Origin of the sequence: Nostoc sp. (assembly GCF_036919575.1) — a bacterium.
Classification (GTDB): Bacteria; Cyanobacteriota; Cyanobacteriia; order Cyanobacteriales; family Nostocaceae; genus Nostoc.
Genome location: NZ_JBALBY010000106.1, coordinates 173015 through 288357, shown reverse-complemented (window position 1 = coordinate 288357; position 115343 = coordinate 173015). Strand labels below are relative to the sequence as shown.

The 115343-nt window shown below is 41.3% G+C and carries 59 protein-coding genes and 2 pseudogenes (1 of these 61 cut by a window edge); 39 read left to right on the top strand and 22 right to left on the bottom strand.

Translation table 11 applies throughout. The annotated features are described in order from the left end of the window. The first annotated feature begins 301 nt into the window (after positions 1 to 301). Positions 302 to 5944 (top strand): ATP-binding sensor histidine kinase, encoded by a 5643-nt coding sequence (locus V7K27_RS27395; RefSeq protein ID WP_334951480.1) that lies wholly within the window; start codon positions 302 to 304, stop codon positions 5942 to 5944. Between the two features lie 325 nt (positions 5945 to 6269). Here the strand turns inward: V7K27_RS27395 and V7K27_RS27390 are convergent, their stop codons facing one another. The 4 genes from V7K27_RS27390 to V7K27_RS27375 form a co-directional block, all read right to left on the bottom strand. Then, entirely contained in the window at positions 6270 to 6497 is a 228-nt protein-coding gene (locus V7K27_RS27390; RefSeq protein WP_334825059.1) for an MbtH family protein, read from the bottom strand. 314 nt (positions 6498 to 6811) lie between these two features. After that, the gene (locus tag V7K27_RS27385; protein ID WP_334951479.1) at positions 6812 to 7138 is read right to left on the bottom strand and encodes an MbtH domain protein; all 327 of its coding nucleotides are present in this window, start codon (positions 7136 to 7138) and stop codon (positions 6812 to 6814) included. A 15-nt stretch (positions 7139 to 7153) separates the two neighbouring features. After that, positions 7154 to 7489, bottom strand: a complete 336-nt coding sequence (locus V7K27_RS27380; protein WP_196523454.1) for a hypothetical protein — start codon at positions 7487 to 7489, stop codon at positions 7154 to 7156. Positions 7490 to 7541: 52 nt separating this feature from the next. Further along, the gene (locus V7K27_RS27375) at positions 7542 to 8291 is read right to left on the bottom strand and encodes a VOC family protein (protein ID WP_334951477.1); all 750 of its coding nucleotides are present in this window, start codon (positions 8289 to 8291) and stop codon (positions 7542 to 7544) included. Positions 8292 to 9007: 716 nt separating this feature from the next. On the opposite strand from V7K27_RS27375, the gene V7K27_RS27370 reads away from it, so the two are divergent. The 33 genes and pseudogenes from V7K27_RS27370 (at position 9008) to V7K27_RS27215 (ending at position 87942) form a co-directional block, all read left to right on the top strand. Further along, positions 9008 to 14386 (top strand): amino acid adenylation domain-containing protein, encoded by a 5379-nt coding sequence (locus V7K27_RS27370; protein ID WP_334951476.1) that lies wholly within the window; start codon positions 9008 to 9010, stop codon positions 14384 to 14386. Further along, a complete protein-coding gene (locus V7K27_RS27365; protein ID WP_334951475.1) occupies positions 14379 to 20267 on the top strand; it encodes an SDR family NAD(P)-dependent oxidoreductase in 5889 nt (1962 codons plus the stop codon). The genes V7K27_RS27370 and V7K27_RS27365 overlap by 8 nt, the downstream gene beginning before the upstream one ends. A 13-nt stretch (positions 20268 to 20280) precedes the next feature. Further along, positions 20281 to 21186: a 3-hydroxyacyl-CoA dehydrogenase family protein gene (locus V7K27_RS27360; RefSeq protein ID WP_334951474.1), complete on the top strand. Its 906-nt coding sequence runs from the start codon at positions 20281 to 20283 to the stop codon at positions 21184 to 21186. A gap of 2 nt (positions 21187 to 21188) precedes the next feature. Then, entirely contained in the window at positions 21189 to 21437 is a 249-nt protein-coding gene (locus V7K27_RS27355; RefSeq protein ID WP_334951473.1) for an acyl carrier protein, read from the top strand. A gap of 40 nt (positions 21438 to 21477) precedes the next feature. Then, positions 21478 to 22662, top strand: a complete 1185-nt coding sequence (locus V7K27_RS27350) for an acyl-CoA dehydrogenase family protein (protein WP_334951471.1) — start codon at positions 21478 to 21480, stop codon at positions 22660 to 22662. A gap of 4 nt (positions 22663 to 22666) precedes the next feature. Continuing rightward, positions 22667 to 23737, top strand: a complete 1071-nt coding sequence (locus V7K27_RS27345) for an HAD-IIIC family phosphatase (RefSeq protein ID WP_334951470.1) — start codon at positions 22667 to 22669, stop codon at positions 23735 to 23737. Positions 23738 to 23778: 41 nt separating this feature from the next. After that, positions 23779 to 26313: pseudogene (locus tag V7K27_RS27340) on the top strand (condensation domain-containing protein); the annotation flags it as partial. Between the two features lie 19 nt (positions 26314 to 26332). Further along, a complete protein-coding gene (locus tag V7K27_RS27335; protein WP_334951468.1) occupies positions 26333 to 29641 on the top strand; it encodes a non-ribosomal peptide synthetase in 3309 nt (1102 codons plus the stop codon). After that, complete coding sequence (locus V7K27_RS27330) at positions 29638 to 33021, top strand: non-ribosomal peptide synthetase (RefSeq protein WP_334951467.1); 3384 nt, start codon at positions 29638 to 29640, stop codon at positions 33019 to 33021. The genes V7K27_RS27335 and V7K27_RS27330 overlap by 4 nt, the downstream gene beginning before the upstream one ends. Positions 33022 to 33035: 14 nt before the next feature. Then, positions 33036 to 35744: pseudogene (locus V7K27_RS27325) on the top strand (type I polyketide synthase); the annotation flags it as partial. A 289-nt stretch (positions 35745 to 36033) separates the two neighbouring features. Beyond that, positions 36034 to 41502 carry an amino acid adenylation domain-containing protein gene (locus tag V7K27_RS27320; protein WP_334951466.1) on the top strand — a complete coding sequence of 1823 codons (5469 nt, stop codon included), beginning with the start codon at positions 36034 to 36036 and terminating at the stop codon, positions 41500 to 41502. Between the two features lie 100 nt (positions 41503 to 41602). Then, positions 41603 to 46291, top strand: a complete 4689-nt coding sequence (locus tag V7K27_RS27315; protein WP_334951464.1) for a type I polyketide synthase — start codon at positions 41603 to 41605, stop codon at positions 46289 to 46291. 141 nt (positions 46292 to 46432) lie between these two features. Further along, positions 46433 to 47503 carry an LLM class flavin-dependent oxidoreductase gene (locus V7K27_RS27310; RefSeq protein ID WP_334951463.1) on the top strand — a complete coding sequence of 357 codons (1071 nt, stop codon included), beginning with the start codon at positions 46433 to 46435 and terminating at the stop codon, positions 47501 to 47503. Between the two features lie 60 nt (positions 47504 to 47563). Continuing rightward, on the top strand, positions 47564 to 54178 hold the full coding sequence (locus tag V7K27_RS27305; RefSeq protein ID WP_334951462.1) for an amino acid adenylation domain-containing protein: 6615 nt from the start codon (positions 47564 to 47566) through the stop codon (positions 54176 to 54178). A 71-nt stretch (positions 54179 to 54249) separates the two neighbouring features. Then, positions 54250 to 55902 (top strand): pyridoxal-dependent aspartate 1-decarboxylase PanP, encoded by a 1653-nt coding sequence (gene panP / locus V7K27_RS27300; protein WP_334951461.1) that lies wholly within the window; start codon positions 54250 to 54252, stop codon positions 55900 to 55902. A gap of 42 nt (positions 55903 to 55944) precedes the next feature. Continuing rightward, on the top strand, positions 55945 to 60627 hold the full coding sequence (locus V7K27_RS27295; protein ID WP_334951460.1) for a type I polyketide synthase: 4683 nt from the start codon (positions 55945 to 55947) through the stop codon (positions 60625 to 60627). Beyond that, entirely contained in the window at positions 60620 to 65287 is a 4668-nt protein-coding gene (locus V7K27_RS27290; protein ID WP_334951459.1) for a type I polyketide synthase, read from the top strand. Before V7K27_RS27295 ends, V7K27_RS27290 begins: the two co-directional genes overlap by 8 nt. Before the next feature lie 317 nt (positions 65288 to 65604). Then, a complete protein-coding gene (locus V7K27_RS27285; RefSeq protein ID WP_334951458.1) occupies positions 65605 to 69699 on the top strand; it encodes an amino acid adenylation domain-containing protein in 4095 nt (1364 codons plus the stop codon). 23 nt (positions 69700 to 69722) lie between these two features. After that, positions 69723 to 71102 carry a cytochrome P450 gene (locus tag V7K27_RS27280; RefSeq protein WP_334951457.1) on the top strand — a complete coding sequence of 460 codons (1380 nt, stop codon included), beginning with the start codon at positions 69723 to 69725 and terminating at the stop codon, positions 71100 to 71102. Between the two features lie 43 nt (positions 71103 to 71145). Then, positions 71146 to 72534, top strand: coding sequence for a cytochrome P450 (locus V7K27_RS27275; RefSeq protein ID WP_334951455.1), 1389 nt, complete (start codon positions 71146 to 71148; stop codon positions 72532 to 72534). Between the two features lie 2 nt (positions 72535 to 72536). Further along, a complete protein-coding gene (locus V7K27_RS27270) occupies positions 72537 to 73619 on the top strand; it encodes a sucrase ferredoxin (protein ID WP_334951454.1) in 1083 nt (360 codons plus the stop codon). Next, on the top strand, positions 73591 to 75018 hold the full coding sequence (locus V7K27_RS27265) for an MATE family efflux transporter (RefSeq protein ID WP_334951453.1): 1428 nt from the start codon (positions 73591 to 73593) through the stop codon (positions 75016 to 75018). Before V7K27_RS27270 ends, V7K27_RS27265 begins: the two co-directional genes overlap by 29 nt. 87 nt (positions 75019 to 75105) lie before the next feature. Beyond that, positions 75106 to 75984, top strand: a complete 879-nt coding sequence (locus V7K27_RS27260; protein WP_334951452.1) for an SDR family oxidoreductase — start codon at positions 75106 to 75108, stop codon at positions 75982 to 75984. Positions 75985 to 76087: 103 nt separating this feature from the next. After that, positions 76088 to 77155 (top strand): methyltransferase, encoded by a 1068-nt coding sequence (locus V7K27_RS27255; protein WP_334951451.1) that lies wholly within the window; start codon positions 76088 to 76090, stop codon positions 77153 to 77155. A gap of 324 nt (positions 77156 to 77479) precedes the next feature. Then, on the top strand, positions 77480 to 79111 hold the full coding sequence (locus tag V7K27_RS27250) for a hypothetical protein (protein WP_334951450.1): 1632 nt from the start codon (positions 77480 to 77482) through the stop codon (positions 79109 to 79111). Positions 79112 to 79272: 161 nt separating this feature from the next. Further along, on the top strand, positions 79273 to 79668 hold the full coding sequence (locus V7K27_RS36600) for a GtrA family protein (protein WP_442947651.1): 396 nt from the start codon (positions 79273 to 79275) through the stop codon (positions 79666 to 79668). A gap of 49 nt (positions 79669 to 79717) precedes the next feature. Continuing rightward, positions 79718 to 80689 (top strand): glycosyltransferase family 2 protein, encoded by a 972-nt coding sequence (locus V7K27_RS27245; RefSeq protein WP_334951449.1) that lies wholly within the window; start codon positions 79718 to 79720, stop codon positions 80687 to 80689. Positions 80690 to 80696: 7 nt separating this feature from the next. Continuing rightward, complete coding sequence (locus tag V7K27_RS27240) at positions 80697 to 81143, top strand: sugar 3,4-ketoisomerase (protein WP_334951448.1); 447 nt, start codon at positions 80697 to 80699, stop codon at positions 81141 to 81143. After that, positions 81140 to 82249 carry a DegT/DnrJ/EryC1/StrS family aminotransferase gene (locus tag V7K27_RS27235; RefSeq protein ID WP_334951447.1) on the top strand — a complete coding sequence of 370 codons (1110 nt, stop codon included), beginning with the start codon at positions 81140 to 81142 and terminating at the stop codon, positions 82247 to 82249. Before V7K27_RS27240 ends, V7K27_RS27235 begins: the two co-directional genes overlap by 4 nt. Positions 82250 to 82296: 47 nt before the next feature. Beyond that, entirely contained in the window at positions 82297 to 83217 is a 921-nt protein-coding gene (gene rfbA / locus V7K27_RS27230; RefSeq protein ID WP_334951446.1) for a glucose-1-phosphate thymidylyltransferase RfbA, read from the top strand. 101 nt (positions 83218 to 83318) lie between these two features. Next, complete coding sequence (locus V7K27_RS27225; protein WP_334951444.1) at positions 83319 to 83453, top strand: hypothetical protein; 135 nt, start codon at positions 83319 to 83321, stop codon at positions 83451 to 83453. A 194-nt stretch (positions 83454 to 83647) separates the two neighbouring features. Then, positions 83648 to 86419 (top strand): TonB-dependent siderophore receptor, encoded by a 2772-nt coding sequence (locus V7K27_RS27220; RefSeq protein ID WP_334951442.1) that lies wholly within the window; start codon positions 83648 to 83650, stop codon positions 86417 to 86419. Positions 86420 to 86796: 377 nt separating this feature from the next. Beyond that, positions 86797 to 87942 (top strand): PepSY-associated TM helix domain-containing protein, encoded by a 1146-nt coding sequence (locus V7K27_RS27215; RefSeq protein ID WP_334951440.1) that lies wholly within the window; start codon positions 86797 to 86799, stop codon positions 87940 to 87942. Between the two features lie 329 nt (positions 87943 to 88271). Here the strand turns inward: V7K27_RS27215 and V7K27_RS27210 are convergent, their stop codons facing one another. From V7K27_RS27210 to V7K27_RS27195, 4 genes are all read right to left on the bottom strand, one after another. After that, the gene (locus V7K27_RS27210) at positions 88272 to 89804 is read right to left on the bottom strand and encodes a flavin-containing monooxygenase (RefSeq protein ID WP_334951438.1); all 1533 of its coding nucleotides are present in this window, start codon (positions 89802 to 89804) and stop codon (positions 88272 to 88274) included. Positions 89805 to 89820: 16 nt separating this feature from the next. Then, complete coding sequence (locus V7K27_RS27205; protein WP_334951436.1) at positions 89821 to 91461, bottom strand: tryptophan halogenase family protein; 1641 nt, start codon at positions 91459 to 91461, stop codon at positions 89821 to 89823. A gap of 234 nt (positions 91462 to 91695) precedes the next feature. Next, a complete protein-coding gene (locus tag V7K27_RS27200) occupies positions 91696 to 92409 on the bottom strand; it encodes a hypothetical protein (protein ID WP_334951434.1) in 714 nt (237 codons plus the stop codon). A gap of 447 nt (positions 92410 to 92856) precedes the next feature. Further along, positions 92857 to 92979 carry a hypothetical protein gene (locus tag V7K27_RS27195; RefSeq protein WP_334951595.1) on the bottom strand — a complete coding sequence of 41 codons (123 nt, stop codon included), beginning with the start codon at positions 92977 to 92979 and terminating at the stop codon, positions 92857 to 92859. Between the two features lie 63 nt (positions 92980 to 93042). On the opposite strand from V7K27_RS27195, the gene V7K27_RS36595 reads away from it, so the two are divergent. Beyond that, positions 93043 to 93168 carry a hypothetical protein gene (locus V7K27_RS36595; RefSeq protein WP_442947650.1) on the top strand — a complete coding sequence of 42 codons (126 nt, stop codon included), beginning with the start codon at positions 93043 to 93045 and terminating at the stop codon, positions 93166 to 93168. Positions 93169 to 93277: 109 nt separating this feature from the next. Here V7K27_RS36595 and V7K27_RS27185 read toward each other — a convergent pair whose 3' ends face one another. The 6 genes from V7K27_RS27185 to V7K27_RS27160 form a co-directional block, all read right to left on the bottom strand. After that, a complete protein-coding gene (locus V7K27_RS27185) occupies positions 93278 to 93964 on the bottom strand; it encodes a PHP domain-containing protein (RefSeq protein ID WP_334951433.1) in 687 nt (228 codons plus the stop codon). Positions 93965 to 94828: 864 nt separating this feature from the next. Next, a complete protein-coding gene (locus V7K27_RS27180) occupies positions 94829 to 95965 on the bottom strand; it encodes an AIR synthase related protein (RefSeq protein ID WP_334951431.1) in 1137 nt (378 codons plus the stop codon). A gap of 152 nt (positions 95966 to 96117) precedes the next feature. Then, the gene (locus tag V7K27_RS27175; RefSeq protein WP_334951429.1) at positions 96118 to 96345 is read right to left on the bottom strand and encodes a hypothetical protein; all 228 of its coding nucleotides are present in this window, start codon (positions 96343 to 96345) and stop codon (positions 96118 to 96120) included. 1024 nt (positions 96346 to 97369) lie between these two features. Continuing rightward, positions 97370 to 97972 (bottom strand): superoxide dismutase, encoded by a 603-nt coding sequence (locus V7K27_RS27170; protein WP_334951427.1) that lies wholly within the window; start codon positions 97970 to 97972, stop codon positions 97370 to 97372. 790 nt (positions 97973 to 98762) lie between these two features. After that, a complete protein-coding gene (locus tag V7K27_RS27165) occupies positions 98763 to 100370 on the bottom strand; it encodes a bifunctional pantoate--beta-alanine ligase/(d)CMP kinase (protein ID WP_334951425.1) in 1608 nt (535 codons plus the stop codon). A 244-nt stretch (positions 100371 to 100614) separates the two neighbouring features. Further along, a complete protein-coding gene (locus V7K27_RS27160; RefSeq protein WP_334951424.1) occupies positions 100615 to 101712 on the bottom strand; it encodes a septal ring lytic transglycosylase RlpA family protein in 1098 nt (365 codons plus the stop codon). A 1090-nt stretch (positions 101713 to 102802) separates the two neighbouring features. Between V7K27_RS27160 and glsA the strand changes: the two genes are divergently transcribed. Further along, entirely contained in the window at positions 102803 to 103768 is a 966-nt protein-coding gene (glsA, locus tag V7K27_RS27155; RefSeq protein ID WP_334951423.1) for a glutaminase A, read from the top strand. Between the two features lie 93 nt (positions 103769 to 103861). On the opposite strand, the gene V7K27_RS27150 is transcribed toward glsA, so the two are convergent. The 5 genes from V7K27_RS27150 to V7K27_RS27130 form a co-directional block, all read right to left on the bottom strand. Continuing rightward, the gene (locus tag V7K27_RS27150) at positions 103862 to 104383 is read right to left on the bottom strand and encodes a GNAT family N-acetyltransferase (protein ID WP_334951422.1); all 522 of its coding nucleotides are present in this window, start codon (positions 104381 to 104383) and stop codon (positions 103862 to 103864) included. Between the two features lie 143 nt (positions 104384 to 104526). Next, a complete protein-coding gene (locus V7K27_RS27145) occupies positions 104527 to 105342 on the bottom strand; it encodes a DUF1838 domain-containing protein (RefSeq protein ID WP_334951421.1) in 816 nt (271 codons plus the stop codon). Between the two features lie 338 nt (positions 105343 to 105680). Next, positions 105681 to 106868, bottom strand: a complete 1188-nt coding sequence (locus V7K27_RS27140) for an AbrB family transcriptional regulator (protein ID WP_334951420.1) — start codon at positions 106866 to 106868, stop codon at positions 105681 to 105683. 749 nt (positions 106869 to 107617) lie between these two features. Continuing rightward, complete coding sequence (locus V7K27_RS27135; RefSeq protein ID WP_334865478.1) at positions 107618 to 107956, bottom strand: hypothetical protein; 339 nt, start codon at positions 107954 to 107956, stop codon at positions 107618 to 107620. A 550-nt stretch (positions 107957 to 108506) separates the two neighbouring features. Continuing rightward, complete coding sequence (locus V7K27_RS27130) at positions 108507 to 109865, bottom strand: aromatic ring-hydroxylating dioxygenase subunit alpha (RefSeq protein WP_334951419.1); 1359 nt, start codon at positions 109863 to 109865, stop codon at positions 108507 to 108509. A 366-nt stretch (positions 109866 to 110231) separates the two neighbouring features. Between V7K27_RS27130 and V7K27_RS27125 the strand changes: the two genes are divergently transcribed. After that, complete coding sequence (locus tag V7K27_RS27125) at positions 110232 to 110897, top strand: GUN4 domain-containing protein (protein WP_334951417.1); 666 nt, start codon at positions 110232 to 110234, stop codon at positions 110895 to 110897. Here the strand turns inward: V7K27_RS27125 and V7K27_RS27120 are convergent. Continuing rightward, a complete protein-coding gene (locus tag V7K27_RS27120; RefSeq protein ID WP_334951415.1) occupies positions 110894 to 111697 on the bottom strand; it encodes an SAM hydrolase/SAM-dependent halogenase family protein in 804 nt (267 codons plus the stop codon). The genes V7K27_RS27125 and V7K27_RS27120 overlap by 4 nt on opposite strands. Before the next feature lie 118 nt (positions 111698 to 111815). Here V7K27_RS27120 and pirA point away from each other — a divergent pair, with 118 nt between their 5' ends. Beyond that, positions 111816 to 111971, top strand: coding sequence for an arginine synthesis PII-interacting regulator PirA (gene pirA / locus V7K27_RS27115; protein WP_334951413.1), 156 nt, complete (start codon positions 111816 to 111818; stop codon positions 111969 to 111971). A gap of 59 nt (positions 111972 to 112030) precedes the next feature. Here pirA and V7K27_RS27110 read toward each other — a convergent pair whose 3' ends face one another. Both V7K27_RS27110 and V7K27_RS27105 read right to left on the bottom strand, forming a co-directional pair. Then, positions 112031 to 112873: a Uma2 family endonuclease gene (locus V7K27_RS27110; RefSeq protein WP_334951412.1), complete on the bottom strand. Its 843-nt coding sequence runs from the start codon at positions 112871 to 112873 to the stop codon at positions 112031 to 112033. Between the two features lie 619 nt (positions 112874 to 113492). Further along, on the bottom strand, positions 113493 to 113954 hold the full coding sequence (locus V7K27_RS27105; protein ID WP_334951410.1) for a pentapeptide repeat-containing protein: 462 nt from the start codon (positions 113952 to 113954) through the stop codon (positions 113493 to 113495). A gap of 674 nt (positions 113955 to 114628) precedes the next feature. Between V7K27_RS27105 and V7K27_RS27100 the strand changes: the two genes are divergently transcribed. After that, a protein-coding gene (locus tag V7K27_RS27100; protein ID WP_334951408.1) for a metallophosphoesterase crosses the window boundary here: on the top strand, positions 114629 to 115343 show its 5' end (the start). Its footprint extends 962 nt past the window's final position; the window shows 715 of its 1677 coding nt (coding positions 1-715); its start codon is at positions 114629 to 114631; its stop codon lies beyond the right edge, outside the window.

Here is a 115343-nt window from a genome sequence, read left to right as displayed (position 1 = left end):
CGCGCAACGCAGTGGCTCCCCAACCGACAATTTTTTTGCAACATTTTAGCTTAGACAGTCCACTACAAGACTACGGAAAGACTACCGAGATTTTTGAAAAAACTCCGTACAACTCGAAAGGGCTGATTCCCCATTCCCTACTCCCTACTCCCTACTCCCCATTCCCTACTCCCTACTCCCTACTCCCTACCTACGCAAATAAGTTCAATAATCAAAGCGGATTACTATATATCTGATGATAGTAGTAACTATGTCCTGGGTACACTAAACCATAGAAAGAAAATTATGAGAACCAGATGCAATGTTAGTAGTATCAGATACAGTATTTCCTATACTTGGCTATAGCATTACTAAGCAATTATACGCAGGGAAGAAAACGTTAGTTTATCGAGCTATCAGAGAAAAAGATCAGCAATCATTTATTTTAAAATTGATGCGTAATGAAGATCCTAACTTCGCTGAAATTAATCAGTTTTGCAATCAATACACCATTACCCAAAATCTGGAAATTCCGGGCATAGTCAAACCAATAAGCCTAGAAAAACACCACAATAAATATATTCTAGTAATGGAAGACTTTGGTGGTATTGCCCTTAATCTCTGGCAGCAAGAAGAGCAGAAAAAAGGAAAAAATTCTGTTTCATTGAGTGAGTTTTTCGATATTGCCATTGAAATTAGTGCAACTTTGGAAGGGCTACATCGCCATCGCATCATTCACAAAGATATCAAACCTGCCAACATTTTGATTCATCCGATAACAGGTAAGACCAGAATCATCGATTTTAGTCTTGCTACTTTATTACCAAAAGAAATTCAATCTCTCACAAATCCCAACGTCCTAGAAGGTACTCTAGCTTATATTTCCCCTGAACAAACAGGACGCATGAATCGGGGTATAGACTACCGTACCGACTTTTATTCCTTGGGTATCACCTTCTTTGAACTTCTGACTGGCCAGTTACCCTTTAGTACCACTGAACCGATGGAATTAATCTATTCTCACATTGCCAAAGAACCGCCAAAAGCCAGCCAGATTAACTCCAATATTCCCACAATCTTATCTGATATTATCAGCAAGCTGATGGCAAAAAATGCCGAAGACCGATATCAGAGCGCTCATGGACTCAAGTATGACTTGGAGAGATGTCAAAACCAATGGCAAGAGAAAGGAAATATTACAGTCTTTGAATTAGGCATTCGGGATATCTCAAACCATTTTGCCATTCCTGAAAAACTTTATGGTCGTCAAAGAGAGATTGAAATTCTACTCACTACTTTTGACCGGGTGACAAGCGGAAGCACGGAAATGATCTTAGTCTCTGGTTACTCAGGGGTTGGTAAAACTGCTGTAATCAACGAAGTCCACAAACCCATTGCAAGACAGCGTAGTTACTTCATCAAAGGGAAATTTGACCAATTCCAACGTGACATCCCGTTGTCAGGATTGGTGCAAGCTTTGCGGGATTTAATTGGGCAAATACTCTCCGAAACAGATACCCAAATTCAACAGTGGAAAACCAAAATTTTATCGGCATTGAGTACGCAATCTCAGGTAATCATTAATGTAATTCCTGAACTTGAAATAATTATTGGCAAACAACCACCATCTGCTGAACTTGCTGGTAGTGCTGCTCAAAATCGCTTCAATTTATTGTTCCAGAGATTTATCCAGGTTTTCACTACTAAAGAGCATCCTTTGGTAATATTTCTGGATGATTTGCAATGGGCAGATACGGCTTCCTTGAAGTTTATTCAATTATTAATGGATGGAACTTCTTCTCGCCGGACTAAGGCTAAAGAGAATATATCTGAGAGTAAAGGTAGTTTGCTACTAATTAGTGCGTATAGGGATAATGAAGTGTCAAATCTACATCCGCTATATTTGACACTACAAGAAATGGCCGAAACCGGAGCAGTAATTAAGACAATTAAACTCTCACCTTTAAGTCAGATTGACTTAAACCATCTGATTGCTGATACGCTGCGTTGTGGAGAGGCCATTGCTGTGCCTCTGACTCAAATGGTATTTGTCAAAACTAAAGGGAACCCCTTCTTTGCATCTCAATTTCTCAAGTTATTGTATGACGACGGACTAATTGAATTAAATTTTGATGCTGGTCATTGGCAGTATGACCTTACCAAAATTAAAACCTTATCTCTTACAGATGATGTCGTAGAATTTATGGGCATCCAAATAGAAAAATTGCCCATAAATGTACAAAATGTATTAAAAATATCTGCTTGTATTGGTAATGAGTTTGACTTAAAAACATTGTCAATTGTTAATGAAAAGTCTGTAATAGATACTGCATCAGATTTATGGCAAGCATTACTTGAAGGGCTGATTGTACCTCAGAAAGATGGTTATAATCTGGCAGCAGAAAATGATAGACAACTATTAAACTTTTCAACTAGAGACTCGGAAAATCTATCAATTACTAATTCCCAATTACCCAAATATAAATTCGTACATGACAGAGTTCAGCAAGCAGCTTATTCTCTAATTCCCCAAGACCAAATCAAGCAAATACACTTAAAAATTGGGCTGCTTCTCTTGAAAAATACCCCAGTCGCTGAACGGGAAGAAAATATTTTTGAGCTTGTCAATCATTTCAATATTGCAGTTGAATTCATCACCGATCAAACTAAACGTAATGAGCTAGCTGAAATGAGTCTGATTGCTGGACGTAAAGCTTTGGTATCAACAGCTTATTCATCGGCACTTAAGTATTTAACTACTGGAATTGAGCTACTAGCAGATGATAGCTGGGATAGTAAATACGATATCACCTTAGCTTTATATAATACGGCCGCAGAAGCGGCATATCTCAGTGGTGACTTTGAATATACAGAAAAATTTGTCCAGGTTGTGTTGGTAAAAGCGAAAACTCCACTGGATAAAGTTAAAGCTTATGAAGTCAAAATACAGTCTTATGGTGCACAAGGAAAAGAACTGGAAGCTGTCAATATTGCAAAAACCTTTTTGAAAACTTTGGGAGTAGAGTTTCCGACAAATCCCAGCCAATTAGATATTCAGCTAGAAATAGAGACAACATCTGCAAAATTGGCTAGTAGACCCATTCAAGACTTAATTGAACTGCCGGAAATTACAGAAACCCAACCACTGATAATCATGCGTATTCTATCTAGTGGAATTGCTCTTGCTTATACAGTTGCGCCGGAATTATTAGTGTTGATTATTCTGAAACAGATCAATTTATCTATCAAATTTGGTAATTCTCCTTTGTCTGCTTTTGCATATGTGATGTATGGAGTAATGTTGTGTGGGGTAATAGGAGACATTGATTCTGGATATAAATTCGGGAAACTGGCTGAGAGTTTGTTGCCTAATTTCCAAACAAGAGAAGTAACTGGCAAGGTTATGGAAGCATTTAATCATCTTATCAGACATTGGAAAGAGCATCTAAAGCAAACATTGAAACCTTTACTTGAGGCTTATACTACTAATCTCGAAGCAGGAGATATGGAATTTGCAGCTTATGCTCTTTATGGTTACTCCCAACATGCATATTTTATAGGACAAGAACTAGGAAAACTTGAACAAGATATAGAAACATATAGCCATACTATTAGGCAAATAAAGCAAGAAAGAGTATTTTATTGGAATGAAATATTTCGGCAGACAATCTTGAATCTTCTAGGAAATGTTAAAAATCCGCAGAGTTTAATCGGTGAAGTCTATAATGAGGATAAAATGCTACCACTTCATCTTAAAGCTAAAGATGGAGTAGCACTTTTTTTCCTATACTTCTGCAAACTTCACCTATCTTATCTGCTGGCTGATTACTCTCAAGCTCTTAAAAATACAGTAATGGCAGAAAAGTACTTATATGCTGGTGTAGGCATGTTTGTTACTGCTCAATTCTATTTCTACGATTCATTGACGCATCTAGCAGTATATTGTGATTTAGAGGAATTTGAACAAAAACAAATCCTCGATAGAGTGACAGCAAATCAGAAAAAAATGCAAAATTGGGCAGTTCACGCTCCGATGAATCACTTGCATAAATTTTATTTAGTAGAGGCAGAACGGCATCAAGTTCTTGGTCAATATCTTGAAGCGATAGATAATTACGAGTACGCTATTTCCCTTAGCAAAGAAAATGAGTATATTAACGAAGAAGCTCTTGCTTACGAATTAGCGGCTAAATTTTATCTCAAATGGGGTAAACAAAGAATCGCCCAACTCTACCTCACTGATGCCTATTATTGCTATGTTCGCTGGGGAGCATTAGCCAAAGTTGATGACTTGCAAAAACGCTATCCTCAATTACTTCTCCCCATGATTCAGCAAGAAAAACTTAGCCATTCTTACAATGAAAAAAACCTACCTGAACTGAGCATACACCTATCTACACTTAGCACTAAATCTACTTTGGTTACGAATGAAAGTTTCATTGGTTCCAACACTAGTATTTCAGATATGTTAGATTTGGCAACTGTCATTAAAGCTTCTCAAGCAGTGTCTGGAGAGATTGAACTGGAGGCACTACTTTCTACTTTAATGGAAGTTGTAATGGAGAATGCAGGAGCTTCTAAATGTGTGCTGATATTGAGTGAAGCTGATAACTTAGACTTAACTGTTACCGCAGTTAGTTCTGGTTCCAGTTTTGGAGCTACTCACACCGAGTTTTTATCTATTCCTTTAGAGTTCAGCGATCATGTTCCGATTTCTTTGATTAATTATGTCAAACGAACCCAAGAAATATTAGTAATTGATGACATCAAAACTCAAGCTAATTTTGCGGTAGATAACTATCTTAACCGTGAGGAACCCAAGAGCATATTGTGTATTCCGATGCTTAATCAAGGCAAATTCCTGGGGCTTATCTATCTAGAAAATAATTTAGCTACAGGAGTATTTACACGCGATCGTCTAGAAGTTATAAAACTCTTAACTACCCAAGCCGCAATCTCTTTAGAAAATGCCATTCTCTACAAAAATTTGGCTGAAGCTAATGAGCACTTGGAGGAATACAGTCATATACTAGAGGAAAAGGTGGTAGTAAGAACAGCAGAAATTAACGAAAAAAATCTACATCTGCAAGAAGCACTAGAAGAATTACAAAGTACCCAAAGTCAATTAATTCAAAGTGAAAAAATGTCTTCGTTAGGGCAAATGGTAGCGGGAATTGCCCATGAAATTAATAACCCCATCAATTTTATTCATGGTAATATTACTCACGCAAGTGACTATGTTAAAGAATTGCTAGATTTGATTAATATTTATCAACAAGAATATCCCCATCCCTCAGCAATAATGGAGCAAAAAATTCAGGAAATGGATGTAGAATTCCTGACAGAAGACCTACCAAGGGTTATCGATTCTATGAAGGTGGGAAGTTCTCGTATCCGAAATATTATTCTGAGCTTACGTAACTTCTCTCGTCTAGATGAATCGGAAATGAAGCCTGTAAATATTCATGAAGGCATCGACAGTACCCTAATGATTTTGCAGCATCGACTCAAGGAAAAGAGCGTAGACGCAAAGCGGCTTGTCGATAGACATCGCCCGGAAATTGAAGTCTTTAAAGAATACGCACAACTGCCGGATGTTATTTGCTATGCTGGTCAACTCAACCAAGTATTTATGAATATTTTAACTAATGCGATCGATACTTTAGATGAGTACAAGAATGAAGGAGATTCTCCAAGCAAAAATCCTCAGATTCATATTCGTACTGAACTAGGAGAATTAAACACGCTGAAGATTAGGATTGCTGATAACGGTCACGGCATGACTGCACAGGTGCAGGAGAAAATATTTAATCCTTTTTTTACCACTAAACCAATAGGAAGTGGTACGGGTTTAGGGTTGTCAATTAGTTATCAAGTAGTGGAGAAACACAAGGGTAAGTTAAGCTGTGATTCCACTCCTGGAAAGGGGACTGAGTTTGTGATTGAGATTCCAATGAAACAGTGACACAAGCTGCCGATACTGGAAAATTTACAATCCGGTTCGGTGAGAACTTCACCGAACCGGATTATACCATTTTAGATTTTAGATTTTAGATTTTGGATTGTGGAAGAGTCTCTGGTAATCGCTTTTCGGTCACAAGTCATTTATTCTTTTTCCGACAAGACGCTTGAAGAAGAATTTAGAATCCAGGAATCAGGATGAAGATGCTTTCTACAAGACGCTATTGCTAGCAAGATCCCCACAGGAGTACGTTGCTTCGGTCAAGAGTCCAGAGTTTTTTGATCTTTGACTCTTGACCTTGGACAACCTTTACGAAAAATCAAATGCGTTATGATTTACGCCCAGCAGCTTCTTCCATTTTCTGGCGAAGACTAAGTGGTCTCATATCAGTCCAAACTTCTTTGATGTAATCTAGACATTCTTGTTTCAAACCACTTTTGCCAGCATCCTTCCAACCGAGTGCGTTTTCTCGGTCAGCAGGCCAAATGGAATACTGTTCTTCATGATTGACTACAACTTTGTAAATTGTTGTGTCTTCTTTGTCGTCTTGGTACATAATTTGCGTCCTTGCTATTTAATGGCCTATGCTTTCTAAGATTTGATAATCCAGTACACTACAATCAGCTAGTAGTCGGTGGCTCTAGCCGTGATTTAAGCAATAAAGTGCTTACTATTAACTCGTTTAACCTGTCATAATCACACTTGGTAGACTACTAGTACTAACTGCCTGTAATTCCTAATACTCGCCTTCATGCGAGAAGGAAACTACGTAATTAAGTTTGGGAAAGGGTTTCAGCCATTAAAAATGGGTGGCTTATTTACCGCGATGTCTACTAGTCCATAAACCTTGATAATTTGCACGGGGAAATCTCACGATTCTATTGGTTCAAGGTGTCCCTTACCTTCTAAAGTTACCAGTTCAATATCTGCAATACATCGAACTTTCACGTAATTCAGTGTCAAGTTCCCAACCAGATGAACCCTCCCTGTTTGATGCTCAAAGTCAGCTTCTTGCAAATTAGATGCTTCTGGGTCGAGTCTGACACCTAAATCAGTACCTCCGCTAGTATTTATGAATTTGATATGTATGTACCCTCGGTCAATACTTTCTTTCAGTGCTGTAGCTGTTTTTTCGGGTCGTAAGCTTGCTTCAACAGAATGTTCGCCTTCTGACAAACGTTGCACTAATTCATTCATACAGATGTCTCTCTCTTAAGAATCACTTTTGTTTTGATTTGTTGATGCTTGTACAAGTACAGGTTCGTAGACTGGAATCTCAAATGCTAAGGTCTTGTGACAAAACTCCTTCCATTCGGGTGTTATATTGTCAAAAATGATATTCTCATCCTTGAAAATCCCATCAGTCACTACGTAATTTTCCTGTAGGTAAAGAAAGTCATCATCAGTTAACTCTCTATTACTTTCGACTTCCTTACCCTCAACTGATTTGTTTTCTCTCCTTGTATTTTCGGCACACTCAGTCCACTGACTGAACTCACGTAATTTTTTCAAAGAGTAAGCTTTGCAATACTTTCCCATTGTTGCCATAGTAATACCTCAGTTCACATTCTTTTCGCTAGTGATGTTATCAGGCTATGTTTTAATATTTCAACGAAATTGGCAGAATTGGTCGTGCATCGAGATTTTTTTCTCTGATACCCTCGTCAAAGGTCAACTCTAGTAGTGGAGATTCCCCTCGTTCAATAGCGACAGCACTATGTGTACTAAGCAGAGACATAGCATCAGTCAAATGTTTGTCACTATTGATTGTGATTTTTACGCTCGTTAGTTTTTTTACACCCAAGGGATGAGAAATTAACTTCTGATGCGCTGTTAATGATGGATCAAGCCAAGCTGTCAGAGCAATACTGTCAGGAATCATAAAGCAAAAAGGTTCTTCCTGATTCACAAGATTTTCTGCTGCAAAACTAATAGACGTCTGCGTAGGCGTAGCCCGCCGTAGGCATCGCATCCACTCCTCAGACAAGTATAAAGGTGAATGGGATACCAAATTACCATGATTAAACTTTCTACGTAGACCGACACCAAATGGTGATGCTCTTGTATGCTGCCCATGAACACGAGTTAGCGTATGAACGCCTGTATGTACAGATTGCTGTTCCACTAAATGTTTATCTTCTATCCAAATTAACTCAAGATAGGTATTCTCAAAAAAAATTATTTTTGAGGCTGTTCCTTGTTTGAAATGTTGCACCGCCTGATTAGAGCAGTGAAGACCAAGTTCTTGAAGAACTGAGATGCTTTCAGCGTCTTTGGTCGTACAGACAAAAATGTGGTCTACTTCTAGAAAAAAATCATCCACGCTTACTTGGGGTGATGTTGTTTGCATAGCAACTAATTCTCAGCTTTGATTTTTCTTGCTGGACTCTAAGTTAAGATACAGCCCTTGCCCTGACTGGTTAAGAGCCTAGAGGCTGGGAACCCATTCTGGGAGGGCTGCCGCCTCCAGTGGCTTGACCAGAGGCAGAGCCTCTCAGAATACATTCCCAGTCTTAAGACTGGGAACGAGGCGACACAAGCCTTTGGGCTTTTCTTAGTGCCATTCAGTTCAGAGCCAATACATTTATGTATGGGGTTCTCCCCCAGCAAAGCGCCCCCTGCCCCTTTTCCTCTTGGTGACATCTATCAAAAGTCATAGAATATTTTAGTAATAGTCTAAAACGACACATATTTCGATTATTGATAATTATTCGCTATTAATCACAGGATTGCCAAATACCACAATCCCTAGTAATGTAATAATGTCTAAATGAAAATTACTAGCAATATAGAAGCTTGCATGGCTGACTTACTAATTTCGCCCTGTCTTACTTAAAGCAACATTCAGGTCTATTTAAGAATTTTCCCAATTGAATTAAATAATTCTGTAAAAGCAGCACTTTAAGCGACAAAGAGTTGTGACTGTTCGATGTTTGCTGTATTTAAGTAGATTTTTAAACTAAGATACCCACAAAATGTGACTCAAACTCTTGTTCAGTCAGGAGTGAGTGTGAGATTAATTTTACCACTATTGTTTGCGTGCATCTGATTACCTGAGGCATAATAATGACTAAGATTTTCAATAAAGTTCAAGAAATTCTCCTTCAGTATGCCACTATCGTTGATATTCTGGGCGATCGCAGTTTCAAGATGCCGCACACACAAGCATTCACTTTCCTTGAAGATGGAGAGACTCAGGAATTAACGCTGAATTACCATGAATTGGATCGGCGCAGTCGCGCTGTAGCAGCTCAACTCCAAGCTCTTGGTTTAAGTGGGAAACGTGCCATATTACTGTATCCTCCAGGATTGGATTACCTAACAGCATTTTTTGGTTGTCTATATGCTGGAGTAGTGGCAGTTCCAGCTTATCCGCCTCGCAATCAACGTAAAACGCCCAGAATACAAGCTATTAGCATAGATGCACAGGCAAGTATTGCTCTCACCACAACAGCAATGCTCCCCACATTACAATCAATACTCACACTCCTAACAAAACAGGGAAATTTTCACTGGCTGACAACTGACAACATAGCACAGGGTCTAGAAGATTCTTGGCAACAACCTGTAATTAATTCGGATACTCTAGCTTTTCTACAATACACATCAGGTTCTACAGGCACACCAAAAGGAGTGATGCTCAGTCATGGCAACCTGCTGCACAATGCCGCAGTAACTTACCAAATGATGGAACATTCGCCTAGCAGTAAGTTTGTATCCTGGCTACCTGCTTACCATGATATGGGGTTGATTGGTGGGATTTTGCAACCTTTATATGGTGGTTTTCCTTGTATCTTAATGTCGCCAGCATCTTTTCTACAACGACCTTATCGCTGGTTGCAAGCAATTTCCCGCTACAAAGGCACAACGAGTGGTGGCCCCAACTTTGCCTATGAACTATGTGTTCAAAGGATTACTCAAGAACAAAAAGAAACTCTCGACTTAAGTAGTTGGAGTGTCGCGTTTAATGGTGCTGAACCAGTCCGGCGAGATACTCTTGAGCTATTTGCAACCACTTTTGCAGAATGTGGCTTTCGTCCAGAAGCATTCTACCCCTGTTACGGCATGGCGGAAGCAACTTTGATAGTTTCTGGCGGGGTCAAAACAGCCTTAGCCCAAGTAAGAACTGTAGAGAAATCTGCACTTTCACACAACCAGATAGTTGAAGCAACCACCCAGAGTCAAGATATCCAAAGCTTTGTCAGTTGTGGTCAAACTATTCCTCAACAACAGATTGTCATTGTTAATTCTGAAACATTAACTCGCTGTTCATCAGATGAAGTTGGGGAAATCTGGGTATCTGGACTGAGTGTAGGTCAGGGTTACTGGAATCGAACAGAAGAAACAGAGGAAACATTCCACGCTGATCTCAAAGACACAAAAGAGGGGCCGTTTTTACGGACTGGTGACTTAGGCTTTTTGGACAATGGTGAGCTTTTCATTACAGGTAGAGCAAAAGATTTAATTATTATTCGCGGTCGCAATCTTTACCCGCAAGATCTAGAATTAACCGCAGAACGTAGCCATTCATCTTTACGTACTGGTGGTAATGCAGCATTTACAGTAAAGGTTAACAACGAAGAAAGGCTTGTAGTTGTACAAGAATTAGAGTTTCGCGCCAAGCCAAATTTAGCAGAAGTAACTAGTGCAATTCGGCAAGCGATCGCTGAAGAATATGAAGTACAAGTTTATGCTGTGGTTTTAATTAAACCAGGTAGTATACCCAAAACTTCTAGCGGTAAGATTCAACGCCGTGCAACTCGCATTCAGTTTGAGAATGGTGAACTGAATATAGTTGTCAGTGACATTCTCAAGATTAGTGATATTGCCAGAAAGGAAACTCAATTACAGCGTTCTGAACTTTTGACGCTTTCCCCAAGAGAGTGTCAACCGATTCTAGAATCATATCTGATTGAACTTTTGGCGGCAGTACTTTCAATTGCAACAGATGATATCAATCCACAAGAACCATTAAGCACACTCGGACTTGATTCCTTAAAAGTATTTGAGTTGAAAAACCGGATTGAGGTTGATTTAGAGGTAGAAGTATCCGTAGCAGACTTTTTTGAAGGAATGAGTACGCGATCGCTAGCTACAAAGATCCTCGCTCAACTGACAACAAACGCAATACCCTCAATATCCCTTACTCAACAAGAGAAAAACACATCTATTTATCCTCTATCCTTTGCCCAGCAGGGATTATGGTTTATCAATCAGCTAATTCCCGATAGTCCTACATATAACATTCCTATAGTTATTAACTTAAAAGGTTGCATTAATAAAACCAGCTTACAAGATAGTCTTAACGAAATTATTAGACGACACGAAGTATTACGGACGAGCTTTAGAGTGGTTGATGGACAACCTGTCCAAGTTATAAATCAAGCGCCACCTTTAACTTTGGCGGTTGAAGATTTGCGTTCACTATCAGAAAGCGAGAGTCCTTTGGACACGCTACGCGATCGCACTCAAGAAGCACAACGTTTGGCTACGGAATTTGCACAGCAGCCATTTGATTTATCTGCTCAATCGCTTTTGCGTGCTAAAATTTTAAAATTAAATGATAAAAGTTATCAATTGTTGGTCACTCTGCATCATATAATTGCAGATGGTTGGTCTATCGGTATTCTGATCAAAGAAATAGCTGCACTATATGAAGCTTTCTCCACGGCTAAACTCTCTCTGCAAGATGCTACGCGTAGCTTGCTTCCCCAAAGGGGTACACCACTTCCTGAATTACCCATTCAGTATAGAGATTTTGTCAATTGGCAACGACAATGGCTTGATTGCAATCGCATTCAACCAAAACTTACCTATTGGAAACAAAAGTTAAGCGGTGAGCTTCCTGTATTAAATTTACCAACTGACAGGCCGCGATCGCCAGTTCAAACCTTCAAAGGCGCTCAAGCGAAATTAGTTCTTTCTCAAACTCTGACAAAAGAGCTAAAGAATTTGAGCCGTCATTCGGGAGTAACTCTGTTTATGACCTTGCTTACAGCCTTCAAAACCTTACTGTATCGCTACACAGGTCAGACTGATATTTTAGTCGGTTCGCCAATCGCCAATCGTAACAGAGCAGAACTTGAATCATTAATCGGATTTTTTGTCAATGTTTTGGTATTGCGTACAGACCTTTCTGGCGACTTGAGTTTTCAGGAGTTACTAGCGCGGGTGAAGTCAACAGCTTTAGAGGCTTATGTTCATCAAGACTTACTTTTTGAGAAGTTAGTAGAAGAACTACAGCCTAATAGAGACTTGAGTTACAATCCACTATTTCAGGTGATGTTTGTTCTCCAGAATATTCCAAAACCCAATCTAAACCTGTCAGATGTAGCAATTACTTATGAGGAGGGTTATAACGGGACATCTAAGTTTGATTTGACATTATTTATGGAGGATTCCGAGCAAGGATTGATTGCAACTTGCGAGTACAACACGGATTTATTCAATGCAGATACTATTAGCCGGATGCTTGGGTACTTCCAGACTTTGCTAGAAAGCATAGTTAGCGATCCCCAACAACGAATTTCAGACTTGCAATTACTGACACCATCTGAAATACAGCAATTATTAGTTGAGTGGAATGATACCAAGACAGACTATCCTCAAGACAAGTGCATTCATCAATTGTTTGAGGCACAGGTAGAGAAAACACTATCTGATATTGCTGTTATTTTTGAAAACCAAGAATTAACCTACCAGGAGTTAAACGACCAAGCGAATCAACTAGCACACTACTTACAAGAACTAGGGGTGAAGCCAGAAGTAATTGTAGGTGTATGCATGAAGCGCAGCCCAGAAATGCTGATTGCATTGTTGGCTATTTTAAAAGCTGGCGGGGCTTACGTACCACTAGATCCAGCCTATCCCCAGGAACGCTTAACTTTCATGGTAGAAGACAGTCAGACTAAGGTGCTGTTGACTCAAAGCCATCTAGTTGAATTATTTGCTAAATCGAATGTGCATGTTGTCTGTATCGATAGAGATTCACAATTACTTAGCCAACAGAGTAGAGAAAATCTGTTGAGTGAAGTAAAATCCAATAACCTAGCTTATGTTATCTATACTTCTGGTTCTACTGGTGTACCAAAAGGTGTTGCTATAGAACATCAAAGTTGTGTTGCTTTATTAACATGGTCAAGAGAGGTTTTTACAGATGATGACCTTGCTGGAGTTTTAGCATCAACCTCTATTTGCTTTGATTTGTCAATATTTGAACTGTTTGTTCCCCTCAGTTGGGGTGGTAAAGTGATTCTCGTAGAGAATGCTTTGCACTTACCCTCGTTTGCTACTGAGGTAAGCTTGGTTAATACAGTACCAAGCATCATTGCAGAATTACTGCAAGTAGATGGTTTACCTCCTTCAGTCAGGACGGTTAATCTTGCTGGTGAACCACTGCAAAATCAACTTGTGCAGCAGATTTATCAAAACGATCGTATTCAGAAGGTTTTGAATCTTTACGGACCCTCTGAAGATACAACCTATTCCACATTTACTCAAGTAAATAAAGGAGATAACAAGGTAACTATCGGCCGTCCGCTCGCCAATACACAAATTTATCTGCTTGATACTAATTTGCAACCTGTACCAATTGGTGTCCCAGGAGAAATTTATATTGGTGGTGCTGGTTTAGCTAGAGGCTATTTAAACCGACTAGAGTTAACAAAGGAACGGTTTATATCTAACCCGCTCAATAATAAAATTGAATCACGACTATATAAAACTGGAGATTTAGCTCGTTATTTACCAAATGGAAATTTAGAGTACTTGGGGCGAATTGATCATCAGGTTAAGATTAGAGGATTTCGGATTGAGTTAGGTGAAATTGAGAATGCATTGCTCAAACATCCAGCAGTGCGGGAAATTGTAGTGTTGGCGCGAGAAGATAAACCAGGTGTTCAACAATTGGTGGCTTATATTGTTCTTTTACCAAACCAAACACCCACAATTAATGAACTGCGAACCTATCTGAAACAACTGTTACCTGAATATATGGTTCCTGGTGTTTTTATCTTCCTAGACACCTTACCACTTTTGCCTAACGGAAAAGTAGACCGTCGTGCTTTACCTGTACCTGAAGGCTTGCGTCCAACATTGACGACTACTTATGAAGTACCCCAGTCGAAAATGGAACAGCAGATTGCAAAGTTTTGGCAAGAAGTGCTACATCTAGATAAAGTGGGTATTCATGATAATTTCTTTGACCTTGGTGGACATTCACTACTGATGATTCAGGTTAATCATAAACTGCGGGCAATTTTGCAGCGAGATATATCAGTTGTCACCATGTTTCAGAATCCAACTATTTACTCACTGGCGCAATATCTAAGTCAACAGCGGCAGCTTTCTTTTGCAGGAACACGCGATCGCGCGAATAAGCAAGTTGACGCTATCAACCGCCAAAAGCAGTTATTGAGCAAACAAGGTAAAAATAATTATGAATAAGACTACAAATAATTATCTCCTAGAAGGTATTGCTGTTATTGGGATGGCTGGGCGTTTTCCTGGTGCAAAGAATATTTCCAGTTTTTGGCAGAATTTATGTGATGGAATTGAGTCAACTTCTGCGTTTACAAATGAAGAATTAATTGCCTTTGGAGTTTCACCAGAACTGCTCAGTGATCCTAATTATTTAAAAATTGGAGCAATATTAGAAAATATCGATTTATTTGATGCCTCATTCTTTGGCTTTAATCCTAAAGAAGCGGAAATTACAGATCCGCAGCATCGTTTATTTTTAGAATGTGCATGGGAAGCACTAGAAAATGCTGGTTATGCTTCCCAAAGCTGTGAAAGTAGAATTGCTGTTTATGCTGGTGCTAGTTTAAATAATTATCAATCATTTAATTTAAACCACGACAAAATTGGGTCGGGGAATACTTTCCAGAAAATGATCGGTAATGATAAAGATTTCCTTGCTACTCGCGTTTCCTATAAATTAAATCTCACTGGTCCAAGTCTAACGGTACAAACAGCTTGTTCTACTTCCTTGGTTGCAACTTCTTTAGCTTGTCAAAGCTTATTGAATTATCAATGTGATATGGCTTTGGCTGGTGGAGTATCTGTTCGCATTCCCCAAAAAACTGGGTATTTGTATCAACAAGGAGGAATTTTATCACCTGACGGTCACTGTCGCGCCTTTGATGCCAAAGCAAAAGGAACGATTATTGGTAATGGTGCCGGAGTCGTGATTTTAAAGCGGTTAGCTGACGCGATCGCTGATGGTGACAATATCTATGCTGTCATTAAAAGTAGCGCCATCAATAATGATGGTTCTGGTAAAGTTGGTTATACAGCCCCAAGCGTTAACGGACAAGCAAATGTAGTAGCGGAAGCACTGGCTTTGGCTGGGGTGGAACCTGAAACCATTAGCTATATAGAAACTCACGGTTCGGGAACTGTCTTAGGCGATCCAATTGAAATTTCTGCTTTAACCAACGTTTTTCGTGAAAGTACCGATAAAAAAAGATTTTGTGCAATTGGTTCAGTCAAAACGAATATTGGTCATTTAGATGCAGCAGCAGGGGTTACAAGTTTAATCAAAACTGTTTTGGCTCTCAAACAAAAACAAATACCCCCCAGCTTAAATTTTGAAGAACCCAATCCTGAGATTGATTTTGCCAATAGTCCTTTTTACGTCAATACCAAGCTGACGGAATGGAAAACTACTCATACTCCTCGCCGTGCAGGTGTGAGTTCTTTGGGTATAGGTGGGACTAATGTTCACGTCATTCTAGAAGAAGCCCCAACCATTCCAGAGTCTAGCCCTTCTCGTACTTGGCAGTTATTAGTACTTTCAGCCAAAACAGACTCAGCATTAAAAAGCGCTACTGTCAATCTGGTAGATTTCCTCAAACAGCATCCTGATTTAAACCTCGCAGATGTTGCTTATACCTTGCAGTGTGGACGACAAGCTTTTGAACATCGGCAGACAGTTGTTTGTCAAGATATTGCAGATGCGATCGCTGCACTTGAAGATCCAAAGCGCTTAGTTACCAGTATTCAAGAAACTAAAGAACCTCCTCTAGCCTTTATGTTTCCAGGGCTTGGTACTCAATATGTCAACATGGCTCTTGAACTTTACCAAGTTGAACCGACATTTCAAAAACAAATTGACTACTGTTGTGAATTTCTCAAACCGCTTTTAGATCAAGATTTGCGAGATGTCCTATATCCCAATAGAAACAGTGAAAATGACACTCAGCAAAAACAAAACGCTCTTGCTGCTGGGCTAGATTTGCGAAAAATGTTAGGTCGTGGGGCAGAACAAGCAGATATATGCACTCAAAAACTCAATCAAACTTATCTCACTCAGCCAACTATTTTTGTCATTGAGTACGCCTTAGCCCAGTTGTGGATGTCATGGGGAATTCATCCGACGGCAATGATTGGCTACAGCATCGGTGAATATGTCGCGGCTACACTAGCAGGGGTGTTGTCTATTGAAGACGCTCTGACTCTTGTCGCTAAAAGAGCGCAAATGATTCAGGAATTACCAAGTGGCGCGATGTTGGCTGTCCCCCTTTCGGAAGAACAGGTGCATCCTCTGTTGAATAAGAATCTTTCTTTGTCAGCAATCAACGGTTCGCAACAGTGCGTGATTGCTGGAGTCATAGACGCTGTGGATGAATTAGAAAGTAAGTTGACTCAAAAGGGATTAGCCTGTCGGCGTTTGCAAACCTCCCATGCCTTTCATTCAAAAATGATGGATGCGATCGCACAACCATTCACGGACTTGGTAAAAACTGTCAGCCTCCAGCCACCCAAAATTCCCTATTTATCTAATGTCACGGGAACTTGGATTACAGCAGCCGAAGCTACAGATCCCGCATACTGGGCAAGGCATCTATGCGAAACCGTGCGTTTTGCAGATGGAGTTCAACAATTGTGGAAAAAACAAAATCCGATTCTGTTGGAGGTGGGATCGGGACAGACGTTGAGCAGTTTAGCTTTACAGTGTTTGGATAACGGCTCCTCTACAGATAAAATTGTACTGCCCTCCCTCCGGCATTCCTACGAGCGACAGCCAGATTTGGCTTTCTTGCTGAAGACATTAGGTCAGTTGTGGCTCTCAGGAGTCCAGATTGATTGGTCGGGCTTTTATGCTGCGGAGCGCCGTCATCGCCTTCCCTTACCGACTTATCCCTTTGAGCGCCAACGTTACTGGATTGAACCACAACAACCATCACCTTCACCCAGACAGTTCCACCCAAGACCAACAGCATTAGAGCTTTGGAAATCTCTGGTAGAAGTTGCTCAGATGCAAGCGATTCAAGGGAGCTTGGAATTTGACGACCAAACTTATCGAGCAAACGAACAATGGTTAGATCGTTTATGTACTGCTTACATGAGCCTTGCCCTGAAGCGTTTAGGTGCATTTAGCGATCTAGCCAAAAAGTATTCTATTGAGGAATTATTTGAGCAATGTTCTATTATTCCTAAATATCGGGAATTGTTGTGTAGGTGGCTCGAAGTACTGGTAAAGGAAGGTCAGTTACAGCACGAAGAGGGACTATTTGAAAACTTTTTACCATCATCCACAGAGGATATCAATACTCTTCTAGAAGAAGTCAGAGTCAGATGGGCAGATACACCTCAAAATATAAATCTGATCCAGCTATTTGGTGAAAATCTGGTAGCTGTGCTTACCGGTCAAAAAGAACCATTGGAGTTGCATGTTGCTACATTAGTCAAGCAAGGAGAAATTTCTCGAGAAAACTTGCCCTCTGAGGTTTACTTCAGAGGCATTATGCGGGCAATGGTGGAAAAGCTGGCAATGACTTTACCACCAGACGTGAACCTCAGAATTTTAGAAATCGGCGGTGGAACTGGGATCGCCACGGTGGAATTACTACCTGTGTTAGCATCCCAGCAAACAAACTATACTTTTACCGATGTGGGCGGTTTTTTTGTCAAAGAAGCCAAAAACAAGTTTAGTGCCTATCCTTTTGTCCAATATGGCTTACTAGACATCGAGCGATCGCCACAAGAGCAGGGGTACAATAGCCACAGTTTTGACGTAGTGGTAGCTGTCAATGTATTGCACACAATCCGCAACATCAAAGAAACCCTTCAGTATGTTTACTCTTTATTAGCTCCTGGAGGCTTCTTACTACTCTGGGAAATCACTCAACCTAAACGAGAGTTTGACATGATTGACGGTCTGCTGATGAATCCCATAGAGGATGAAGAAGGTAGCCGCAACATGGGTAATCCATTTTTATCAAAGGAGGAGTGGCAGGAAGCACTAAACTCCTGTGGTTTTGTTGAAGTGGCGGCTTTCTCTGAATCTGAAGTTTTTGGGGAACACGTCTTTGTTGCTCAGGCTGCTTCGTCAACAGCGCTATCGGCACCAGCAGCATTTACCGCATTGGTTGATCAAAAAGATGCTGATCAGACGGATAAAATCCCATCACACAAAAAGCCCGATATTGCCGACTGGTTCTACATTCCATCGTGGAAACGCTCAATACTGCCGCAGCCTTTTAAATCAAGAGTTCAGGTAAGTCAGCCGGGGTACTGGTTAGTATTTGTTGATGAGTGCGGCTTAGGTACTCAACTCGTGAAGCGACTTGAACTAGAAGGTCAAAATGTGATTACTGTAAAAGTTGGGGAGCAATTTGGTAGTGAGAGTGAATCTCCTACAGAGGGACTTTCTCAACACATATACACAATTAACCCTCGACAACAGGATGACTACAACGCCCTGCTCAAAGAGCTTCGCGCCCAAGAGTTGATACCAGAGACGATTGTTCATTTATGGGGTATTACACCTTTCGCTGACAAAGAATCAAGACTTGAAAGATTTGACGAAACCCAAAATTTGGGATTGTATAGTTTGCTGTTCATAGCTCAAGCACTTGGAAAACAGGATTTGACTAATGAGTTTCAAATCACAGTCGTTTCCAACAGTATGCAGTCAGTGACGGGAGAAGAAATTCTCTGCCCGGAAAAGGCGACTGTGCTTGGACCTGTTAAAGTCATTCCCCAAGAATACCCAAACATTCGCTGTCGTAGCATTGATGTTATTATTCCTTCGGAGGGAAGTGGGCAACAGGAAAAACTCACAGATCAACTGCTAACAGAACTCACTACTCCTACTTCTGACGTGATTATTACCTACCGTGGTCTTCACCGTTGGGTGCAAAGCTTTGAGCCAGCTAGATTAGAGGAAGCAAAAGAAGGGAAATCACGCTTAAAGGAAGGAGGAGTCTATCTGATTACAGGTGGACTCGGAGGGATTGGTCTTGTATTGGCAGAACATTTGGCGAAAACTGTACGAGCCAAACTACTCCTAACAAGACGTTCAGCTTTTCCTGCTAGAGATAGCTGGGAAAAATGGCTAACCACTCACGATGAGACTGATAGCGTCAGCCGCCAGATTAGGAAAGTGCAAGAACTTGAAGAACTCGGTGCCGAAGTTTTAGTAGCCAATGCTGACGTGGCTAATCAGCAACAAATGCAAGAAGCGATCGCTCAAACAGAAGAGAAATTTGGACAACTCAATGGCGTGATCCATGCTGCCACTATCTCTTCAGGAGGTTCATCTCTTATTCTTGAAGATATATGTAAAACTACGTGCGAACAGTACTTTCAGCCAAAAGTACATGGACTCTTAGTATTGGAAAATGTTTTACAGGATAGAGAGCTTGATTTCTGTTTATTGATGTCTTCCTTATCGTCAGTTATTGGAGGAATAGGAACTGTTGCCTACTCAGCAGCAAATTTCTTCGTTGATGCTTTTGTTCATCAGCATAATCAGACAAATCTTATCCCTTGGGTTAGTGCAAACTGGGGTTTCTGGAAAGTTAAAGAAGAAGAGCAATCTCGACGATTTTTAGAGGAAAATTGGGGTGAATTAGGTCTCACACCGCAAGAAGGTATCAATGCCTTTGAACGAATTTTATTCTGGGATAAATTTAATCAGATATTCGTTTCCCCTGGTTCTTTACAAGATACCATTGAAAAATGGGGTAAGCCTAAATCTTTACAAGAAAAAGCAGATTTCCAAAAATTTAATGTATCTTCTCGTCACTCGAGACCAAATTTAAAGAATGCCTATGTTGCTCCTAGTAATGATGTAGAGCGCAAGCTGTCCGATATTTTTCAAGAGTTACTGGGTATCGATCAGGTAGGTATTCATGATAACTACTTTGCTTTAGGGGGAGACTCCCTAACAGGAACTGTACTGATTTCTCAGCTTCGGAAAGATTTTCAAATAGAACTATCTGTTCGTTCCCTCTTTGAGGCACCCTCTGTATCTGAATTGGCTCTGTTTATTGAAGAAACCATCATAGAGGAGTTAGAAAAGTTATCTGAAGTTTAAGCTAATTTTAATTTTGAAAAGCTTAACTAAAAATCAGGAAAAATATTCACTTCCAGGGTTAATTATGAACATAAAAACAGTCGGTGTTGTTGGTGCAGGAGTGATGGGAGTAGGGGTTGCACAAAACCTCGCTCAAACAGGTCATCAAGTTATTCTTGTAGATGTTTCTGAAAATATCCTGGATAAAGCTAAACACGAAATCAGAAATAATATCCGTTTTCAGGGTTTTTTCAAAAAAAGTGATACCACAGAAACTCCAGATAGTATCCTTGGAAAAATAGAGTTTTCGACAAACTATAAAATTTTAGATAATGCAGATTTTATCGTAGAAAATGTCACCGAAAAATGGGATATTAAAAGAGAGATATATCCACTGCTAGATTCTATTTGTCCAGCAGATTGCGTATTTGCCGCTAACACATCAGCTATTCCCATCACCCGCATTGGTTCAGTCACTAAACGTGCCGATAAAGTTGTTGGTATCCACTTTATGAATCCTGTACCCATGAAGCCGATGGTGGAGATGATTCGTGGGTATCATACCTCTGAAACAACAATTGAGACAGCAAAGCAAATGCTGGCTCAGATGGGTAAAGAATGCATAATTGTTAATGATTCACCAGGTTTTGTTTCCAACCGTGTGTTGATGTTAACTATTAACGAAGCTGTTTTTCTGTTGCAAGAGCAAGTTGCTACAGCAGAAGATGTAGACAAAATCTTTAAAAGCTGTTTCGGTCACAAAATGGGACCTTTAGAAACAGCAGATTTGATTGGTCTAGACACAATTTTATTTTCTATAGAAGTCTTGTACGAAAACTTTAACGATAGCAAATACAGACCATGCCCTTTATTAAAAAAAATGGTGGATGCAGGGTTGCATGGTAAAAAAAGTGGCAAAGGTTTTTACGTATATCAATAAAAATGAACAAAATTCAAGCTAAAATCAAAAATTTTCTTTCCAAATTTTTCGGTAATCATGATTTGCAACCAGATGAAGACATTTTTGCTCTAGGTTTTGTCAATTCTATGTTTGCCATGCAACTTGTTTTGTTTGTAGAGCAAGAGTTTGAGATTGCCATTGAAAATGAGGATTTAGAATTTGAAAATTTCCGTACAATCAACTCTATTGCTAATTTAGTTGAACGTAAAACTGCTATTCTCGTGCAGTAAAAAAATATAAATTGCCATTTGATGTGGCAGAAATGGTATTATGAAACTGGAACTGTCTGTTCAACAAAAAAACGCCAAAGCTGAATTTAGAGCTTTTGTTAATCAGGAAATATGCCCTGATGCTGGCGAATGGGATAGAAAAGAATTTACCCCGCCAGAGCTAATTAATAAAATAGCTCAACGTGGTTTTCTCGGTGCCATATTACCCCAAGAATATGGCGGACAAGGAATGGACATGATTACCTATGGCATTCTCAACGAGGAAATTGGACGGGGATGTTCTTCTGTGCGTAGTTTGCTGACAGTTCACAATATGGTTGCTCATGCTTTGTGTAAATGGGGAAATAAATCTCAAAAACAGTATTGGCTTCCCAAATTCGCATCTGCTGAAACTATTGCTGCTTTTGCATTAAGCGAACCGAATGTAGGTAGCGATGCTAAAAGTGTAGAAACAACAGCAACACTTGCTGGTGATGTTTATGTCCTAGATGGGCAAAAGAAATGGATTACCTATGGACAAATAGCAGATGTATTTTTGGTCTTTGCTAAATGTGAGGGAAAACCCACTGCTTTTTTAGTTGAAAAGAATAGCCCAGGACTCTTGATAAAACCCATTTCTGGAATGTTGGGTGTTCGGGCTTCTATGTTAGCAGAATTATACTTTCATGATTGTCGGATTCCACAGGATAATTTAGTAGGTAGGTTGGGTTTTGGTTTTTCCTACGTGGCTTCTTCTGCACTAGATTATGGAAGATACAGTGTTGCATGGGGTTCTGTGGGTATTGCTCAAGCCTGCCTAGAAGCCTGTATTGAGTACACGAGTCAACGAAAGCAGTTCGGTGTTTATTTGAAAGAACACCAATTAATTCGGCAAATGATGACTGAGATGATCGCCAATGTGAAAGCAGCAAGATTATTATGCTATCAAGCTGGCTATCTCAAAGAAATTGGAGATCCAAGTTCGATTATAGAGACTTCAATTGCTAAATATTTGGCATCTACAACAGCAACGAAAGTAGTAAATGATGCTGTACAAATTCACGGTGCCAACGGTTGTACGAGTGAGTATTCTGTTGCTAGGTATTTGCGAGATGCCAAAATCATGGAAATTATTGAAGGAAGCACACAAATACAACAGATAACCATTGCCGATTACGGTTATCAGGAATATATGTCACAACCGACTCCCGCAGTAATTACTCAAAACATACTGGCAAGGATGTGAGAACATGATTGGCACAAAAACTGAACTTTCAAATAATAAACAAGCCGACAAAAAAGCTATTAAATGCGTAGTTTGGGATCTAGATAACACACTTTGGGAAGGTATCTTATTAGAAGATGACCGTGTTTATTTGCGAAATCAGGTAGTTGAGATTATCAAAACCTTGGACAGTCGAGGCATTTTGCAATCTATTGCCAGTAAAAATGATGACGCCAGGGCGATGGCGCAAATCCAAGAGTTTGGTTTGCATGAATATTTTCTGTATCCTCAAATCAATTGGAATTCTAAATCTAGTTCGATTCACGAAATTGCTAAATCGCTCAACCTCGGTATCGATACTTTTGCTTTTATAGACGACCAGTTATTTGAACTAGAAGAAGTCAGTTTTTCACTTCCGGAAGTACTCTGTATTAATACCACTGAACTCGCATATATAGCAGATATGCCAGAAATGAATCCTCGTTTTCTTACAGAGGATTCAAAATTGAGAAGATTAATGTATATTAGTGATTTAGAACGAAACAATTACGAAAAAGAATTTGTTGGCACTCAAGAAGAATTTTTAGCCACACTCAATATGTTTTTTACTATCTCTTATGCCCAAGAAGATGATTTACAGAGAGCCGAAGAACTAACAGTAAGAACCAATCAATTAAATACAACTGGTTATACATACTCATATGATGAACTGAATCATTTTCGACAATCAGATAAGCATAAACTGCTAATCACAAGTTTGGATGATAAGTATGGCAGTTACGGCAAAATTGGGTTAGTTCTTGTGGAATGCCAAGAATTTGTGTGGACTCTAAAACTAATGTTGATGTCTTGTCGCGTTATGTCCAGAGGTGTCGGTACAATTTTGTTAAATTATATTATGACATTGGCTAAAAACAATAATGTGCCTTTGCGTGCTGAGTTTGTTTCAAACAATCGCAATCGAATGATGTATGTATCTTATAAATTTGCTGGTTTTCAGGAAACTGAGAAGATAGGAGACTTACTGATTTTAGAAAATGATTTAATGCGAATACAGCCCTTTCCTAAGTACGTGAATGTCAAAATCATAGATTAGCAAGCACTCCTAATTTTCATAGTTGGATAGGGAGCATAATGGATAACAAAAAAGATGAAATTTTAAAACGACGGTTGAGGCTTTCACCTACTCAACGAGAACTTCTCGAAAAGTGGCTTCAGGGTCAAGTTGACTGTCGCTCTCGATTAGAGGTTATTCCCAAACGTTCCCAAACAAGTCCTGTTCCCCTATCCTTTGCCCAACAACGGTTGTGGTTTATCCATCAAATTGATCCTGGCAACCTTTTTTATAATGAACTAGGAATTATACAGCTGATAGGTGCGCTTGATGTGGTAGCTCTGGAGCAGAGTTTCAACCAGATTGTGCAACGGCATGAAGCTTTACGTACTACTTTTGAAATGGTGGAGGATGAACCAGTTCAAGTCATTCATCCTATTCCTACTGCGAATGTCACAATCACACTAGAGAATGTGTGTAAGTTGCCAGAAGGACAACGGAATACTGAGGTACAACGACTAATTATAGAAGAATCTCAACGCACCTTTGACCTGATCCGAGGTCCCTTACTCAGATGTACCCTATTGCGCGTCGGTGAGCAAGAGCATATATTATTGTTTACAATCCACCATATTGTCTCAGATGGTTGGTCAATTGGTTTGTTGGTTCGGGAGTTGGCAGCATTGTACGAAGCCTTCTCCACTGGAAAACCCTCCCCACTTCCTGAACTGCCAATTCAGTATGCAGACTTTGCAGTTTGGCAGCGTCAGTGGATGCAAGGTGAGGTCCTGCACGCCCAACTTGCATACTGGAAGAAACAACTAGGGAACAACCTCCCTGTACTGCAATTACCTACAACTCGTCCAAGAGCAGAAGTTAAAACCAATCGGGGTGCTACTTCATTTTTCGTAATTTCCCCAAATCTATCAAAAGCACTGCAAGCACTTTCACGTGAAGAGGGTGTCACTTTGTTTATGACCCTGCTGGCAGGTTTTCAAGTATTGCTACAACGTTACACAAATCAGGATGACATCGTTGTGGGTACTGATATCGCCAACCGTAACCGGGCTGAAATAGAAGCATTAATCGGTTTTTTTGTTAATTTGCTTGTCCTACGCACTGACCTGAGTGGGAATCCCACTTTCCGGGAATTGCTTAAACGAGTACGCCAAGTAGCATTGGGAGCTTATGCTCATCAGGATTTACCCTTCGCTCAATTAGTGAAGGCTTTGCAACCTGAGCGGAATTTGAGCAATAGTTCGCCACTATTTCAGGTATTGTTTGTCCTTCAGAATACACCCTTACCAACTTTAGAATTGCCCGGACTGACATTAAGCTTTTTAGAAGCTGAAAACAAAATAGCAAGGTTTGATTTAGCACTATTTCTCACCGAAACAGAGCAGGGAATTTTGGGCAGGTGGCAGTACAATGCAGATATTTTCGATGCGACGACCATCACTAGCCTAACAGATCATTTTCAGAAGCTACTTAACAGTATTATATCCCAACCTGATACGCGGATTGGCAATTTAGAAATGCTCACGGAAGCTGAAAGAAAACAACAAGCTATGCAAAAACAAGAGCGCAAAGCGTTTAATCGGAAAAAATTTATCAGTGTTGCTTCAAAGCCTGTTATCCTATCACAAGAAAGATTAATCAAAACCGATTATCTCCAAGCAGGGCAAACATTTCCTCTAGTCATCCAGCCTGCTGAAGAGATTGATTTAGAGTTTTGGGCCAAAGCTAACCGAGAATTTCTAGAAATAAAATTATTAAAACATGGAGCCATTCTGTTACGAGGTTTCAATGTAAATTCAGCCTCCGAATTTGAAAGCGTAGCCCAGGCAATTTGTCCAAACTTATTTGGTGATTATGGTGACTTGCCTCGTGCTGGAGAAGGCGGTAAAGTTTATGGTTCTACCCCTTACCCAGCAGATACAGCTATCCTCTTCCATAATGAAAGTTCTCACTTGGATCGGTTTCCTCTAAAAATTTGGTTTTTCTGCATACAACCAGCCCAGCAAGGTGGAGAAACACCAATTGTAGACTGTCGGAAAGCTTATAAAATCATCAATCCTAAGTTGCGAGAAAGACTAGCTGAAAAACAATTAATGTATGTTCGCAATTACACTGATGCTTTAGATGTCAGTTGGCAAGACTTCTTTCAGAGCAATGATAAATTGGTCGTAGAAAATTACTGTAAACAAGCAAAAATTGATTTTGAATGGTATGATAATAAAAACTTAGTAACCCGCCAAGTTCGTCCAGCGATCGCAGTCCATCCTCAAACTGGTGATAAAGTACTTTTCAATCAAATACAGTTACACCACATAGCATATTTAGATACAGAAGTTCAAGAATCTTTGTTGTCTTTATTTGGAGAGCAAAAGTTACCACGTAATGTGTATTACGGTGATGGAACTCCTATAGAAGACTCAGTTATTGCAGAAATTAATCAAGCTTATCAGCAGTCGAAGATTAGCTTTCCTTGGCATCAAGGAGACATTCTGATGCTAGATAATATGCTGGCTGCACATGGACGTTATCCCTATATTGGGCAACGCAAAATTTTGGTAGCAATGGGAGAAATGGCTCAAAGCAAAGATATCGCACACTAAACGTGGAAGGAAGTAGCAAATGCTGCATGAGACTCAAACTATTAACGGCTTTCGGCTTTCTGCTCATCAGAAACGCCTTTGGTTATTACAGCAAGATAGTTCTGCTTATCTGACTCAATGCTCCATTCTTATAGAAGGTAATCTCCAAGTAGAAATCTTAAGAGCGGGCATAGATAAAATCGTAAATAGACACGAAATTCTTCGGACAAGTTTTAGTCGCTTGCCTGGTGTAAAAACTCCCATTATGATTGTTTTGGATAGCAATTCACCTTCATGGCAAGATATTGATTTAAGTGTTTTTCCGGCTCTGGAACAGTCGGCAAAAATTGAGGATATCTTCCAGAAGATGAGGCACCAAAATATTGACTTAGAGCATGATTCAATATTGCAAGTTTCTTTATTAAAACTATCTATAAATAACTATATTCTAGTTGTTTGTTTGCCTGCGATTTGTGCAGATACCTGGGCAATAAAAAATCTGGTTAAGGAAATCAGTAATTCATATTTTAATTTTCCCCCAGATGAAGAGTTGGATAATAAAGTTACACAATTTCTGCAATTCTCCGAATGGCAAAATCAACTAATTGCAGATGAAGATGCAGAGGCTGCTAACGAATATTGGCACAAGCAAAAACTATCTAGACTAGCTGATTTAAAGTTGCCTTTTGAGAAGAAACCCGTAAAACAATCAAGATTTGAGATAAACAGTTTCCAGTTGGCGATCGCTCCCGAATTAACAGCGAAGATTGAAACTTTAGCTCACAAGTATGAAACATCTGCTAATGTCGTATTATTAGCCTGTTGGCAAACGCTGATTTGGCGACTCACAGGACAGCCAGAAATAATCATTGGCGTGGGGTGCGATCGCAGGGAATATGAAGAACTCCATGACATACTGGGACTACTTGCCACCTGGATACCGATTAAAAGTCATTTGCTCCCAGACTTGAGCTTCCGAGAAGTCTTGGAACTAGCGGAAAAAACTTTAAATGAAGCTGTAGAGTGGCAAGATTATTTCGTTCCTGAACCCGCAGAAAATGACAATCATCTAGCTTTTCCAATTGGTTTTGAATTTGAAAAATTATCTGAAAAATGTCTGAGTGCTGGTGTATCATTTACACTTGATAAATATTATAGTTGTATTGAGCCGTTCAAAGTTAAACTTACCTGTACTCAGTACAATAATACTTTGAATGCAGAATTCTACTACGACGTCAATTATTTTTCATTAGATACAATTCAAAGATTATCTACACAGTTTCAAATTTTATTAACTAGTTCAACGGCAAATCCAGATGAGAAAATTAGTAAATTAGAAATACTCAGCTACAGCGATCGCCAAAAATTACTGGTTGAGTTTAACAAAACTCAGGTTGATTACCCGCAAGATAAATGCATTCACGAGCTATTTGAAGCGCAGGTAAAAAAAACACCTAACAACATTGCCGTTGTATTTGAAGACCAGCAACTAACCTATGCAGAACTAAACTGCAAAGCTAATCAACTAGGGCATTACTTGCAGCAGCAAGGAGTCAAGCCAGAAATTATCGTTGGTCTGTGTGTAGAGCGATCGCTCGAAATGATAATTGGTTTACTAGGCATTCTAAAAGCAGGTGGAGCCTATTTACCGCTAGACCCAACATTACCACAAGAGGCACTAGCATTACGGTTACAGGATGCCCAAGTATCATTGGTTATTAGTCATACTCCACAGCAAGTCCCTAGTGCGTCTACGTCATTGGTGAATAGCTTGAGACAGATAACTAATGACAAAGGACAAATGAAAGTCATCTGCTTGAGTGAAGACTGGGATACCATTGCTCAGTATGAGGATGGGACTCCCACCACTGAGACAACTCCTGAGAATCTTGTCTATGTGTTGTATACTTCAGGCTCTACAGGCAAACCCAAGGGAGTTACTATTGAGCATCGGCAACTCATCAATTATATCTACGCAATTTTAGATAAACTCGACTTGCAAACTGGTGCCAATTTTGCAACAGTTTCCTCCTTTGCAGCCGACTTGGGTAACACAGCAATCTTTCCATCTCTGTGTAATGGGGGATGCCTTCATCTGGTATCTCAAGAACGTGTTTCTGACCCAGCAGCCTTAGCAGCTTACTTTGACCTTCATCCAATTGATTGTCTCAAGATTGTGCCCTCCCACTTAGCAGCTTTTCTGGCATCTACTTACTCAGAAAAAATTTTGCCCCATCAGTGTCTGATTCTTGGTGGCGAGACGTTTAGTTGGCATCTGCTAGCGCAGATTCAACAATACTCACCTACCTGCCGGATTTTCAATCATTACGGTCCAACAGAATCCACTGTTGGTGTGCTGTCTTATCTAGTAGAAAGAGGACAAGCTAATCATGATTCTGAAACTGTCCCTCTAGGTCGTCCCTTAAGTAATACGCAAGTCTATGTGCTTGATCAGCAGATGGAGCCAGTTTCTATTGGTATGCCAGGTGAATTATACATTGGTGGCGCAGGTCTAGCGCGAGGATATTTAAATAGTTCTGAACTAACCACTACAAAATTCATCCCAAACCCTTTCAATAACGCACCGAAGGAAAAACTTTACAAAACGGGAGATCGGGTTCGTTACTTACCAGATGGGAATTTGGAGTTTCTGGGAAGGGTTGACAGCCAAGTGAAGATTCGAGGCTTTCGCATTGAGTTAGGAGAAATAGAGTCGGCACTCAAACAACATCCAAAGACACGGGAAGGTGTGGTCTTAGTTCGGGAAGATGAACCTGGTAATCAGCGCTTGGTCGCCTATGTTGTTATGAGTCAGGGTCAAGCATCCAATCCTAGCGAGTTGCGTCTTTTTTTGCGGAATAAGCTACCCGAGTATATGGTGCCGTCTGCCTTTGTAGTATTAAAGAAATTGCCCCTGAACCCCAACGGGAAAGTAGATCGTCTTGCACTACCTTCACCGGATACAGCTAGACCCGATCTAGAAGATACTTTTGTAGCACCTCGAACGCCTGTTGAAGAATTACTGGCACAAATCTGGTCTGAAGTATTGCGGCTTGAACGGGTTGGTGTTCGTGATAATTTCTTTGATTTAGGTGGGCACTCTTTGCTAGCCACTCAAGTTGTGTCTCGTTTGCGTGATGCCTTCGAGGTAGACTTAGCCGTGCGTGACCTTTTTGAGACACCTACTATAGCTGATTTAGCTGTGATTATTGCACAAAGGCTAGCTCAAGCAACAGATAGTGAACTACTGGCTCAGGCGTTTGCAGAAATAGAGCAACTTTCGCAAGAGGAAGTTCAAGCAATACTTGGCGAACAACAGTTAATGAATTGGGAAGAGAGCAGAAAATGAGCGACTTAATTAAAGATATTGCTAATCTTTCTGTGGAGAAACGTCAGCTTCTTCTGCAACGACTCAGCCAGAAAAAAGAGAATACCTCTCGAACAAAAATCACCTCTCAAAGTCGAGATTCTAACATTTTCCCTCTGTCTTTCGCCCAACAACGACTATGGTTCCTTGAACAGTTAAAGCCAGGGAACTCCTTTTACAATCAACCCGGCGTCGTGCGTCTGATAGGAGCGCTCAATGTAGCCGTACTGGAGCAAAGTTTTAATGAAATTATACGTCGCCACGAAGCCCTACGCACTACTTTTACTGTTGTCGAGCGGCAACCAGTCCAAGTCATCGCTTCGACTCTAGTATTAAAGCTGCCAGTAGTTGACCTACAAAAACTTCCTTACGCAGATCGTGAAAAAGAGGTTATGCGCCTCGCCACTAAGGAAGCTCAAGTGCCGTTCAACCTAGTAGAGGGTCCGCTACTGCGATGTACTCTCCTACAATTGGACGAGGCAGAATACGTCTTGCTGTTTACAATGCATCACATTATCTCTGATGGCTGGTCAAAAGGGATACTCATTCGTGAAATGGCAGCGCTTTATGAAGCCTTTTCTATTGGACAACTTTCACCGTTAGCTGAACTGCCAATCCAATATGCAGACTTCGCAGCTTGGCAGCGACAATGGTTGCAAGCGGAGATACTACAATCCCAGATATCTTACTGGAAAAAGCAGTTAGAGGGGGCATCGGCAACACTAGAGTTACCAACTGACTACCCACGGCCTGCTATTCAAACCTTCCGGGGTACTACTTATTCATTCGAGCTATCTGTCGAGCTATCACAAGCCCTGAAGAAATTGAGCCAGCAGCAAGGAACTACCTTGTTTATGACTCTGCTGGCAGCTTTTCAGACTTTGTTATGGCGATACACAGGGCAAGAAGATATTGTGGTCGGTTCACCCATCGCCAACCGCAATCGTGCGGACATAGAAGGGTTAATTGGATTTTTTGTCAATACCCTGGTACTGCGAACCAATTTGGCAGGTAATCCCACTTTTAAAGAGCTACTCACTCGTGTGCGGGAAATGGCATTGGGAGTTTATGCTCACCAAGATTTGCCTTTTGAGCAGTTGGTAGAAGAACTGCAACCACAGCGTTCTTTGAGTCACACGCCACTGTTCCAGGTGATGTTTGCGCTTCAAAATGCACCGATATTGGCATTAGAGTTGCCTCATTTGGCTTTAAGTCTCCTAGAAAGCGACAGTGGCAGTGCAAAGTTTGATTTGACCCTGGATATGACAGAAACAGCACAAGGACTAGTTGGCATTCTGGAGTACAATACTGACTTATTCAAGGCAGGCACTATCCGGCAAATGGCAGGGCATTTGCAAACGTTGCTCTCTGGGATTGTTGCTAATCCACAGCAGCGACTCTCAGAGTTACCGTTGTTAACTGAAGCCGAGAAAGGGCTGTTAGTGAAGTGGAATGATACTCAGGCTGAGTATCCTAAAGACCAGTGCATCCATCAGTTGTTTGAAGCTCAGGTGGAACAGACACCCGATGCAGTGGCTGTGGTGTTTGAAGACCAACAGTTGACCTACAAGGAACTCAACGAACGCGCAAACCAACTGGCGCACTACCTGCGCTTCTTGGGAGTCGGAGCAGAGGTATTGGTGGGAATTTGCACAGAGCGATCGCTCTCTATGATCATCGGTTTGCTAGGCATCCTGAAAGCAGGTGGTGCTTATGTACCGCTAGATCCAGCATACCCACAAGAACGTTTAGCTTTCATGTTGTCGGATTCTCAAGTGCCAGTACTGCTAACTCAGCAGCGGCTGATGGAAACTTTGCCGAAACATCAGACTAGGGTTGTTTGCCTAGACACCGACTGGGAAGTCATTGCCCGTGAAAGCCAGGAAAACCATGTTAATAATGTCACTGCTGAAAATCTGGCTTATGTCATCTACACCTCTGGTTCTATCGGTATTCCTAAGGGTGTGATGATTCCACATGGTGCTTTGACGAACTATACCCAAGCAGCAGGGGATGAATATAGGTTGGACATAGGCGATCGGGTATTGCAATTTGCCTCCATTAGTTTCGATGCAGCTGCAGAAGAGATATTTCCCTGTTTGATGCGGGGTGGAACCTTGGTGCTGCGTACTGATGCCATGTTGAGTTCAGTACCCGCGTTCCTACAAAAATGTTCTGAACTTGAGCTAACAATATTAGACCTGCCCACAGCATTCTGGCATCAAGTGACTCTTGCCTTAGCTACGGAGAGTTGCATACTACCAAAGCAACTACGTTTAATGTTAATTGGCGGAGAAAGAGCGCTTAAGGTGCAACTTGCAACCTGGCACAAATATGCACCCAAGAGCGTGCGACTGGTAAATACTTACGGTCCTACAGAAACTACGATAGTTACAACCAAGTGCGACTTATCAGAGCCATCCTGGCAAGAGATACCGATTGGTTCTGCAATTCCTAACGTCCAAACTTACGTTTTGGATAACTATCTCCAACCGATTCCTATTGGCGTAGTAGGCGAATTATACATTGGTGGTGTCGGTGTGTCAAGGGGCTATCTCAACCGTCCCGGTCTGACCGCCGATAAATTTATTCCCAATCCCTACAGCCAGGAATCAGCAGCACGGCTATACAAGACTGGGGACTTGGTTCGCTACTTGAGCGATGGAAACCTTGAGTTCATCGGGCGGATTGACCACCAAGTCAAAGTCCGTGGTTTCCGCATCGAACTTGGAGAAATTGAAGCACAGATTGGGCAACACCTAGCAGTACGAGAAACTGTAGTCGTAGTTCGCTCAGAGGACGGAGATTCTCAACGTTTGGTCGCCTATGTTGTCCCGCACACCGAGCAAACACTGACAATTACTGAACTGCGGGGCTTCCTACAGTCAAAGCTGCCAAACTACATGGTGCCAGCAGCTTTTGTCATGGTGGAGGCACTACCACTCACACCTAATGGTAAAGTAGATCGCAAAGCGCTGCCTGCACCTGATACAGCACGCCCCGAATTGGAAGCGGTTTATCAGCCACCCCAAACCGAGGTAGAACAAACAATTGCCAAGATTTGGCAAGAAGTACTTCATGTCGAAGATGTAGGAATCCATGATAATTTCTTTGAACTTGGTGGCCATTCATTACTCTTGCTTCAAACTCATAACAAGTTGCATAAAATATTTGAGGGCGATTTATCAGTACTCGATCTGTTTAGATATCCGACCATAAGCTCTTTAGCAAATTACTTAAATACAGTCAAAAACAATAAACCTTCTTTTCGTACAACTAATATTGATACTAAAAAGATTGAAGCTGGCAAAGCTCACCAAAGAAAACGTCAGCAAAAGATTCAAAAAATTGGAAATATTTAATCAAAGGTCGAATAATGAACTCTCCAATTGTATCTACTTTTAAAAATGGTTCAGAAATAGCTATTATAGGCTTGACAGGACGTTTTCCTGGGGCTAAAAATATTGATGAATTTTGGAATAATCTTCAGAATGGAATAGAATCAGTCTCTTTTTTTACTGATGAAGAACTGTTGTTATCAGGAGTAAGTTCATCTGTACTCAGTGACTCTAACTATGTAAAGGCAGGATCTACATTAGAAGATGTAGAATTTTTTGACGCTTCATTCTTTGGCTTTAATCCTAGAGAAGCAGAAATTACCGATCCACAACACCGACTTTTCTTGGAGTGTGCTTGGGAAGCCCTTGAAAGTGCTGGATACGACTCAGAAACATACAAAGGTACTGTTGGTGTATATGCTGGCTCTAGCTTGAGCAGTTACTTACTCAGTGTTTATCTCAATCAAAATATCATAGAATCTCTCGACCCTCACCAACTTGTGATTGCAGGTGACAAAGATTACTTAACCACACGCGTTTCTTACAAACTCAACCTAGAGGGACCTAGTTATACCGTTCAAACAGCCTGCTCAACTTCATTGGTTGCTATCCACTTGGCTTGCCAAAGCTTGCTAAATGTTGAATGTGATATCGCTTTGGCTGGTGGGGCTTCTATCAGATTGGCAAGAAAAGCCGGATATTTTTACACAGAAGGAGGGATACAATCTCCTGATGGACACTGCCGCGCCTTTGATGCTAAAGCACAGGGAACTGTTAGCGGTGACGGTGTAGGCATTGTGGTATTAAAGCGATTAGAGGAGGCTGTTGCTGATGGCGATCGCATTCATGCTGTAATCAAAGGTTCAGCCATCAATAATGATGGATCATTCAAGGTTAGCTACACATCCCCCCGTATAGAGACCCAAGCAAAGGTCATTAGAACGGCTCAAATCATAGCGGAAGTAGAACCTGAGACAATTACTTATATTGAGGCTCACGGTACAGGAACACCACTAGGAGATCCCATTGAAGTTGCAGCGCTGACACAAGCTTTTCGCTCCAGTACTCAGAAGAAGGGATTCTGTGCAATTGGTTCAGTCAAAACCAATATCGGACATTTGGACGCTGCTGCTGGTGTGACTGGATTGATCAAAACCACGCTAGCACTTAAGCACAAACAGATACCACCCAGCTTGCATTTTCAAGAACCATCACCTCAGATTGATTTTGTTAATAGTCCTTTTTACGTTAATAACTCTCTTTCTGATTGGAAGGCAAACATAAACGGTATTCCGCGTCGGGCTGGAGTTAGTTCCTTTGGGATAGGAGGAACAAATGCCCATGTGATTCTTGAGGAAGCCCCAGTTGTCGAGCCATCAGGTTCTTCGCGCCCCTGGCAGTTATTGCTGTTCTCGGCTAAGACTAGTACAGCCATAGAAACTATGACAACTAATATAGCTGCTCACCTTCAGCAGCATACTTCTTTAAACTTGGCTGATGTCGCTTACACTCTACAGGTAGGTCGCCGAGCTTTTAACCATCGCCGTATGGTAGTGTGTCAATATCTCGATGATGCTGTGAAGGTACTGAGCAGTCAAGATCCACAACGAGTATTTACCCACTATCAGAAACCATGTAATCGCCCTGTAGTGTTTATGTTTTCTGGACAAGGGGCGCAATACGTAAATATGGGCAGGGAACTTTACCAAAGTGAACCCATCTTCAGAGAGCAAGTTGACGAGTGTTGTCAACTACTAAAACCTCATATTGGGCGGGATTTGCGTGCTGTGCTGTATCCAGGTGAGCAACAGGCTCAAGAAGCAACACAGCAGTTACTACAAACCGCTATTACTCAACCAGCACTATTTGTGATTGAGTATGCCCTAGCTCAGTTATGGATGGCATGGGGCGTGCAACCTGAGGTAATGATTGGTCACAGTATTGGGGAATATGTAGCTGCTTGTGTGGCTGGTGTGTTTTCCCTAGAAGATGCATTGGCATTGGTAGCTACTCGTGGGCGACTAATGCAACAACTTCCCACTGGTGCTATGCTGGCAGTACCGCTCATGGAGGAAGAGATCGAACACCTGTTAAACGATGAACTTTCTCTAGCGGGAAGTAATGCACCATCCCTAAATGTCGTTGCTGGTTCTATCAAGGCGATTGATGATTTGCAAAATCGTCTAACTGACCAAGGTGTGGACTGCCGTCGTCTGCATACTTCTCATGCCTTTCATTCATGGATGATGGAGCCAATTATCGAGCCGTTCAGAGCACAAGTCGAAAAAATCAATCTGAAGGCTCCTCAAATTCCCTTTGTGTCTAATGTCACAGGCACTTTGATAACTCAACAGGAAGCAACTAATCCAAGCTATTGGGCACAACATCTACGGCAAAAGGTACGCTTTAGAGAAGGCATTTCCAAGCTGCTGCAACCAAAGCAAATTCTACTAGAAGTCGGTCCTGGGAGAACGTTAAGTACCTTCGCCAGACAGCATATCGAGCCGGACACTCAACAAGTTGTGCTTTCTTCGTTACGCCATCCGAAAGATCAACAATCAGACGTAGCTTTCTTACTAAACACACTAGGACAACTTTGGCTCATTGGTTTGCAAGTTAATTGGTCTGGATTTTATGCTCATGAGCGACGTCATCGTCTTTCCTTGCCAACTTATCCCTTTGAGCGGCAAAGATACTGGATTGATACTGTTCCCACTAGGGAACATCAACTCTCGTTGAACAACAAAACTTCTAACATACTAATTGATCAACAAGATAAAGATTATTCAAATATTGGGAAAATAGACTTAAATACGTCTTCAGTAGTTAAATCGTTAGATAATATTAGTGATAACAAAGTGTACGGTGAAGAGCCAAATATATCGGAAGCTGAAATTGAACAAATAATCAATCAGCAGATTGAGATTATGTCTCAACAGTTAGATTTGTTGCTAAATGAATAATTAAAAAAGTATTTCTATCGGTAAAGAAAAAGTAATCAGAGACATAAGTTGCTATCTAATTAATAAATGCATTATGACTGAAATAGAAACTAAGACTACAAAAAACCCTTCAACAGCAAATTCACAATTTAAGAAAGTTGTGTTGATTCTCAAGAAAATTTTCAAAAGCTTGGGCTTCAGCTTATCTGAATCTGAAATAGATATTCATACCAATTTTATAGAACTAGGTCTTGAATCTCTTGCACTGATTCAACTTAGCCGTGTTATTCAAGAAGAACTTGGTGTGAAAGTTAATTTTCGCCTATTGCTAGAAGAGTTTTCAACCATTGAGGCATTAGGTATCCATATAGCTAGCCAACTGCCACCAGAAGAGACAACGTTAGCAGATTCTTTTGAAGACGATAAATCTATACTTGCTGAGTTAATAGCAAGTGAATTAAATACAAACAATAACACCCAATTAAATTCTGGTTCAACAGCTGCTCAGGATAGAGTATTATTGACGGAAAATATTTCCGAACCAACTGCTAATACTGCCATTCAAAAGCTGATCACACAGCAGTTGCAGGTTATGTCTAAACAGCTAGACTTGCTGCACAAAAGCTCTTCGGCAAAGAAGAAAATGTTGACTCCATCCCAGATGGAACAATCTGCACCATTGCCTCAAACTAAACAAATTACGGAGGCATCTACTGAAGCGTCTCAGTATCAGGAGAATCAGGTGGAGTTTGCTCAACAGCAGCTAAACCTGAAAATTGAGAAGAAAGCAGTTGTTGAGTCTCAAAGAATCGAGAAAGGAGAAAGTAAAGGCTTAAATCCTCACCAGCAAAAACACATAGATGCACTGATCGAACGAGTGGTCAAACGTACCCAAGAATCCAAAAGACTCACGCAAGCAGCGCGCCCTTTCTTGGCTAATCCTAGGACAATAACAGGGTTTCGCCTTTCCATTAAGGAGATGTTGTATCCAATTCATATCCAACGAGGAGCTGATGCCAGAATTTGGGATGTTGATGGCAATGAATACATCGATATATCAATGGGATTTGGTCCACTTCTGTTTGGTCACTCGCCTTCTTTTGTGATAGAGGCTATTCATCAGCATATTCAGCAGGGAATGCAGAATGGTCCGCAATCACATCTGACAGCTAAAGTTGCTGAGTTATTTTGTGAAGTAACAGGTCAAGAAAGGGTAGCCTTTTGTAATGATGGTACAGAAGCGGTAATGGGAGCAATCCGCATAGCGCGCGCCAGTACGAAACGCTCTAAAATCGCTATTTTTGCTGGGTCATATCACGGAAACTTGGATGAGGTTTTAGTTGCAGGAGTACCTTTCGGAGACTCCAAAGACGAGACGCTGCGTTCTTTGCCAAGCGCTCCAGGAATTCCAGAGCACATGGCTGAACAAGTAATAGTACTTAATTACGGAAGTCCGAAATCTCTTGAAATTCTGAAAGCTAAAGCCCATGAATTAGCTGCTGTTTTAGTAGAACCGGTGCAGAGCCAGCGCCCAGATTTTCAGCCTCAAGAATTTTTACGTGAACTTAGGAAATTAACCCAGCAAACAGGAATTGTATTAATCTTTGATGAAGTCATTACTGGCTTTCGGATGCATCCTGGGGGCATCCAGGCTTTGTGGGATATTCAAGCAGATATTACAACATACGGTAAAGCGATTGGTTCTGGTCTCCCGATGGGGGTAATAGCTGGCAAAGCTGCCTTCATGGATGTATTAGACGGAGGTTTTTGGAATTATGGAGATGCGTCTTATCCTCAGGTAGAAACGACTAGGTTTGCAGGTACTTATTTCAAAAATCCTCTCGGGCTTACTGTTGTCTACGCTATACTCAACCATCTTAAAAATAGTGGGACAAAACTTCAGGAAGAATTAGCTCGAAAAACCCAAAAATTAGCAGATACTCTAAATCTTTACTTTGAGCAGAATCAGTTACCGATTCAAGTCACTTATTTTGGTTCTCTGTTTCGTTTTGATTACCCACCCAATATCAAATGGATTAATTTGCTGTTCTATCACTTGCTAGAAAAGGGAATTTATATCTGGGAAGCCCGCACATGTTTTCTCTCTACATCTCATACTAACAAAGATATTGAGCAGGTGATAAGAGCGGTTAAAGAAAGCATAGTGGAAATGCAGCAAGGAGGGTTTTTAGCAACTAATCCCGTCTTAACTAACGACGACAGGTCGAGCAACCATCAAGTTAGTGAGTCATCAAATAGACAGACAGACTTATTCTCAAACTTAGGTAATGAACCGTCTCCTACTACTTCCATCGAGGGCAGCAATAAAGAAACACCAAATGTACGTAATTTTCCTCTGATAGAAGCACAAAAGCAACTTTGGTTTTTGGCTCAGATGGGAGACGAAGTATCTCGTGCTTATAATCAATCAACTACTATCCATCTGCGTGGCTCCTTCAATTTGGAGGCAGCCCGTAAGGCTATTCAAGAAGTTGTCAATCGTCACGAAGCACTGAGAACATCTTTTAGCCCGCAGGGAGATTATCAGCAAATACATTCAACTTTAACAATAGACATACCTTTTATAGATTTCTCGACTTTAGATAATAGTAGGCGTGAAGTATATTTATCGGAGTTTTTAGCACGAGAGGCCCAACAAACTTTTGATCTTGAAAAAGGTCCATTACTCCGTACACAAATCGTCAAGCTGAGAGAACAACATCACCTTCTGGTTCTCACTATTCATCACATTATTAATGATGGTTGGTCGTTTAATGTTTTACAACAAGAGCTAGCTGCAATTTATACAGCAGAGTGCCAAGGTATCAGCTACCAACTCCCACAGCCTATGCAACTAAGTGAATATATTCAGTGGGAGGCACGTCAGCAGGAGAGTCCAGAAATGGCAAAGGCTGAAGCTTATTGGTTGGAGCAATTTGCCAATTCAACCCCAATATTGGAGTTGCCGACTGATCGTCCTCGACCATCAGTCAATACATACAACGGTACTCAACATAGCATCACGCTTAGTACATCCTTGTATAGTTCTTTAAAAAAACTGAGTGGCAAACTTAAAAGTACCCTGTTTACAACTCTTTTGGCTAGTTTTATGGTGTTGCTACACCGATTAACGGATCAGGACGATATCGTTGTTGGTATCCCTTCAGCAGGACAACTATCTGTAGAGGGAGAATACCTTATTGGTCACTATGTCAATCTATTACCAATACGCAGTCAAATTGTTATAAATGAGACATTTGCAAACTATCTAAGTTCATTAAGGCAGGTATTTTCAGATGCTTACGATCATCAAATTTATCCTTTTACCAAGTTGGTCAAGAATTTGAATCTACCACGAGATCCTAGTCGGACACCCCTAGTGACGACAATGTTTAATATAGACAGGTCTCCTTCTAAGTCAGAGTCATTAGGTGAAGAAGTTGACTTTGTAAGAAACTCCACAAGTACTGCTATCTCCGATATGTTCTTGGATATTCATCAGGTAGATAATGAACTTTTAGTGGATTGTAAATACAACACCGATCTATTCGACTCCCAAACAATTCAGCGCTGGATGGGATATTGGCAGGTCTTGCTCTCTGGCATTGTTACTAATCCAGAACAACGTCTGTCGGAATTACCACTGTTAACAGAACTTGAGCAGCACACTCTGCTGGTAGATTGGAATGATACCTCTATTAAGTATCCTCAAGACCAGTGCATCTATCAGTTGTTTGAGGCTCAAGTAGAACGCACACCGGACGCTGTAGCAGTGGTGTTTGAAGACCAACAGTTGACCTACAAGGAACTCAACCAACGAGCGAATCAACTGGCGCACTATTTACAAAAGCTGGGCGTAGGTGCAGAGGTACTGGTAGGAATTTGCACAGAGCGATCGCTCGATATGATAGTTGGATTATTGGGCATTCTCAAAGCAGGTGGTGCCTATGTACCCCTCGACCCCAATTATCCCCAAGAGCGGTTAAGCTTTATACTAAAAGACGCCCAAGTGGCAGTGCTGCTAACTCAAGCGCGGCTAGTGGAAGCCATGCCCCAACACCAAGCCAAAGTCGTTTGTTTAGATACTGATTGGCTGCTTATTGCTCAAGAAAACAAGGAAAATTCCGTAACTGAGGTAATTAGTAGCAACCTAGCCTATGTCATCTACACCTCTGGCTCGACTGGACAACCCAAGGGTGTGCAAATTCCCCACAGCGCTTTGAGCAACTTCTTGCAGGCTATGCGGCAAGCACCAGAGCTAACCGAGCAAGATACTTTGCTAGCTGTCACCACCATATCCTTTGATATTGCCGCTTTGGAACTTTTTCTTCCAATCACAGTCGGCGCTCGCTTGGAAGTTCTCAGCCGGGAAGTTGCCTCGAACGGAATGCAGTTGTCAGCAAAACTAACTCATTCAAATGCTACAGTCATGCAAGCTACACCAGCTACGTGGCAGCTACTTCTGGCAGCAGGCTGGGAAGGCAACCATCAATTGAAAATCATTTGTGGCGGAGAAGCCTTACCTGGACATCTAGCGAATCAGTTACTCAATCGGTGTGACTGTTTATGGAATATGTATGGTCCTACGGAAACTACCATCTGGTCAGCAGCCTGCTTGGTAGAAACTGTCAGCAGTCTTGTACCAATTAGTCGCCCGATTGCTAACACTCAGTTCTATATTCTAGATCAACAGGGTCAGCTAGTTCCTGTTGGTGTAGCTGGAGAATTGCACATAGGTGGGGATGGACTAGCACGCGGTTACTTAAACCGTCCCGAATTAACTGCTGAAAAATTCATCCCTAACCCCTTTGGCAATAAATTAGCAACACGCCTTTACAAAACAGGAGATTTAGCCCGCTATTTACCAAATGGAGAAATAGAGTACATTGGTCGCATTGACCACCAAATAAAAGTCCGTGGTTTCCGCATTGAACTGGGAGAAATTGAAACACGACTCACTCAACATCCCAGTGTTGGAGAAGCAGTAGTTGTGGTCAGAGAGGATGTACCTGGAGACAAATGGCTAGTGGCTTATGTGGTGTCTGAACAGGAGTTAACTCCTACACTCAGTGAATTACGCAGCTTCTTAAAAGAAAATCTGCCTGATTATATGATGCCTACTGCCTTTGTGCCAATGAAAACTTTGCCATTGACACCCAATGGTAAAGTTGATCGCAAAGCATTGCCAGCACCTGATAGTCTTCGCTTACAGTTGGAAACAACTTACATCAAACCACAAACTGATTTGGAAAAATCCATCGCTACTGTTTGGCAGAAGGCACTCAGAATAGAAAAAGTAGGTATTCACGATAACTTCTTTGACCTGGGTGGACATTCATTACTGATAGTTCAGGTTCATAACCAGTTGCGTCAAATATTCCCAGCAAATTTTTCAATGCTTGAACTGTTCAGATATCCGACCATAAGCTCCTTAGCAGAGTTTTTCAATCAAACCAACAAAAATGAAACATCATCTGATCAAATGGATGCTAGAAAAGAACAGTTAAAAGATGGTAAATCTCGGATAAAACAATTTTTGAAAATTAGTAAGAAAGTTAAATAAATATATCATTTTATAAAGCGTATGCTAGAAAATAACAGTTAAAAGATGGTAAATCTCGGATAAAACAATTTTTGAAAATTAGTAAAAAAGTTAAATAAATATGAGTACTTCCGCAGAATTCAGTCGAAATGGTTTAGAAGTCGCCATCATTGGCATGGCTGGTCGTTTTCCTGGTGCCAAAAATATTGAGGAATTTTGGCAAAATCTGCAAAATGGGGTGGAGTCAATAGCTTCTTTCACGGATGAAGAACTAATATCTTCAGGAATAGACTCCGCTATGCTGAATGACCCTCAGTATGTAAAATCTAGTGCTGTATTAGAAGATGTTGAATTATTTGATGCTTCATTCTTTGGCTTCAATCCAAGAGAAGCCGAAATCATCGATCCCCAACAACGTCTTTTCTTAGAGTGCGCTTGGGAGGCTCTTGAAAGCGCTGGCTACGATTCTAAAAATTATCAAGGTTTAGTTGGGGTTTATGCTGGCGCAGGCAGTAACAGTTATGTGTTCAATCTGTATTCAAATGAAAATATTAGAAATTCCATTGATGATTTTCAACTTTTCCTGGCAAGTGATAAAGATTTCCTAACCACACGGGTCTCTTACAAATTAGACCTTGAGGGTCCTTCTATTGACATTCAAACGGCCTGCTCAACTTCATTAGTTGCTGTGCATTTAGCTTGTCGGAGTTTGCTGAGTGGTGAATGTGATATTGCCTTGGCTGGTGGCGTTGCCCTGGGTTCATCACGAAAAGCAGGATACTTGTATAAAGAAGGAGGAATTTCATCTCCCGATGGACACTGCCGCGCCTTCGATGCAGAAGCTAGGGGAACTGTTGGCGGTGAGGGTGTGGGCATTGTGGTGTTGAAGCGATTAGAAGATGCCCTTGCTGATGGCGATCGCATTCATGCTGTCATTAAAGGTTCAGCTATCAACAACGATGGCGCTCTCAAAGTTAGTTATACAGCACCCCGTATAGATACCCAAGCAAAGGTGATTAAAGCGGCTCAAACGATTGCTGAGGTTGACGCACAGACAATAACTTATATTGAGGCACACGGAACAGCAACATCGTTGGGAGATCCTATTGAAATCGCAGCATTGACACAAGCGTTTCATGCCGATACCCAGAAGACAAGTTTCTGTGCGATCGGTTCACTCAAGACGAATATTGGACACCTAGATACTGCGGCTGGTGTTGCAGGATTAATCAAAACTGTCCTAGCCCTTAAGCACAAACAAATACCTCCTAGCCTGCACTTTAAACAGCCCAATCCTCAGATTGATTTCGAGAATAGTCCCTTTTACGTTAACACCACACTTTCAGAATGGAAGGCAAACGGCACTCCTCGTCGCGCTGGAGTCAGTTCCTTTGGTATTGGTGGAACCAATGCCCATGTAATACTCGAAGAAGCTCCATCTGTTGAACCCTCAAGTCCTTCTCGCCCTTGGCAGTTATTGCTGCTTTCTGCAAAAACCGACTCGGCATTAGAAACTGCGACGGCAAATCTAGTTACCCACCTCAAGCAGCATCCTGACTTGAACTTGGCTGATGTAGCTTATACTCTTGAAGTCGGTCGTCGAGCATTTGACCATCGTCTAATGGTAGTATGCCAGAGCTTTGACGATGCAGTTACAATCTTAGATACAAAAGATCCACAAAGAATTTTCACCCACTTCCAAGAACCGTGTAACCAACAGGTTGTATTTATGTTTCCTGGTCAAGGTTCACAGTATGTGAATATGGGTCGAGAATTATACGAAACTGAATCCGTATTTCGGAAATATATTGATAAGTGCTGTGAAATACTAAAATCTCATTTAGGTATTAATTTATGCACTATTTTATACCCAATTGAAGAACATTCACAAGCAGCAGAGCAACTGCAACAAACTCATATTACTCAGCCAGCGTTATTTGTCATTGAGTATGCCCTAGCTCAACTGTGGATGGCATGGGGCATATCTCCTACAGCAATGATTGGTCACAGTATAGGAGAGTATGTGGCTGCTTGTTTGGCAGGTGTATTCTCTCTAGAAGATGCTTTAGCACTTGTTGCTGCCCGTGGAAGGCTCATGCAACAACTCCCAACGGGTGCTATGCTTTCCGTTCCACTTTCTGAGGAGGAGATAGAACCTTGGCTGAATGAGGAACTAACTCTTGCTGGAATTAACGCACCATCGCTGTGTGTTATGTCAGGTTCTGAGGAAGCGATCGCGAATTTACAAAGTCGTTTAACCCAGCAAGGTGTAGAGTGTCGTCGATTGTATACTTCTCACGCTTTTCATTCCCAAATGATGGATTCCATCCTGGAACCATTTACCAAACAAGTTGAAAAAGTTCATTTAAATCCTCCTCAAATTCCTTTTATTTCTAACCTAACAGGAACCTGGATTACAGCAGAACAAGCAATCAATCCCAGTTACTGGGCAAAACATTTACGGCAAACAGTGCACTTTGCAGCAGGTATTGCTGAGTTGATCGAAGAATCAGAGCAAATACTACTGGAAGTTGGCCCAGGGCGAACATTAAGTACTTTTGCCAAACAACAAACTAACGAGTCAACAGTGTTAACTTCCATGCGCCATCCCCAGGATGCACAATCAGATGTAGCATTTTTACTGAACACAATAGGGCGACTGTGGCTAGCAGGGGTACAGATAGATTGGAATGGCTATTATGCAACTGAGCAAAGGCACAGAATTCCATTGCCAACATATCCATTTGAAAGACAAAGATATTGGATTGAAGCACAACCAGAAGCTTTCTCAGTCAAGACACCTGAAAAATTGTTACATAGAAAGCCAAACATTGCTGATTGGTTCTACATTCCTTCTTGGGAACGAGATATACCAGCTGAGAATGTTGACAATCAAAGACAAACAGTACAAAAATCCTGCTGGATAATTTTCACTGACACTTGTGGACTAGGTTCTCAAATTACCAAACAACTAGAACACGAAGGTCAAGATTTCATCACCGTAAACGTAGGCGAACAGTTCACCAAAGTCAACTCTCACACATATGTTATTAATCCTCGAAAACGAGATGATTATGATGCTTTGCTCCAAGAACTTCGCTTACAAGATTTGACTCCACAAACTATTACTCATTTATGGGGGATAACATCAAATACTCAACTACACAAAGACACACTAAACGAACATACGCAATCAGCAATTTTAAATTTTGAAACCTCTCAAATTTTGGGCTTCTATAGTTTGCTATTCTTAGCACAGGCATTCTCGAAACAGAACATTACAACTCCTATCCAAATCACCGTCGTCACTAATAATATGCAAGAGGTGGTTGGTGACGAGAAGATATATCCAGAGAAAGCGACTGTATTAGGATCGTGTATGGTGATTCCACAGGAGTATCCAAATATCACCTGCCAGAGCATTGATATTCTGATTCCAGAATTGGGAACATGGCAAGCAGATAAGTTGGCAACCCAGCTAATAGCAGAAGTCAAAACATTGCCAAGTCACCTGATGATTGCTTATCGTGGCGGTCATCGATGGGTTCAAACTTTTAAAGCCATTCACCTAGATGAAACCATAAAAGAAAAAACTCGATTAAGACAAGAGGGTGTATACTTAATTGCAGGTGACTTAATAGAAGGTCTGGGTCTAAATCTTGCCGAGTATTTAGCTCAGACACTACAAGCCAAGCTGATTTTAATTGGCACTTTAAATCTCCCTGAAAAAAATGAGTGGTCACAATGGTTAGCAACTCATGATGATCGGGATAACATCAGCCGTGAGATTAACAAATTACAAGCTTTAGAAGCATCTGGTTTAGAGTGTTTGATGATTAAGGCTGATGTTACAGATGAAGACCAAATGCAGGCGGCAATAAATCAAGCGTATGACCGCTTTGGTGTGATAGATGGGGTATTTTATGTACCAGAAATTGATGCTTCTCAGTCAGCTTTTTCAGTTCAAGAAATAAGTCAAGATGACTGCGATCGGCAGTTTGAATCAAAAGTGTATAGACTATTTGTATTAGACAAAGTTTTGCGGGGAAGAGACATTGATTTTTGTCTAGTGCAATCTTCACTTTCAACAATTTTAGGAGGATTAGGGTTAGTTGCCTATTCAGCAAGTTACCAATTCATCGATGCCTTTGTTCATCAAAAAAACCAGACTGACTCTGTTCCTTGGTTTAGTATTAACCGACAAGCTCTTCACTCTGATTCAGAAAGAGAGCAAACAACACCATCGGAAGTAGCTTCAGCAGAATTGGCAATGATTCCAAAAGAAGTTTGGAAATCTTTTGAATTAGTTTTGTCTATGAGTTCAGGGGGTCAGATTGTTGTTTCAACAGGTGACTTAAAGATTAGGCTTAACCAAGCAATTAAACTCAAACCCCTAACACAGTCAAGCGATTCCAAACAATTACAGCAAGAAAATTCTTTTAGCACTCACTTAAGACCAAGTCTACAAACTGTCTATGTAGCTCCCAGTAATGAGATTGAAAGAACTATTGCAAATATCTGGCAAGAGCTTCTTGGTGTTGAACAAATTGGAATTCACGATAACTTTTTTGAGTTGGGAGGACACTCCTTACTAGCTGTTCAGGTGACTTCCCGCCTAAGAGAGATTTTTCAAGCGGAAGTGCCCTTACAGAGCATACTTTTTGATGCTCCTACTGTGGCTGGACTTGCTGCTGTTATTACTGAAATACAGCCCAAACAAGATGAACTTCAACAAATGGCAGCTTTATTACAACAGGTTAGAAATCTCTCACCGGAAGAAATTCAACAAGAACTAGTGAAAGAATCATAGTACACATTAGCAATACTAAGAGTGGTTTGAAAGTTGTCGAGATTTTAACTTCAAAACTTCATTAACGACGAACTGTTTAATGTCGCTAACAAGATAATCAAAAATTGGATAGTTTTTTTAGATAATTTGAGGAATTAAGATATGGAATTTAGCCTATTTTATTTTTCAGGTGACGGTTCTAAAACTCAAGCAAACAAGTATAATCTATTAATAGAAAGTGCAAAATTCGCAGACAAAAATGGTTTTTCCGCAGTCTGGACTCCGGAACGGCATTTTCACTCATTTGGAGGACTTTACCCCAACCCATCGTTGATAAGTGTAGGACTAGCGATGGTAACTGAGCGAGTTCAATTACGTGCAGGTAGTGTTGTCATGCCACTTCATAATCCAGCGCGAGTTGCTGAAGAATGGTCTGTGGTTGATAATCTTTCAAACGGTAGAGTTGCTCTTGCTTTTGCCTCTGGTTGGACGGTAGACGACTTTGTCCTTTCTACTGAAAGTCATGCCAATCGCAGGGAAACCATGTGGCGTGGAATTCAGACAGTTCAGAAGCTTTGGGAAGGTGAACAAGTTGAACTCAAAGATGCAACTGGAAAAGCCTTCAAGGTCAAGACATTTCCACGACCAATACAGTGTAAGCTATCGACTTGGATTGTGTGTCAATCAAACACAACATTTATTGAAGCTGGTAAAATGGGTGCTAACATACTCACTTCCTTGTTGGGAGGAACCTTAGAAGAAGTCGCTCCACAAATATCGCTGTATCGTGAATCTTTAGCAAAACATGGTTACAATCCTAAAGCAGGAAAAGTAGCAATGATGATACATACCTTTGTAGGAGAAGACTTTAATACTGTAAAAGAACAAGGGAGAGAACCTTTTTGTAATTATCTGAAGACTCATGTAGAGCTACTTGACACTTTAGCAAAGAATTCTGGTATCAATGTAAGTTTAGATAAATTCACAGAAGCAGATATAAATAGTCTCTTACGGTTTGCCTATGAAGGGTGGATCAAAGGAAGAACTTTGATTGGCTCAAAAACAACTTGTATGCAAATGATTGAGCGTCTGAAACAGGCTGATGTTGATGAAGTTGCTTGTCTTATCGACTTCAACCCAAATTTTGATGCTGTCATGGCAAGTTTATCTTATCTTAAAGATTTAAAAGATATGTGTAATACCAATAAAGAAAAAATGGTATTACTCAGTTAATAAGTTAGTTGCTTTGAGATAGTCATTTTTTTGAGTATTATTTTTTGTAGGTAAAAGCTAATGAGTGATTTTTATCAACAAATTGCAGATCTTTCTCCAAAGCAACGGATGCTATTTGAGAAACGACTCAAGCAGAAAGGTTTGAGTAATCTAAAAACTTTAGAAACATCTCAAATAGAAATATCTAAAAGGAAAGGCCATAAAGAGTTACCTTTGTCTTTTGCTCAGCATCGGCTATGGTTTTTCCAGCAATTAAACCCTGACAACAGTGCTTACAATGGTTTTAGCGCCTTACGTCTTGAAGGTCAGCTGAACGTGGGACTGTTAAAAAAAGTATTTACAGAGATTGTCAGGCGTCATGAAAGCTTGCGGACAACTTTTATTACCAATTCAGAGGGACAGCCAATTCAGGTAATTGGTTCAGCCCAATCCATAACATTACCAATTATTGATCTTAAGGAAGCACCTAACAAAGAGCAGGAGGCTCAAAGACTTGCTCTTGCAGAAGCTCAGCGACCTTTTGACCTCACCAAACCATTACTGCGGATAGCTCTTTTACAGTTGCAAAAGACAGAGTATGTGCTATTGCTAACAATACATCACATCATCTCTGATCGCTGGTCTGTGGGTGTATTTGTTCGGGAAATGACAGTCCTTTACAAAGCTTTTTCTAGTGAGCAACCTTCTCCATTACCTGAACTGCCAATCCAGTATGCAGATTGGGCAATTTGGCAGCAACAATATCTGCAAGGAGAGGTTTTAGAAGCCCAGATGTCTTACTGGAAGCAGCAACTGTCTAACGTTCCTATTCTATATCTGCCTACTGACAGACCTAGAAGCGCTGTTGCAACTTATAAAGGTGCAAAACAGTCTTTGGAGTTATCTAAAACCCTATCCAATGCACTCAAAGCTTTGAGTGTTCAGGAAGGGGTAACATTATTTACATTATTATTAGCAGCATTTAAAGTTTTACTGCATAAATATACTAACCAAAATGACATTGTTGTTGGAACTGATATCGCTAACCGTAATCGGGTCGAGACTGAGGGATTAATTGGCTTTTTGATCAACACTTTAGTGTTGCGTACTAACTTGTCTGGAAATCTTATTTTTCGAGAGTTACTGCGTCGGATACGTGAGGTCACGCTGGGGGCTTATGACCACCAAGACCTCCCGTTTGATAAACTAGTGGATGTTTTGAATCCAGAGCGAAATCTGAACCAAATGGTACCTCTGTTTCAGGTCAAATTTGATCTGCAACTAGCAAAAGTCGAACAATTAGAGCTTTCTGATCTAAGTGTGAGTCCCTTGATCTTTGATAATGGGACAGCAAAGTTTGAGCTACGTTTCAATTTATCGGAAACAGAGCAAGGAATAAAAGGGCTGGTTGAATATAGTACTGATCTGTTTGATACCACTACCATAACTCGGATGGTAGAACATTTTCAGACCTTACTAGAGAGTATTGTTACTAATCCGGAATATAGCCTTTCACAGTTGCCGCTTTTAACGGAAACTGAGCTACACAAATTACTCGTGGAGTGGAATGATACCTCTGTTGAGTATCCCCAACACCAGTGCATCCATCAATTGTTTGAGGCTCAAGTAGAACGCACGCCCGATGCTGTAGCAGTAGCGTTTGAATCGGAGCAACTAACCTACTGTGAACTAAACGCAAGAGCCAATCAATTGGCGCACTACTTGCAAAAGCTAGGAGTAGGACCAGAGGTATTGGTGGGAATTTGCACAGAGCGATCGCTCTGTACGATCATCGGTCTGCTAGGCATCCTGAAAGCAGGTGGTGCTTATGTACCGCTAGATCCAGCATACCCACAAGAACGTTTAGCTTTCATGTTGTCGGATTCTCAAGTACCACTACTGCTAACTCAGCAGCAGTTGGGAGAGAAACTTCCTGAACATCAAGCACAGGTAGTTTGCCTGGACACTGATTGGAATATCATTACCCAACAAAGTCAAGACAACCCTGTCAGTATTTCAAAAGCCGACAACCTGGCTTACGTCATCTACACCTCTGGCTCAACAGGTCAACCCAAAGGAATACTCGGTCTGCATCGCGGCGCAGTCAATCGCTTTCACTGGATGTGGCAGAGCTATCCTTTTATGCAAGCAGAAATTTGTTGCCAAAAGACATCCTTAAACTTTGTGGATTCAGTATGGGAAATTTTTGGACCTTTACTGCAAGGTGTGCCCACAGTGATTGTGCCCGACAATATCCTCAAAGACCCACAACAGTTGGTGAAAACACTTGCGTCTAACAATGTGACACGGCTAGTACTTGTTCCCTCACTATTGAGTGTGCTATTAGACACATATACTAACCTCCAGTTGCGGCTACCTTTATTGAACCTATGGATTAGCAGTGGCGAAGTACTTTCGATCAATATACTACAGCAATTTCGAGAGATTTTGCCGCAAAGCACTCTATTAAACCTTTATGGCTCCTCGGAAGTATCTGCGGATGTTACCCATCACAGGATTAGCCCACAAGCGTCAATGCCAGAACATGTTAGCATTGGTCGTCCAATTGCCAATACGCAAATCTATATCTTAGATGCAACAGGACAGCCGGCTCCTATAGGCATACCTGGGGAACTGCACATAGGTGGGGATGGACTAGCACGTGGCTACTTAAACCGCTTGGAACTGACAGCAGAAAAATTTATCCCCAACCCGTTTGAAAACTCAAAAGTTAGTCGTCTGTACAAAACAGGAGACTTAGCCCGCTATTTACCCAATGGAGAGATAGAGTACATTGGACGTATCGACCACCAGATTAAAGTCCGTGGTTTCCGCATTGAACTTGGAGAAATTGAAGCACTTCTATGCCAACACCCAGCAGTCCGAGAAACTGTAGTTATCATTCGCTCAGATTCAGCTGATTCTCAACGAATAGTTGCCTATGTAGTCCCTCAAACAGAGCAAACACTAACAATTACTGAACTGCGAGACTTCCTAGAGTCAAAGCTGCCAAACTACATGGTGCCGGCAGCTTTTGTCATCCTAGAAGCACTACCACTCACACCCAATGGTAAGGTGGATCGTAAAGTACTGCCAGTGCCTGATGCAACACAGCTAGTATCCGATTTTACTCCTCCTTCCACACCAATAGAGCAAATGCTAGGAGGAATCTGGGCAGAGGTGCTTGGTCTTGAAAAAGTAGGCATTCATCATAACTTTTTCGAGTTGGGAGGACACTCCCTGCTAGCGACTCGCGTTATTTCCCAGGTGCGGCAAGTTTTTCAGCAAGAACTTCCTTTACGTCGCTTATTTGAACAACCAACAATAGCTGGGCTAGCCAAAGAAATAGAAAAAGCCACCAAGGTAGGTTTGGGACTCGAAACGGCAAACATTGAGCGAATTTCCCGCTCGCAAAAGTTACCCCTATCTTTTGCCCAACAGCGGCTATGGTTCCTTGCCCAATTAGAACAAAACAGCCCCTTCTACAACATCCGTGCTGCTGTTCGCCTACAGGGACAATTGAACCAAGAAGCACTACAACAAAGTTTTAACGAAATTCTACGCCGCCACGAAACGTTGCGAACAAATTTTCAGACAACACAAGGAGAACCTGTAGCAATTATCTCATCAGTCACACCGCTACTGTTGTCCGTAGTAGATATTAGTGAGTTATCTTCAAATCAACAACAAGCTCAAGTCAGACACCTGGCAGACTTTGAAGCACAACAACCATTTGACCTCAAAAGTGACCTAATGCTGCGAGTGAAACTACTGTGCCTTGGAGAACAAGAGCACATAGTACTACTGACGCTGCACCACATTGCTTCTGACGGTTGGTCAATCGGCGTACTAGTGCGTGAATTAGCAACACTTTATCAAGCCTTCTGTACTGAGCAACCTAGCCTGCGGCACGCTACGCTAACACAGTTAGCTGAACTGCCAATCCAATATGCAGACTTCGCTGCTTGGCAGCGGCAATGGCTACAAGCAGAGGTACTACAATCCCAGATATCCTACTGGAAAAAGCAGTTAGAAGGTGCACCATCAGTACTAGAGTTACCCACTGACCACGCACGTCCTACCGTTCAGACATTTCGGGGCGCCAGTTATTCATTTGAGCTATCTCAAGAACTATCACAAGCCTTGAATAAATTGAGCCAGCAGCAAGGATGTACTTTATTTATGACGCTGCTAGCAGCTTTCCAGACTCTACTATGGCGATACACAGGGCAAGAAGATATTGTGGTGGGTTCGCCGATCGCTAACCGCAACCGGGCCGAGATAGAAGGGTTGATTGGATTTTTTGTCAATACCCTGGTATTAAGAACGAACTTGGCAGGTCATCTCACGTTTAAGCAGCTACTGACTCGCGTGCGGGAAATGGCACTAGGAGCCTATGCTCACCAGGATTTGCCCTTTGAAAAACTAGTTGAGGAACTGCAACCACAGCGTTCTTTGAGTCACACGCCACTGTTTCAAGTGATGTTTGTGCTTCAAAATGCACCGATGTCCGCGTTAGAATTGCCAGGTTTAACTTTAAGTTCTCTGGAAAGTGAGAGTGGTAATGCTAAATTTGATTTAACTCTGTCGATCAGGGAAACAGCACAGAGATTAGTTGGCAGCTTAGAGTACAATACTGATTTATTCAAGAAAAGTACCATCAGCCGGATGGCAGAGCATTTGCAAACCTTACTCTCTGGGATTGTTGCTAATCCACAGCAGCGACTTTCAGAGTTACCGTTGTTAACTGAAGCCGAGAAAGCGCTGTTAGTGAAGTGGAATGATACTCAGGCTGAGTATCCTAAAGACCAGTGCATCCATCAGTTGTTTGAAGCCCAAGTGGAACGGACACCCGATGCAGTAGCTATGGTGTTTGAAGACCAACAGTTAACCTACAAGGAACTCAACGAACGTGCAAACCAACTAGCGCACTACCTGCGCTCCTTGGGAGTCGGAGCAGAGGTACTGGTGGGAATTTGTGTGGAGCGATCGCTCGATATGATAGTGGGATTATTGGGCATCCTCAAAGCCGGTGGTGCTTATGTACCACTAGACCCCACTTATCCTCAAGAACGGTTAAGCTTTATACTAAAAGACGCCCAAGTGGCAGTGCTGCTAACTCAAGCGCGGCTAGTGGAAGCCATGCCCCAACACCAAGCCAGAGTCGTTTGTTTAGATACTGATTGGCTCCTTATTGCTCAAGAAAACAAGGAAAATTCCCTAACTGAGGTAACTACTAGCAACAACGCCTATGTCATCTATACCTCCGGGTCTACTGGTCAGCCTAAGGGGACACTCATCATCCACCAAGGACTCGTCAATTATCTTAGCTGGTGTACAAAAGCGTATGCAGTAGCAGATGGGTCTGGCGCTCCCGTCCACTCTTCGATTGGTTTTGATGCGACTATTACCAGCTTATTCTCTCCCTTATTAGTAGGAAAAAAAGTAGTACTTCTTGCACAAAAGCAAGAAATAGAAGCCCTGGCTGCCATCTTATGTTCTCAAAGTCAGTTCAGTCTTGTCAAAATTACCCCAGCTCATTTAGATTTACTCAGCTTCTTAATACCTAATTGGTCAGCCAACAATCAAACAAGGGCATTTATTATTGGTGGGGAAGCCTTATCAGGAAAGAGCGTTTCATTTTGGCGAGAAGCAGCACCTTCAACCAAACTAATAAACGAGTACGGACCAACTGAGACTGTTGTTGGATGCTGTGTTTATGAGGTTGACGCTCAAACTCAGCTATCTGATGGGATTCCAATTGGTCGTGCGATCGCAAATACCCAGCTTTATATCCTAGATCGATATCTCCAACCCGTCCCTATTGGCGTGTTGGGTGAACTGTACATCGGCGGTGCTGGCGTCGCTCGAGGCTACTTAAACCGTCCCGAACTAACTGCTGAAAAATTTATCCCTAACCCCTTTAGCAATAAATTAGCAACACGTCTTTACAAAACTGGAGACTTAGCCCGCTATTTACCCAATGGAGAGATAAAGTACATTGGGCGTATCGACGACCAGGTTAAAGTCCGTGGTTTCCGCATTGAACTTGCAGAAATTGAGGCACACCTGAGTCAATACCCAGCAGTACAAGAAACTATAGTTGTCGTTCGCTCAGATTCAGCTGATTCTCAACGAATAGTTGCCTATGTCGTCCCTCAAACACAGCAAAGACTAACAATTACTGAACTACGAAACTTCCTAGAGTCAAAGCTGCCAAACTACATGGTGCCAGCAGCTTTTGTCATGCTAGAAGCACTACCACTCACACCTAACGGTAAAGTAGACCGCAAAGCGCTGCCTGCACCTGATACAGCACGTCCTGAATTAGAAGCGGTTTATCAACCACCCCAAACCGAGATCGAAAAAGTTATTGCTAATATCTGGGAAGAAGTACTTCATGTCGAGGACGTAGGAATTTATGATAATTTCTTTGAACTCGGCGGTCATTCATTACTCTTGGTTCAGGTTCATAGCAAGTTACAAAAAAAATTTCAGCGAGATTTTCCACTAGTTGAAATGTTTCAATATCCAACGATAAACCGTCTAGCTATATATCTTGGTCAGGAATCAAGCGAACAACAGTCTTTTACACAACATTCTCATCGCTCTGAAACCATAACCGCTTCGGTACAGCGCCGAAAACAAGCAAGAATTGAACATCGAGCAGCACAAAAAGGTGTTTCATTTCAATAAGACGAATAAACTGTAAGAATTAAACGAGCATTGGCAATAGAGCAAAAACCAAATTATTACAACAATATAAAATGACATTAAGCAAACAAGAAATGCCAAACCAAAGTTATCTTTTTGAGACTGAGCAAGCCTTGAATTGTGAGATTGAAGAACAAGTGATGCAACTTTTTGCTTCATCTAGTCAAGCAAGCTCTATTGAAGAAGAAATAGATGAAATAACTAACAATTTTTCCCAGAGTTTTTTAAGCAAAAGTGATCCCAACACTGATATTAAATTAGACTCTTTAGTAAGCAATTTCTCTCAAAGTCAAATACCTATTCAACCCGCTAATTTTGAAAGCTATCTCAAATACTTAGGCAACAATGTTGTAGCTCATTCAATACATACATCCTCGCCACAATTTATCGGTCACATGACCTCGGCGCTTCCCTGTTTTGTGCGCCCTGTTGCCAAACTGATGACGGCAATGAACCAAAACGCCGTCAAAATAGAAACAGCTAAAGCCCTAAGCTTCTGTGAACGTGAAGCTTTGGCGATGTTGCATCGACTAATTTACAACTTTTCTGATAGTTTCTACGCTCAACATATTCAAAATAACCTAAGTACACTGGGAATCTTGGTTTCCGGCGGAACAGTAGCGAATATCACGGCACTCTGGTGCGCCCGAAATGCTGCTTTGGGAGCAAAAGATGAGTTTGGTGGCGTAGAAAAAGAAGGTTTAGCTGCGGCCCTAGATTTCTACGGCTACAAAGGAGCAGTAATTATTGGCTCTGAGTTGATGCATTTCTCTTTTGATAAAGCTGCGGATTTGATGGGTATTGGTACACATCGTTTGATTAAAATTCCCACTGACAGTAACAATCGAGTTGATATACAAGCACTACGCCAAGCCGTTGTGGAGTCTCGTGCCCAAAACCTGCTTATTATTAGTGTTGTAGGCGTTGCTGGCACCACAGACTCAGGTGGAGTGGATTCGCTTTTCGAGATTGCAGAGATTGCACAAGAAGCGAATGTTCATTTTCACGTAGATGCTGCTTGGGGTGGACCACTGATTTTTTCCCAACAACATCGCCACAAGCTTGCTGGTATCGAACAGGCTGATTCAGTGACCATTGACGGACATAAACAATTATATCTGCCAATGGGCATTGGTATGGTCTTTTTCCGCGATCCACATAAGGCGGGAGCAATTGAAAAGCAAGCAAGCTACACCATACGTAAGGGGTCATTTGATTTAGGCAAACGTGCTTTAGAAGGTTCTCGACCAGGGATGGCTTTATTTTTACATGCTGGGCTAAATCTGATTGGACTTAAAGGATATGAATTTTTAATTGATGAAGGAATTCGGAAAACTCAATATATGGCAGATCGAATCTGTACTAAGCCGGAGTTTGAGTTATTAGAAGAACCTGATACAAACCTGCTGCTCTATCGCTATATTCCAGAGCCATTGAGAGAGCTTGTGGACAAAAAACAGTTGACTGAAACCGAGAATAAGCTTATCGATGAATTTAATGAACGCTTACAAAAAACCCAGCGCCAAATAGGTCGTACTTTTATCTCGCGAACTACAAAAACAACTACCAGATTTGGCAAAGAAATTCCGATCATTGCTTTGCGTGCAGTACTTGCAAACCCGCTAACTACTGAAGAAGATATCGATGCGGTTTTAAATGACCAGATTCAGATTGCTTCAGAGATTGCATGGCATTTTGATTGTTAGTTTAGCATCACAAGTACTGAGGAACCAAATATTTTTTAGTTTATGAATGTAATCAATAACTTCAATAACTTAAATGAGAAAGACGAAATAGCTATCATCGGTATGGCTGGTCGTTTTCCTGATTCTCAAAACGTTGAGAGTTTTTGGCAAAACATCCGAGATGGTGTAGAGTCTATTTCTTTTTTCACGGATGAAGAACTAGTATCTGCTGGGATAAATCCAACATTGCTGAATGATCCTTTGTACGTAAAAGCAGGTGCTGGACTAGAAAATATAGAGTTATTTGACGCTTCATTTTTTAATTTTTCTCCTAGAGAAGCCGAAATTACAGACCCACAACACCGTCTTTTTATAGAATGTGTTTGGTCAGCGTTAGAAAATGCTGGCTACGACTCCCAAACCTATAGTGGTCAAATTGGTCTTTTCGCTGGTGTAGCTGTAAGTAACTATCTACTTTCAAACTTATATCATAACCGGGATTTGATGCAATCAGTAGACAGCTTCCAAATTTTAATTGGAAACGACAAAGATTTTCTGCCCACACAAATTTCTTACAAGTTAAACCTCAGAGGACCGAGCATCAATGTTCAGACTGCTTGCTCCACATCATTGGTTGCTGTCCATTTAGCTTGCCAAAGTTTGCTCAATGGTGAAAGTGATATTGCTTTAGCTGGTGGTGTTTCCATAAGAGTGCCACAAAAAACTGGTTATCGCTATCAAGAAGGAGGGATTAAATCTCCTGACGGACACTGCCGAGCTTTTGATGCAAAAGCTAGAGGAACTACTGTTGGCAGTGGTTTAGGTGTGGTAGTATTAAAAAGATTAGAGGATGCGATCGCCGATGGTGACTGTATTCATGCGGTAATCAAAGGCTCATCTGTCAATAACGATGGCTCTTTAAAGGTTGGTTACACAGCCCCCAGTGTTGATGGTCAAAGGGAGGTCATTTTAGAGGCGCTTGCCTTAGCTGGAGTCGAACCTGAGACTATCACATATGTGGAAGCACATGGTACTGGAACTCCGTTAGGAGACCCCATTGAAATCAAGGCTCTCACACAAGCTTTTCGTGCCAGCACGAACAAAAAAGGCTTTTGTGCCATTGGTTCGGTAAAAACCAATGTCGGACATCTGGATACAGCAGCTGGTGTGACTGGCTTAATCAAAACGGTCATGGCACTGAAAAATAAACAGATACCGCCCAGTTTGCATTTTGAACAACCCAACCCTGAGATAGATTTTGCCAATAGTCCTTTCTACGTCAATACCAGATTATCACAATGGAAAAGCAACGACACTCCTCGCCGAGCAGGAGTAAGTTCTTTTGGTATTGGAGGAACTAACGCTCATCTCATCTTGGAAGAAGCCCCAGTTGTTGAACCCTCAAGTAGTTCCCGCCCTTGGCAATTGTTGCTGCTTTGTGCCAAAAGCAGTACAGCCCTGGAAACTACCACAGCCAACTTAGCGACTTACCTCCAGCAACATCCTGAGATTAACCTGCCGGATATGGCTCACACCTTGCAAGTGGGTCGTCGAGCATTTGACTACCGCCGCATACTAGTTTGTCATAATCAAGATGATGCAGTCGAAGTGCTGACATCCCAAGACGCACAACGTGTTTTTACTTCCCATCACAAGCCCAGTCACCGTCCAGTCATCTTCATCTTTTCTGGACAAGGAGGACAATATGTGAATATGGCGCGGGAACTGTACGAAATTGAACCCACTTTCAAAAAATATGTTGATACTTGCGCCCAAATTCTTCAACTCCATCTGAATCTTGACATCCGTCATATACTCTTTCCAGAGGAACAACTCCTTGAAGCAGCTACTGAAAAATTACAACAAACAGCAATCACCCAAAGCGCACTGTTTGTGATTGAGTATGCCTTAGCACAGTTGTGGATGGAATGGGGAGTGCGTCCAGAGGCGATGATTGGTCACAGCATCGGGGAATATATCGCCGCAACAATTGCAGGTGTATTCTCTCTAGAAGATGCTTTAGGGATTGTGGCAAAAAGAGGACAATTGATGCAACAATTGCCCAGAGGGAGTATGCTTGCTATTCCACTTGCAGCAAAAGATGTCCAATCTCTTTTGGATGTACACAGGGGAGATGGCGCATCTGTAGAAATAGCAGCTATCAACAGTCCATCCTCATGCGTAGTTTCTGGTTCAATTGATGCTATAGACAGATTCCAAAAGCAATTATCTTTACAAGAAACAGAATGTCGGCTGTTGCATACATCTCATGGGTTTCATTCTGTGATGATGGAACCAATCTTGGCAGCATTCGTGCAAGCCGTGAACAAGGTGAAGCTAAACCCACCACGTATTCGCTTCATTTCCAATGTGACTGGTACGTGGATTACAGATGATCAAGCAACAAATCCCACTTACTGGGGTCAACATCTGCGACAAACTGTCAGATTTTCAGATGGAATATCTCAATTGTTACAACAGTTTGAAGGTATTTTCTTAGAAGTAGGTCCGGGGCGAACATTAAGCACATTAACAAGGCAACATCTATTGCCAGAAGCAAAACAAATTGTGCTAACTTCTTTAGCTCATGCTAAAGAAAAACAATCAGATGTTAGCTTTTTGTTACAGACATTAGGTCGGCTATGGTTATTTGGTGTAGAAATAGATTGGTCAGGATTTTATACTCACGAGCAGCGTCATCGTCTGCCTTTGCCTACTTATCCCTTTGAGCGACAAAGATACTGGATTGAACCTAAAAAACAAGGAATTGATCAGCCGACTACTCCAGTGTCACTCGGTAAAAAACCTGACATTGCTGACTGGTTCTATATTCCTTTTTGGAAACCATCTTTACTGCCAGCACGGCTCGATCACAAGGAACTAGCAGATGAATTATCTTGTACTTTAGTGTTTATTGATGAGTGTGATTTAGGTAATAAACTGGTTCAACACTTAAAACAACAAAACCAGGATGTCATTACTGTAAAAGTCGGAGGTGAGTTCACCAAACTCAACAAGTGCCAGTATACCCTTAATCCTCAAAACAATTATGATTACGATGCCTTAATCAAAGAACTTCTCACACAACAGAAGTTGCCAAAAACAATTGTTCATTTGTGGAGTGTCACACCTGTTGATAAGAAAGAATTAGAACTTGAAGAAGTTGACAAAGCTCAAGAAAGAGGATTTTATAGTTTGCTATTTCTTACTCAAGCTTTGGGAAGACAGAAAACTACAGATGATTTTCAAATTATAGTTATTTCTAACAGCCTACAGTCAGTCACAGAAACTGAGGTGCTTTGTCCAGAAAAAGCAACTTTACTTGGAGCAGTTAATGTTATATCTCAAGAATACTCGAATATCAGTTGTCGGAGTATTGATGTTATCCTTCCTGTTAGTGAAAGTTGGCAAGAAGAAAAACTCACAGAAAGATTAGTAGCAGAATTGACAGTTCCGACCTCTGACAAAGTGATTGCTTACCGAGGTACTAATCGCTGGGTACAAACTTTTGAGCCAGTGCGCTTTGATGAAGCGAAAATTGTCAAGACACGATTAAGGGAACAGGGAGTCTATCTAATGACAGGTGGACTCGGAGGTATCGGACTTGTGATAGCAGAATACTTGGCTAAAACTGTACAAGCAAAACTGCTGTTGATCGGACGTTCTGCTTTCCCCAATCGAGATGAGTGGGAACAATGGTTGCTTACTCATGATGAAACTGATAGCACGAGCCGCAAGATTCAAAAAGTGCAACAACTCGAACAACTGGGTGCAGAAGTTTTGGTGGTAAGCGCTGATGTCAGCAATACAGAACAAATGCAAAAGGCGATCGCCCTGGCTCAACAGCAGTTTGGTCAACTTAACGGTGTCATCCACGCTGCTGGAATTCTTAGAGGCAAGTCTTTTGCAGTTATTGAAAAGATCAGCAAAACTGATTGTGAGCAGCAGTTTAAACCAAAAGTAGATGGACTCTTAGTATTAGAAAAAGTTTTGCAAGACAGAGAGCTTGATTTTTGTTTATTGCTGTCTTCTGTGTCATCTATTTTAGGAGGATTAGGATTTGTTGCCTACTCAGCAGCCAATCTCTTCATGGATGCTTTCGTACACCAACATAATCAGAATCATCCTATCTCGTGGATCAGTGTCAGTTGGGATGGCTGGCAACTTGAAAAAGAAAATAAACAAAGTACATCTGTGGGCACAAGTGTGGCGGAATTAGCTATTAAGCCAGAAGAAGGTGTCAAAGCTTTTCAAAAGATTTTGAACTGGTGTGAATTTAATCATGTTGTTATCTCGACTGGAGAACTTCAAGCTAGGATTGCTCAATGGATTAAGCTGGAGAAAGTAGTTAGGCAAGAAGCAAATTCATTATCACTCCATCCCAGACCTGATTTAGAAAATATCTACATAGCTCCCATAAATGAAATTGAGCAAAAGATTGCTAATATCTGGCAAGAAGTTCTGGGGATTAAAGAGGTTGGCAGGAATGATAATTTCTTTGAATTAGGAGGAGATTCACTACTGATAATTCAGGTTCGCAGTCAACTTGTAAAAACCTTAAACAAAAATTTATCGATCGCTGACCTTTTTGAGTATTCAACTATAGGTGCTTTGGTGGAAAATCTCAGCGGAAAACAGATTGAAGAACCAACATTTCAGGAAGCTGATGAACGCGCCAGCAAAAAAGAAGCGGCTATGCAAGAAAAAAGACAATTAATGAAACAAAGGAGGAAGGCAGATGGATAATCAACAAATCCACGATTCCATCAAAGGCATAGCCGTAATCGGTATGGTCGGTCGTTTTCCTAAAGCCAAAGGTGTTGATGAATTTTGGGAGAATTTGTGCAATGGACAGGAGTCCATTTCTTTCTTCAGTGATGAAGAATTAGAAGATTCAGGCATAGACCGAGCATGGCTGCGTGACCCTCAGTACGTAAAAGCTGGTGCTCGTCTTTTTGATATTGAAATGTTTGACGCTACCTTCTTCGATATCTCGCCAAGGGAAGCCGAAATCATGGACCCGCAACACCGTATTCTCCTTGAGTGTGCCTGGGAAGCGCTGGAAAATGCTGGTTATGACCCCGAAGCAGGCAAAGGATTGACTGGTGTTTATGTGGGAACCAACCTGAGTAGCTATTTTCTCAGGAATTTGAATTCCCACCCTGACCTCATCAAATCAATGGGTCTTTCAACTGTACTAAGCAATAGTCAGGATTATGCAGCTACACGCGTTTCATATAAATTGAACTTGAAAGGCCCAAGCATCAACATTGGTACGGCTTGCTCCACCTCATTGGTAGCTGTTCACTCGGCCTGCCAAGGATTGCTAAACTATGAGTGTGATCTGGCTTTGGCAGGTGGTATTTCAATACAATCTCTGGAAAAACAAGGTTATTTCTATGAACAAGGCGGTATCAATTCTCCCGATGGTCACTGTCGCGCCTTTGATGCTAAAGCACAGGGAACTATTTTCGGTGACGGGGTGGGCATTGTGGTGCTTAAGAGATTAGAGGATGCCTTAGCAGACGGTGACTTTATTCACGCAGCAATCAAAGGTTCAGCCATCAATAACGATGGTGCAATGAAAGTGGGTTATACAGCTCCTAGTGTAGTTGGTCAAGCTCAAGTTATTGCCGAGGCTGTTGCGATCGCCGGGTTTAATCCAGAGACAATTACCCACATCGAAACTCACGGAACTGGTACAGCCCTGGGAGATCCTATTGAAATTAGTGCCCTTAAGAGAGTGTTTGAAGCTGGTACTAAAAAAAGGGGCTTTTGTGCCATTACTTCAGTAAAGACCAATGTTGGACATCTCAATAGTGCTGCTGGTGTGACTGGCTTAATCAAAACGGTCATGGCACTGAAAAATAAACAGATACCGCCCAGTTTGCATTTTGAACAACCCAACCCTGAGATAGATTTTGCCAATAGTCCTTTCTACGTCAATACCAGATTATCACAATGGAAAAGCAACGACACTCCTCGCCGAGCAGGAGTAAGTTCTTTTGGTATTGGAGGAACTAACGCTCATCTCATCTTGGAAGAAGCCCCAGTTGTTGAACCCTCAAGTAGTTCCCGCCCTTGGCAATTGTTGCTGCTTTGTGCCAAAAGCAGTACAGCCCTGGAAACTACCACAGCCAACTTAGCGACTTACCTCCAGCAACATCCTGAGATTAACCTGCCGGATATGGCTCACACCTTGCAAGTGGGTCGTCGAGCATTTGACTACCGCCGCATACTAGTTTGTCATAATCAAGATGATGCAGTCGAAGTGCTGACATCCCAAGACGCACAACGTGTTTTTACTTCCCATCACAAGCCCAGTCACCGTCCAGTCATCTTCATCTTTTCTGGACAAGGAGGACAATATGTGAATATGGCGCGGGAACTGTACGAAATTGAACCCACTTTCAAAAAATATGTTGATACTTGCGCCCAAATTCTTCAACTCCATCTGAATCTTGACATCCGTCATATACTCTTTCCAGAGGAACAACTCCTTGAAGCAGCTACTGAAAAATTACAACAAACAGCAATCACCCAAAGCGCACTGTTTGTGATTGAGTATGCCTTAGCACAGTTGTGGATGGAATGGGGAGTGCGTCCAGAGGCGATGATTGGTCACAGCATCGGGGAATATATCGCCGCAACAATTGCAGGTGTATTCTCTCTAGAAGATGCTTTAGGGATTGTGGCAAAAAGAGGACAATTGATGCAACAATTGCCCAGAGGGAGTATGCTTGCTATTCCACTTGCAGCAAAAGATGTCCAATCTCTTTTGGATGTACACAGGGGAGATGGCGCATCTGTAGAAATAGCAGCTATCAACAGTCCATCCTCATGCGTAGTTTCTGGTTCAATTGATGCTATAGACAGATTCCAAAAGCAATTATCTTTACAAGAAACAGAATGTCGGCTGTTGCATACATCTCATGGGTTTCATTCTGTGATGATGGAACCAATCTTGGCAGCATTCGTGCAAGCCGTGAACAAGGTGAAGCTAAACCCACCACGTATTCGCTTCATTTCCAATGTGACTGGTACGTGGATTACAGATGATCAAGCAACAAATCCCACTTACTGGGGTCAACATCTGCGACAAACTGTCAGATTTTCAGATGGAATATCTCAATTGTTACAACAGTTTGAAGGTATTTTCTTAGAAGTAGGTCCGGGGCGAACATTAAGCACATTAACAAGGCAACATCTATTGCCAGAAGCAAAACAAATTGTGCTAACTTCTTTAGCTCATGCTAAAGAAAAACAATCAGATGTTAGCTTTTTGTTACAGACATTAGGTCGGCTATGGTTATTTGGTGTAGAAATAGATTGGTCAGGATTTTATACTCACGAGCAGCGTCATCGTCTGCCTTTGCCTACTTATCCCTTTGAGCGACAAAGATACTGGATTGAACCTAAAAAACAAGGAATTGATCAGCCGACTACTCCAGTGTCACTCGGTAAAAAACCCGACATTGCTGACTGGTTCTATATTCCTTCATGGAAACGTTCCTTACTACCTCATTCAACCTCTGCATCTGGCGAAGAAATAGGGAATGAAGGATGGTTGTTGTTTATTGATGAGTCTGGGGTTGGTTCTCAGTTAGTTAATAGACTTCAACAGAGTGGTAAAAATGTCATTGCGGTGAAGGTGGGAGAGCAGTTTACCAAATTGAGTGAAGGAGTTTATGCTATTGATCCGCAAAACCACAATGACTATGATGCATTGTTCAAAGAACTGTTGAGATTAGGTAAAATTCCTCAAAATATTGCTCATTTATGGAGTCTGAGTACTTTTGAGACTCGGCAATTAGGTGAATATTTTGAATTAAACAGTTTGTTGTTTTTAGCCCAGACTCTTAGTAGTCTCAAAATTAGCGATCGCTTGCAAATCTGGGTTATATCGAGTGAGATTCAGGAGGTTAATGGTAATGAGATTATCGACCCAGAGAAAGCAACGGTGTTAGGTTTATGTAAAGTTATTCCTCAGGAATATTCCAATATCACTTGTCGGAGTATTGATGTTGTTTTAACGAACCGCCAAGACGAGTTCCGCCCTGACCGCAAAGTATCCATCGCCAAGGATGCAGAGAGAGGAGGAAATTGTGAAAGTCATATTATTGACCATTTATTCAGTGAATTTACGGATTTTTCGCCTGATTTAGTTGTTGCATATCGCGATCGCTACCGTTGGGTGCAAACATTTGAGCCAGTACGTTTAGAGTCAGCAGTTGAAGAAAAAATACCACTTTTGAAACAAGGTGTTTATCTATTTCCTGGGGGGCTGGAAAGTCTTGGAGTTGTCTTAGCCCAATATTTGGCAAAAACTCTACAAGCAAAACTCATATTTATCGAGACTTCCACTTTCCCAGAAAAGGAGGAATACTTGCAATGGCTTGAAACTCACAATACTGAAGATGAGGTGAGTCATAAAATCCAAACACTGCAAGAATTAGGGGATTTGGATGTAGAAGTTTTGGTAGTGCGTGCAGATACAACTAACTATGAACAAATGCACCAGAGTCTAGCACCTGAGAAAATTGGTCAAATTCATGGAGTTATCTATTCAACTGGAAGAACACGCGAAAATATATTTGGCTCGATACCAGAAATTGGTCTGACAGAGTTAGGACAACTGCTTGATTCTCAACGTCAGAAGATGACTGTATTAGAAGAAGTCTTAGAGAATAGAAAGTTAGATTTTTGTATCATTCTTTCTTCCTTATCTTCCATTTTGGGAGGATTTGGGTTAGCTTTATACTCAGGAGTTAACCAGTTAACAGATACTTTTAGTCAGAGACATAATCAAACTAACTCTTTGCCTTGGAAAGTCATAAATTGGGATAAGTTACAACTCAATGCAATCCCAGAACAAAAAACACTTGGACAAGCATCTGGGATGGAATTAGCTATCACCGAGACAGAAAGTGTAGAAGTATTTAAACGGATACTTTCTTTAGCAGAGGGAACTCAGGTTGTTGTTTCCACAGTAGATTTTCAAGCTAGGTGCGAGCGTACATTTCATCTCAACTCTCTACCAGATTCAAAATCTTCCAGTCAAGTAGACTCATCCTCAAGCTATTCTAGACCTAACCTTGGTAATTCTTATGTTGCTCCGACTAACGAATTAGAAAAACAAATTACCGAAATCTGGCAAGAAGTTCTAGGAATTGCACAAGTCGGTATTTATGACAACTTCTATGAATTGGGAGGAGATTCCTTGATTGCAACTCAACTTGTTTCTCGATTGCGAGCAAACTTTCCAGTGGAATTACCACTGCGTGACCTTCTACTCCAAGCAATGATACCAGCTAAACAGGCAGAAATGATGGAACAACTTTTGTTAGAGAAAATTGAAGAATTATCTGACGAAGAAGTAGAACTTCTTTTGGTTAGTAAGTCGTAGTGTGGCCGTTCCTCCTACTATAATTCTTATCCACTTATCGCAATCCTAAATAAGAATGTGAAATTCTTTATGAAAAGAAGTGAGGTTTAAAACCTTGCCCGCAAGTGGCGCGAAAGAATCATTGTTTCCCAAGGGAGGTAGAAACCCCACCGCGAAGTGTCTGTCTGTCTTTAATTTTGAATTTTGAATTTTGAATTGATTCATTCTCTCTGTGTCATCTGCGGTAGCCGCTACACATCTACAAAAAATTTACTTTACTACAGACAAGATGCCTAAAAGACAAATCATGACTTAATAATTACAAAAAACTATTAACAATGGATAAAAAATACTCTAACTTATCACCCGCCAAAAAAGCCCTTCTAGAGAAATGGAAGGGAGGTAATTTTCAAGCTGATACGATTCCCAAGCGACAAAGCTCGAACAATATTCCCTTGTCTTTCTCCCAACAAAGGCTATGGTTTATTGACCAACTTTATCACGGGAGTTCCTTCTATAATATTCCAAGCGCCTTTCATTTAGAAGGGTCACTTAATATTACGGCACTCCAGCAAAGTCTTAATGAAATTATCAAGCGGCATGAGGTTTGGCGCACGACTTTTGTACTCATAAATGGAGAGCCAGTGCAGGAGATTGCACCGGAATTAATTTGGGAACTACCTATTATCAAGCTGGAACATTTATCTGGCAAAAATTGGGAAGGAGAGGTTAAACAATTTGCAGCCGAGGAAGCCAAAAAACCCTTCAATTTAGCGACTGGACTTCTCGTCAGAGCAACTTTACTGCGCTTGGGTGAAGAAGAACACATTTTCCTTTTGACTATGCACCATATTATTACGGATGGATGGTCTATTGGTGTGTTCTTGGGGGAGTTGGCAAAGCTGTATGCAGCTTTATCTACAAATCAGCCTTCTCCTTTACCTGAACTCCCTATTCAGTATGCAGATTTTGCAATTTGGCAACGCGATCGCTTACAAGGTGAACTACTCAAAACCCAACTCAATTACTGGAAACAACAACTCAGTGGTGAATTACCTGTCCTACAGTTACCAACAGACCGTTCCCGACCAAATGTTACCACTTTTACTGGAGCTAAACAATATTTTACCTTCTCCAAAACCCTGACAAATGCACTAAGTCAATTCAGCCAGCGAGAAGATGCCACTTTATTCATGACTCTGCTAGCAGCATTTAATATATTGCTATACCACTACACAGAGCAAGAAGATATCCTCATTGGTTCTCCAATTGCAAACCGGAACCGAGCCGAACTAGAAGGAATGCTGGGTTTGTTTGTGAATACTTTGGTGTTGCGTAATAACCTCACTGGCGATCCCAGCTTTGGCGAACTTCTACATCGAGTACGTGAGGTAACTCTGGATGCTTATGCACATCAAGATTTACCTTTCGAGATGCTTGTAGAAGAATTGCAACCTGAGCGAGACTTGAGCCGGAATCCACTTTATGAAGTGATGTTTGTCCTGCAAAATAGCCCAATGTCGGTGCAAGAAGTTTCTGGTTTAACCTTGCGTACTTTGCAGTTTGATAGCGGTACAGCACAGTTGGATATTTTCTTATCAATGTCTGAATCTCAACAGGGATTAACAGGGTTTTTGGAATACAATACAGACATTTTTGAGGATGCAACAATTACCCGATTTATTAGTCATTTCCAAACTTTATTGGAACGGATTGTTACAAATAAAGAGCAACATATTTCAGAATTATCACTACTGAATGTTAAAGAGCGATCGCAACTATTATTCGAGTGGAATCATACTTATGCAGATTATCCTCAAGATATCTCTCTTCATCAACTATTTGAGCAGCAATTAGAGCGTTCGCCTGATGCATTAGCCTTAATTAGCCAAACAGAACAACTAACTTATCGCCAACTCAATCAGAGGGTTAATCAGCTAGCTCATTATCTACAAAGACAGGGTGTCACAAAAGAAACTCTTGTCGCCATTTGTCTGGAACGTTCACCAGAAATGGTCGTGGGGATTTTAGCTGTTCTCAAAGCTGGCGGTGCATATATTCCCCTCGATCCAAGTTATCCGATAGAGCGCCTTGGCTTCATGCTCTCTGATTCTCAAGCATCGGTGTTAATCACTCGACAAGAGATATTAGAAACACTCCCAGCTTCTTCAGCTAAAACTGTTTGCTTGGACATCCACAAAAACGAAATTGCTGAAGAAAGTGAGGAAAATCTTATCAGTCCGTCAAAAGCTGATAATCTCGCCTATATTATCTACACTTCTGGCTCAACTGGAACTCCTAAAGGTGTTCTCGGAACTCATCGCGGTACAGTCAATGGCTTACACTGGTTGTGGAAAACCTATCCTTTCAGATCAGGGGAAGTTTGTTGTCAGAAAACAGCCATTAGTTTTGTAGACTCAGTATGGGAAATTTTTGCTCCCTTACTTCAGGGTATACCCACTGTTATTATTCCAGATGCAGTTGTACTAGACCCACAATTGTTCATAGAAACCTTAATACATCACAAAGTTACGCGGATTGTACTTGTCCCCTCACTACTGCGTTTACTCTTAGATAATTATAGTCATCTAACTAAGAATTTATCGCATTTAAAACTCTGGATAACGAGTGGAGAGGCGCTGTCTGTTAACTTAGTCCAAACTTTCTTCCAATTGATGCCATTTGCAAAGTTGATAAACCTCTACGGCTCATCGGAAGTTTCTGCTAATGTTACTTACTATGACACGAGTTTATTACCAAAACAAGCAACTAGTATTCCTATAGGTCGTCCTATTGATAATACTCAGGTTTATGTATTGAACAGCCATTTGCAACTAACACCTGTGGGAGTTGTTGGTGAACTATATATTGGTGGTGATGGACTAGCAAATGGATATTTGCATCGGACTGAATTAACTCAAGAACGGTTTATTAATAATCCTTTTGTCCCAGGAAGCAAACTTTATAAAACTGGTGACTTGGTGCGCTATCTTAACGATGGAAATCTTGAGTATTTTGGTCGCCGTGATGACCAAGTAAAAATCAGAGGTTTCCGCGTGGAATTAGGAGAAATTGCAGATGCGATCGCACAACATAAAGATGTGCGAGAATCTGTTGTCACTGTCCAAGATGATCCTCAAAGCTCAAAGCGTCTGATTGCATATGTCGTCACTGATAGGGAAGACATCATATCACAATTGTTGCACGACTTGCAACGGAAACTGCCGAATTACATGATACCATCTGCTTTCGTGGTATTGGATGCTCTGCCGCTCACACCCAATGGTAAAATTGACAAGCGATCGCTTCCCATTGACAATAGTATCCAACCAAACACTACGAAATCCTTCGTTGCTCCCCGAAATTTTACAGAATTAAGTTTGGTGAAAACTTGGGAAAATCTCCTGAATATTAATTCGATTGGGGTAACAGATAACTTCTTTGACTTGGGTGGTCACTCGTTTTTAGCTGTACGCTTAATGGCTCAAATTCACGACCGATTTGGGCACAATCTTTCCCTGTCTACTCTTTTTGAAAACCCGACAATTGAAAAACTAGCGACTATTGTCAGTCAGCCATTCCGTGAGAGTTCCAATTCTCATCTGGTCACAATTCAGTCAAATGGTAACAAGATTCCTTTCTTCTGTATGCATGGCGCTGGTGGAGGTGTTAATGCTTACTTTAAATTGTCCAGAAAACTTGGTGAGGACTATCCATTTTATGCATTACAAGATCCTTCCTCTGAAGAGGAACCAGAAATTATTTCCGTAGAGAAGACAGCATCTCGCTATCTGCAAAAAATTCGTCAGGTACAACCGAATGGTCCTTATCTTTTAGGGGGTCATTGTTACGGTGGTGTCCTTGCTTTTGAAATAGCGCAACAATTGCAAAGGCAGGGTCAAACGGTAGGCTTGTTAGTTGTCATTGACGCTATATTACCAGAAACTGTTATTAAACCAGCAGAAGATGATGATGCAAAATTCTTACTCCGCATGGCTGAATCCATCAAAACTAACAATAATATAGACTTTTCTCTTCCTTTTGAGGAACTGAGAGATTTACCAGTGGATGAGCAATTTCATTTGGTGAATAAAAAAGCTAATTTCATCTTTAGCGATACAGAGATGAAGAATTTTCTCCGCCATTACAAACTTTTCAAAGCTCATGTCCAAGCCATGCGAGATTATGTTCCGCACGTTTATCCTCACTCCATGACTCTATTGAGAGCAAAAAAAGACATTATTCATGACTTTGAAAATCCAGAATTTCATACAGATGACCCCTTGCTAGGTTGGGGTAAATGTTTCAGCCAACCGATTGAGGTGGTTGAAGTTCCAGGGGATCATTTCTCGATATTCATCGAACCGAATATTCAAGAATTAGCCAAACAGTTGAGAATTTCTATTGATAATGCTCTCTATAATGTAGTATAAAGGACGGGAGTAGAAAAAAAACAATGAAACTACCCGCAGGACCGAAAACCCCTAGTTGGCTGTTGAATCAGCAATTCCAGGCTGACCCCTTTGGCTATATGGATGCTGTTTACAAACGCTATGGCGACATCGTAACCATCATGTCTGGTTCTACACCTACAGTGCATATTAGCAATCCTTCAGGGATTAAACAGGTTTTCACCAATACTAAAGAAATTACAGCTAGGGGTACATTAAACCAAAGTTTCGCCTTAATGACAGGGAACCAAGGAGTTCTTCAACTGGATGGCTTCCGCCACAAACACCGTCGCAAGCTCTTAATGCAGGCTTTTCACGGTGAGCGGATGCAAGCCTGTGGGCAACGGATGTGCGAACTCACAGAAAAAATTATCAGTCAACAGGCGATTGCAAAACCTTTCATTGCCTACCCGACCATCGAAGATATCGCCCTCCGGGTGGGTATAGAGGTTGTGATGGGATTGCGTGAAGGAGAGCGCTATGACAAAATCAAGCATCTATTTGCTTCTATAATCAAATATTCGCAATCTTCTCTATATCAGATCCTCACAAAACTTCCCTTTGGACAACGGAATTTAGGTCGATGGAGTCCACAGGGATATCGGCTTCATCTGCGGCGAGAACTTTTCGATTTGCTGTACGCTGAAGTCCAAGAACGACGCGAGCAAGGTGATTCCTCACGCACTGACATCCTATCTGAGCTAATATTTGCTCGTGATGAAACAGGTGAACCATTAAGCGATGAAGAGGTGCGCGACCTCCTATTATCACCCATATTCGCCGCTCAAGATGCTTCAGGAACTGCTCTAGCCTGGTCTTTGTACTGGATTCACCGTTTGCCAAAAGTTCGCAAACGACTGCTTGAGGAACTCGATAGTCTTGGTGAAAACCCAGATCCCATGAGTATTGTTGCTTCACCGTACCTCAATGCTATTTGTCAAGAAGTTTTGCGAATTTACCCGACTCAGTTATTTACATTTCCGAGGTTGGTAGAGTCCCCAGTTGAGGTGATGGGCTATGAGTTGAGTCCAGGAACAGTACTCATTGGTAATATTTATTTGACGCATCAGCGTGAAGATTTATACCCAGATCCGAAACAATTTAAGCCAGAACGTTTTCTGGAAAAGCAATTTTCAAATTACGAATTTCTTCCTTTTGGCGGCGGCGCTCGTAGTTGTATTGGTGGGGCTTTTGCTTTATTTGAAATGAAGCTTGTATTGGCAACGATTCTTTCACGCTATCAATTAGCGCTGGTTGATCAGCGACCAGAGAAACCCAAGTTTGGAGGTTTGATTTGTTACCCAAAAAGTGGCGTGAAGATGGTTATGCTTGGTCGGCGTCAGTATCAAGGACAGTCGCAGCCATTGGTTATCGGTTCAATTTAATAGCTATCAATAAATAACGCAATTACTGAATATAAAAATACTAATGAAACTACCTGATGGACCAAAAACTTCTCCCCGATCGCTGAGTCATCACTTTAAGACCGATCCTCTTGGCTTCATGGATGCTATGAATGAAAGCTATGGTGACATTTTCACCATTATGGCTGGTTCTACACCTTTAGTGATAGTTAGTAACCCACAGGGGATGAAGCAGATTTTCACAAGTGCCAAAGAGATTACGGCTTCTGGGAAGCTGAACCAAGGTGGCGCTTTATTAGTCGGAAGCAACGGATTACTCATGCTTGATGGCTTACGCCACAAACATCGACGTCAGTTATTGATGCCTCCCCTGCACGGAAATCGGGTAAAAGCATACGGACAGCGTATCTGTCAAGTAACAGAGAAAGTCATGAATGATCTGGGGAGCGGCAAATCTTTTTATGCTTACCCGACTGTGCAAAAAATTACCCTAGAGGTCATTTTACAAGCTTTGTTTGGTTTGCATTCAGGAGAGCGTTACGAACAATTTCGGCGATTGTTTTCTAATTTATTAAGTTTTGCCCGGTCTCGTTGGTTGAGTTTATCTCTGTCCTATCCTTTTCTCCGACAGGATTTAGGTCGGTGGAGTCCGTGGGGATACTGGCAGAGCCTCCAACGACAATTTAACAAACTACTCCAGTCCGAAATTGAAGAGCGTCGATCACAAGCAGATCGCGATCGCACAGATGTCCTTTCTGAACTCGTGTTCGCCTGCGATGAAACGGGTCAACCAATGACCTATGAGGATCTGCGGGATTTGTTTCCTTCTTTGCTATTGGGTGGTCAGGATGCATCAGCTACTGCCATAACTTGGTCATTGTACTGGATTCACCGTTTGAAAGATGTTCGCGAACGATTGCTAGAAGAACTCGATACCCTCGGTGAATCCCCAGATCCGATGAGCATTGTTGCACTACCCTACCTTAGTGCTGTTTGTAATGAAGTCCTGCGAATTTACCCGACTCAGGTTGTTACATTTCCACGACTCGTAGAATCACCAATTGAGGTGATGGGCTACGAGTTGAGTCCAGGTACAGTGATCAGAGGCTCTATTTATCTAACACATCAACGTGAAGACTTATACCCAGAGCCGAAGGAATTCAAGCCAGAGCGCTTTCTGGAGCGACAATACTCTCCCTATGAATTTCTACCATTTGGCGGTGGTGCTCGTCGCTGTCCGGGCGAGGCATTAGCGCTTTTTGAAATGAAGATAGTTTTAGCAACGATTCTCTCACGCTATCAACTAGCATTAGCGGATGAAAAAAAAGTGGAAAAACCCAAGGCTATAGGTGTTAACTATCCCCCTGCTAGTGGCTTAAAAATGGTAATACTTGGTGAACGTCCACGCCAAGAGCGATCGCACCAACTTATCGTTAGTTCAGCTAATCCATAAATATGCAAACTCAACAAATCGATCAACTTGCCCTGACAGATTGTCGTTTTTGCTCGTTGGTTTCTAAAGGAAACAGAGAAGATCCAATTGGCACAGCAGGTACTTACGACCATTGGCTGATCATGGAACTTCCACAACCTTGGCCGCAAAATCTCTTTGAGGAACATCCAACAATCAAGCCATTGATAGGTTTGTTCCAAAAGTTAATTGTCAAGCATGGGGTCAAGTTCAAACCAATGTTAATTGCTCCTGATCGCGAGTACTCTCACCCTGGCTTTACTCGCGTGCTGTACTACTATCGTCCTGCCAAAATGTTTTCTCAGTTTGAGAAGCATGAGTTTGTTGTTCCAGAAGTGGAAGTCACTGCTTTGCTAACGGCAATACTCAAGCAGTTAATACAACAACCCAACGATTTATCAAAGTTTCAGCAGTATCGGCAACAAACCAGTCATATCCGCGAACTTATGGTTTGCACCCATGCTCAAGTTGACCTTGCTTGTGGTAAATTTGGAACTCCTCTATATCGTCGGTTACGCAAGGAATATGCGCCTGCTTCCAATGGGAAATTAAGAGTGTGGCAAACAACTCACTTTGGCGGTCATCAGTTTGCTCCCACCTTAGTTGATTTACCTCAAGGATGCTTGTGGGGACATTTAGAACCAGAAGTACTGGATTTACTGGTAAACAGAAATGGTTCAGTCTCTGGTTTGCGTCAATTCTATCGAGGATGGGCAGGTTTAACCAAGTTTGAGCAATTTGTTGAGCGCGAAATTTGGATGCAGTTGGGTTGGACTTGGCTTGATTATTTGAAATCTAGTCAAGTACTGGCAAAAGAACTCAATGAAGAGGATCATATCCATGAAGAGGCTGATGTTGATGAAGAGGCTGATGTTGATGAAGATCATCCTGTCTATTGGGCTGAGGTGCGTATTGATTTCGCTGCGATCGATGGGAGTGCATCAGGTGCTTATGAAGCCAGAGTTGAAGTTTGTGGTGAGGTTATAAGTGCATTCAACTCAGCAAAACAGATGGAGTTAGAAGCGGTGAAGCAGTATTTTGTTAGCCGTTTGGTCAAGGTTGATTAAACAGGAACAAGGCGAAAACTTTAAAATGACTTCACAAAAACAATCTCAACTGACAAATCAGATCCTGCATGGCAATCTCGTTCAACTGATGTTTAAGTTAACAGCTCCTAGTATTGCAGGAAGTCTTGTACTAGGTTTGACTCCTTTTATTGATGCTTTATTTGCAGGGCAATTCCTTGGTAAAACTGCTATCGGTGGTATAACTCTTGCTTTACCATTCATTTCTCTCATGGGTGGTTTGACTGACTTAATTGGGATAGGTTCTGCTTCTCTTCTCAGTCGAGCTATTGGTTCTGGAGATATCAAAACTCAGTCCAAAATATTTGGTAACTTAGTGGTCATGAGTGTTGTTATCTCCTTTATTCTCACAATTATTGGCTATAGTTTTGCTGAAGAATTCATTGTATTTATGGGAGGTCGTGGTGAAGTTGCCTTTGCTGGAGCACAATTTCTTAAGACTTATGTGCTTGGTTCGGTGTTTTTTGTCTTAGGGATTGCTTGTAACGATCTCATCAAATCAGAAGGTAAACTCCGAATATCTATGATATTTACTATTATATTTTTCAGCACTAATCTAATTTTCAATACTGTGTTTGTTAGTGTCTTTCACTGGGGAATTATGGGATTAGCCCTTGCTACAGTTATTGCAAAAGCTGCTTACTGTACTGGATTATTACTTTATTATTTTTCGGGTAAAAGCTTGATAAAAGTTGATTATAAAAAAATAATTGTAGCAATAGATTTACTGCCTGAAATTTTATCAGTAGGAAGTTCAAATTTAATTATGCCAGCGATAGCCTTCATTCAAAGTTTTGTCGTTTTTCAACTAATCTCTCGTCATGGAACACAGAACGATATAGCTTTCTTCGGAGCAACAGTAACATTGAATTCATTGGCATATATCCCCTTAGGTGGATTTTTGCAATCCTTCCAACCTGTGATTGGCATAAATTATGGAGCAAAAAATTATGATAGAATCAAAAAAGCTTATTTAATTTTTGTCATTTGTGCAACTGTTTTATTAACATTTTTTTGGGTATGTATACAATTAGAACCAGAAAAATTTTTAGGCTTAATATTACCAGATATTGCTTTTAATACAAATGATTTAATAAACTTTCATCTTCTTAGTTTATTAATACCAATTATGGGCTTTGTTCCTTTTAGCGCCGTTTTATTTCAATCTATAGGTCAGGGGAAAATTGTTTCAATAATAGTTTTACTAAAAGGTTTATTTATCTATATACCAATTGTTTTTTTGTTAGGACAACAGATGGGAATAAGGGGTATATATTTCGGAATAATAACGACGGATTTATTAGTCCTATTAATAGCATTAATATTAACCTTTAGAAAATTTCAGTATTTCAAAAAAATACTAGTAAATTCTTCTTATTAAATAATCTATCTGTAAGAATATTTTATAATATTCTTGTTGAATTTCTCAATTGTAGATAGTCCATACATCAATCATGAGGGTGAAAAAATGGTTCAAAGCCAAAAAGGTGCTGTTCTGATTACAGGAACTTCAACAGGTGTTGGTCAAGCAGCAGCACTTTTACTTGACAAAAAAGGATATCGTGTTTTTGCTACTGTGCGTAGACAAAAAGATGCTGAATCACTCAAGCAAGAAGCATCAGAGAATTTAACACCAATTTTGATGGATATTACAAAAGGAGAAGAAATTAAATTTGCCGCAGAGATTGTCTCGAAAGCTGTCGGTGATGAAGGACTGATTGGATTGGTGAATAATGCGGGTCTGTTACTCGATGGACCAGTGGAGTATCTTGCTATTGACGACCTGAAATGGCAATTTGAAGTCAATGTTTTCGGACAAATCGCAGTTACACAGGCATTTTTACCATTCATCCGAAAAGCCAAGGGTCGAATAATAAACATTGGTTCAACAGGCGGCCAAATTTCCGTACCATTTATCTCTGCTTTGTGTGCTTCTAAATTCGCATTGGAGGCATTTACAGATGCCTTGAGAATGGAATTAGATCCTTGGGGCATTGAAGTCATTTTGGTTGAACCAGGCTCAATTGCTTCAGCAGCACCGGATAAAGTGGAAGAAAGCTTGCGGAAAAATTTTGCCAATATGTCACCTGAAGCTAAAGGTATGTATGGTGATGCCTACAAATTTTTTGTCGAGGGTTTGATTAGATCAAATCGCACAGGAATGCCGCCTGAACAGGTTGCAGGTGCAATTCTGGAGGCTCTGGAAGCTAGTAAACCCAAAACGCGTTATTTCTTGTCTAAGTACCAGACTTCTTTAATGCTTAATTTGATAAGTAAAAAGTTACTGCCAGATCGGAGTTTTGATGCAAAGATTTTAAAAAGATGGAAGTTAAAAAATCACAGTTGAAGCTACTGCCTTGGATTATATGCAGATAAATACTGGAAGCTAAGGTAAATTGGCTCTCGAATGCTTTCAAAATCCCAATACTCTAGGAATTTAGTGAAAAATTATGGTTTTATCAGACCCTAAATCTAAGACGATTCAGTTACCATTCAACACGTTTCATTGGGTACACGCCTATTGGATTTCACGGTGTATCTATGTTGTTGCAAAACTTGGCATTGCTGATTTGCTCAAAGATGGTTCCCAGGACTGCGATGCTTTAGCTGCTGCAACAAATACTCACAGCGATTCTCTTTATCGAGTGTTACGAGCTCTGGCTAGCATGGGAATTTTTGCTGAGACACAACCTCGATACTTTGAATTAAACCCACTATCAGATTGTTTGCAAAGCAACGTTCCTGGCTCGTTACGAAATCTGGCAATCATGCGGGGCGAGGAGCATTACTATAAAGCCTGGGAAAATTTGATGTACACTGTGCAAACAGGGAAATGTGCCATTGAGCATTTGTATGGCATGGATTTGTTTCAGTATTTTGAGCAAAATTCTGTCGCCAGAAAATTGTTTCATCCTGTTGACTCTTTGCCAAAAACTAGCTCTTCCTCAAAAGAGATACAGTACCCATCATTCTTGGAGCCTTACGATTTTTCGTCAATTAGCAAGTTGGTTGATATTGGTGGTGGCAGAGGTTGGTATCTTGCTGCTATCCTCGAAGCTAACCCGAATATAACAGGGGTGTTGTTTGAGCTTCCAAAAGTAATTGATGAGGCCAAGAATTCACCAGAAATAGCATCTGTTTCTGATCGCTGTCAACTCATAGAGGGTAACTTTTTTGAGGCTATCCCGGAAGGTGGAGACGCTTATTTACTCAAGGAAATTGTTCATAACTGGGATGATGAACGTGCGATCGCCATTCTTAAACGCTGTCATCAAGCTATGAAAGAACAAGGACGATTGATAGTAATAGAACCCGTAATATCTACTGAAAAAGAGTTTTCTATGAACGATTTTCTGACCAGGTTTTCAGATGTCCATTTGATGGTGGTATGCTCTGGTGGACGCGAGCGTACTGAAACCGAGTTCCGAGACTTGTTTACATCTGCTGGGTTCAAACTCACCAAAGTTATCCCAACAAATTCGGAATTCTTCACTATCTTTGAGGGAGTTAAAACGTAACTTTTCACTCTCCCCCTGTCTAACCCGCATTTCTCACAAGTCCTGCGATGGCTACGCCCGCCGAGATATCGCATTCACCATAATCTTTACCCAGACTATGTTTCGGACTTTTTTGATCGGTAAGAGTTTTGATCAAGTGTGAAACGCCTAAATCTAGGTTTTATAAGGTTTTGAGAAATCTGGTGAGAAATCCGGGCTAACAGAGTTAAGAAATAGCAGGAATGTGTGGGAGTAAGATACCCTTGCGAGCCTGGGCAGTAACTTGAGCAATCTAACTCCAACGTTCATTAGACGTCAGTTCATAAAAGTTAGGAAGATATAACTATGACTCATGCTGAAATGATTTCTAATAAATCCAAACAACAATTTGAATTTATCAATTTCCAAAATAGCAGAATTTTTGATTTTTCGGTATTGCTAATATGCTGCTTAAGTTTTGGATTTAGTTGGATTGAATCAATGCTTAATCAGGATAGCTTTCATACGTTGATGTATGCAGAAGCACTCGATATAAAAAGAGGCTTAATTCCTTATAAAGAAACATTCATTTATTATGGAATTATGACAAGCTTGATTCATACTCTTTCTTTAAGTTTATTTGGAGAAAGGTTGATGTCTGTATTTATAGCTACTGGTATATTTTATTCATTCAGTCTTTTTTTATCATATAAAATATTTTTAAAATTCCTGCCTAAATATGCAGCGTTTTTTTCTACTTTTTTAATCTTTCTTTTACATCCATATATAACATTTGCCTGGTCAAATTATTATGCATATACATTTTTATCATTATCTATTTTAATATTTTTTAGTAAAAAAAGTAAGATCAATCTGTTTTTATCTGGATTCTTCCTAGGATTATCTTTCTTATGTAGATACACATCAATCCAAGTTATATTACCTCCTTTTTTATTATTCTTTACTCATCAAATTATTTTTAAAATAAATACTGAAAAAACGACTCTATCAAGAATTTTATTTTTTAGTTTGGGTTTTATATTTCCGATATTATTATTTTTATTATTCTTATTCTCTAACAGTACTCTGGATGACTTTTGGATTCAAAATAAAATCATGCTTGAAGACGGGGAATATGGAGTTACGATTTCAAATTTTGTACCAAAACTACTAATATCGATTATTACATTTGGAGAAAAGACACGTGACTCAAGAATAATTTTCTTTACAATTATCTTTTTTTGGAATCTTGCAGCACTATTTTATTTCTTGCGTAAATTATTTTTGAAGAAGAATGTAACTCAAGATGAAACTCTTGTAATGTCATGTTCTATAGTTACTCTTTTTGGATACTTAAATGCACTTCATGTATATGATTTGTTTAGATTAATCAATGGTTCATCACTTGGCATAGGAGTTATTATTTATACCATTCTTCAAATATCTCAACGGTTTGGTCACAAGATTAAAGTAATTATACTTTTACCATTAATTTCTCTTTGTTTTATTTGGGCAAATAGTCTTATTTTCTCACCCTCAGCAACAAGTTCTGTTTATTTCCCCTGGAAATTAGATATTTTGATGGGTAAAGGAGTTAGTCCGACAGAAATTAGTATTTTTAGAGGAAAGATTTTGAGTCCAAAATACTATGAATTCTACAGTGAAGTTTTTCAAATACTATCAAAATTTGACCATTCATCTTATTATATAGTTAACTATACGGCGGATTGTATTCCTATGGTAATTAATGATTTACCAAAAGTTCAAATATCATCATATGATATGTCCTCATTAATCGAACAGGCATATCCTGAAGAAGCTAAAAAAATTCAGCAAATAATTAATGCAAAAAAGGCAGTCATACTTTCATGGAAAGATATTCACATCCCTGGGTACAAAGTTGTTTTTAGTCGGTCTTACCTTTCTGCTGAAGCGGCATGGGTGACTAATTCGTCTAAGAAGCTATATATTAGTGTTCCAGAAGAGGCTGAAATATAATTTATCTGTAGCCTCATCAGTCAAAGATGTAGATAATTCAGCATGCGATCGCTTTGACCCTGAGAAAATAAATTAAAATCTTCCTTTTATTACTATCGGCAGAATAAAAGTAGGGATGAACAGTCAACCTTATATATCCACGGTAATGTCAATCTTATTGAATGAAACCTATGCATTTTTTCTCAAAAAGATTTATAAGATTTTTGATAGTAGGGGGAATCAATACACTTTTCGGCTACTCAATATTTAGTCTGTTAATTATACTAAATTTTCGCTATGAGATTGCAGCTTTAATATCAACTATATGTGGAGTATTGTTTAACTTTAAAACTACGGGAGTCATCGTTTTCAAAAACAAAAATAACACTCTAATTTTTAAATTCATAGGAGTTTATACTATTATCTACTTACTGCAAGTATTTTTATTAAAACAATTATTAGCTTACAAAATTAATCTTTTTATAGCAGAAGCTTTAATTTTACTTCCTCTCGCCTTAGTTTCATATATATTAAATAAAATATTTGTTTTTCCTAAATTTAAACCAAGAAAAATGTAAGTTATCAATATAATATCTGCAAAAATTAAAAATTACGGAGGACTTAACATTGGCTTATATTTCTGTTGTCATACCTGTCTATAAAGCTGAAGATTCTTTACATGAGCTTTATCAAAGGTTAAAAGCGTCTCTTGAAATAATTTCTGAAGACTTTGAGATAATTTTAGTTGAGGATTGTGGAGGCGATCGCTCCTGGGAAATCATAGTAGAATTAGCTAAAGAAGATCCGCGAATTAAAGGGATTCAATTTAGTCGCAACTTTGGTGAGCAATATGGTATTACAGCTGGCTTAGATCACTGTAATGCAGAGTGGGTTGTAATTATGGACTGTGACTTGCAGGATCGTCCTGAAGAGATTCCTCGTTTATACGCTAAAGCACAAGAAGGCTATGATATAGTATTGGCTAGGAGAGGTAAGCGAAAAGACCCTATTTTGAAGCGCCTTACTTCCTCGCTATTTTATAAAGTTTTCAACTATCTAGCAGATATTAATTACGATGGACAAGTTAACAACTTTCGTATTGTTTCTAGGAAAGTTGTAGACAGTTTTCGTGTCTTGCGTGAACAATTAAGATTTTTTAGTCTTTTGGTAGAGTGGATTGGTTTTCCCACTGCTAGTATTGACGTTCAACATGGTAGTCGTTTCGCCGGAAAAAGTACATACACCTTTAATAAATTGTGGAAACTGGGAAGCGAAACTTTAGTTGCTTATTCTGATAAACCTCTGCGATTATCAATCAAGCTGGGTTTCTTAATATCTTTCCTAGCTTTTCTATATGGCATTTATACTTTTATTGATGTCTTACTTTACGGAACAACCGTTACAGGTTGGACTAGCCTGATCGTTTCTTTGTATTTTCTGTGCGGAATTATTATTGCTTTTCTCGGAATCATTGGTCTTTATTTGGGTAAAACTTTTGATGAGACAAAAAGAAGACCACTATATATCATTAGACAATATTCGGATAGTAAGGACAGCAATGCATCAAGGTTATATTTAAGTAACCGTTCAGGGAGGTAACAAGACAATGAAAGTTACAGGCGATTTGAAAGAAAATCAGACTAACATTCAGCAATATCGATTGATTGATTTGCCGAAAATTACTGATCCTCGTGGCAATTTGACTTTTATTGAAGCGAATAGACATATTCCTTTTGAGATAAAAAGAGTTTTTTATCTTTATGATGTGCCTATTGGTGAAGAAAGAGCCGGACATGCTCATCGAGAGTTACAGCAATTTTTAGTGGCAATATCAGGTAGCTTCGATGTAAAAATCAATGACGGTTATCAAGAGAAAAAATATCACATGAATTGCTCACACTCTGGTCTTTATTTCGGCTCGATGATCTGGTGCAAAATTGAGAATTTGTCGCCGGGAGCTGTTTGTATGGTTTTGGCATCAGATTTCTATGATGAATCTGATTATTACCGCAACTACAAAGATTTTATTAAAGCTATAAAAGACAGATCATGAAAATATCGTTTCTTGATTTAAAGGCATCTTGTTTAGAAATAAGAGAAGAATTAGATGAAGCCTATAGAAAATTTCTAGAGTCCGGCTGGTACGTTCTTGGGCAAGAGTTAGAAGCTTTTGAAGCAGAATTCGCCTCTTATTGTAATGTCCAGCACTGTATTGGTGTTGGAAACGGTTTGGATGCACTACATCTCATATTAAGAGCAATGAATATTGGCTTAGGTGATGAAGTAATTGTTCCAGCCAACACTTATATTGCGACTTGGCTAGCAATTTCTCATGCAGGAGCTACACCAGTTCCTGTAGAACCTAATGAAAAAACTTACAATATTGAACCAAAGAATATTGAAGTAGCAATTACTTCTAAAACAAAAGCAATCCTAGCAGTTCATCTTTACGGTCAACCTGCTGATATGGATTCGATTAACGAGATTGCTGCACGATATGAACTTAAGGTAATTGAAGATGCTGCACAAGCTCATGGCGCACGTTATAAAGGCAGAAGAGTTGGTAGTTTAGGAGATGCAGCGGGCTTTAGTTTTTATCCAACTAAGAATCTAGGAGCATTAGGAGATGGTGGAGCAGTAACAACAAATGATGGTGAACTAGCAGATAAAATTAACCTGCTCCGAAACTATGGCTCTCGTGTTAAATATTTGAATGAAATTCAAGGTTTTAACAGCAGGCTTGATGAATTACAAGCTGCCTTTTTAAGAGTGAAGTTAGCAAAACTGGATAAGTGGAATGCTCATCGGGATCAATTAGCAAAGTATTACATAGACAAACTGACTGGCATTACAGAATTAACGGTTCCTTTTGTACCTACTTGGGCAGAGCCAGTGTGGCACTTGTTTGTAGTACGCCATCCCAAGCGGGAGATTCTCAAGGAGCATTTAAAAATATGCGGAATTGATTCACTGATTCACTATCCTATTCCTCCTCATTTATCAGATGCTTACACAGAAAATCAATGGGGAATAGGTAGTTTTACGATAACAGAAAAGATATCTAAAGAGGTACTAAGTTTACCAATTAGTCCTCATATAACGCACAAAACGATTAATCATGTTGCAGAGGTTTTACAAGTGCATACCAAAACTGGATGAAACAGAACTATGAGAAGCGGTGATTTTTAGTCTATGAGGATTGTAAAATGAAGGGCATCATTTTAGCTGGTGGCTCTGGTACACGTCTTTATCCTTTAACTTATGTTGTCAGTAAACAACTAATGTGTGTTTACGACAAACCAATGATTTACTATCCTTTGTCGGTATTAATGTTGGCTGGAATTCGAGAGATTTTGATTATTTCTAGCCCTACAGATTTGCTTCTTTTTCAGCAACTTCTCAAGGATGGTAGTCAATGGGGTCTCAAGTTTAATTATGTTGAACAACCTAAACCAGAAGGTTTAGCTCAAGCTTTTATACTGGGCAAAGATTTTATTGACAACAAACCAGTATGCTTGATTTTGGGAGACAACATCTTTTATGGAGACGGTTTAACTGAAATACTTACTCGCGCTGCCACTCTGTGTCAAGGAGGGTTAGTGTTTGGTTATAAGGTAAAAGAACCTCAAAACTACGGCGTGATTGAATTCGATGCCTACGGACAAGCAATTAGTATAGAGGAAAAACCAATAATTCCTAAATCGAAATATGTTATACCTGGGATCTACTTTTATGATTCCCAAGTTACCAAGATTGCTGCTAGTCTCAAGCCTTCGCCTCGAAATGAGTTAGAAATTAGTGATTTGAATTTAGTTTACCTTCGTCGATGTCAACTGCAAGTAGAAATATTAGGTCGAGGATATGCTTGGTTAGACACTGGTACACACGAATCGTTGCATCAGGCGGCCAACTTTATCCAGATATTAGAACAACGACAGGGATTCAAAATAGCTTGTGTTGAAGAGATTGCATATCGCAAAGGATATATTGACTCAGATCAGGTTCGTAACATAGCTGAATCTATGGCTAAAAGTAGCTATGGTCATTACTTGATGGAAATTTTAGATGATGAGACTGACTCTCATCTAAGAAAACAGAGTATAAAACAAGAGCAATTGGTGTTCTAGAGCAAGAATTTTCTAAGGCCAAAAGCATAAGTTTCTGAAAGTTAAACAGACGGAAATTTCCGATGTGCTGATTATTAAACCACTTTTTTGTATAGGAAGCATTGTCAATCTCCGGCCAATATCAGGTTCGACCCAAAAAGTGTGGTCAGCAGGGGCTTCCCTCTGAGGGTACTGTGCTACCCAATCCAAATGGTAAAATACCGCGCGATCGCGCCAAGTCAATGTTTGATGGCTAAAAAAGTCCTTTCGGGATCGTGAAGTCTTTTGTGACTAGACTTAATTGCCAACTTTTCTCTATACTTAACTTGATTCAAATTAAAAAGATTTGCAATAGTGATGCGGCATTTAGCTCCCCGACTTCTACAAGAAGTCGGGGAGCTGGGCAAGGTCAATAAGCAAAGTTTTGTGAAATGGTGTGTAGGGAGTTGTTATGAAGTGTTGGCATTTGTTTGGTAGTGTTCATCTCTGGCTAGCAATATGTTTATGGGGATGCAGCAGTGCTTTTGCGATTGAGCCGACAGGAGCACAAAATCAGGACAATTTAGCGACAAATCTGGCTCAAAAGATAACTCAGAAAAGCGATCGCCTTTTTTCCGGGGTGAATCAGAATCAAGATATGCTTGACAAAGCGGCATCGGGGGAGCAAACTTTTGGCAAGATTCGACAAGTGAGCGAGATAGAAGTTCCTCTCACCAGCGCTCAACAGCTAGTGCAGTCGCCAGCACCAAACAATCCCCCTGCTTCTGTCCCGAAACAGCAGGGTGAAATTGTTCAGGTTACGGGAGTCAAAGCTAATCCCACGAATAAAGGTGTGGAGATTATTTTACAGACTTCCATTGGTCAACAGTTGCAACTGCTAAACCGCAGTACTGGCAATAACTTTATCACTGATATTCCCAATGCTCAACTGCGCCTACGATCGGGCGAGGCATTCAGATTTCGCTCGGATAAGCCAATTACAGGTGTTACTGAAATAACAGTCACGAACTTTGATGCCAATACAATCCGGGTGAGTGTGATAGGTGAGACAGGAGTACCACAGGTGGAATTATTTGACAGTCCAGACGAGGGTCTAATCTTCTCTGTTGCAAGTACTGCACCATCAGCGCAACAGGCGCAACCTCAAACACAACAACCCCAAACACAGCCGCCGCAAAACCAGACACAGCCAACTAAACCATCAGCTAGTGGTGATGAACCAATTGAGTTGGTGGTGACAGGTGAGCAAGATGGGTATCGCGCAACAGATGGCTCAACTGCTACTAAAACTGATACGCCTTTGCGTGACATTCCCCAGTCGATTCAAGTAGTGCCCCGGCAAGTGCTGGAAGATCAGCAGGTGAGGAACCTGGCTGAAGCCCTCAGAAATGTGCCCGGTGTAGCCCAAGGAGCTAATTCTTCAACCCGTGGAAATTTTGATATACCTCTGATCCGAGGCTTTGGTGCTGGTAGTGATATCCAGAGAAACGGGTTGAGAGACTCTACGTATGTATATCAAAGTGATACGGCTGATATCGAACGGATTGAAGTACTCAAAGGTCCAGCTTCTGTTCTCTACGGTCAGGGTTCGTTGGGAGGAGTGATTAACTATGTCACCAAACAACCCCTGAGTGAACCATACTACGCGGCGGAAGTCTCTGCTGGCAGCTTCAATTTCTATCGCGGTGCCATAGACCTGACAGGTCCCCTCAATCCTAGCAAGACGGTGTTGTATCGGCTCAACCTTGCGGCTCAGACGACAGAAAGTTTTCTTGACTTTTATGATGAACAGAAATACTTTCTAGCTCCAGTGCTGTCCTGGCAAATCAGCGATCGCACCAAAATTACTTTTTCTGGCGAATATGAGGTTCGACCCAAACAGTTTGGTCAGCCAGGGCTTCCTGCTGAGGGGACTGTCCTACCCAATCCGAATGGTCAAATCCCCCGCGATCGCAACGTATCGGAGCCGTATAGTACAGCCGATACAAGTGTCCTTCGCGTTGGCTACGATCTCGAACATCGCTTTAGTGATAACTGGCAGCTACGTAGCGCTTTTGGATTTGCATCGGCTCAACGGTACAAAGTTTGGGTCGGTGGCGACACCTTAGAGTCCGATGAGCGTACTCTAACTAGATACTTCGAGAGTGGTGTTAATGACGATAGAGTCTATAATCTTGACACTTATGTGGTGGGTAAGTTTGCCACCGGCAGCATTGGGCATCAATTGGTTGCAGGTTTTAATCTCACCAGAATAAACAGTACTACCATCAATAATGACCGCCAAATTGCTCCCCTTGACCTGTTCAACCCGGTGTACGGTAGTCAGCCTTTCGGTGATGTTGAGGTTGATCGGAATTTCAACTCCTCAGATACACTGGGTATTTATGTTCAAGATCAGGTGACACTGGCTGATAATCTGAAACTGCTATTGGGTTTGCGGTTTGATACCCTCAACCAAAGCTCAGGGGATGATGATCAGGGTATCAAAACGGAACAAACGCAATCTAGTGATGCATTTAGTCCCCGTGTTGGTCTTGTCTATCAACCTCTACCGCCGATTTCGTTGTATGCCAGCTACAGTCGTTCCTTTACCCCAAACAGTGGAACCGCCTATGATGGCAGTCTATTTGACCCACAGTACGGCACTTCCTATGAAGTTGGCATCAAAGGAGATATCAACAATAGAATTTCTGCGACCCTTGCCTACTACGACCTGACACTCTCCAATGTTTTGACGGATGATCCAAATCACATAGGCTATTCCATCCAAACCGGAGAGCAGCACAGCAAAGGGGTTGAACTCAGCCTTGGGGGTGAAATTTTACCAGGATGGAATGTGATTGCGGGCTACGCTTACACGGATGCAGAAGTTACCAAAGACACTGATCCTAGTCAGGTAGGTAAGGTGCCGAATAATGTTCCCAAACATAGCTTCAACATCTGGACAAGCTACGAAATTCAATCAGGTAGTCTGAAGGGATTTGGCGTTGGTGGAGGATTGTTTTTTGTCGGTGATAGACAAGGAGATCTAGCGAATACCTTTGAATTGCCGAGTTATGTCCGCACCGATGCTGCCATCTTCTATAAACGAGACAGATTCCGGGCAGCGATTAATTTCAAGAATTTGTTTAACGTTGACTATTTTGATTCTGCCAATGGCGGGTTGAATGTTTATTATGGCGATCCATTCGCCGTGCAGGGCACGATTTCGTGGCAGTTTTAGGGAAAATAAGGGAGTAGGGGAGTTAAGACGCTTTGGGCAATTCCATTGGTTTAACCCCAGTTTTAGCTCTTTAAGCACAAGGAAAAATTGATAAAACAGGAGTCAGAATTCAGAATTCACCAATTGTGAATACTCTACCCATAAAGGGATAGAGTTTTGAGGCGAGAATATTTTAATTTTTTTCGCCCACCCAACTCTTGGAGACGCACTCGCGTTCGACAAAGCTCAGGGCATCGCAATTCGGCTTGGTTTTAAACCAATATTTATTACCCAGTCGGACTCCAATTCAATTCTGAATTCTGACCGGAGGCGGAGCGTCTCCGGCTCCGGTCAGAATTCAGAATTCTTCTTATAAAAGAACTTTGGGAGACTCTACCATGAACCGCAAAACTCTGCGTAATCTTGCATTCATCCTCCACCGCTATATCGGCTTAGTTGTGGGAGTCCTGTTAATCATCGCCGGCTTAACAGGTAGCTTGTTAGTATTTTCTCCTGAAATCGATGAGTTTCTGCTCAAGAGTGAAATTGGGCAGGTCATCCCCTCTGGACAACGAGTTTCCATTGAGTCAGTACTAGATACTGTTAAGGCAGCATACAGCAAAGTGCCAAAACTCAAAGTTCAAACCATCTACACACCAAAAAAACCAGATGCTCCTTATCAACTTAACCTCGAACCCCCAGAAGGCGAAACCACAGAAGTCTATGTCAATCCCTACACTGGTGCAATTATGGCCAGCCTGGAGGGCGATCGCACATTCACGACATTCACCCTTGAACTACATGAACAACTGCTCGCTGGCGAAACTGGAACCCAAATAATGGGGGTAGCCGCACTATTACTCTTTATCCTCAGCATAACAGGTATCATCCTTTGGCCTGGTTGGAGAAGACTCATTTCTGGCTTTAAAGTCAAATGGAAAAATGCACATCCTAAACGAGTCAACTTTGACATCCATAAAGTTGTAGGGATTATTGCCGCTGTGTTTTTGGCACTAACAGGTTTTACTGGATTCTATTTAAATTTCAGAGGCTTCGTTACACCGATTATTTATGCGATTACTTTCACTCATAATTCACCTGACCCGGTTTCCCAACCCATTGCTGGCTCAACGGCGTTAAGCCTAACACAATTGCTGCAAAAAGCAGATGCCGCCCTACCAAACACCGTTACCACTGCTGTTTATTTACCTCAAACCCCGGAAGCAGCTATCTATATACGTAAGAAATATTCTCATGAAGAGGCAATCTTAGGTCGTTCAGGTGTGTACCTAGACCAATACACAGGTAAGACTATTCAGATCAAAGATGCACTCAAGAAATCTCTGGGCGACAAAGTTTTAGACTCATTTATACTATTACATTTTGGTACTTTTGGCGGCTTACCAACACGTATACTCTACGTCTTCGTGGGACTTGCACCACTAATTCTGCTCGTTACTGGTTTTGTGATGTGGTGGTATCGTTATCGGGCAAAAACTGTAGTTAGCCACACAATAGAAATATCACAGTCCGGTCGCAATTAACTGTTAAGCTCATCCCAACTGGAGTTAGTTCCCGGTACGAAACTCCAAACCTTTACGGCGATTGATATACATCAAATATAAGCGCACTCACCCAAAACTTGAGTAGGGTTTTCATAGTACTTTTGAACTAAAAATACCCCAGGGCACTCAAGGATGCGATGGCGTAGCCCTAGCAGGCATCGCACCCTTGAGTGCGTTGTAAGCGATAACCTCCTGTGGTCTGGAGGCGATCGCTTGGGTCTGTCCAGTTGAGCAAATCAATATCTAGCAAGCTTTTTGCTTTTTTCTAACCGTCGAACTCACGTTAAGAAGATATCAACGATCGCTTCTCACCCTACACTTACCGCGATCGCCGAATCATTGAGAGATGGATGTTGTTTTACCTGTAATTCTTGGCCCAGATGCTTGTAGGCAGATGGATCTATTGGCATCAGAAACTCCCCAAGCAAGTTCCCAGATTGACGCCGGGTTCTCAGACCCATATCCCGAAGCAACTCATCAATGTAATGGAATGTAAAAGGAGTTATACATGCTCCACTAACGAAAGCATACGGCCTATCTTTCTTCCTCCATTCCAACTCTACCGTTACATCCTCTAGCATCTGTTGCGGGGATGGTAAAGGTATACTTCCTTTGACATACTCTGATAACCACCTAGCACCAATTTCTGCTGATAACTGGGCACAGAAAGTATAGTTATAACCAACAAAACCCATCTGTGGAACATGAGGGTGAATTAGATGGCGGTAAAGATGGATAGTGCCTTGCTGATCAAATACGTGCCTGCGGTACTTCTCTTCTAAAAAGGGGATATCCTGAAGAAATCCTGTGCCAAAGATCACAATATCTGCCTGTACTTGCTCACCGTTATCCAATTCTACGCCACTAGCAAAAAACTTGTTGATCTTTGTCTTAACAGCACGAATTTTGCCTGCGCGTACATGCTCAAAAAAGCCTTTAGGCACCAAGCCGATACTACAACCGATCAATTTGTTCATCGGTTGTTTGGGCACCATCCCACAAGCATCAAGCGGAAACTGTAAGCGTAGGATAGTCTCATTTAGCCGCCAGAATGCCCACACCAATGGCTTCCCAAAACTATGCAGCCACTTTTCCCATCCTTGAAGTTTATGATAGGGCATCCAAGTTTCTGCAAACCGAGTCAGGAAAACATACTTGATGTTTAACAGACCGAGAAAGAAGTTGGGAACTTTCCACAGCGCTTGACGGAACACAAGGGTACATTCCTTGGCCTTGGTAGCTGCGAGATTTGCAAGATCGGTGGCTGACTTACCAAAACCGACAACAACCACTCGCTTACCCTCAATTACAGAGCTGTCATTAAAGTTGTTAGTATGTATTACCTGACCTCCGGCGGCAATGAACTCTTCCATTCCCGGCAAGTTCGGAATGTAGGGAATATCATAGGTGCCATTGCACACAATCACAAAGTCGAACTCGTAATTTTGTTTTTTGATCTCCTTACCATCTTCTTGAAAGCTAACACTAACCATCCATCCATCAATATTTCCTGATTTGCGCTCTAGTTTAGTTACTTTCGCACCGAACTGAATTTTTTCTGCTACACCAAAGTGTTGGGCATAGGATTCAAGGTAAGCACATATTTGCTCTGCTGAAGGCCATTCTGGATAAGAGGCTGGCATTGGATAGTCTGAGAAAGCATAAGTGTCTCTGGGATTTTGGATCGATAGTCCTGGGTAAGTCCTCGACCCTTCCCACACACCACCAAGTCCCTGCCGTTTCTCGAACAATGTAACTTCGTAACCTTCCTCAATAAATGTCTTTGCTGAGACTAATCCGCTGACTCCAGCTCCAATCACGCATACTTGTTTGACTGTCATCTTGGGTTCTCCTAAATTATGAAATTGGTGCAAGAATCTGCTGTGGGCGATCGCTAACCACGCTCAGATACTCCGACTGTTCTTGTGACTTAATTACATGAGTTAAGTATTCATACTGTGACGGCAAGGTTGAAGTTAGGTAATTGGCTCTTTCCTTAATTTCCCTAAATGCAGCCTGGGCATTGTGATTTCCGATATGCTCTAAAATGGGAAGACTGCTTTCAGGCATATAGTTTAGCCCCATCAACATTACCGAATAAGAGTAAGACTCGAAGCCGTGGTATTTCGGGTTGATACTCTTATTGCTTGGCAGTCTATTTTTCCATAATCTTAATTTTTCCTGTAGTTCTTCTGAGACTTTGATATTGTTCTTAGTTGCTTTCCAGAACTCTGTGTCGGTGCGATCGCTAGCATAGTAATGAAGTGTCAAAAATTCTCGCACACCATCTATGCAGTTAGCGATAACTTTGTTATAGCTGTGAATTAGCTCTTCATTGAAAGATTTGCTGGGAAAGTGGCTAACTAACTCTTCAATTCCATGTTGAATAAAGAAGATGCCAGTAGATTCTAGTGGTTCCACAAATCCACTGGAAAGACCAATTGCTACACAGTTTTTCACCCATGAGTTTCTGTTACGTCCAATCCGCATCTTGATATGAGATGCCTTACGATTATCAGCAACGGCTCCCAAATGCTGGCGAAATTCCTGTTCTGCTTCCTCTGGAGAAATGAATGCGCCAGAATAAACATACCCTGTACCATTTCTGCCATACAAAGGTATATTCCAGACCCAACCAGACGAAAGCGCAGTTGCTGTGGTGTAAGGGTTGATGCCATCTTTTTTGAGATCAGTTGGTATCTGCATTGCGATCGCGTGATCGCACAACAACGACTCTGAATAAGAAATGAATGGCTCACCAAGCGCTTTGTTGATTAAAAGACCACTGAAACCAGTACAGTCAATGAAAAGGTCGCCACTGAGAATGCCATGCTCATTGGTTGTGAGGCTATCTATGCTCCCATCCTCAGTTAACTTGATATCCACTACATCATCAACAATTTGCTTCACTCCCCTTTCCATTGCATAATCTTTCATGAATTTTGCGAGTAGATTCGCGTCAAAATGATAGGCATAGGGGTACTGAATCTTTAAATTATCCAGGATGTTTTTCTTGACAAGATGCTCCTGAGAAAATTCATTTTGAACTTTGTTATCAAAGACTTTACCATCAAAATATTTAGGAGAACTTTGATGGTCACACAGCCAGGGAATTAGAAAGCAGGCATAATCAAATGCTTCTTGATCTTTCTTCATTTTCAGCCACCATTCAGAGAGATCAAAGCCGTCAATCACCTCATATCTCTGGAAAGGATGGTAGAAGTTTTGCCCCTTCGCATTCCAGTTGACAAACTTAATTGCCATCTTATATGTGGCATTACACTTTGGCATCCATTCATATTCTTGAAGTCCAAGAAAATCAAAGAATACTTTGATGGTACTAAAAGTTGCTTCTCCAACTCCAACTTTTGTGATGTTAGATGATTCCACCAGAGTAATATGAATATTTCTATCTAGTGCTTTACTCAAATAAGCTGCCGTCATCCAACCTGCTGAACCACCACCAACAATTACAACATTTTGTATATGCTGTGACATATCTAAAGTTCCTCTTTAAGTCTCAAATTAAGTATGGAAGTCAATCAACGAAACAGAATTCAGGAGTCAGGAGTCAGAATTCAGTTGGGTATTCTCACCGAAAAAGTGGATGAATAACCGGCGTTTTTGCACCCCCACAAAACAAGAAAATTTGGTGGTCTTCAATTCATTTGGGGATTCAGACCCCAAATGAATTGATTCTGATTCCTGAATTCAGAATAGCTGAATTCTTCTTCAAGCAGCTTTCAATTCTTGCTCGATTTTATGGGTTTCAGCATATACCAAAAGGTCATTTGTAAATTGCGTGAAAGCTGTAAATAAGTTCTCAACCAATTCAAAAGCTTCTTGTCGAGTTACTTCTGATAGTTGAATATGTTGGACAATTTCTTCTATTCCAGATCCACCTGTCAGATGACCAGTTTCAACATCCAGATGAAAATCGGCAAAATATCGACATGGTTTTTGGGTAATTGCTTTAATTTCTTTGCCAATCTCTGCTGCCGTTGAAAACATTATGTTACCCGTCGCTTCGGTAACTTCAATAACTATAATTTTCTGAATAGGAGTAGCTTGTGAACTATATCGATAGAGTTGATAGTTTAACCAGCGAGCATTCTTAGTTTCTTCACTCCAAAGAAATTTTAATGAATCACTAAATCTCAATGATTTGTCAAGTTCCAGGTTTTTCAAATCTTCCAAAAACCACAGCCAATGATGGTCATCTTCATAAGTATGCTTGTTAATTAGTATCTGAATTGGATCGCTAGTTGGTTCTACTCGCAAAAAATACTTATTCAGCTCTCCAAAATTCATAATAAAATGAGCCGCACATGGTGCCCAAGCTAACCTTTGTCTGGGATTTATAGTTTTGTTTTGCATAAAATTAAACAAGGGAAGTTGAGCATATTCTTGTTTTTTTTCTTGAATCAACGCTAGTACTTTTTGCATGTTTATTGCACTCAATTTCAATATTTAATATTAGAGCGAAAGGAACTTTCCCACTTTGTTGCAGGGATATCAAAGTATTGAAAGCTCAGATTCAATTACCAACTAGCAACCAACTGATTCGGATCAGGGAAGATAAGAGGGGCGAGGGTAATTGTATTGATAGTGATTAGCTCAAAACTCACTACCTAAGTAGCAAACAACGTCTAATTTATTACATTATATTGAGGATAATGCTAGATTGTAACCAGCTAATCTACTGTTATTTTTTTACTGCAACTATGAGATTTCTATGTAATTTTTGTAGGCAAAATTTAGGTTTTTTGTTATTTACTCATATATACAAGCATTTCATCTGTCTTTATACTGAGAAACATAATTATACAAAATGTAATAAACGTAACTAATAAATTACAGGCAGGTGATTACTACTTACTGAGGAAACGTCAATTATGTAACTTTGATTTGACGTTTATTAATGGCACAACGCGATGGGCAAACTAGATGCTGCTGGAAAAGTGCGATCGCCACCATCAAAGAAATCGGCAAGTTTGATCTAGCCCAGAGCTGCACGGCCAGATTTCTGGCATTATGAAAAACCAGATTGATTGGATACTTTAGAAGTTTATTTTGCTATTGCGTGACAAAGTGGACTATCTCACAGACCGCTACAGTGAACGTAAGGAAAAAGCTGCCAAAGAGACAACAATCAGCGCAGAAGAATTTTGCGGAGCCGGAGACGCTCCACCTGTGGTCAATTAATTTGACCAAGGGATTTTTTTTGTTTGACCTTTAAGACGGGCTTAAACCCGATTCCCAAGCCTCGTAAATTGTCATTCGCGTAGCGTGTCCTTTAGGACAAAGTATTGCTTTACAAGCGTTGTAGTAGGCTCAAACCGTGGGTATCAGTACCACAAGTATTGAAAAGAAAGTATTCATTAGCCAACTTTTGCACTTGTTCTGATTCCACTATGCTGGGTTTCCAAGGGTTAGGGTTATTGTAGGCGTAGAAAGTTTCCACGCCATCGATACCCTTTTGGGACGCAGCTGGAATTAAGTCGAAATGCGATCGCTTGTAACGAGCTGGATGAGCCAAAATTGCCAATCCCCCAGCTTCATGAATAGCGGCAATCACGTTACTTGCCTGATATTCTTGCCCTGTAGTCGCCCTTCTTTGCAGATAGGGTTTTATACTAGGGTGTTCTGTTTCAAAAGCGTAAGCCAAAATGTGAACTTCTATATCCAAAAGGTTGGCATTGATTTCCACGCCACTCCACAGCTGAGGAGTGATTGCACCAGGATTACTCCACTTCCAGTCTTCTAACCAAGCAAGTGCAGCTTGATAGCCGATAATACCATGATGATCGGTGATGGCTAACCCTTTGAGTCCAATAGCGATCGCCTGCTCCATCAATCCACTCGGCTGCAATCTCCCATCCGAGTAAACAGTGTGCATATGAAAGTTGAATAACCTTGGACAACTATGTGCATCAATGTTATGAAATACTTGCTTCAAAAGTTCTGCTGAAGCAGTAGTCCGGGCAAAATTTACAACCATAACCCCCTCGGAACAAAAATGTATATTCTTAACACACTAAAACGCTACATCTACAGATAATAAACACCCAACAATAAAAATTAGTGTTGGCTGCTACTTTCTCAGCTTTGTCAGCAAATTTTTCAATATGTTAAGACTACGTTAGCAAATCTTAATCTAAGTGGTCATGGGTATTTTGGACTACTTTATTTTTAAGTAGTAATAAATATTGCATCTAAAATTTCATAAATCCACTTGTAGCATCTGTGTTAAATTACTTAAATACTAAAGGCTTGGTAGAGTAATTATCTCTAATAAGCCGGAAATGCAACTCGATCTTGTGTGTAAAAAATATTATTTATCTCAATAATTTCACTAGTTTTAAGCTGTTGCGTATTTAATTTGTATATTGGACGCGCTCATGTTGCCCGCACTACAATATTTTTGGGTTTTCGTGTTATACAATTTAGCTGCACATCAACTTATCTAACCGGTAATAACTTGTGCGTAGGCGTAGTCCGCCGCAGGCATCGCAAAATTCAGAAAATCCTGTGAGTCTATAAAACAGGAGTCAGAATACAGAATTCACCAATTGTGAATACTCTACCCATAAAGGAATAGAGTTTTAAGGCGAGAATATTTTAATTTTTTTCGCCCACCCAACTCTTGGAGACGCACTCGCGTTCGACAAAGCTCAGGGCATCGCAATTCGGCTTGGTTTTAAACCAATATTCATTACCCAGTCGGACTCCAATTCAATTCTGAATTCTGACGCCAAGCCGAGGAGCGTCTCCGGCTCCGCTCCTGAGTTCTGAATTCTTCTTATAAATAGCTCCCAGAAAACTGGCGATGTCTACGAGGGGCTATGCCTACGCTTGCGGCTGATTATACCCCTCGCGCAATCCCAAAAGAATCTCCCTTCAAGGTGATTCCAAGGGGTTTTACCACCACCTCGCGGCTAAGGGACGCTTCAACCCTTCCGGCAATCACGGCCGTTAGCTGATGTTCTCTTGCCAGCAGAACGATCCTCTCTGCATCCTGCTCCGACTCTGTATAGAATGCAAATCCGGCACCGTAATTGAACACGGAAAGCATCGTCGTTGCCCCGCCCTCAAGATGACCTTCGACAAACGTAAATATTTCCGGCACTAGGAGCATCGTTTCGATGACATACCGGAGCGGCTTCACCGACCGCATCAGCTTTTGCCATCCATGACCAGTGATATTTTCCATCGCGGTGGGACGAATTCCCTCACCAAGCACGGCCTGTACAAGCGGCGTGTAGAGATACGATGCGGCATTCATCGCTTCCCAGAACTCCTGCCCACTCGGAAGTTTTGTTCTGTAGCCTTCAGGGAGCGACTCGGCAAGTTTTCGCAGTGGGGTAAAGCCGTTTTCGTGGGGACCCGAACTCTCAACGAGAACAATGGTATTTCCGGCATCCAGACGCGAGCTATCAATAGGAGCGACACCAACCGGCATAACCCCAAAAACCGAGCCGGCGATGTCGAGCCGGCCTGGAATCATTTTAGTTTTTAATTGAGGAGTTTCCCCTGAGAGATAGACACACCCGACTCGTTTGCACCCTTCAACTACTCCATCCAGAAACCCATCAAGGAAAGCGGGGGTAAAGATTGTTTCAGGAGTACTCGACGGCAAATAAAGACCCATAAGTATAGTCTGCATCCCAGAAGTTGCCGCGTCGTTTGTAAGGCACGAGATAATCTTGATACCGATGTTCCACCAGAATCGTCGAAGCTCCTCTTCACAGAGGTCGTCAGGCCGGGTATCGTCTGCGGTGCCCAATCCTTCGGGTACAAGTGTCATAGAAAGTTCTCTAGCCCCCGCCTCTAGAAACGGAGCGAGGTTGAAGCTGAAAGCGTTAGCGCTTGCTCCCAGACCCGACGCAGGCACGATGCCATAAGCGCTTGCAAAGCCAAGTGTGCGTTTTGCGGCATCGATGAAGCGTCGTTTTGCGGCATCGAGAGTATCGTAATCGACTTGATCGAGAGCTTGAGGCATCAGGTTGCGTTTTAAGTTAAAAGTTAAAAGTTAGGAGTTTGGAGTTTGGAAAACTCATAACTACTCACTTTAACAAAGTTTAGGGGTTTAAGTCCCCTGCATCAATTGCCAAAACTTACTTGCGACTTGCGACTTGCGACTTGCGACTTGTTTTAAAATACCTCATCTTCAATACCACGCCACCATTCCCCCAAATTCATCAAGTCTTGGTAAATATCTTCTAATTCTTTGGTATAGACATCGTTTGTAAGAGTGGCTCGACGTTCTTGCAATTTTTTGAGGCGCAGTTGTACCAATAGCCAAGGTTTAGTGATGCTATTCGTTGCTTCGATGTATTGCGCTAGTTCTTTACTACTGTGCGATCGCTCATTTTTTGACATTGGCTCGAATTTAATAAAATCTATATTTGATAAGGGTTTCAACTTTCCTAGACAATTTTACATCTCCCTTTGTATTTGGAATTCATAGTTCAGATGAACTATTAAGTGGCTATGGCTACGCTATTCTAGGAAAGCCTGAAACACCAATCCTATCGTCAGTAAGAAAGAAACCTCTAAAAAAATATTATCAGATAAATTGGTCGAGGCTAACCGCTTTACAGTTTGGTAATCGCCATTTGCAAAGGCAGATAAAGTAGACGTAGGTTGGGTTGCGCTCCGCTCCACCCAACTGATTAAGCTGATATGCAGCTAAATTGTATAGTACGAAAACGTAAAATTATTGTAGTGCGGGCATCTTGCCCGCATTGCATATACAAATTAAATACGCAACTGATTATCAGGATGTTGGGTTACGCAAAGCCTCCACCCAACCTACAATTTTTTGCAACATTTTAGCCAAGAGGGTCGCTACAAATATTCTTAACCGAACCGTAACCGTATTGCCTCATTTCCCTCATCTTCTCAACAGCCAACTAAAAACAGCCACGATATTAGTTCGTGACTGCTAACAAAATTGGTCTGGTCAAGTGAACTACCCCGCCGTAAGACAGACGGGGCTTCCCAATTCATCAGGAATAGCCTCCAGAACTGCGTAGTTCTATTGGTCTTACATTCCCTCCAAGGGCAGGAGTCCTGGTTCCCAAGACCCAAATTTTTTTCTTGCAACATATACCTAAAAGCTAATGGTTTTCGCTTATGGCATTGATGGTCAAGACATTAAGTATCATACCAGAAAATTCTGGGGATTCCTCATCCATCCAGAATTTGTTTTTACCAAGTAAAAACAAATTCTGGATGCAATCCTTATCCCCCGCTCACAATCCCCACCTTATGAGTACATTGAAGGTGGGGACTTCCGCGACACGTTAACTGATTGTTTTTAGTTTATATATCTGGCACAAGCCACGTAGACGCAAAGCAGCTTGTCAAAAGGCATCGCAGCCAGTTCAAAACTGGTAATTGACTAAGCTTTAGCCAAGTTTTCAGCAACAAAGTCCCAGTTCACCAAATTTTCTAGGAAATTCTTGATGAACGCTGGACGGGCATTTCTGTAGTCAATGTAGTAGGCGTGTTCCCAAACATCCAAAGTTAAGAGTGCCTTCTGGCCATGAGCTAGAGGGTTCTCTGCATTTGGTGTCTTAATCACCTTCAGCGTACCACCATCATCAATCAACCAAGACCATCCGCTCCCGAATTGAGTTGTGGCGGCGTTAGAGAACTCTTCCTTGAATTTATCGAAGCTACCAAAATCTTTATCAATCTTGGCTGCGACTTCATCAGTGGGTGTGCCGCCACCTGCGGGTTTCAAGGAATTCCAAAAGAAGGTGTGGTTCCAAACTTGAGCAGCGTTGTTAAATATCACCACTTTCGAGGAGTCTTTGAAGGAAATTTTGATCACCTCTTCCAGAGACTTATCCGCAAGTTCAGTATCTTTAGTGAGTTCGTTCAGTTTGTCTACATAAGCTTTGTGATGCTTGCCATAGTGATACTCGAAAGTCTCAGCTTTCATACCATATTGCTCTAAAGCATCCTTCTCAAAGGGTAGTGGTTCTTGTACAAATGCCATTGTGTGTAATCCTCTCTTTATCGGTTTTCAGTCTTAAACTATTGCAGAAGCTTAGGAAATTAACAGCTTTTGTTTCTGGCAGTTTTATGCCTTTAATGATGAAACATGAAACTTAACATCGTCATTCTACTACTAAAGTGAAGATCAAGTGAAGAGGGAAATAAAGTACTTAAATGATAAGTCAAATCGCTATGAATTAATGAATATGAATAAAAATGGCTAATATTTCACCGCCAGAGACGGATAATTACAGCAGAATTCAGAATTCAGGAGTCAGAATTCAGAAGTAAAACAGCTTTTACATCAGGGTTTGAGACTTTGGTTGTGTACCTTACCAACTTGAAATGGGCTGTAATTAGCATTAAGGAATTAAAGCTTTCATACTTCTACCTTTAGTAGGATTAATTGCGATATGAAAAATCACTCGAAAGCAAGATGATTTAATACTTAAATAATCTAATATTTTTAGTACAAGGCTTGATTTTAAATAAAGATAGCCAATAGTAAAATTATCAGACAGAATTCAGGAGTCAGAATTCAGAATTCAGAATTGAATTCTGTGTGGCTGGCAGATGAATAAACGGGTTTAAAACCCCCACTAAATCGGAGATTTAGAGGTCTTGATTCTGGCTCCTGAATTCTGACCCTTCTCTACGAGAGGCTACGCCAACGGCCACGCTCAGGGCATCGCTTCTGAATTCTTCTTCAAATGCAGTTTTGAGGATGGTAAGTGAATAATCACTCACCCACCACCCTTTGAAACTAAAAAACTAACAGTAAATAGTGGTGATTACCACTGAGATAAACGCTGCTGGTAATAGTTAACGATTTGTGCCGTGACTTCAGACACGTCTAAACCATCGGTTTGAACTTCGATCGCATCTGCTGCTTTTTGTAAAGGCGAAACTTTGCGTGTACTATCTTTCCAGTCACGTTCGGCAATGTCCCGTTCTAGCTGCTCTAAACTCACTTCGGGTTGACCTTGTTTGTTAAAGTCTTGCTGGCGACGACGGGCGCGTTCACTTACAGAAGCGGTTAAGAAGATTTTCACTTCGGCATCGGGGAATACATGAGTACCGATATCGCGGCCTTCAGCGACTAAACCACCTCTTTTACCCCAGTTTTGCTGTTGTTTAACCAGTGCTTGACGTACAGCACTTTGTGCCGCGATCGCCGATACAAGAGAAGTTACCTCAATGGTGCGAATTACCTGGGTAATATCAGTACCGTTAATCCAAACCCGCAGGCTCGATTGTAAATCGGGGTTAGGAGTAAGTTCAATTTTACACTGGTTAGTTAATTCGGCGATCGCACACTCATCATCAATAGCAATCCCCTTTTGTAGTACTAGCCAAGTGACAGCACGGTACATCGCTCCTGTATCTAAATACACTAAACCCAGGCTTGCTGCCACTTGACGCGCCACTGTAGATTTACCAGCACCGGCTGGGCCATCAATGGCGATAATGGGTTGGCGATCGCGCAATATGGTATTGTCAATCAAACGTGTAGCACCAACACGAGCTGCGATCGCCAACATTCCTTCCTCCTCAACTTTTTGTAAAGACATCAACGTAGTCGGTTCAACCAATTCAATATATTCCACTAAAACCGTGCTGACCATTGCCACTTCTTGCTGTACCACTGCTATCAACTTGCTGCTATTGCGATCGCCAGCCCGAAACGCAGCTTCAGCCCGTCGCAAGCCGCGATATAATACCACTGCTTGCTCTTTTGCCGTTGCAGTCAAATATTGATTACGAGAACTGAAGGCAAGACCCGAAGCTTCCCGCACTGTTGGACAGGCAACAATTTCTACTGGCAAATTTAAGTCAGCTACTAAGCGTTTAATAATTGCCAGTTGCTGACCATCCTTTTGACCAAAGTACGCACGGTCAGGCTGTACCAAGTTGAAAAGTTTGGTCACAATCGTAGCGACACCCTGAAAGTGACCTAGCCGAGAACGACCACACAAACCTGTTATCATAGCAGATGGTGGGATAACTTGTGTAACCCTTGATTCTTCTATACTTTTCTGGGGAACTGCCATTTCTTCAGGAGTCGGTGCAAAAATGGCATCTACCCCAGCTTGTTCGCAAAATAGTTGGTCTTGCTCTAAAGTGCGGGGGTAGCGTTGATAATCTTCATTGGGAGCAAATTGCAGGGGATTGACGAAAATACTCACAATCACCGTAGAATTTTCTTGCCGCGCCCGTTGAATTAAGCTTAAATGACCTTGATGCAAATTTCCCATCGTTGGCACCAGACCGACTGCCGTCTGATACCATCCAGTCATCTCATCTAGTCTCAGATCCTCACTAACTGCAATCAGCTTGTTTTCTGAGCAGCGTTTAGTTAAATAGCAGCGTAAAGCTGCGACTGTTGTCAGCAGGCGCACAAAAATACCCCTAGTTCTTATCTATCCCTCCCCCGTTAGTGTATATCTGAAATACAAGGAAGAGATGATTCAGCTAGGGGAATTGTTATGGGGAGTGGGGAGTGGGGAGTGGGGAGTGGGGATGAGGGGGATGAGGGGGATGAGGGAGATAGATAACTCCTAACTCCTAACTCCTAACTCCTAACTCCTAACTTTCCACTCCCTACTCCCTACTCCCTACTCCCTACTCCCTACTCCCTAATAACTACTTTAAGACCTCAATATGCACTGGTGCCACGCCACTGCCCATCATTCCCAAAATCCGAGCCGCGCCAGCAGATAGGTCTATGACTCGACCCCGAACGTATGGACCCCGGTCATTAATCCGCACCACTACAGAACGACCATTGCGGGTGTTGGTTACACGAACTTGTGTACCAAAGGGTAAGCTACGATGGGCGGCAGTCATGCCTTCTGGATTGAACCTCTGACCGCTAGCAGTACTATTACTAGAACCATCATACCCGTAATAGGAAGCTATGCCTCCGAAAGAGATTCGCACTCCGCCGATGGAAACCTGTTGTGGCAATTTGGGTATTGATACTGGTAAATTTGGTAAATTCGCAATTTCTTTTAAGGGAGATGCATTGCCTAGTAGTCTTCGCAGACGATTGGTTGCTTGCAATGCATCTTGCGCTAGATTGTTGGTGGTACCTGCTAATCGCGTACCTTCATTGATTTCGACCAATTCTTCGCCATTAATTTTGATTATATAGCGATCGCCATTTTGCTGGAGGGGGGCGCTTTTGTTTTGCGCTTGATTGGCAGTAGATTTTTCCCCTGCTTTCCAACTTACGGTAATCTTAGTTGCATCGACATTTTCCCGATTCAACTGGTTGATCTTAGCTGCTATGACACTAGCTATCTGAACTGGGTCATTGTCAACAGAGCTAATCTGGTTACTCACATCTGTTACGTTCCCAGTACTCACTGCCTTTAGTGAATTGCTAGCAATAAGGGCATACGATTGTATGCCCCCAGAATTTCCAATTGTACCAACTTTTTTAGTTTCAGGACTCGCATTTGATACGGAACTCAAAAAGGTGAGAACAGGAATATTTTTGATAAAAAGGGTTGCTGCCTTACGTCCTCCGATGTTGTGAGAATGAATTTCTGTAATCACAGCATCCAAGATTTGTTTCCCTGCTGTTGATTGATACTCTCCCACCTTCACTACATCAGGGGCAGGTGATTTTTGGGAAGCTAGCGGATTTCCCTTGGTCGTTTGAGTGCAACCGACTGTGGGTATTCCCAAAACAGTCATAAACAGGGCAACAATAGTCCACAAATGTCTTTGATTCATGCGTTCGTTTTTAAAGCGACTGTAGAACTTTAGTTTTATGATTCGTGGGATTTCTGACTTTGTGAAAGTGATTTCCCTTCTGAAAAACTCGAACTCGTTCCGCTTTCACTTTTGTTATTTATAACTGCAACAGACTAACATGAACCTTTTGGCTTGGGGATCAGGGTTTTAGCGTAATTTTAGGACACCTCCTGAAATTCTAATTCCAATTTTAAGGGCGAAACCTTTCCCAAATGCGGACTTTGGCTATGTAACGCTTTTTTCGGCAAGTCAAAAATTTCTTAAAAAAACTTTACGCTGATTGCACACCAAAGTGACGATACCCCATTGACATCAGTTCTAAAGGCTCGCAACTACCCGTGTATTCTATATAACATCTATTTTGGTATTTCCTCTAAAGACATAATATAACTTTAATTAAATATCATCGGCATAAATACTTAAAATCCCTTATTTAATGAAATATTTTGATTTAACTATGAATAAGTCGTCATCGGAGTTACATCTGAGATAATTATCCAAATTAGTTTCAGCGTAATATTTTTTTCCAAGTTTTTTCTACTTAGATTAATCATGACTTTTATTCTCCATAACTAGACTGAAACTAGTGATGAATGTAACTTGCCATAGCAGTATTACTGAGTATAAAAAAAGAAGAATACTCAACTTCATATTTTTTGTAATTAATAATGAAAAAATTAGGAAATCTTCGCGATCGCTTGGAGATAAAAGTTTAAATGTATCAAAAAATACTGTAAAAAATTTTGACTCTAAGTAATTGCTCAAGGATGATTTTTTAAAACAAGCTGTCTTTTCAAAAATCTTTGCAACTGTAGGGATGTAAAGATGTAGATTCCTACTATAGGACTAGTATTTGATTTTTGAAATGCACGTAGTGGACTATCTAGGCTAAAATAGTGCATTAGACGTAGACGTAGGTTGGGTGGAGCGGAGCGCAACCCAACTGATTATCAGGATGTTGGGTTACGCAAAGCCTCCACCCAACAAAGCAATTTTTTTTGCTGTAGGGATGTAAAGATGTAGATTCCTACTATATATAGTAGGAATTTTGGGAAATGCGATCAGCCTGATGACAAACCAAGCAAATCAAGCAGATTTAGAAATAAATCCATCGCCATTAAAGGCTTTTCTTAACGAATTGCATTCGCAGTACAAGTCAGTGCAGGAGGGTGCAGTAGCGAAATACATTCCCGAACTGGCAAAGGTAAACCCGGACTTGTTCAGCATTTGTATTGTGACAGTAGATGGTCAGGTTTACAAAGTTGGGGACTGGGAGCAACTCTTTACCATTCAGTCAATTTCCAAGGTGTTTGCTTATGGACTTGCCTTAGAAGATCATGGGCTGGATTACGTTTTAACTAGAGTTGGCGTGGAACCGACGGGGGACGCATTCAACGCGATTATTTTGGATGAGCAATCGAAGCGACCTTATAACCCAATGGTAAATGCTGGTGCGATCGCTACCACCAGTTTAATTAAAGGTTCCGGGCCAACTGAACGCCTCAACCGAATGCTGGATATGTTCCAGCGATATATTGGCCGCGACGTGTTCGTTGACATTTCCGTTTTTACCTCAGAACGGAGTACAGGGCATCGCAACCGCGCAATGGCGCATCTGATGCTTAACTTTGGCATGATTGACCGGAATATTGAAGAGTCGCTGGATCTTTATTTTCAGCAGTGTGCTGTGATGGTGAATTGTCAAGATTTAGCAGTGATGGCGGCTACTCTTGCTAACAGAGGTATTAACCCGATTAACAAAGAACGGGCGGTGGATAAGCGTTACATCAAAGATATTCTGAGTGTGATGTATACCTGCGGGATGTACAACTTTGCAGGTGAGTGGGCTTATAAAATTGGGATTCCGGCCAAAAGCGGGATTTGTGGTGGGATTATTGCCGTTGTACCCAATAAGATGGGCATTGGAGTTTTTTCGCCGCTTCTGGATGTGCGTGGTAACAGTGTGCGGGGAGTGAAGGTGTGTGAAGAACTTTCCCAACGGTTAGGTTTACATCTATTTGATTGTTCAGGTTAAGAGTGAATTGGGCATTGGGCATTGGGCATTGGGCATTGGAAAACTCTTCCCCAGTCCCCAGTCCGCAATCCCCAATTTAGCGATCGCCAAATTTTAAATTATCCCTTTTCGCGTGTCCGTCCAACCGTATGCAACCTCAACCAGCTGCACTGTGCCAATTTCTATTTGCTTTTGGTACACCTGCTGACCACCAAGGCTTTGATAGAAATGGACTGCGGGGTTATCAGCCAAAACCCACACTAACATTGAACTAATATCTGATTGAAGCAGCCTTGTTGCTACGCTGGAAACTAGGCGATGTCCTAAACCTTGGTGCTGGTACTTCTCCAGAATATAGATAGCATACAACTCACCTTCATAAAGGCGATCGCTTGTCCGTTCTTGACCTCCATTGGCAAAACCAACTATTTGCCCAATTTCATCCTCAGCAACATAGGTGAAATTATCCTGAGCTATATTGCTCAAAATTTTTACCCATTTTGTCTCTCGTTCTTTATAGGATAAATCTGCCAGAAACTTTGCTGGCATTAAGTTGCTGTAGGTTGTCCGCCAAGCGTCTATATGCACTTTGGCGATCGCCGGTGCATCGGCTAAGTTTGCTTCTCGGATCACCATAATATCTCTTGGCAAGAGTTCGATATATAGCAATCCTAAATCATTCGTGAAAAGTTAGATCCCCGACTTCTTTGAGAAGTCGGGGATCTGGACACCGATAATTTTCATAAATCAGATAGGATTGCTATAGCTTTCTAGCTAGTTTACAACTCTTCTGCTTGGGGAAGCGGGAAGATTTCACCAGCTAAGTAAGCCTCAAAGTGCTTTTGGAAGTATAACCAGGAAGTCATATCTTCCCCATCTATCAATGCTTTTGGGGCTTGTTTATATAAAGGAATACGGTTATTAATTTCGTCTTGCAGCAGTGGAGGCAGTTCTGTTAAACCATTGATTTTGCTACCAACAGCACTGTAGATCAGTTGACCGGGGCGATCGCCCATTTTCATCCAGGGAAGCCATTGACCAATTCTATCCCAACTCAGTTTGAGTTCAGAAACTGATTTAAGTGCTGGGTTGAATAAATCTGCGGTTGGCACTGTTAATTTAAACAATTCGGCTGCCTGATAAATTGGATTTGGGCTATATTCGGCAAATTTGCGATCGTCTGCTAAGGGATTGGGGTAATAGGGAAATATATCAAAAACGAAGGTTGTGCTGTCACCATCTACTTGTGCGGGGAAATTTCCCTCAAACGTTCCTTGCACAGGATTATTGGCAACGTGAATCACCGGAACTGTCTCGCCTGTCCAAGGATTCTCCCATTTGGACAAAACCTCATCTGTTTTTGGGTTGAGATAGTAAGTCAGTTCCCTAGAAGTAAAATCCCAGCTACCTTCTGCTGTGGGAATACATCGGCTAACGCTCAATCCCAGCATCTTAAATAGGAGTTGTTTTTTCTCACCGGGGATAAAAGCGTAAATTTTACCTTTCCAAATCAGGAAAGTCGATTCGTTAGGGTCGAGGGAAGAACGAGTTTTAATCCAGTGTTGGGCTTCAAGTTCTTGGATTTGGGCAACCATCTAAAACATCCTTTGTATTTGAAAGGGAGTGGGGAGTGGGGAGTGGGGAGTTAGGAGTTTTTTATCCGGTTATCTAAAAGTCCTTAAAACCTCACCCTGTCCTAATACGGTTCGGATAAGACTTGATCCCCCCAACCCCCCTTAAAAAGGGGGGCTATAAATAACTCTATTTCCCCCTTTTTAAGGGGGACTAAGGGGGATCTTTAAGAACTATGCACCTTAACCGAACCGTATTGCACCCTGTCCTAACTTTAATCCCTCTCCTTAGTAAGGAGAGGGACAGGTTTTGGATAGCAAAACCAGGGTGAGGTTTTCTTGGGCTATTCGATCAACCATAATTAAACTGGTTCAGAAAGTTTCTCATCCAGACGGCGAAACAAAAACACCCAAAGTGGCAAGGAACTGTTAATCGCAATTAGTCGCACTAAATGACCAGTTGTAACAATTTCAACGTTATGATTCAATACCAGGGAAACCAGGATCATTTCTGCTGATCCTCCTGGTGCTGTAACTAACAGACAAGTTAACCAGTCCCAAGAGGTTAATTGCATCGCAAGTATAGCAGCGATCGCACCGGCTATGAGAGTCATCGCCACAGACATCAAGGCATAGCCGACAGTTCGCCGATTAAAGTTGGGTTTGTCTCCCCAATATTCACCAATAGTAATTCCCAGGAGCATTTGACCCAATAAATTAATTAAAGGCGGCGGACTAAAACTAATATCACCCATAAAAGGCAGCCAATGTAGCAAAGGATTAAACCCGATACCAATCAACAATGCACCAAAGAAATCGCCAGCAGGAATGTTGAATAATATCGCTGGATAAACTACTAATGCAGTGATTAGCAATACTAACAAGAGTAATCCTAGTTGAGATGGATCGAGATTTAGCCAAGCACTTTTGACGGGAAGTGTTTGTGAATTCCAGTAATTACCAGCTGATGTCCTAGCGATGAGGGGAATTAGAAAAACTACTGAGGTGACGCGAATTGCTTGAACTAAAGCAACCAAACTCACATTTTTATTGTAATCGGCGGCGATCGCTGCCATAATTCCTACACCGCCGGGAACTGTAGCCAGCATTGCTGTCATTAGGTTAGTTTTGCTGACGCGGGAGTAAATATAACCAATACAACTACCACACAGCAGCATAAACAAAGTCAGAAAAATAAATATCGGAATACCAGAAGCAACACTAGCTACATTAGCGTTGGCATTGGAAGCACCGACAGTTAAGCCCACAAGTGCCATTCCTACTTTTCTAGCAGTGCGGTTGGGTTTAGGGGAATATTCATAGAAAAGCCGACACCCTTGAAGAACTATTATACCAGCAGCAATCCCCCCAAATATCCAGGCAATCCCGCCGACATGGAACTTTGCGAGGAGTAAACCTAAAGGCAAAGCCAGAAGCACTTCCAAGAGAAGGACAATTAGTTGTTTTCCAAATAGCTGTTCTTTGGTAACAACAGGATTTTCATTAGTGTGTTCTTCCAGGTTGGGAGCAACACTTACACTTTGATTCATCGATACAAGCTTTTTTATTAATTTAACGTGTCGCGGAAGTCTCCACCTTCAATGTACTCATAAGGTGGGGATAGGGAGCTCTTGATAAGGATTGCATCTGATATTGATTTTTTGCTCTTCAAAAACAAATATCAGATGTATGACGAATCCCCAGAATTTTCTGATAGAATTATTTGGTCTTGACCCTCCGGGTTCAAAATCGCTCTACTTGGGGAGACCCCAAGACCGCGTTTTTCACCATCAATGCCATAAGCGAAAACCATTAGCTTTCAGGTATATGTTGCAAGAGAAAGATTTGGGTCTTGGGAACCAGGACTCCTGACAAGAGGAGGGAATGTCAGACTTTCTAGTACTATGGAGTTCTAGAAGCTATTCCCGATGAATTGGGAGAGCTACGTCCGTCTTACGGCGGAGTAGTTCACCTTATGTACTCAAACTAATGCGATCGCACAAAATAACTAAGTCTAAATTTACCGCGTGTTGTATTTAAATAAAAATGCCTATAGAGAGAGGATAGGGGCACAATAATCACTGCGCCCCGACAAATAATTTGTATTCCTTTCTATGATTGGGCCGTTTAACAGAGTATGTTCAGTTTAATTCCCCTGCCTAAGAATGGCAGCACCTTTTGCGTCGGGGTCTGTCTTGAGAAATCGCTCCACTTGGGGCAAAGCCCAAGACCGCGTTTCTCGCTAAATCCCCGTCACAAAACTTACTTGCGACTTGCGACTTCCGACTTGCGACTTATTTTAATCTTCGTCAAGGGCTGGGAAAGCTTCCTCAAGCTGCCACAACCGATCTTTATTTTCAACAAACCAAATACGAGTTTCTGGAGTTAATTTACTCCAAATGTCTTCAACAGGGATATGAGGAGAAGCATATTGGTACTGCTGACCAAGTGATTTGAGATTATCCGCCACATCATGGGGAATTCCAAATTGTTCCCAGTCAACTGTGATACTTCTTCCCGAAACTCCGGCTGTGGGGTCAAAAACCAATTGTGCTGATCTGACTAAATCAGCAAAGTGTTTCGGTTTGAGTTTGGTGATCTCCTGAATTTGGAGTGATTCGTTATGCTCTTGAGACATGATCGCCGCAGTGGTAAGGATTAGTGATGTATTGAACTTACTGCCAAAGATTTTTATCCCAATATTTTTTAGTTTAGCGCAGAGCCGCTAACTTGATCGTGACTAAATTTTAACAAAGTTTAGGGGTTTAATTCTCCCCTCTTGACAGCCAGCAAGTTTTATGGCGGGGTCTGTCTTGCAAAGTTCTCCTCTACAGCGCTTCTCTGCGAGACGCTTTGCGCTAGGCGAAGCTATGCCGAAGGCTTTACGCGCATCCTGCGGCGGGGAAACCCCAAGACCGCAATGCAGCGCTAAATCCCCACAGCATTACAAAGAAAGGCAGAAGGCAGAGGGCAGAGGGCAGAAGGAAAGAAGTATTAATAAAAACTTTAGTTGTGGGTTTAAAGCCCACTAGTATAAAAAGATTTGTGTCGAGATGCGTAGCACGAGACACAAGGTGTCCTTATTTCAATCCCACGTTTTTAAACGTGGGTTCCCTTCTGCCTTCAGCAAGAACTGCCTTCTGCCTTTTGAATTAATTACGAATTACGAATTACGAATTACGAATTATTTAGTGACGAGTGTAGGAACGCACAAAGTGAGTTTTGAGTGTCTGAGCGATCGCGGACATTATAACTGCTACTATAGAAACCGATATTGCTGCTATTTTGATTCTAGAATCATCTGCAAGTATTGCTACAAAAGCTAGAGCGATCGCTACCCCTATACAACTTTGTTTGACCGTATTTGTAACTTGATAAGCTCGATTGCAAGAACCACAAAGAAGTGTATGTTGCGAGAATCGGTCTAACGTGATCAACTTTTGAGTAAACTCGCTACTACCGACATTTTTTGAGGTAGAATAACCTTGATAAAACGGCAAAGATGATCCAAATTTATCTAGCCACTTGCGATACTCAACCACCAAAGTATCAGATGTTTTGAGCGGTAAATACACTTCTTTGAGATTTTGTCCCAAACGTTCAATTTGTGCCTTTTGTTCAACGACTAATTGCAAATCACCTTCCAAGATTTTGTTTCGGATCAAGATGTGATCTAACCAGCGAGGCATCAGCTTGATTTTTTGAGGAAAAAAGTTACTATAATTTCTGAGTAGAATCCGACATCTATCCTTACCTAGTGGAATTGAATACAAGGCTGTACCCCCAAACCTACCTTGCTGTTCATTACCAAATCTTTTGTAGAGAATCAAATTAGGAGCAATGAAATCTAATGAAATCCAAGGCAGATTGGGTGTGCGTGTTCCTCGCCACCTTCCTTTAATTCCCTGAATGTTGCTGTCAATGACTTCTATTTCTAGCGCTTGGGCATCTTTTCGACTTCCCAAGAGGCCATCATGGCTGATGAAAACGTGAGCTGGGTCAATAACGTTTTCAATAAAATAGCTTTGGTCGTAAGGTAGGTCACGTACATAATCTAAGCTGAAGCATTCCGGCTTTTCCCAATCTGGTAGAGATGGAATTAGCTCATCAATAGCTGTTTCGGCTTCCCCTGCCCACATCCAAATAATACCTTGAAGTTCCAAGACTTTAAAGGATGACACGCAAGCATTTACCGGAATTTTGGCATCGGTTGGTAACTGAGGAATATGCAGACATTGACCATTATCGCCAAACTGCCAACCGTGGTATAAGCACTCTATTTTACCGTCAATAATTTGTCCATCAGAAAGTCTAGCTGCACGGTGAGGACAACGATCTGTTAAACAGATAAACTGTCCATTTTGGTTTTTGAACAAAACCAAGGGTTCATCGTACAAGGAAAAGCTATAAGGGCGGTTAGCTGGCAAGTCTTCCACGAAGGCGACGGGATACCAGCATTGTCTCCAGTTAAATTCTTGCTTCTGGTCAAGTGTCTCAAAGGTAGAAGTTGGTGTTGTCGCCTGTAGTATCTTTGTTTCTAATGACATAGTTTTCTCCAGGTTTCTATGATTTTATATCTTTGGATTAGAAAATGCTTAGTCCCAGAGATATAAGACTCACTCAGAAATAGTTTTCACTCTAAATATAGAAGCTATCGTTACTAAACTTGCGATTTTCCCCTAAACGCACAATTTTTCCCTTAAAATCACGATTTTTTCGTTAAAGTCGTGATTTTTTTCTTAAAATCGTGATTAGGAGTCACTGAGAAGCCCACACTCACTCTTCGGAGTGTGGGTATGTCACAAGTCCCGAATGCGATCGCTGACAAAAAGAAAAGGTAAGATATACATCTATGTGGTAGCGGTTAGACTAAATTCGATCTGGGGCGTTCAAAGTAATCAGAAGCATCCAAAATGGCAAAGAATAATCAGACTGTTCTGGCACTAACCTTATTAATCACAGCAAGTCTTATAGGTATATTTGCTGTTTTAAGCTGGATTGGATATTCCTTAACGCGGTCTAAGTCTGAGATAAAAAGCCCAGGAAGCACTGATTTAGTTAACACAACTACTAAGCCTAGCTCATTAAAGCAAGTAGAAATTACCACAGCCCGCAATGTCGATTACAGCCAGTTGCAGAAATATTTGCAAAGTAAAGATTGGCAAGAGGCTAACCGAGAAACTTACCTGAGAATGCTAGATGTTGCAGGGACTAAGGCACAAGCCGAGGGTGCTATTTCCAAAGACGAAATGAATGCACTTTCGTGTGTTGATTTAAAAACCATTGACAGGCTTTGGAGTACAGCCAGTGATGGTAAGTTGGGCTTTAGCGCTCAAGAAAAGATTTTGAGGGAACAGAAAAACGACTATCGCAAGATGTATGACGCGGTTGGATGGCAAACCTTAACAGGTGAGTGGCTGATTCAGTGGAACTATAATCAGCAAACTAAAAGATATGAGTATAAACCCGGCAAGGAACCAAACTTTAAAACCTTCCCTCCAGGACATCTGCCAACTGTGGAAAGAGGATATAATTTTGGTGTTTCTCTTGATGGGGCACTCACAAGATGCGGTATTTAAGTTAGCATAACTTGAAGCGTTTCTTGCCAATCTAACTGCAATTGTAAGTGAGCATTGCCGCTATTAATGGCAATTTCTACCCAGCCGTGACTGCCAACTAAAGCGATCGCCTCTCCAACTTCAACATCACTATAAGTTTCACAGCCTGGTATACTCAAAAGTGCGGCTTGCACATACCAAGTTTTGCCTTGGACATAACTCCCTGGAATGTTGCTCACTAAGTTACCAAAGTGATCAATATATTGAATGCAACCTACTACACCAGTGCTTGTCTGTTTGCACTCGCCGACATCTAGTTTTACCAAACTTGCTGGATCTATTTCTTGTCCTAGCTGTTTGAGAAGAACACCACTAGCAAGACTAGCTCCCACTGGTGCAAAGATATCCCTACCGTGAAAAGTTTTGCTTGGTTGAGGAGTTCGCCAATAATTAAGATTTGTGAGTTCGACGGCTGCGATCGCTGGACTTTGACTGAGTACGCCACTGAATATACCATTATCTGGGCCTACCAGAAACCCTTGAGCAAATTCTACTGCGATCGCACGTCGCTTGCTTCCCACACCCGGATCTACTATTGCCAGATGCACTGTCCCAACTGGAAAATAGGGATAAGCATTCATCAGACAAAACCTAGCTGCGGCAATATCTTGCGGCGGAATTTGGTGTGTTAAGTCTACCACCGTCAGTCTAGGGTTAATTTGGGCTATGACTCCCTTCATTATGCCGACATAGGGGTTGCGATCGCTAAAATCGCTCAGTAAAGTCACGAGTGGTTGTTGATTTATCTGATTCTTGTACATAATTCTTAATCAAATTAATTACATAAAAAAATACTTTTCTGTAACAACAGCTACAAAATATATGTTATGTTATGAATACAAGACATAAAGTAAGTGAAAAATTAAAAAGGTAATCACTATGAGTCAAAATAGACTACAAAGTGTGAGCAAAGGACAAGAAACTCACAGAGCGAATATTCAAAAAAGCCTAGAGCATCGCTTGGAAGTAGCCAGAGCAAAGGGCGACGAACAACTGATTCGTCAACTAGAAGCTGAGATGAGGTATTCCAGCTAAATCAAGTTTTCAATGTTCATAGTTTTGTTGTGTAACCCGCTACGGCGGGTTTTTTATTTTTAGGGGGTTTCCTCACACTTCCGGCTCAATACCAATGCTCGTAACTGTGCTGCCAAGCGTTCAGCCCGTTCCAGGGCAGTTTCTTTGGCTTCTCGCTCTTGTTCGGCTCGTAAGCGTTCTTGTTCGGCTCGTAAACGCTCTTGTTCGGCTCGTGAGCGTTCTTGTTCAGCTCGTAAGCATTCTTGTTCGGCTCGTAAGCGTTCTTGTTCAGCTCGTAAGCATTCTTGTTCGGCTCGTAAACGTTCTTGTTCGGCTCGTTCTGCACCAGTAGGAATCATATTCCCTGTGGCGTCACACCACCTCAGCCAAACATCCCGCTTACCTTCATACGCGCCTTCCCACAAACATAAACCTAGCTCAACTTCAGTTAGCCATTGCTCACTCATGGGTATGTATTGCCGCCCTTGCAACTCATACATCTGTAGAACTTCACCACCAAGTTGCCGAGTTGGGTCAAAGATAATGTAGTACATTACCCGCATCCTGGCATACTCTAAGATTTTCCGTCCTGTTTCATTGCCTTCTCGATTTGAAACAATTTCAATCACCACCTCTGGCGGTTTACCAAAGTCCCAGAAAAAATAAGAACGATGCCGTTTTTCCCACCAGTTTTCAGCTACTTGTACATCCAGGCTCAAGAATACATCAGGCACAATCGGCAGTTGCTTGCTACTGGGAAACAACCCCACATTGGCGGCCACGAGAAACCCTTGGGCATTACTTGCCCCGTTCCAAGAACTGTAAAGGGTTTCTGTCAGTAATCTTTGTTGTTTTTCTGATGGTAGATTATCCAAGGGTTCATCGTCCTCTGTCACCAGAAGACTAACATCTGGTAACTCCATACAGATTAGGAAGAGGATCGTTTTGGCGTGAATATCGGCTCAATCCCCATAAGAAACCCCCTCTGCTTTCGTCATAGTAAAGTGATTACAAGCCAGAGAGGGTTCATTTTTTATCGAACAGAATTCAGGAGTCAGGAGTCAGAATTCAGAATGAATTCTGACCGAAAAAGCGGATGAATAACCGGGTTTAAGACCCCCACCAAATCTATGATTTGGTGGTGCAACAATTCAGTGGCGGGTCCCAATCCCCGACTGATTGATTCTGAATTCTGGATTCTGAATTCTGAATTCTTCTTCAATCTTGTATAGGCAGATTTTAAGGATAATGCTGGCAAAAAACCAGTTTCCCTGATTTAAAACTTGCAAAAACCTATGTTGTGTTTATCGAAACAGAATTCAGGAGTCAGTCGTCAGAATTCAGAATGAATTTTGACCAAAAAAGCGCATGAATGGACTCTTTTTAAACCCCCACCAAATCGTAGATTTGGTGGTAACAGAGCAGCCCCGAAGTGTGGTCAACTTTCGTAGTGGCGGGTCCCAATCCCCGACTGATTGATTCTGATTCCTGAATTCTGACTTCTGAATTCTTCTTCAATTTAACCTGCCTACTCAGTTTGGCCTATTTCCAATCGGGAATCACGGCACCTTCTCCTTCTCCACCAATACCGATTCCAGTGTTAAATATTTTTGCATCAGTCAGATTGAGATCATTCATTGATGCTTGATACACATTAGAATCGTGAATCGTAGCGCCAGTAAAATTTACGCCGTTGAGATTGGCTTGCTTTAAATTCACATTGGTTACATAAGCGGATGTTAAGTTAGCACCTGCCAAGTTTGCACCAGTTAAGTCAGCACCTTCGAGGTTAGCCCCTACAAGGTTGGCTCCTTGGAGCTTCGAGCCTCTCAAATCAGCACCAATTAAATGAGCGCCACTGAGGTTAGCTCCCGCTAAATTACACTGGATACATTCCCCAGTTGAAAGCAGCTTTTGTAAGTCCTGTGGATTCCCAGCTCTAACCGAGCTAGTGAACAATAGGGGAGTTGCTAAGGCCATGGCCGCTAATAGCTGGAGTTTCATAATTTTCCCCCTTAATAATCAAGTTGCGTCCGTTCTGTCCCTCACAACTCTATTATCTCACTAAACTTCGTGAGGTCAATCTATCTATGTCCTCAGAAGTTGGTTATGATCTGAAACAGCGATGATAGCGAGGAATAAAATGCTATTTATGCTCTTTTTGTCCGATTTTTAGTTAATAAACCTTAAAAAACGGCCAGTGTTAAATCACTGTTAAATCTTTTTAAAAGTTTGCACTACTCGCCATAAACGGGCTATTTTGATAAGTATTTATACTTTATCCAAATAGAATTCAGTTGGGTATTCTGTTTAGATAGGACTTACGCAAAACTACACGCTGTAGGGGCAATTCATGAATTGCCCTTAAGAGGCTAATAATAATAGGACTTACGCATAAGAGATCCCCCAACCCCCTTAAAAAGGGGGCTTTTTAGATCCCCCCCAATTTATCGGGGGGTTAGGGGGGAGTGCGCTTCGCGCACGCTACGCGAACGAAGTTTCAGGTTTTGAGTGCGTAAGTCCTAAATAAAATTGCGTTAAGTCACGGACACCTAAAAAAATTTTGGATGTTACTCATGCTCAGACGCAAAAGTCGCCGTAAAATATCCTTGGTAGCTATGCTTGTGCTTGTTATATGCTTTACTCTGGTAAGTGTGCGTTCACTTGGGCAAACAATTATGACATCAGCACCCCAACTACTCACCGACCCATTTTTGCAACTGCCAACTGAAACCTCAGTGCGAGTAGTTTGGTTTACTGAGTTTGCTGGTGTTAATCACACAGTAACCTACGGAGAAAATCTCAAACACACTGCTAAGGCAAATACTACCAAACTCAGTCGCACGCGTGAAGACCAAGAGTCAAAAGTTGCAAACCAAACCAAAGACGGCCAAGTTTATCAAAAACCCGTCCAGCGTGATATTTGGCGACATGAAACTGAGGTGACTGGATTAACTCCTGGTTTGCGGGTAAACTATCTTGTCACGAGTGTGCGAGAAGACGACGAGAGTGTTAGCAGTGATGTTTTTAGCCTCGCAGCTACTCCAAAACCGGATACACCATTAAAAATTCTGCTGACCTCTGACCATCAATTAAAGCCGATGACATCGGCAAATCTGCAAAAGGTGGTAGAAACCGTTGGACGAGTTGATGGGGTGTGGTTTGCTGGTGATTTGGTCAATGTTAGCGATCGCGCCTCAGAATGGTTTGATGATCATAGTGGTGGGGCGTTGTTTCCCGGTTTACAAGGTCGTGCCAAATACGAAATGACGCACGACGGTGTTAAGACAACCTACACTGGTGGACAAATAATTCAACACGCACCCATGTTTACTTGCATTGGCAATCATGAAGTGATGGGGCGCTTTGCTAGGACGGGAAGTTTAAATGGTG

Coding starts and splice junctions, on each gene's coding strand:
- V7K27_RS27295 (WP_334951460.1), top strand. CDS start 55,945: ATGAATGTAATCAATAACTTCAATAACTTAAATGAGAAAGACGAAATA.
- V7K27_RS27250 (WP_334951450.1), top strand. CDS start 77,480: ATGACTCATGCTGAAATGATTTCTAATAAATCCAAACAACAATTTGAA.
- V7K27_RS27390 (WP_334825059.1), bottom strand. CDS start 6,497: ATGTACCAAGACGACAAAGAAGACACAACAATTTACAAAGTTGTAGTC.
- V7K27_RS27145 (WP_334951421.1), bottom strand. CDS start 105,342: ATGGTTGCCCAAATCCAAGAACTTGAAGCCCAACACTGGATTAAAACT.
- V7K27_RS27365 (WP_334951475.1), top strand. CDS start 14,379: ATGAATAAGACTACAAATAATTATCTCCTAGAAGGTATTGCTGTTATT.
- V7K27_RS27385 (WP_334951479.1), bottom strand. CDS start 7,138: ATGAATGAATTAGTGCAACGTTTGTCAGAAGGCGAACATTCTGTTGAA.
- V7K27_RS27130 (WP_334951419.1), bottom strand. CDS start 109,865: ATGTCATTAGAAACAAAGATACTACAGGCGACAACACCAACTTCTACC.
- V7K27_RS27220 (WP_334951442.1), top strand. CDS start 83,648: ATGAAGTGTTGGCATTTGTTTGGTAGTGTTCATCTCTGGCTAGCAATA.
- V7K27_RS27320 (WP_334951466.1), top strand. CDS start 36,034: ATGACTGAAATAGAAACTAAGACTACAAAAAACCCTTCAACAGCAAAT.
- V7K27_RS27270 (WP_334951454.1), top strand. CDS start 72,537: ATGCAAACTCAACAAATCGATCAACTTGCCCTGACAGATTGTCGTTTT.
- V7K27_RS27105 (WP_334951410.1), bottom strand. CDS start 113,954: ATGAAACTCCAGCTATTAGCGGCCATGGCCTTAGCAACTCCCCTATTG.
- V7K27_RS27275 (WP_334951455.1), top strand. CDS start 71,146: ATGAAACTACCTGATGGACCAAAAACTTCTCCCCGATCGCTGAGTCAT.
- V7K27_RS27235 (WP_334951447.1), top strand. CDS start 81,140: ATGAAAATATCGTTTCTTGATTTAAAGGCATCTTGTTTAGAAATAAGA.
- V7K27_RS27330 (WP_334951467.1), top strand. CDS start 29,638: ATGAGCGACTTAATTAAAGATATTGCTAATCTTTCTGTGGAGAAACGT.
- V7K27_RS27205 (WP_334951436.1), bottom strand. CDS start 91,461: ATGTCACAGCATATACAAAATGTTGTAATTGTTGGTGGTGGTTCAGCA.
- glsA (WP_334951423.1), top strand. CDS start 102,803: ATGACAAACCAAGCAAATCAAGCAGATTTAGAAATAAATCCATCGCCA.
- V7K27_RS27380 (WP_196523454.1), bottom strand. CDS start 7,489: ATGGCAACAATGGGAAAGTATTGCAAAGCTTACTCTTTGAAAAAATTA.
- V7K27_RS27335 (WP_334951468.1), top strand. CDS start 26,333: ATGCTGCATGAGACTCAAACTATTAACGGCTTTCGGCTTTCTGCTCAT.
- V7K27_RS27255 (WP_334951451.1), top strand. CDS start 76,088: ATGGTTTTATCAGACCCTAAATCTAAGACGATTCAGTTACCATTCAAC.
- V7K27_RS27200 (WP_334951434.1), bottom strand. CDS start 92,409: ATGCAAAAAGTACTAGCGTTGATTCAAGAAAAAAAACAAGAATATGCT.
- V7K27_RS27135 (WP_334865478.1), bottom strand. CDS start 107,956: ATGTCTCAAGAGCATAACGAATCACTCCAAATTCAGGAGATCACCAAA.
- V7K27_RS27315 (WP_334951464.1), top strand. CDS start 41,603: ATGAGTACTTCCGCAGAATTCAGTCGAAATGGTTTAGAAGTCGCCATC.
- V7K27_RS27180 (WP_334951431.1), bottom strand. CDS start 95,965: ATGCCTCAAGCTCTCGATCAAGTCGATTACGATACTCTCGATGCCGCA.
- V7K27_RS27210 (WP_334951438.1), bottom strand. CDS start 89,804: ATGACAGTCAAACAAGTATGCGTGATTGGAGCTGGAGTCAGCGGATTA.
- V7K27_RS36600 (WP_442947651.1), top strand. CDS start 79,273: ATGAAACCTATGCATTTTTTCTCAAAAAGATTTATAAGATTTTTGATA.
- V7K27_RS27285 (WP_334951458.1), top strand. CDS start 65,605: ATGGATAAAAAATACTCTAACTTATCACCCGCCAAAAAAGCCCTTCTA.
- V7K27_RS27290 (WP_334951459.1), top strand. CDS start 60,620: ATGGATAATCAACAAATCCACGATTCCATCAAAGGCATAGCCGTAATC.
- V7K27_RS27260 (WP_334951452.1), top strand. CDS start 75,106: ATGGTTCAAAGCCAAAAAGGTGCTGTTCTGATTACAGGAACTTCAACA.
- V7K27_RS27110 (WP_334951412.1), bottom strand. CDS start 112,873: ATGGAGTTACCAGATGTTAGTCTTCTGGTGACAGAGGACGATGAACCC.
- rfbA (WP_334951446.1), top strand. CDS start 82,297: ATGAAGGGCATCATTTTAGCTGGTGGCTCTGGTACACGTCTTTATCCT.
- V7K27_RS27175 (WP_334951429.1), bottom strand. CDS start 96,345: ATGTCAAAAAATGAGCGATCGCACAGTAGTAAAGAACTAGCGCAATAC.
- V7K27_RS27215 (WP_334951440.1), top strand. CDS start 86,797: ATGAACCGCAAAACTCTGCGTAATCTTGCATTCATCCTCCACCGCTAT.
- V7K27_RS27350 (WP_334951471.1), top strand. CDS start 21,478: ATGAAACTGGAACTGTCTGTTCAACAAAAAAACGCCAAAGCTGAATTT.
- V7K27_RS27120 (WP_334951415.1), bottom strand. CDS start 111,697: ATGTACAAGAATCAGATAAATCAACAACCACTCGTGACTTTACTGAGC.
- V7K27_RS27185 (WP_334951433.1), bottom strand. CDS start 93,964: ATGGTTGTAAATTTTGCCCGGACTACTGCTTCAGCAGAACTTTTGAAG.
- V7K27_RS27280 (WP_334951457.1), top strand. CDS start 69,723: ATGAAACTACCCGCAGGACCGAAAACCCCTAGTTGGCTGTTGAATCAG.
- V7K27_RS27370 (WP_334951476.1), top strand. CDS start 9,008: ATGACTAAGATTTTCAATAAAGTTCAAGAAATTCTCCTTCAGTATGCC.
- V7K27_RS27305 (WP_334951462.1), top strand. CDS start 47,564: ATGAGTGATTTTTATCAACAAATTGCAGATCTTTCTCCAAAGCAACGG.
- V7K27_RS27125 (WP_334951417.1), top strand. CDS start 110,232: ATGGCAAAGAATAATCAGACTGTTCTGGCACTAACCTTATTAATCACA.
- V7K27_RS27170 (WP_334951427.1), bottom strand. CDS start 97,972: ATGGCATTTGTACAAGAACCACTACCCTTTGAGAAGGATGCTTTAGAG.
- V7K27_RS27140 (WP_334951420.1), bottom strand. CDS start 106,868: ATGAATCAAAGTGTAAGTGTTGCTCCCAACCTGGAAGAACACACTAAT.
- V7K27_RS27375 (WP_334951477.1), bottom strand. CDS start 8,291: ATGCAAACAACATCACCCCAAGTAAGCGTGGATGATTTTTTTCTAGAA.
- V7K27_RS27310 (WP_334951463.1), top strand. CDS start 46,433: ATGGAATTTAGCCTATTTTATTTTTCAGGTGACGGTTCTAAAACTCAA.
- panP (WP_334951461.1), top strand. CDS start 54,250: ATGACATTAAGCAAACAAGAAATGCCAAACCAAAGTTATCTTTTTGAG.
- V7K27_RS27150 (WP_334951422.1), bottom strand. CDS start 104,383: ATGGTGATCCGAGAAGCAAACTTAGCCGATGCACCGGCGATCGCCAAA.
- pirA (WP_334951413.1), top strand. CDS start 111,816: ATGAGTCAAAATAGACTACAAAGTGTGAGCAAAGGACAAGAAACTCAC.
- V7K27_RS27240 (WP_334951448.1), top strand. CDS start 80,697: ATGAAAGTTACAGGCGATTTGAAAGAAAATCAGACTAACATTCAGCAA.
- V7K27_RS27160 (WP_334951424.1), bottom strand. CDS start 101,712: ATGAATCAAAGACATTTGTGGACTATTGTTGCCCTGTTTATGACTGTT.
- V7K27_RS27395 (WP_334951480.1), top strand. CDS start 302: ATGTTAGTAGTATCAGATACAGTATTTCCTATACTTGGCTATAGCATT.
- V7K27_RS27345 (WP_334951470.1), top strand. CDS start 22,667: ATGATTGGCACAAAAACTGAACTTTCAAATAATAAACAAGCCGACAAA.
- V7K27_RS27355 (WP_334951473.1), top strand. CDS start 21,189: ATGAACAAAATTCAAGCTAAAATCAAAAATTTTCTTTCCAAATTTTTC.